The sequence below is a fragment of the Arthrobacter sp. SRS-W-1-2016 genome (genome assembly GCF_002009585.1).
Classification (GTDB): domain Bacteria; phylum Actinomycetota; class Actinomycetes; order Actinomycetales; family Micrococcaceae; genus Arthrobacter; species Arthrobacter bambusae_A.
The window spans coordinates 1-113,835 of record NZ_MTPV01000014.1; the positions used below are offsets into that span (position 1 = coordinate 1).

Annotated in this window: 108 protein-coding genes (1 of these 108 only partly in view); 24 read left to right on the forward strand and 84 right to left on the reverse strand. The window is 65.4% G+C overall.

Going from position 1 to position 113,835, the window contains the following annotated elements; translation table 11 throughout:
- Positions 1–394: 394 nt before the first annotated feature.
- Both tyrS and BMF89_RS03165 read right to left on the reverse strand, forming a co-directional pair.
- Complete coding sequence (gene tyrS, locus BMF89_RS03160) at positions 395–1,705, reverse strand: tyrosine--tRNA ligase (protein ID WP_078105629.1); 1,311 nt, start codon at positions 1,703–1,705, stop codon at positions 395–397.
- Positions 1,706–1,749: 44 nt separating this feature from the next.
- Positions 1,750–3,978 (reverse strand): AAA family ATPase, encoded by a 2,229-nt coding sequence (locus BMF89_RS03165; protein ID WP_078105630.1) that lies wholly within the window; start codon positions 3,976–3,978, stop codon positions 1,750–1,752.
- Positions 3,979–4,136: 158 nt separating this feature from the next.
- Between BMF89_RS03165 and BMF89_RS03170 the strand changes: the two genes are divergently transcribed.
- Entirely contained in the window at positions 4,137–4,772 is a 636-nt protein-coding gene (locus tag BMF89_RS03170; RefSeq protein WP_078105631.1) for a GNAT family protein, read from the forward strand.
- Positions 4,773–4,791: 19 nt separating this feature from the next.
- Here the strand turns inward: BMF89_RS03170 and BMF89_RS03175 are convergent, their stop codons facing one another.
- Complete coding sequence (locus BMF89_RS03175; protein ID WP_078105632.1) at positions 4,792–5,454, reverse strand: DNA-3-methyladenine glycosylase; 663 nt, start codon at positions 5,452–5,454, stop codon at positions 4,792–4,794.
- Positions 5,455–5,549: 95 nt separating this feature from the next.
- On the opposite strand from BMF89_RS03175, the gene BMF89_RS03180 reads away from it, so the two are divergent.
- Positions 5,550–7,115 carry an AlkA N-terminal domain-containing protein gene (locus BMF89_RS03180; protein WP_078105633.1) on the forward strand — a complete coding sequence of 522 codons (1,566 nt, stop codon included), beginning with the start codon at positions 5,550–5,552 and terminating at the stop codon, positions 7,113–7,115.
- Here the strand turns inward: BMF89_RS03180 and BMF89_RS03185 are convergent.
- The 9 genes from BMF89_RS03185 to argC all read right to left on the reverse strand — a co-directional run bounded on the left by BMF89_RS03185 (position 7,021) and on the right by argC (position 16,734).
- Positions 7,021–7,758, reverse strand: a complete 738-nt coding sequence (locus BMF89_RS03185) for a maleylpyruvate isomerase family mycothiol-dependent enzyme (protein WP_078105634.1) — start codon at positions 7,756–7,758, stop codon at positions 7,021–7,023. The genes BMF89_RS03180 and BMF89_RS03185 overlap by 95 nt on opposite strands.
- A 179-nt stretch (positions 7,759–7,937) precedes the next feature.
- Positions 7,938–9,428 (reverse strand): argininosuccinate lyase, encoded by a 1,491-nt coding sequence (gene argH, locus BMF89_RS03190; RefSeq protein ID WP_078105635.1) that lies wholly within the window; start codon positions 9,426–9,428, stop codon positions 7,938–7,940.
- Positions 9,425–10,630: an argininosuccinate synthase gene (locus BMF89_RS03195; protein WP_078105636.1), complete on the reverse strand. Its 1,206-nt coding sequence runs from the start codon at positions 10,628–10,630 to the stop codon at positions 9,425–9,427. The genes argH and BMF89_RS03195 overlap by 4 nt, the downstream gene beginning before the upstream one ends.
- 103 nt (positions 10,631–10,733) lie before the next feature.
- Positions 10,734–11,270 carry an arginine repressor gene (locus BMF89_RS03200; protein ID WP_078105637.1) on the reverse strand — a complete coding sequence of 179 codons (537 nt, stop codon included), beginning with the start codon at positions 11,268–11,270 and terminating at the stop codon, positions 10,734–10,736.
- Positions 11,270–12,268 carry an ornithine carbamoyltransferase gene (argF, locus tag BMF89_RS03205; RefSeq protein ID WP_078105638.1) on the reverse strand — a complete coding sequence of 333 codons (999 nt, stop codon included), beginning with the start codon at positions 12,266–12,268 and terminating at the stop codon, positions 11,270–11,272. Before argF ends, BMF89_RS03200 begins: the two co-directional genes overlap by 1 nt.
- Positions 12,265–13,572: an acetylornithine transaminase gene (locus tag BMF89_RS03210; protein ID WP_078105639.1), complete on the reverse strand. Its 1,308-nt coding sequence runs from the start codon at positions 13,570–13,572 to the stop codon at positions 12,265–12,267. The genes argF and BMF89_RS03210 overlap by 4 nt, the downstream gene beginning before the upstream one ends.
- Entirely contained in the window at positions 13,569–14,528 is a 960-nt protein-coding gene (gene argB, locus BMF89_RS03215) for an acetylglutamate kinase (RefSeq protein WP_078105640.1), read from the reverse strand. The genes BMF89_RS03210 and argB overlap by 4 nt, the downstream gene beginning before the upstream one ends.
- Before the next feature lie 11 nt (positions 14,529–14,539).
- Entirely contained in the window at positions 14,540–15,706 is a 1,167-nt protein-coding gene (argJ, locus tag BMF89_RS03220; protein WP_078105641.1) for a bifunctional glutamate N-acetyltransferase/amino-acid acetyltransferase ArgJ, read from the reverse strand.
- A complete protein-coding gene (argC, locus tag BMF89_RS03225; protein ID WP_078105642.1) occupies positions 15,703–16,734 on the reverse strand; it encodes an N-acetyl-gamma-glutamyl-phosphate reductase in 1,032 nt (343 codons plus the stop codon). Before argC ends, argJ begins: the two co-directional genes overlap by 4 nt.
- A gap of 200 nt (positions 16,735–16,934) precedes the next feature.
- Here argC and BMF89_RS03230 point away from each other — a divergent pair, with 200 nt between their 5' ends.
- From BMF89_RS03230 to BMF89_RS03245, 4 genes are all read left to right on the forward strand, one after another.
- Positions 16,935–18,023 (forward strand): acyl-CoA desaturase, encoded by a 1,089-nt coding sequence (locus BMF89_RS03230; RefSeq protein ID WP_078105643.1) that lies wholly within the window; start codon positions 16,935–16,937, stop codon positions 18,021–18,023.
- Positions 18,024–18,158: 135 nt separating this feature from the next.
- Positions 18,159–19,124: a quinone oxidoreductase gene (locus BMF89_RS03235; RefSeq protein ID WP_078105644.1), complete on the forward strand. Its 966-nt coding sequence runs from the start codon at positions 18,159–18,161 to the stop codon at positions 19,122–19,124.
- A gap of 107 nt (positions 19,125–19,231) precedes the next feature.
- The gene (locus tag BMF89_RS03240) at positions 19,232–23,164 is read left to right on the forward strand and encodes a Pls/PosA family non-ribosomal peptide synthetase (RefSeq protein WP_078105740.1); all 3,933 of its coding nucleotides are present in this window, start codon (positions 19,232–19,234) and stop codon (positions 23,162–23,164) included.
- Between the two features lie 81 nt (positions 23,165–23,245).
- Positions 23,246–24,643, forward strand: coding sequence for a M1 family metallopeptidase (locus BMF89_RS03245; RefSeq protein ID WP_078105645.1), 1,398 nt, complete (start codon positions 23,246–23,248; stop codon positions 24,641–24,643).
- Between the two features lie 27 nt (positions 24,644–24,670).
- On the opposite strand, the gene BMF89_RS03250 is transcribed toward BMF89_RS03245, so the two are convergent.
- The 3 genes from BMF89_RS03250 to pheS are packed head-to-tail and all read right to left on the reverse strand — an operon-like array spanning position 24,671 to position 28,976.
- Positions 24,671–25,315: a 4'-phosphopantetheinyl transferase superfamily protein gene (locus BMF89_RS03250; protein WP_253190680.1), complete on the reverse strand. Its 645-nt coding sequence runs from the start codon at positions 25,313–25,315 to the stop codon at positions 24,671–24,673.
- A gap of 47 nt (positions 25,316–25,362) precedes the next feature.
- A complete protein-coding gene (pheT, locus tag BMF89_RS03255; protein ID WP_078105646.1) occupies positions 25,363–27,912 on the reverse strand; it encodes a phenylalanine--tRNA ligase subunit beta in 2,550 nt (849 codons plus the stop codon).
- Positions 27,913–27,914: 2 nt separating this feature from the next.
- Positions 27,915–28,976, reverse strand: coding sequence for a phenylalanine--tRNA ligase subunit alpha (pheS, locus tag BMF89_RS03260; RefSeq protein WP_078105647.1), 1,062 nt, complete (start codon positions 28,974–28,976; stop codon positions 27,915–27,917).
- A 172-nt stretch (positions 28,977–29,148) separates the two neighbouring features.
- Here pheS and BMF89_RS03265 point away from each other — a divergent pair, with 172 nt between their 5' ends.
- Positions 29,149–29,799: an SIMPL domain-containing protein gene (locus BMF89_RS03265; RefSeq protein ID WP_078105648.1), complete on the forward strand. Its 651-nt coding sequence runs from the start codon at positions 29,149–29,151 to the stop codon at positions 29,797–29,799.
- 14 nt (positions 29,800–29,813) lie between these two features.
- Here the strand turns inward: BMF89_RS03265 and pcp are convergent, their stop codons facing one another.
- A complete protein-coding gene (gene pcp, locus BMF89_RS03270) occupies positions 29,814–30,461 on the reverse strand; it encodes a pyroglutamyl-peptidase I (protein ID WP_078105649.1) in 648 nt (215 codons plus the stop codon).
- A gap of 124 nt (positions 30,462–30,585) precedes the next feature.
- Here pcp and BMF89_RS03275 point away from each other — a divergent pair, with 124 nt between their 5' ends.
- Positions 30,586–31,680, forward strand: a complete 1,095-nt coding sequence (locus BMF89_RS03275; protein WP_078105650.1) for an Rv2578c family radical SAM protein — start codon at positions 30,586–30,588, stop codon at positions 31,678–31,680.
- 25 nt (positions 31,681–31,705) lie between these two features.
- Here the strand turns inward: BMF89_RS03275 and BMF89_RS03280 are convergent, their stop codons facing one another.
- On the reverse strand, positions 31,706–32,146 hold the full coding sequence (locus tag BMF89_RS03280; protein ID WP_078105651.1) for a (deoxy)nucleoside triphosphate pyrophosphohydrolase: 441 nt from the start codon (positions 32,144–32,146) through the stop codon (positions 31,706–31,708).
- Between the two features lie 146 nt (positions 32,147–32,292).
- Here BMF89_RS03280 and BMF89_RS03285 point away from each other — a divergent pair, with 146 nt between their 5' ends.
- Positions 32,293–33,501, forward strand: coding sequence for an MFS transporter (locus BMF89_RS03285; RefSeq protein ID WP_078105652.1), 1,209 nt, complete (start codon positions 32,293–32,295; stop codon positions 33,499–33,501).
- Positions 33,502–33,515: 14 nt separating this feature from the next.
- On the opposite strand, the gene BMF89_RS03290 is transcribed toward BMF89_RS03285, so the two are convergent.
- The 5 genes from BMF89_RS03290 to infC all read right to left on the reverse strand — a co-directional run bounded on the left by BMF89_RS03290 (position 33,516) and on the right by infC (position 37,478).
- Positions 33,516–34,433, reverse strand: a complete 918-nt coding sequence (locus tag BMF89_RS03290; RefSeq protein WP_078105653.1) for a cation diffusion facilitator family transporter — start codon at positions 34,431–34,433, stop codon at positions 33,516–33,518.
- Position 34,434: 1 nt separating this feature from the next.
- A complete protein-coding gene (locus tag BMF89_RS03295; RefSeq protein ID WP_078105654.1) occupies positions 34,435–35,331 on the reverse strand; it encodes an RNA methyltransferase in 897 nt (298 codons plus the stop codon).
- A 53-nt stretch (positions 35,332–35,384) separates the two neighbouring features.
- Positions 35,385–35,915 (reverse strand): 50S ribosomal protein L20, encoded by a 531-nt coding sequence (gene rplT, locus BMF89_RS03300; RefSeq protein WP_078105655.1) that lies wholly within the window; start codon positions 35,913–35,915, stop codon positions 35,385–35,387.
- 117 nt (positions 35,916–36,032) lie between these two features.
- A complete protein-coding gene (gene rpmI, locus BMF89_RS03305) occupies positions 36,033–36,227 on the reverse strand; it encodes a 50S ribosomal protein L35 (RefSeq protein WP_059387794.1) in 195 nt (64 codons plus the stop codon).
- A 117-nt stretch (positions 36,228–36,344) separates the two neighbouring features.
- On the reverse strand, positions 36,345–37,478 hold the full coding sequence (gene infC, locus BMF89_RS03310) for a translation initiation factor IF-3 (protein ID WP_307052428.1): 1,134 nt from the start codon (positions 37,476–37,478) through the stop codon (positions 36,345–36,347).
- A 265-nt stretch (positions 37,479–37,743) separates the two neighbouring features.
- On the opposite strand from infC, the gene BMF89_RS03315 reads away from it, so the two are divergent.
- Complete coding sequence (locus BMF89_RS03315; protein ID WP_078105657.1) at positions 37,744–38,130, forward strand: DUF1844 domain-containing protein; 387 nt, start codon at positions 37,744–37,746, stop codon at positions 38,128–38,130.
- Positions 38,131–38,213: 83 nt separating this feature from the next.
- On the opposite strand, the gene BMF89_RS03320 is transcribed toward BMF89_RS03315, so the two are convergent.
- The 8 genes from BMF89_RS03320 to BMF89_RS03350 form a co-directional block, all read right to left on the reverse strand.
- Positions 38,214–39,548: an MFS transporter gene (locus tag BMF89_RS03320; RefSeq protein WP_078105658.1), complete on the reverse strand. Its 1,335-nt coding sequence runs from the start codon at positions 39,546–39,548 to the stop codon at positions 38,214–38,216.
- 58 nt (positions 39,549–39,606) lie between these two features.
- Positions 39,607–40,509: an SseB family protein gene (locus BMF89_RS03325; protein ID WP_078105659.1), complete on the reverse strand. Its 903-nt coding sequence runs from the start codon at positions 40,507–40,509 to the stop codon at positions 39,607–39,609.
- Positions 40,509–41,255 carry a bifunctional 1-(5-phosphoribosyl)-5-((5-phosphoribosylamino)methylideneamino)imidazole-4-carboxamide isomerase/phosphoribosylanthranilate isomerase PriA gene (gene priA, locus BMF89_RS03330; protein WP_078105660.1) on the reverse strand — a complete coding sequence of 249 codons (747 nt, stop codon included), beginning with the start codon at positions 41,253–41,255 and terminating at the stop codon, positions 40,509–40,511. The genes BMF89_RS03325 and priA overlap by 1 nt, the downstream gene beginning before the upstream one ends.
- Positions 41,256–41,302: 47 nt before the next feature.
- A complete protein-coding gene (locus BMF89_RS21865) occupies positions 41,303–41,461 on the reverse strand; it encodes a hypothetical protein (protein ID WP_171983385.1) in 159 nt (52 codons plus the stop codon).
- 1 nt (position 41,462) lies between these two features.
- On the reverse strand, positions 41,463–42,218 hold the full coding sequence (gene hisH / locus BMF89_RS03335; RefSeq protein WP_078105661.1) for an imidazole glycerol phosphate synthase subunit HisH: 756 nt from the start codon (positions 42,216–42,218) through the stop codon (positions 41,463–41,465).
- Positions 42,215–42,841 carry an imidazoleglycerol-phosphate dehydratase HisB gene (hisB, locus tag BMF89_RS03340; RefSeq protein ID WP_078105662.1) on the reverse strand — a complete coding sequence of 209 codons (627 nt, stop codon included), beginning with the start codon at positions 42,839–42,841 and terminating at the stop codon, positions 42,215–42,217. The genes hisH and hisB overlap by 4 nt, the downstream gene beginning before the upstream one ends.
- A gap of 43 nt (positions 42,842–42,884) precedes the next feature.
- Positions 42,885–44,003 (reverse strand): histidinol-phosphate transaminase, encoded by a 1,119-nt coding sequence (locus BMF89_RS03345; RefSeq protein WP_078105742.1) that lies wholly within the window; start codon positions 44,001–44,003, stop codon positions 42,885–42,887.
- A gap of 91 nt (positions 44,004–44,094) precedes the next feature.
- Positions 44,095–44,454, reverse strand: a complete 360-nt coding sequence (locus BMF89_RS03350) for a LysM peptidoglycan-binding domain-containing protein (RefSeq protein ID WP_078105663.1) — start codon at positions 44,452–44,454, stop codon at positions 44,095–44,097.
- 358 nt (positions 44,455–44,812) lie between these two features.
- Here BMF89_RS03350 and lexA point away from each other — a divergent pair, with 358 nt between their 5' ends.
- Complete coding sequence (gene lexA, locus BMF89_RS03355) at positions 44,813–45,562, forward strand: transcriptional repressor LexA (protein WP_078105743.1); 750 nt, start codon at positions 44,813–44,815, stop codon at positions 45,560–45,562.
- Between the two features lie 44 nt (positions 45,563–45,606).
- Here the strand turns inward: lexA and BMF89_RS03360 are convergent, their stop codons facing one another.
- Positions 45,607–47,670: an ATP-dependent DNA helicase gene (locus tag BMF89_RS03360; protein ID WP_078105664.1), complete on the reverse strand. Its 2,064-nt coding sequence runs from the start codon at positions 47,668–47,670 to the stop codon at positions 45,607–45,609.
- On the reverse strand, positions 47,663–49,225 hold the full coding sequence (hflX, locus tag BMF89_RS03365) for a GTPase HflX (RefSeq protein ID WP_078105665.1): 1,563 nt from the start codon (positions 49,223–49,225) through the stop codon (positions 47,663–47,665). The genes BMF89_RS03360 and hflX overlap by 8 nt, the downstream gene beginning before the upstream one ends.
- Positions 49,226–49,612: 387 nt before the next feature.
- Here hflX and BMF89_RS03370 point away from each other — a divergent pair, with 387 nt between their 5' ends.
- Complete coding sequence (locus BMF89_RS03370) at positions 49,613–50,227, forward strand: methyltransferase (protein WP_078105666.1); 615 nt, start codon at positions 49,613–49,615, stop codon at positions 50,225–50,227.
- Here BMF89_RS03370 and dapF read toward each other — a convergent pair.
- The 7 genes from dapF to BMF89_RS03405 all read right to left on the reverse strand — a co-directional run bounded on the left by dapF (position 50,208) and on the right by BMF89_RS03405 (position 57,344).
- Positions 50,208–51,176 carry a diaminopimelate epimerase gene (gene dapF, locus BMF89_RS03375; RefSeq protein ID WP_078105667.1) on the reverse strand — a complete coding sequence of 323 codons (969 nt, stop codon included), beginning with the start codon at positions 51,174–51,176 and terminating at the stop codon, positions 50,208–50,210. The genes BMF89_RS03370 and dapF overlap by 20 nt on opposite strands.
- Positions 51,177–51,207: 31 nt before the next feature.
- The gene (miaA, locus tag BMF89_RS03380) at positions 51,208–52,149 is read right to left on the reverse strand and encodes a tRNA (adenosine(37)-N6)-dimethylallyltransferase MiaA (protein ID WP_078105668.1); all 942 of its coding nucleotides are present in this window, start codon (positions 52,147–52,149) and stop codon (positions 51,208–51,210) included.
- A 6-nt stretch (positions 52,150–52,155) separates the two neighbouring features.
- Positions 52,156–53,736, reverse strand: a complete 1,581-nt coding sequence (miaB, locus tag BMF89_RS03385) for a tRNA (N6-isopentenyl adenosine(37)-C2)-methylthiotransferase MiaB (protein WP_078105669.1) — start codon at positions 53,734–53,736, stop codon at positions 52,156–52,158.
- 22 nt (positions 53,737–53,758) lie between these two features.
- Positions 53,759–55,021: a hypothetical protein gene (locus tag BMF89_RS03390; RefSeq protein WP_078105670.1), complete on the reverse strand. Its 1,263-nt coding sequence runs from the start codon at positions 55,019–55,021 to the stop codon at positions 53,759–53,761.
- 128 nt (positions 55,022–55,149) lie between these two features.
- The gene (locus BMF89_RS03395) at positions 55,150–55,677 is read right to left on the reverse strand and encodes a regulatory protein RecX (RefSeq protein WP_078105744.1); all 528 of its coding nucleotides are present in this window, start codon (positions 55,675–55,677) and stop codon (positions 55,150–55,152) included.
- Between the two features lie 136 nt (positions 55,678–55,813).
- Entirely contained in the window at positions 55,814–56,863 is a 1,050-nt protein-coding gene (gene recA / locus BMF89_RS03400) for a recombinase RecA (RefSeq protein ID WP_078105671.1), read from the reverse strand.
- A gap of 241 nt (positions 56,864–57,104) precedes the next feature.
- On the reverse strand, positions 57,105–57,344 hold the full coding sequence (locus BMF89_RS03405; RefSeq protein WP_078105672.1) for a DUF3046 domain-containing protein: 240 nt from the start codon (positions 57,342–57,344) through the stop codon (positions 57,105–57,107).
- A gap of 41 nt (positions 57,345–57,385) precedes the next feature.
- Between BMF89_RS03405 and BMF89_RS03410 the strand changes: the two genes are divergently transcribed.
- Positions 57,386–57,883, forward strand: coding sequence for a MarR family transcriptional regulator (locus BMF89_RS03410; protein WP_078105745.1), 498 nt, complete (start codon positions 57,386–57,388; stop codon positions 57,881–57,883).
- A gap of 179 nt (positions 57,884–58,062) precedes the next feature.
- Here the strand turns inward: BMF89_RS03410 and BMF89_RS03415 are convergent, their stop codons facing one another.
- The 16 genes from BMF89_RS03415 to BMF89_RS03495 all read right to left on the reverse strand — a co-directional run bounded on the left by BMF89_RS03415 (position 58,063) and on the right by BMF89_RS03495 (position 73,890).
- Positions 58,063–58,515 carry a helix-turn-helix transcriptional regulator gene (locus BMF89_RS03415; protein WP_078105673.1) on the reverse strand — a complete coding sequence of 151 codons (453 nt, stop codon included), beginning with the start codon at positions 58,513–58,515 and terminating at the stop codon, positions 58,063–58,065.
- 132 nt (positions 58,516–58,647) lie between these two features.
- Positions 58,648–59,151 carry a CinA family protein gene (locus tag BMF89_RS03420; protein WP_078105674.1) on the reverse strand — a complete coding sequence of 168 codons (504 nt, stop codon included), beginning with the start codon at positions 59,149–59,151 and terminating at the stop codon, positions 58,648–58,650.
- Positions 59,148–59,750, reverse strand: a complete 603-nt coding sequence (pgsA, locus tag BMF89_RS03425; protein ID WP_078105675.1) for a CDP-diacylglycerol--glycerol-3-phosphate 3-phosphatidyltransferase — start codon at positions 59,748–59,750, stop codon at positions 59,148–59,150. The genes BMF89_RS03420 and pgsA overlap by 4 nt, the downstream gene beginning before the upstream one ends.
- A 9-nt stretch (positions 59,751–59,759) precedes the next feature.
- Positions 59,760–62,609 carry a DNA translocase FtsK gene (locus BMF89_RS03430; protein WP_078105746.1) on the reverse strand — a complete coding sequence of 950 codons (2,850 nt, stop codon included), beginning with the start codon at positions 62,607–62,609 and terminating at the stop codon, positions 59,760–59,762.
- Between the two features lie 172 nt (positions 62,610–62,781).
- The gene (locus BMF89_RS03435) at positions 62,782–64,473 is read right to left on the reverse strand and encodes a ribonuclease J (RefSeq protein ID WP_078105676.1); all 1,692 of its coding nucleotides are present in this window, start codon (positions 64,471–64,473) and stop codon (positions 62,782–62,784) included.
- Between the two features lie 27 nt (positions 64,474–64,500).
- A complete protein-coding gene (gene dapA, locus BMF89_RS03440) occupies positions 64,501–65,412 on the reverse strand; it encodes a 4-hydroxy-tetrahydrodipicolinate synthase (protein WP_078105677.1) in 912 nt (303 codons plus the stop codon).
- A 420-nt stretch (positions 65,413–65,832) separates the two neighbouring features.
- The gene (locus BMF89_RS22325; RefSeq protein WP_253190682.1) at positions 65,833–66,240 is read right to left on the reverse strand and encodes a hypothetical protein; all 408 of its coding nucleotides are present in this window, start codon (positions 66,238–66,240) and stop codon (positions 65,833–65,835) included.
- 60 nt (positions 66,241–66,300) lie between these two features.
- Entirely contained in the window at positions 66,301–66,789 is a 489-nt protein-coding gene (locus BMF89_RS03455) for a hypothetical protein (protein ID WP_078105678.1), read from the reverse strand.
- Positions 66,790–66,793: 4 nt separating this feature from the next.
- The gene (dapB, locus tag BMF89_RS03460) at positions 66,794–67,552 is read right to left on the reverse strand and encodes a 4-hydroxy-tetrahydrodipicolinate reductase (RefSeq protein WP_078105679.1); all 759 of its coding nucleotides are present in this window, start codon (positions 67,550–67,552) and stop codon (positions 66,794–66,796) included.
- 58 nt (positions 67,553–67,610) lie between these two features.
- The gene (locus tag BMF89_RS03465) at positions 67,611–68,066 is read right to left on the reverse strand and encodes a molybdenum cofactor biosynthesis protein MoaE (protein ID WP_078105680.1); all 456 of its coding nucleotides are present in this window, start codon (positions 68,064–68,066) and stop codon (positions 67,611–67,613) included.
- On the reverse strand, positions 68,056–68,556 hold the full coding sequence (locus tag BMF89_RS03470; RefSeq protein WP_078105681.1) for a MogA/MoaB family molybdenum cofactor biosynthesis protein: 501 nt from the start codon (positions 68,554–68,556) through the stop codon (positions 68,056–68,058). The genes BMF89_RS03465 and BMF89_RS03470 overlap by 11 nt, the downstream gene beginning before the upstream one ends.
- Complete coding sequence (gene moaC / locus BMF89_RS03475; protein WP_078105682.1) at positions 68,553–69,098, reverse strand: cyclic pyranopterin monophosphate synthase MoaC; 546 nt, start codon at positions 69,096–69,098, stop codon at positions 68,553–68,555. The genes BMF89_RS03470 and moaC overlap by 4 nt, the downstream gene beginning before the upstream one ends.
- A complete protein-coding gene (gene glp / locus BMF89_RS03480; protein WP_078105683.1) occupies positions 69,086–70,306 on the reverse strand; it encodes a gephyrin-like molybdotransferase Glp in 1,221 nt (406 codons plus the stop codon). Before glp ends, moaC begins: the two co-directional genes overlap by 13 nt.
- Positions 70,307–70,347: 41 nt before the next feature.
- The gene (locus BMF89_RS03485) at positions 70,348–71,907 is read right to left on the reverse strand and encodes a molybdopterin-dependent oxidoreductase (protein ID WP_078105684.1); all 1,560 of its coding nucleotides are present in this window, start codon (positions 71,905–71,907) and stop codon (positions 70,348–70,350) included.
- Positions 71,904–73,172 (reverse strand): HAMP domain-containing sensor histidine kinase, encoded by a 1,269-nt coding sequence (locus BMF89_RS03490; RefSeq protein WP_078105685.1) that lies wholly within the window; start codon positions 73,170–73,172, stop codon positions 71,904–71,906. Before BMF89_RS03490 ends, BMF89_RS03485 begins: the two co-directional genes overlap by 4 nt.
- On the reverse strand, positions 73,159–73,890 hold the full coding sequence (locus BMF89_RS03495; RefSeq protein ID WP_078105748.1) for a response regulator transcription factor: 732 nt from the start codon (positions 73,888–73,890) through the stop codon (positions 73,159–73,161). Before BMF89_RS03495 ends, BMF89_RS03490 begins: the two co-directional genes overlap by 14 nt.
- 179 nt (positions 73,891–74,069) lie before the next feature.
- Between BMF89_RS03495 and moaA the strand changes: the two genes are divergently transcribed.
- Genes moaA through BMF89_RS22330 form a run of 3 tightly spaced genes read left to right on the forward strand, consistent with a single transcriptional unit; the run spans position 74,070 to position 75,648 of the window.
- On the forward strand, positions 74,070–75,200 hold the full coding sequence (gene moaA, locus BMF89_RS03500) for a GTP 3',8-cyclase MoaA (RefSeq protein ID WP_078105686.1): 1,131 nt from the start codon (positions 74,070–74,072) through the stop codon (positions 75,198–75,200).
- Between the two features lie 4 nt (positions 75,201–75,204).
- Complete coding sequence (locus BMF89_RS03505) at positions 75,205–75,471, forward strand: MoaD/ThiS family protein (protein WP_078105687.1); 267 nt, start codon at positions 75,205–75,207, stop codon at positions 75,469–75,471.
- A 12-nt stretch (positions 75,472–75,483) separates the two neighbouring features.
- Positions 75,484–75,648 carry a hypothetical protein gene (locus BMF89_RS22330; protein ID WP_253190683.1) on the forward strand — a complete coding sequence of 55 codons (165 nt, stop codon included), beginning with the start codon at positions 75,484–75,486 and terminating at the stop codon, positions 75,646–75,648.
- A gap of 155 nt (positions 75,649–75,803) precedes the next feature.
- Here the strand turns inward: BMF89_RS22330 and BMF89_RS03515 are convergent, their stop codons facing one another.
- From BMF89_RS03515 to truB, 9 genes are all read right to left on the reverse strand, one after another.
- Positions 75,804–76,265 carry a DUF1579 family protein gene (locus tag BMF89_RS03515; protein ID WP_078105688.1) on the reverse strand — a complete coding sequence of 154 codons (462 nt, stop codon included), beginning with the start codon at positions 76,263–76,265 and terminating at the stop codon, positions 75,804–75,806.
- A gap of 279 nt (positions 76,266–76,544) precedes the next feature.
- On the reverse strand, positions 76,545–77,888 hold the full coding sequence (locus BMF89_RS03520) for a pitrilysin family protein (RefSeq protein WP_078105689.1): 1,344 nt from the start codon (positions 77,886–77,888) through the stop codon (positions 76,545–76,547).
- Between the two features lie 153 nt (positions 77,889–78,041).
- Positions 78,042–80,294 carry a polyribonucleotide nucleotidyltransferase gene (locus BMF89_RS03525; protein WP_078105690.1) on the reverse strand — a complete coding sequence of 751 codons (2,253 nt, stop codon included), beginning with the start codon at positions 80,292–80,294 and terminating at the stop codon, positions 78,042–78,044.
- Between the two features lie 253 nt (positions 80,295–80,547).
- Positions 80,548–80,817 (reverse strand): 30S ribosomal protein S15, encoded by a 270-nt coding sequence (rpsO, locus tag BMF89_RS03530; protein WP_028266602.1) that lies wholly within the window; start codon positions 80,815–80,817, stop codon positions 80,548–80,550.
- A 188-nt stretch (positions 80,818–81,005) separates the two neighbouring features.
- Positions 81,006–81,860, reverse strand: coding sequence for a tryptophan 2,3-dioxygenase (gene kynA / locus BMF89_RS03535; RefSeq protein ID WP_078105691.1), 855 nt, complete (start codon positions 81,858–81,860; stop codon positions 81,006–81,008).
- A 9-nt stretch (positions 81,861–81,869) separates the two neighbouring features.
- Complete coding sequence (locus BMF89_RS03540) at positions 81,870–82,853, reverse strand: bifunctional riboflavin kinase/FAD synthetase (RefSeq protein ID WP_078105692.1); 984 nt, start codon at positions 82,851–82,853, stop codon at positions 81,870–81,872.
- Between the two features lie 117 nt (positions 82,854–82,970).
- Positions 82,971–83,402, reverse strand: coding sequence for a hypothetical protein (locus tag BMF89_RS03545; RefSeq protein WP_139359524.1), 432 nt, complete (start codon positions 83,400–83,402; stop codon positions 82,971–82,973).
- A 20-nt stretch (positions 83,403–83,422) separates the two neighbouring features.
- Positions 83,423–83,776: a hypothetical protein gene (locus BMF89_RS03550; protein WP_078105694.1), complete on the reverse strand. Its 354-nt coding sequence runs from the start codon at positions 83,774–83,776 to the stop codon at positions 83,423–83,425.
- Between the two features lie 2 nt (positions 83,777–83,778).
- Positions 83,779–84,699 carry a tRNA pseudouridine(55) synthase TruB gene (gene truB, locus BMF89_RS03555; RefSeq protein WP_078105695.1) on the reverse strand — a complete coding sequence of 307 codons (921 nt, stop codon included), beginning with the start codon at positions 84,697–84,699 and terminating at the stop codon, positions 83,779–83,781.
- An 86-nt stretch (positions 84,700–84,785) separates the two neighbouring features.
- Between truB and BMF89_RS03560 the strand changes: the two genes are divergently transcribed.
- Complete coding sequence (locus BMF89_RS03560; protein ID WP_171983386.1) at positions 84,786–85,940, forward strand: pyridoxal phosphate-dependent aminotransferase; 1,155 nt, start codon at positions 84,786–84,788, stop codon at positions 85,938–85,940.
- 3 nt (positions 85,941–85,943) lie between these two features.
- On the opposite strand, the gene BMF89_RS03565 is transcribed toward BMF89_RS03560, so the two are convergent.
- From BMF89_RS03565 to rimP, 6 genes are all read right to left on the reverse strand, one after another.
- The gene (locus BMF89_RS03565; protein ID WP_078105697.1) at positions 85,944–86,429 is read right to left on the reverse strand and encodes a nucleoside deaminase; all 486 of its coding nucleotides are present in this window, start codon (positions 86,427–86,429) and stop codon (positions 85,944–85,946) included.
- Positions 86,430–86,546: 117 nt separating this feature from the next.
- The gene (gene rbfA / locus BMF89_RS03570; protein ID WP_078105698.1) at positions 86,547–87,056 is read right to left on the reverse strand and encodes a 30S ribosome-binding factor RbfA; all 510 of its coding nucleotides are present in this window, start codon (positions 87,054–87,056) and stop codon (positions 86,547–86,549) included.
- A gap of 279 nt (positions 87,057–87,335) precedes the next feature.
- The gene (infB, locus tag BMF89_RS03575) at positions 87,336–90,173 is read right to left on the reverse strand and encodes a translation initiation factor IF-2 (protein WP_078105699.1); all 2,838 of its coding nucleotides are present in this window, start codon (positions 90,171–90,173) and stop codon (positions 87,336–87,338) included.
- 152 nt (positions 90,174–90,325) lie between these two features.
- A complete protein-coding gene (locus BMF89_RS03580) occupies positions 90,326–90,667 on the reverse strand; it encodes a YlxR family protein (protein ID WP_171983387.1) in 342 nt (113 codons plus the stop codon).
- 224 nt (positions 90,668–90,891) lie between these two features.
- Entirely contained in the window at positions 90,892–91,872 is a 981-nt protein-coding gene (nusA, locus tag BMF89_RS03585) for a transcription termination factor NusA (RefSeq protein WP_078105700.1), read from the reverse strand.
- Entirely contained in the window at positions 91,872–92,495 is a 624-nt protein-coding gene (gene rimP / locus BMF89_RS03590) for a ribosome maturation factor RimP (protein WP_078105701.1), read from the reverse strand. The genes nusA and rimP overlap by 1 nt, the downstream gene beginning before the upstream one ends.
- A 167-nt stretch (positions 92,496–92,662) precedes the next feature.
- Between rimP and BMF89_RS03595 the strand changes: the two genes are divergently transcribed.
- Genes BMF89_RS03595 through BMF89_RS03605 form a run of 3 tightly spaced genes read left to right on the forward strand, consistent with a single transcriptional unit; the run spans position 92,663 to position 95,529 of the window.
- The gene (locus BMF89_RS03595) at positions 92,663–93,667 is read left to right on the forward strand and encodes a DUF4439 domain-containing protein (RefSeq protein ID WP_253190684.1); all 1,005 of its coding nucleotides are present in this window, start codon (positions 92,663–92,665) and stop codon (positions 93,665–93,667) included.
- Between the two features lie 51 nt (positions 93,668–93,718).
- Positions 93,719–94,447 carry a VIT1/CCC1 transporter family protein gene (locus BMF89_RS03600; protein ID WP_078105749.1) on the forward strand — a complete coding sequence of 243 codons (729 nt, stop codon included), beginning with the start codon at positions 93,719–93,721 and terminating at the stop codon, positions 94,445–94,447.
- 35 nt (positions 94,448–94,482) lie between these two features.
- The gene (locus BMF89_RS03605) at positions 94,483–95,529 is read left to right on the forward strand and encodes an aminoglycoside phosphotransferase family protein (protein ID WP_078105702.1); all 1,047 of its coding nucleotides are present in this window, start codon (positions 94,483–94,485) and stop codon (positions 95,527–95,529) included.
- Positions 95,530–95,580: 51 nt separating this feature from the next.
- Here BMF89_RS03605 and BMF89_RS03610 read toward each other — a convergent pair whose 3' ends face one another.
- Positions 95,581–96,378 carry a TSUP family transporter gene (locus BMF89_RS03610; protein ID WP_078105703.1) on the reverse strand — a complete coding sequence of 266 codons (798 nt, stop codon included), beginning with the start codon at positions 96,376–96,378 and terminating at the stop codon, positions 95,581–95,583.
- Entirely contained in the window at positions 96,375–98,186 is a 1,812-nt protein-coding gene (locus BMF89_RS03615) for a proline--tRNA ligase (RefSeq protein WP_078105704.1), read from the reverse strand. The genes BMF89_RS03610 and BMF89_RS03615 overlap by 4 nt, the downstream gene beginning before the upstream one ends.
- Positions 98,187–98,649: 463 nt before the next feature.
- Between BMF89_RS03615 and BMF89_RS03620 the strand changes: the two genes are divergently transcribed.
- Genes BMF89_RS03620 through BMF89_RS03630 form a run of 3 tightly spaced genes read left to right on the forward strand, consistent with a single transcriptional unit; the run spans position 98,650 to position 100,816 of the window.
- A complete protein-coding gene (locus tag BMF89_RS03620; protein ID WP_078105705.1) occupies positions 98,650–99,441 on the forward strand; it encodes an ABC transporter ATP-binding protein in 792 nt (263 codons plus the stop codon).
- 8 nt (positions 99,442–99,449) lie between these two features.
- Positions 99,450–100,193, forward strand: a complete 744-nt coding sequence (locus BMF89_RS03625) for an ABC transporter permease (RefSeq protein ID WP_078105706.1) — start codon at positions 99,450–99,452, stop codon at positions 100,191–100,193.
- Positions 100,190–100,816, forward strand: a complete 627-nt coding sequence (locus BMF89_RS03630; protein ID WP_078105707.1) for a TetR family transcriptional regulator — start codon at positions 100,190–100,192, stop codon at positions 100,814–100,816. Before BMF89_RS03625 ends, BMF89_RS03630 begins: the two co-directional genes overlap by 4 nt.
- A gap of 71 nt (positions 100,817–100,887) precedes the next feature.
- Here BMF89_RS03630 and BMF89_RS03635 read toward each other — a convergent pair whose 3' ends face one another.
- The 5 genes from BMF89_RS03635 to dxr form a co-directional block, all read right to left on the reverse strand.
- Positions 100,888–101,775, reverse strand: coding sequence for a DUF4081 domain-containing GNAT family N-acetyltransferase (locus tag BMF89_RS03635; protein ID WP_078105750.1), 888 nt, complete (start codon positions 101,773–101,775; stop codon positions 100,888–100,890).
- Complete coding sequence (gene ispG, locus BMF89_RS03640; protein WP_078105708.1) at positions 101,738–102,904, reverse strand: flavodoxin-dependent (E)-4-hydroxy-3-methylbut-2-enyl-diphosphate synthase; 1,167 nt, start codon at positions 102,902–102,904, stop codon at positions 101,738–101,740. The genes BMF89_RS03635 and ispG overlap by 38 nt, the downstream gene beginning before the upstream one ends.
- A gap of 66 nt (positions 102,905–102,970) precedes the next feature.
- Positions 102,971–103,264, reverse strand: coding sequence for a YciI family protein (locus tag BMF89_RS03645; protein WP_078105709.1), 294 nt, complete (start codon positions 103,262–103,264; stop codon positions 102,971–102,973).
- Positions 103,265–103,297: 33 nt separating this feature from the next.
- Positions 103,298–104,629, reverse strand: coding sequence for a site-2 protease family protein (locus BMF89_RS03650; protein ID WP_078105710.1), 1,332 nt, complete (start codon positions 104,627–104,629; stop codon positions 103,298–103,300).
- 17 nt (positions 104,630–104,646) lie between these two features.
- Positions 104,647–105,831, reverse strand: a complete 1,185-nt coding sequence (dxr, locus tag BMF89_RS03655) for a 1-deoxy-D-xylulose-5-phosphate reductoisomerase (protein WP_078105711.1) — start codon at positions 105,829–105,831, stop codon at positions 104,647–104,649.
- A gap of 38 nt (positions 105,832–105,869) precedes the next feature.
- On the opposite strand from dxr, the gene BMF89_RS03660 reads away from it, so the two are divergent.
- Positions 105,870–107,330 carry a lipase maturation factor family protein gene (locus BMF89_RS03660; RefSeq protein WP_078105712.1) on the forward strand — a complete coding sequence of 487 codons (1,461 nt, stop codon included), beginning with the start codon at positions 105,870–105,872 and terminating at the stop codon, positions 107,328–107,330.
- Between the two features lie 4 nt (positions 107,331–107,334).
- Here the strand turns inward: BMF89_RS03660 and BMF89_RS03665 are convergent, their stop codons facing one another.
- The 7 genes in view from BMF89_RS03665 to BMF89_RS03695 are tightly spaced (at most 19 nt apart) and all read right to left on the reverse strand, a layout consistent with a single transcriptional unit that may run on beyond the window.
- Positions 107,335–108,171 carry a CoA ester lyase gene (locus BMF89_RS03665; protein ID WP_078105713.1) on the reverse strand — a complete coding sequence of 279 codons (837 nt, stop codon included), beginning with the start codon at positions 108,169–108,171 and terminating at the stop codon, positions 107,335–107,337.
- Complete coding sequence (locus BMF89_RS03670) at positions 108,168–108,701, reverse strand: MaoC family dehydratase (RefSeq protein WP_078105714.1); 534 nt, start codon at positions 108,699–108,701, stop codon at positions 108,168–108,170. The genes BMF89_RS03665 and BMF89_RS03670 overlap by 4 nt, the downstream gene beginning before the upstream one ends.
- Positions 108,698–109,450, reverse strand: a complete 753-nt coding sequence (locus tag BMF89_RS03675; RefSeq protein ID WP_078105715.1) for a CoA transferase subunit B — start codon at positions 109,448–109,450, stop codon at positions 108,698–108,700. Before BMF89_RS03675 ends, BMF89_RS03670 begins: the two co-directional genes overlap by 4 nt.
- A gap of 2 nt (positions 109,451–109,452) precedes the next feature.
- A complete protein-coding gene (locus BMF89_RS03680; protein ID WP_078105716.1) occupies positions 109,453–110,220 on the reverse strand; it encodes a CoA transferase subunit A in 768 nt (255 codons plus the stop codon).
- A 19-nt stretch (positions 110,221–110,239) separates the two neighbouring features.
- Positions 110,240–111,403, reverse strand: coding sequence for an acyl-CoA dehydrogenase family protein (locus BMF89_RS03685; RefSeq protein ID WP_078105717.1), 1,164 nt, complete (start codon positions 111,401–111,403; stop codon positions 110,240–110,242).
- Between the two features lie 2 nt (positions 111,404–111,405).
- Complete coding sequence (locus tag BMF89_RS03690) at positions 111,406–113,577, reverse strand: biotin carboxylase N-terminal domain-containing protein (protein WP_078105718.1); 2,172 nt, start codon at positions 113,575–113,577, stop codon at positions 111,406–111,408.
- Positions 113,578–113,581: 4 nt separating this feature from the next.
- Positions 113,582–113,835 carry the 3' end of a carboxyl transferase domain-containing protein gene (locus BMF89_RS03695; protein ID WP_078105719.1) on the reverse strand. Its footprint extends 1,354 nt past the window's final position, so the window shows 254 of its 1,608 coding nt (coding positions 1,355–1,608); the start codon falls outside the window, past its right edge; its stop codon occupies positions 113,582–113,584.

A 113,835-nucleotide genomic window follows, 5' to 3' on the forward strand; every position in this document is an offset into this window, starting at 1 on the left:
CAAAATCAACCAATCCATAAAAACAAATCGGTATCAACAAACTTGGCACACTATTGAGTTCTCAAACAACAGACACAATCCGATTACTTCTCGGAACAAATTCAATTGAATTCGATGTTCCGCATTTCCTCGCTGCGATGTTTCTACTTTATTTCATTCATTTCCACTTTGCAAATCCAGGATTTCTCCGGAAATTCACCCAACGGAATCGAATTTCCCCACAGAGTCGATAAATCATCCGATTCCAGATTTTCGGTCTACATCGGATTATTCACATTCAATGGGATTTTGTCGCAATTTATCCGCTTCAGCGGCAGCGACTCAGAAAACGATACACGCTCCCCCAGAGCCGCGCAAGTCGGCCCGGAGGAGCGTGCAATAGTCCGTCTCGGAGTCAGACAGCCACTTCGACAGTGGCCAGATTCTTCTTCCCGCGGCGCAGCAACAGGTACCGGCCGTGAAGCAGTTCCGCCCGGTCGATCACGGCGTCGGGGTCGGTTACCTTGTTGTTGTTCACGTAGGCGCCGCCCTCCCCTACCGTGCGTCGGGCAGCGGACTTGCTCTCGGAGAGTCCGGACGCAACCAGGAGGTCGACGATACCCAGGCCATCTGCGCCGATCGAGGCAGACGGCAGCTCGGCAGTGGCGGACGCCAAGGTCACTTCGTCCAGAACCGAGAGATCGCCATTGCCGAACAGCGCAGCCGAAGCGGCAATCACCTTCTCCGTCGCGTCCACTCCGTGTACGAGCGACGTGACTTCGTAGGCAAGCCTGCGCTGGCCCTCGCGGGCGAACGGACGCTCGGCAACAGCAGCTCCAAGTTCCTCAATCTCCGCGCGGCCAAGGAAAGTGAAGACCTTGAGGCGGTCAACGACGTCGGCATCCGCCGTGTTGAGCCAGAACTGGTAGAAGGCGTAGGGGCTGCACATGTGGGCATCGAGCCAAATGGCGTTGCCTTCGCTTTTACCGAATTTGGTGCCATCCGAGTTGGTGATCAGGGGCGTCCCCAAGGCGTGGACGGACTTCCCATCGACCTTGCGGATCAACTCCGTGCCACTCGTGAGGTTGCCCCACTGGTCCGAGCCGCCGGTCTGCAGCACGCAATCGTAGTCGCGGTTGAGCTGGAGGTAATCCATGCCCTGCAGGATCTGGTAGCTGAACTCGGTATAGCTGATGCCCTCGTCGGAGCTGAGCCGGGAAGCAACGGCATCCTTGCGGAGCATGGTACCAACGCGGAAGTGCTTGCCGATCTCCCGCAGGAAATCAATGGCGCTCAAGGGCGCGGTCCAGTCAAGGTTGTTGACCATGCGCGCCGCGTTGTCCCCCTCGAAGCTGAGGAAACGGCGGACCTGGGCCTGAAGGTAGCCGACCCACTCCGAAACGGTGTCCTTGGTGTTCAAGGTGCGTTCCGCCGTCGGGCGCGGATCCCCGATCAAGCCGGTGGAGCCGCCCACCAGGCCGAGCGGCTTGTGGCCGGCCAACTGAAGGCGGCGCATGAGCAGGAGCTGGACCAGGTTGCCGAGGTGCAGGGACGGCGCGGTGGGGTCGAAGCCACAGTAATACGTGATCGGGTCCCCGGCGAGGAGCTTTTCCAGTTCCGTTTCATCAGTGGAAACGTGGATCAGGCCGCGCCATTTGAGCTCTTGCCAGATGTTGGCAAAGCCCGGGTCGTTGTGCTGGGACTCGAGGTTGTTTACGTGTGACACGAGTTCTAAGTTAGCAGGATTGGCGTTCGGCCTGCTTGCATGGCTCAGCGCTCGATACCCGCGGGCAATGGAGCGGCCGTGATGAGGCGCAACCGCTGCGTCGGACGGGTCATGGCGACGTAGAGATCGCCCACCTTCCCATGTTCATGGTTCAGCATGGCCGCAGGCTCAAGGACCACGACGCCATCGAACTCCAGGCCCTTGGCTTCCTTGGGGCTGATGACCACGATGTCCTGGGAGTAGCTGCCCGCTCCGGTGCCCACGCGGTGGCCGTAGAGCCCACGGAGGGCGGCTGCGGCGCGCGGCAAGAGGGCGCCGTCGGCAATCACGGCGAGAAGGCCGCCGTCGATCGCTTCCAGTTCCTCCGGAAGGACCTCGACGAGGCGGTCCACCATCCCGGCTTCGTCCACGCGATCCACGATGGGCGACCATTTGCCTTCCCGGACGGCCTTGGGTGCCGAGACGACGAGGCCGGCGCGGTTCGCCATACGGACTGCCGCTTCGGCGATCTGCGAGGGCGTGCGGTAGTTGACCGTGAGTTCTTCGAGCTGCCAGCGGTCCCCGAACGACGGCGCGAGCGCACTCTGCCAGGAATTCGCACCGGCGGAGGAACTCGTCTGGGCGATGTCGCCGACGATCGTGAAGGACTTCAGCGGGCAGCGGCGGACCAACAGCCGCCACTGCATGGGCGAGAGCTCCTGCGCTTCATCCACCACGATGTGTCCGAACGCCCACGAACGGTCGCTCGTGGCACGTTCGGCCGCGGTCAGGCGCGTTTCGCGCTCCTGGTTCTGGTCCGCCAGTTCCTCGGCCGTCATCAATACGTCGACACCCATGGCCTCCATGTTGACCAGGGTCTGCTTGGCGTTGGCGATGTCGCGGGCACGGTCGTGCTCTTGCTGCGCCAGCCCCCGGCCGGCGGCAGGATCCAGCTCACCCAGGAGTTCGGCGGCCTCGTCGAGCAGTGGAACATCCGCTTCCGTCCACGGGGCGTCCGCCGGACGAAGCAGGAGGGCACGCTGGGACGGGGTGAGGTGCGGAGTGCAGGCTTCCAGGATGGCTGGCTTGCTGAAGAGCTCGGAAACGAGCTTCTCGGGCGTCATGGGCATCCAGCAAAGGTTCAGGACGATCCTGACGTCGCGTGCCGAGCGGACGTCTTCGGCGAGGTAGGAACGGTCGGCATTGTTGCCGATGTTCGATTCCTCGACGATCTCCGTCAGCTGCTCCGTGAGCTCGCGCAACAGGATCTTCACGAACGTCACGCGCGCTTCATTGTGCGGCTTGCCGGTGGCGCGTGCCCTGTCCCGGGCGCGGCGGACTTGCCGCACGGACAGCGTGAGCTTGCGCGAATCGACCTCGAGGATGCGGTCCTCGGCGGGAGTCCGCTGCCGGTTGGCCACGGCATTGGCAATCACGTCGGCCATATTCAGCTTGCCTTTGAGCGCTGCGACGTCGGGATCGGTTTCCGGGACGGCATGGATGCCGGGCATGAGGCGGCCAAGGCTCGCCATGACGACGCCGGTCTCGCCGAGGGACGGCAGGACCCGCTCGATGTAGTGCATGAACGACGACGACGGTCCAACGAGCAGCACACCAGCGGACTTCAAGCGGTCACGGTGGGTGTAGAGCAGGTAGGCCGCGCGGTGGAGCGCGACGGCCGTCTTGCCCGTGCCGGGACCGCCTTGGACAACCAAGGCACCCGACATGGACGAACGGATGATCCGGTCCTGCTCGGACTGGATGGTGCCGACGATGTCCGACATGCGGCCGGTCCGCTTGGAATTCAGTGCGGCAAGAAGTGCGCCCTCGCCCTGGAGCGAGGCGTTGTCCGCCAGCATGCTGGCATCCAGGACATCGTCCTCGATCGCCTTGACCTCGCGGCCCTGCAGGATCAGGTGGCGACGACGGCGGACCCCCTGCCGGTCGAAGGCGGTCGCCTGGTAGAAGTGGCCGGCTTCCGGCGCGCGCCAGTCGACCATGAGCCGCTGGAGGTCTGCCGTGGACAGTCCGATGCGCCCGATGTACTGCGCCTCTCCGCTGTCCAGGTCAAGGCGCCCGAACACGAGACGGTCGTCGACGGCGTCGAGCTGGGCGAGGCGGTCCTCGTACAGTGCCGCGAAGGCGTCCCTTTCGGAAACGTTCTGCATGGTGCCTACCGCCCCGGCGCGCCGGACCTGCGCCAGCTGTTGGCGCTTTTCCTCCCGCAGCTCATCCAGACGCGAGTAGAGACCGGCCACGTACTCCCGCTCGTGGATCAAATCAGCGTCGTGCATCGAAACGTTCCCCTATCGAAAAAGACGGACCGTCCATTCTACAGCGCTTTTGCTTGACGTGCGTGAAACTGCCCGCCCGCCGGTGCGTCACACAATGTTCACCCGGCGCTAACCTCCTGAGCTGTTCCATCCGCACCCAGTGGTGCTTCAATGCTGCAATGCAGCACGACGTTGCCCTGACCCGACACGGCATCAGCCTGGTCCCGCTCTCCCCCGCACATGCCGGTCCGCTCTTCGATTTCGTGGACGCCGGGATGTGGTCCGGGATGGCCGCCGACCAGCCCTTGAGCGCCGCGGAATTGGCCGAACTCTTCGCGGCCCGCCTCGAAGATCCGGCAACCATACCGTTTGCCGTCGTCGAGCAGCGTACGGGAGCACTGCTTGGAACCACGTCCCTGTGCGAGTACAGTCCGCGGCAGCAGCGCCTGGAAATCGGCGGCACTTTTTACGGGCGACCGTTTTGGGGCAGCCATGTCAATCCGGCCGCGAAGCACCTGCTGTTGGCGTACTCCTTCGATGTGCTGGACGTCCACCGCGTTGCCTTCCGCTGCGACGCCCGGAATACGCGCAGCGCTGCGGCCATCCAGCGGCTCGGCGCCAGTTACGAGGGCACCCTGCGCGGGCACCGCTTCGCTCCGGACGGCAGCCGCTGCGACACCGCCGTCTTCTCGATCCTGCGCGAGGAATGGCCCCACGTGCGCGAGGCGTTGCTTGGCCGCCTCGCGCCCTTCGAACTGGCCGACAACCACTGTGCGTATGTCGCGGAACCGGCCCGGAGCGAACACGCGGCGTGACGGGTTCTTCGCGGGGCTCCTACGAGGGCTTCTCGACGGCGCGGCTGCGGCCGGGCTTGTAGCGCGACACCGTGGGATCGCCGGAGAGCCAGAACCGCCACGGGTAGTCCGCGGAACCGCCGTCGCCCGACACTCCGACCCGGAGGCCGCTCGTGATTGCCGATGGCGCGGCCGGGCATGCCGGAAGGTCGAGGCTGAACGGTTCGGCCAAGGCATCCCGGCCGCTGTCCGCCGTGGTCAGTCCCAAAGCGGAGGCAAGGCGCGCCGGCCCGCTGGCAAGATCCTTCAGCGATCTCGATGCCGGACGGCGGGACTGTGCCAAGGCTTGCCCGGCCACCACCTCCCCTGCCCGCAACAGCAGCGCGGACGCAACGCCGTCGGGCCCGCAGACGATGTTGGCGCAATAGTGCATGCCATAGGTGAAGTAGACGTACAGGTGGCCTGCGGGTCCGAACATCGGAGCGTTTCGGGCGGTGGGGCCCCCGAAGGTGTGGGATCCGGGGTCGGGTTGGGCCGAGTCGCGCGGACCCAGATACGCTTCCACCTCGCTGAGCCGGACGGACACCGTGCCCTCAGGAGTCCGGTGGCTCAACACGGCGCCGAGGAGCAAAGGGGCCACGTCCCGCGGATCTCCGGAAAGAATCGCCCGGATGGCCTCCGTGGATTGGCGCTGCGTTGTCATGCCCAGACCCTAGCAAAAATCAGGCAATCGGATCCGCCGCCGGCGATGTCCGATTCCCGCTAGGAAGGGCCCGGGGAAGCTGACAGGATGAAGTCATGGACTTTTGGCAACGCTACCGTGCCATCGATGCGCGGGACCCCCGGTTCGACGGCCAGTTCTTCACCGCTGTGCGCTCGACGGGCATCTACTGCCGGCCGTCGTGCCCGGCACGGACGCCCAAGGCGGAAAACGTGACGTTCTACGAAACCTCGGCCGCGGCCCACGAAGCCGGGTACAGGGCGTGCAAGCGATGCCTCCCGGAGGCGGTCCCCGGCACTCCCGCGTGGAACCTGCGCTCGGACGTCGCGGGCAGGGCGATGCGGCTCATCAACGACGGCGCGATCTCCCGGGTCGGCGTTGAAGGACTTGCCACCAGGCTGGGCTACTCCTCCCGCCAGCTCAACAGGATCCTCAGCCATGAACTCGGCGCCGGGCCGCTGTCCTTGGCGCGGGCCAGCCGGGCCCAGACCGCCAGGACGCTCCTGGTCTCCACCTCGATGAAACTCTCGGACGTGGCGTTCGCCGCCGGTTTCAACAGTGTCCGCCAGTTCAACGACACCATCAACGAAGTCTTCGCCCTGACTCCCACCGCGCTCCGTGCCACCGCGAAGCCCCTGGGCCATCACGGCAAGCCTGGCGAGACGACGTCCCTGACCCTGAACCTCCCCTACCGGGAGCCGTTCGATACGGGGATTTTCGATTTCCTCGCGGCCCGCGCGGTTCCCGGTGTCGAGCTGGCGGGTCCCGCAAGTTACACGCGGACCCTCCGCTTGCCCCGCGGCAACGCCGTGTTCACCGTGGAGTACGACGGCGGGGCGCGCGGCGGCGCGCTGACCCTCGCCGTCAGCACCTTGGATCTCCACGACCTTCCCGTACTGTTGAGCCGGGTGCGGCGGTTGTTCGATCTCGACGCCGATCCCGTCGCCGTGGACGAGGCGTTGGCTTCCGATGCCCGGCTCGGCCCCTCAGCCCGCGATACTCCGGGGATCAGGGTCCCGGGTGCCGTGGACCCCCAGGAACTGTTGATCCGCGCGATGATCGGCCAGCAAATCACCGTGGCCGCCGCCCGGACCGCTTTGAGCCACCTTTCCGACGCCGGAACCCGCCTGCCGGAAGGGCACGCAGGACACGCACTGGGCCTGGACCGCCTGTTTCCCACGGCCGCGCAGATCGCCACCTCGGGCCGGGAACTGCTGAGGGGTCCGCAGCGGCGCATCGATTCCGTTCTGGCTGCGGCAGCAGCCATGGCCAGCGGGGACCTCGACTTCGACTACGGCGACGACCCCCAAACGCTCGCGGACAAACTGTTGCCGCTGCCCGGCGTCGGACCATGGACCGTGGGGTACGTGGCGATGCGGGTCATCGGCGACCCGGACGTCTTCCTGGCGAACGATGCAGCGGTCCGGAACGGCCTCAAGAACCTCGCGGCAGCGGAAGACCTGCCTGCCGATTTCCGCAACGTGAGCCCGTGGCGTTCTTACGCCACGATGCATCTGTGGCGGGCAGCCGCAAGCAAACGCGGAGGCGCTAGTGCGCCGCGGGAACGCTCGACGGCCACGGGAGAAGCTCAGGCAAGTCAACACCATCCGCGTCGGCAGAGGCCCGCAGGCTCCCCAGGGTAGGTGTGCGCCCGGCGAGCCAGGCGGCGATATCCGTGATCATGCCGTTGATGGCGACGGACTGCCGCCCCGAGCCGATGACCAGTTGCGGGAGGCCAAGGGGCTGAAGAACGAACTTCTGGTCTGCCGGAACACGGGCGGAGAGGAAATCAAAGAGGTGCTCGCAGAATTGCCGGCTCCAGGCTTCCGGGCCGCGGCCGATTCCCAGGTCCGTGACGTGGATGACGAGTTCGCGCCAGAGCGCCAGGCCGCCGTCGAGCACAGTTCCGTTCCGGAAGCTGATCCGGGTGTTCCAGCCGGACTCCACGAGTCCGTCGAAGGCCCTCAGGGCCCGGGCAAGGGCGGCTTCGGTGGCGTCGCGGTGTTTGGCGAGGCTGTGACTCGCCGCTAGCTCAATGGCCTTCGTACGGCCCTCGTAGCCGCCGTCGTAGATGTCGATGGTCTCGCCGCGCGCGGCGTATTCCAGCTGCCTGGCCATTGCATTCGAGATGCCGGCGATGTGAGCCAGCACGTGGCCGCGGGTCCACCCGGGCAACTCGGAGGGAGCTGCGACATCGGCGTCGTCGAGTTTGGCGACAACGTCGGTGACAGTGCCGGCTGCTTTGTGGAGCTCGGCAAGAAGCGCTGAGGTAGTGATCTCGGTCATAGCGCCATAGTATCCGACAGAGTTAACCGCTGTTAACGACGATTAACTGACAACGGCGGGCATTTCGCGGCAGCGTTTTTGCGAAAAACACCGCCGCGAAATCCCCGCCCGCCCCCTAGCCTCGCAAGCTCGGCCAGGGAACCCTGCGGGCGTGGGCCCATTGTTGTTACCCGGTGTTGTTACCCGGCGTAGCCGCGTACCGCTGCGAGTTCCGCTTCGAGGGCAAGCAGCTGGCGTTCGACGGCGGCCGGGGCCGTTCCGCCCTGGGAGTTGCGGCTGTTGAGCGAACCTTCGGTGCTGAGCACTGTGCGAACCTCGGGAGTCAAGTGCGCCGAAATGCCCGCGTACTCTTCGTCCGTCAGGTCCCACAGCTCGACGTTGCGCCCTTCGGCCAGCTTCACTGCGGCACCGGAGAGCTCGTGTGCCTCCCGGAACGGGACGCCCTGGCGGACGAGCCACTCTGCGATGTCCGTGGCAAGTGCGAAGCCCTGCGGGGCCAAGGATGCCATGCGCTCGGTGTTGAAGGTGAGCGTGGCGATCATGCCGGAAACAGCCGGGAGCAGCACTTCCAAGGTATCCGCCGCGTCGAAAACCGGTTCCTTGTCCTCCTGCAGGTCGCGGTTGTACGCGAGCGGCAGGCCCTTGAGCGTCGCCAACAGCCCGGTCAGGTTGCCGATGAGGCGCCCTGCCTTGCCACGGGCGAGCTCGGCGACATCCGGGTTCTTCTTCTGCGGCATGATCGAGGACCCCGTCGAGTACGAATCATGGAGCGTCACGAAGGAGAACTCCTTGGTGGCCCACAGGATGACCTCCTCGGAAACCCGCGACAGGTCCACGCCGATCATCGAGCAGATCCATGCGAACTCGGCGAAGACGTCGCGCGAGGCAGTGCCGTCGATCGAGTTGTGCACCGCCGAGAAGAATCCGAGGTCCGCAGCGACGGACTCGGGATCCAGGCCGAGCGAGGAACCCGCCAAGGCTCCGGAACCATACGGCGATACACCGGCGCGCTTGTCCCAGTCCTGGAACCGCTGCACATCGCGCAGCAGCGCCCAGGCATGGGCTAGCAGGTGATGGCTCAGCAGGACAGGCTGGGCGTGCTGCAAGTGTGTCCGGCCAGGCATGGCAACGCCCTGGTGGGCCTTGGCCTGCTCCACGAGGGCATCGATCGTGGCGAGTACGCCACGGGCGATGATGCGGGCATGGTCGCGCAGGAACATGCGACCCAAGGTGGCCACCTGGTCGTTGCGCGAACGGCCTGCCCGGAGCTTGCCGCCCAAGTGGGTTCCCGCGCGCTCGATGAGCCCGCGTTCGAGGGAACCGTGGACGTCCTCGTCGCTCTCGGCAGGCTTGTAGGCGCCGCTCGCGACGTCGTCATCCAGCTGGGTGAGCGCCGCGAGCATGTCGTCGAGTTCGCCGTCGTCGAGCAGCCCGGCCTGGTGCAGCACGCGGGCATGCGCCTTGGAGCCGGCGATGTCGTAGCGGGCCAGCCGCCAGTCGAAGTGCGTGGACTTGCTCAGCGCGGCAAGCGCGTCCGCGGGGCCGCCGGCGAACCGGCCGCCCCACAGCGCGCCGGTGTTTGTCGCTTCAGATTTGATCCCCGAACGCTCCCCAACCTCGCTGCGCTCGGCCGGGGACCCCGGCGTCCGTGGGCCCTGCTGCTGACTCACTTTCCTGAAACCCGCAGGTCGCGGCCTGCGGCGACCTTGGAGGACATTCCCCAGAGCTCGATGAAGCCCTTGGCCTGCGACTGGTCGAAGGTGTCGCCGGTGTCGTAGGTGGCGAGGTCGAAGTCATAGAGCGAGGTGTCGGAGCGGCGGCCGTTGACGATGGCCTGGCCGCCGTGCAGGACCATGCGGATGTCGCCGGAGACGTATTTCTGGGTGTCCTCGATGAAGGCGTCCAAGGAGCGCTTGAGCGGGGAGAACCACTGGCCGTCGTAGACCAGCTCGGACCAGCGCTGGCCGACGGTGGCCTTGAAGCGGGCCTGCTCGCGCTCGATGGTGACGTCCTCGAGGTGCTTGTGGGCGGTGATGAGGGCCATCGCGCCGGGCGCCTCGTAGATTTCGCGGGACTTGATACCCACCAGGCGGTCCTCGACGACGTCGATGCGGCCAACGCCCTGGGCGCCGGCGCGGCGGTTCAGTTCCTGGATGACCTGGAGCGGAGTGCGCTTGACGCCGTCGATGGCCACCGGGACGCCGGCTTCGAAGGTGATGGTGACTTCGTCCGGCGCCGGCGGGAATTCCGGGGTGGCCGTGTAGTCGTAGATGTCCTTGGTGGGGGCGTTCCAGATGTCCTCGAGGTAGCCGGTTTCGACGGCGCGTCCCCAGACGTTCTGGTCGATCGAGTACGGGTTCTTCTTGGTGGTCTCGATCGGCAGTCCCTTTTCCTCGGCGAAGGCGATGGCCTTGTCGCGGGTCAGGGCGAGGTCGCGGACGGGTGCGATGCACTTCAAGTCCGGGCCCAGGGTCTGGATGCCGACCTCGAAGCGGACCTGGTCGTTACCCTTGCCGGTGCAGCCGTGCGCAACGGTGGTGGCACCGAATTCGCGGGCGGCCTTGACGAGGTGCTTGACGATCACGGGGCGTGAGATCGCCGAAACCAGCGGGTAGTGGCCCTGGTAGAGGGCGTTGGCCTTCAGCGTGGGCATGGCGTATTCGTTGGCGAATTCGTCGCGGGCGTCGGCCACGTAGGCCTCGACGGCGCCGCAGCCGAGGGCGCGCTGGCGGATGGTCTCCAGCGACTCGCCGCCCTGTCCGACGTCGACGGCCACGGCGATGACCTCGGCACCGGTGGCTTCACCGATCCAGCCGATGGCTACGGAAGTATCAAGGCCACCGGAGTAGGCCAGAACAATGCGCTCAGTCACGAGAGTGCTCCTTTGTTGTTGCTTGGTTCTTTTGAGTCAAATGCTTGGATCGGGCCGAAGGCCCGGATGGAACAGGTCAGAAGGGCTCAGTTGCCGGTCTCGGTTAGTTCCCCGGTCCGGCTTCCTGGGCCAGCTGGAGGAAGCGGGCTGCCAGCTCGGCGCCGCCGTCGGGATCCCTGGCAACCAAAAGCAAGGTGTCGTCGCCTGCGATCGTACCCAATACAGACGGCATTACCGAGTGGTCGATGGCCAGGGCGAGGAAGTTGGCGGCACCCGGCGGTGTCCGCAGCACGACGATATTGCCCGAGGCCTCGGCAGTGACCAGCAGCTCGCCGCAGAGGCGCGACAAGCGGGCGTCCAGGATTTCCTGGGTGACGCCGCTTTTTGCATTGCGGTCGCCGCCCTCGCCGGGGACCGCATAGACCAGTGCACCGTCCTTGCCGCGCACACGCACCGCCCCCAGTTCCACCAGGTCCCTGGAGAGGGTCGCCTGGGTGACCTGCACGCCGTCGTCGGCCAGCAAAGCCGCTAGTTCGGCCTGCGAGCGCACCGACTGACCGGTCAGGATCGCGGTGATCCGCGCCTGCCGGGCGGTCTTGGTGGCGGGGCTGGCGCCTTGCGACGCAGGATGGGTGGACACTAGAACGTGCTCTCTCCGGTGCCCTCAACGGGGGAAAGCCCGTCGACGAATGCGAGTCCCGAGCGGTGCATGAGCCAGGCCATGAGCGCTTTCTGGGCGTGCAAGCGGTTCTCGGCCTCGTCCCAGACGATCGATTGGGGTCCGTCGATGACACCCGCGGAGATTTCGTAGCCGCGGTAGGCGGGCAGGCAGTGGAGCACGACGGCGTCCGGTGCGGCGTGTGCCATGGCGGCCTCGTCCACGGAATACTCGCGGAAGAGCTCCATCCGCGCTTCCTTCTCGGCTTCCTGCCCCATGGACACCCAGGTGTCCGTAGCGACGACGTCGGCGCCGTCGAGGGCTTCCGCGGCGTCAGTGGTGATGAGCACGGAACCGCCGGTCTCGGCGGCGCGCTCCTCGGCCGCCGCCACGATGTCGGCGGCCGGCAGGTAACCTTCCGGACCCGAGATCCTGACGTGCATGCCCGCCGTGACGCCTGCCAGCAGATAGGAGTTGGCCATGTTGTTCGCGGCGTCGCCCAGGTAGGCCATGGTGAGGCCCTTGAGTTCGCCCTTGTGCTCCTTGACTGCCAGGAGGTCTGCCAGCAACTGGCAGGGGTGGTAGTCATCGCATAGGGCGTTGATGACGGGAACTTTGGAGTTTTCGGCCATGGCTACGAGGCCGGAGTGCGCCGAGGTCCGCCACACGATGGTGGAGACCATGCGTTCGAGGACCTTGGCGGTGTCCTCCACGGATTCCTTGTGGCCGATCTGCGCCTCGCCCGGATTGATGATGAGCGCGTTGCCGCCCATGTCGGCGACGCCGGTGGCGAAGGACACACGGGTACGGGTGGAGGTCTTGTCGAAGATGACGGCGACGGTCTTGCGCCCGTTGCCGGCAGCCGCGAACGGTTGGATGCTGTACGGGGCGGCCTTCATCCGGACTGCGAGCTCGAGCACCTCGGCTTGCTCGGCCGGAGTAAGGTCCGTGTCCTTGAGGAAATGACGGGTGGCGTTCACTGTGCGTCCTTAGCGGTCAGTGGTGCAGCGTTCAGGGGTGCAGCGGTTTCGGTTGCGGCCTGGATGATGCCTGGCAGCGCGTCGAGGAAGCGGTCGGCTTGCTCGGCCGTCAGGATGAGCGGCGGAGCCAGCCGGATGGTGCGCGGGCCGGGACTGTTGATGATGAAGCCCGCGTCGAGGGCAGCAGTCACCATGGCGGGCGCAATGTCGGAGTCGAGGTCGAAACCGATCAGGAGGCCTTCGCCCCGCACTTCGGTGACGGCGTCGACGTCGGACAGTCCGGCCCGCAACCGCGCGCCGACGCTGAGCACATTTTCCAGTACGCCCTGGCTTTCGATCGCATGCAGGGTGGCGAGGGCTGCGGCTGTGGCCACCGGGTTCCCGCCGAAGGTGGTGCCGTGCTGGCCCGCGGTCAGGAGCGACGACGTCGGCTCCCCGAAGGTGATGAGCGCGCCGACCGGGAAGCCACCGCCCAGGCCCTTGGCGAGCGTCACGGCGTCGGGGACGATTCCGGCGTCTTCGCTGGCCAGCCATTTGCCCGTTCGGCCGACGCCGGTCTGGACTTCGTCCAGGATGAGCAGCGCGCCTGCTTTGCTCGTCATCTCGCGGGCCGCCTGCAGGTACTCGACGCTGAGCGGGCGGACGCCGGCTTCGCCCTGGATGGGCTCCAGGAACACCGCGGCAGTGGTTTCGTCGACGGCGGCACGGAGCGCCTCGATGTCGCCGAACGGGATGTGGACGACTCCGCCCGGCAGCGGCTCGAACGGCACCCGGTACGCTTCCTTGGCGGTCAAGGCCAGCGCACCCATGGTGCGGCCGTGGAAAGCACCTTCCAGGGCGATGATCTTGGTGCGCGTGCCAGAGCTGTTGCGCCGCGCCAGCTTGAACGCGGCCTCGTTGGCTTCGGTACCGGAGTTGGCGAAGAACACCTTGGAGCCGGCAGGAGCTTTGGTGATGGCGAGGAGCTTCTCCGCGAGCGCGATCTGCGTGGGGCTCGTGAAGAAATTGGAGACGTGGCCCAGGGTGGCCAGCTGGCTGGAGATGACGGAGGTGACGAACGGGTGGGCGTGGCCCAGGGCGTTCACCGCAATCCCGCCGAGGAGGTCCAGGTATTCCTTGCCGTCGGCGTCCCACACAAGGGCACCCGCACCCCGGACCAGGACCCGCTGCGGGGTGCCGAAGACGCCCATGAGCGAGGAAGAGTAACGGGCCAGCCAGTCGCTTCCAGTGCTCTGGGAAACAAGCGTGGTTGCGGCGGGTTCCGCAGTGACGGCGGTCGGGCTCAAACCAGCAGTTTCGTTCATGAGTTCACTTCCTCGTCGGGGACAACCTGGGTTCCGATGCCCGCGGTCGTAAAGGTTTCCAGGAGCATGGAGTGCGGCAGCCGACCATCCACGATGTGCGCGCGTTCCACTCCCTCATCAATGGCCTTCAGGCAGGCCGTCATTTTCGGGATCATGCCGGACTCGAGGCCCGGCAGCATCTCCCGCAGTTCCGTGGCCGTCAGCGAGGAAATGAGCGAGGACTTGTCCGGCCAGTTGGCGTAGAGGCCCTCGACATCGGTCAGGATGACGAGCTTGGATGCGCCCAGTGCCGAGGCGACCGCCGCTGCGGCCGTGTCGGCGTTGACGTTGAGGACCTGCCCGGTAGTGGAGCCGGTGCCGTCGCCTTCGTCGATGATCTCGGGTGCGACCGTCGAAATCACCGGGATGCGGCCGGCGTCAAGGATGTCCTCGATACCCCTGGGATCAACACCCACCACTTCGCCCACCAACCCGAGGTCCACTTCTTCGCCGTCCACCACGGTGCCGGTGCGCACGGCACGCAGGAGTCCGCCGTCTTCACCGGACATGCCTACGGCATAGGGTCCGTGGGAGTTGATGAGGCCCACGAGTTCGCGGCCCACTTGTCCAGTAAGTACCATGCGGACCACGTCCATGGCCTCGGGAGTGGTGACGCGCAGGCCGCCCTTGAATTCGGATTCGATGCCCAGCCGGCCGAGCATCGAGTTGATCTGCGGGCCACCCCCGTGCACGACGACGGGGTGGATACCCACGTGGTGCAGGAAGACGATGTCCTCGGCGAAGGCGCGGCGGAGTTCCTCGTTGACCATGGCGTTGCCGCCGTACTTGATCACCATGGTGGTGCCGGCGAACCGCTGGATCCACGGCAGCGCCTCGATCAGGGTCGCTGCCTTGTCCTGGGCTGTTTTTGCCGAATCGGCGCCGATGGATGTGTTTTCCCGGGTGTGCGCAGTCATGGTCATCCCGTCTAGCTCGAGTAGGCGCTGTTCTCGTGCACGTACTCGTGCGTGAGGTCGTTGGTCCAGATGGTGGCCTCGGCGTCGCCGGCCTGCAGGTCGATTTCCACGAGCACCTCGCGGGGTTCGAGGTCTACGAGGTTGCGGTCGTCGCCGATGCTGCCGTTGCGGCAGATCTGGATACCGTTCATGGAGACGTTGAGCCGGTCCGGTTCGAAGACGGCGTCCGTGGTGCCCACCGAAGACAGGACGCGGCCCCAGTTGGGGTCCTTGCCGAAGATGGCAGTCTTGAAGAGGTTGGAGCGGGCCACCGAACGGCTGACGATTTCGGCGTCGCGCTCGCTCGCCGCGTTGAACGTGCGGATGGCGATGTCGTGGCTGGCACCTTCGGCGTCACCGATCAGCTTGCGGGCGAGCTCGGCGCACACGTGGGTGACCCCGGCACCGAGCTGCTCGGCGGACGGCATGGCCTCGGAGGCCCCGGAGGCCAGCAGGACCACGGTGTCGTTGGTGGACATGCAGCCGTCGGAGTCCGTGCGGTCGAAGGTGACGCGCGTCGCGTCGCGGAGCACCACGTCGAGCTCTTCCGCCGGGACCTGGGCATCGGTGGTGAGCGCCACGAGCATGGTTGCCAGGCCCGGCGCCAGCATGCCGGCGCCCTTCGCGATGCCCCCGACCGTGAACGTGTTGCCCTCGGCATCGGTGCCGGTGAAGACTGCTTCCTTCGCCACGCTGTCCGTCGTCATGATCGCCGTGGCGGCAGCGGAACCGCCGTTCTCGGAAAGTTCGGCGAACGCGGCGTCGATGCCAGGGATGATCTTGTCCATGGGCAATTGCTCGCCGATGAGTCCGGTGGAGCAAACCACGACGTCGGAGGCGGAGATCCCGAGGACGGCTGCCACTTTCTCTGCGGTTGCGTGCGTATTTTGGAAACCCTGGGGACCGGTGCAGGCGTTGGCGCCGCCGGAATTCAGAACCACTGCGTCGACGCGCCCGTCGGAGAGAACCTGGCGGGACCAGTGCACCGGCGCCGCGGCGACGCGGTTGGACGTGAAAACGGCTGCTGCGGCTTTCAGGGGCCCGTCGTTGACGACGAGGGCGAGGTCCGGGTTGCCCGAGGCCTTGATGCCTGCTTTGACGCCGGCGGCCCGGAATCCCTGGGGGGCGGTGATGGTCACGGGGCGACTCCTTGGACGTTGAGGCCGGCGGATTCATCCAGGCCGAGGGCAATATTCATGGACTGCACGGCGCCGCCGGCGGTCCCTTTGGTCAGGTTGTCGATGACGCACGTGACAACCACACGGCCGGAATGCTCGTCGAAGGCCAACTGCATGACGGCGTGGTTGGAACCCTGCACCGATTTGGTGGTGGGCCACTGGCCCTCGGGCAACAGGTGGACGAACGGTTCGTCGTCGTACGCTTCAGCCCAGGCACTGCGGAGTTCCGCAGCGGTGACGCCGGGCTTGACCTTGGCTGTTGCCGTGCTCAGGATGCCGCGGCTCATGGGCGCGAGGGTGGGAGTGAAGGACACGGTGACCGGTTCACCCGCGGCGTTGGAAAGTCCCTGTTCGATCTCGGGGGTATGGCGGTGGCCGCCGCCCACGCCATAGGGACTCATGGAACCCATGACTTCGGAACCGATGAGGTTGACCTTGGCCGCCTTGCCCGCGCCCGAGGTACCGGAGGCGGAAACAATCACGACGTCGTCCGGCTGGAGAAGCTTGTTGGCGAAGCCGGGCGTGAGAGCGAGGAGGGCCGACGTCGGGTAGCAGCCGGGAACGGCAATCCGCTTCGCTCCCTTCAAGGCGTCGCGCTGGCCGGGAAGTTCCGGCAGCCCGTACGGCCAGGTCCCCGCATGGGCGGAGCCATAGAACTTTTCCCAGGCAGCGGGGTCTTCGAGCCGGTGGTCCGCGCCGGCGTCGATCACCAGCGTGCCTTCCGGCAGCTGCGCTGCGATCTCAGCCGAGGCTCCGTGCGGGAGCGCCAGGAACACGACGTCGTGACCGGCGAGGTTTTCCACGCTGGTGTCTTCGAGAATCCGGCTGGCCAAACCGTGGAGATGCGGCTGCAACTCCCCTAGTCTGGAACCGGCGTTGCTGTGCGCAGTGATGGCACCGATGGTGACGTCCGGGTGGCCTGCCAGAAGGCGCAGCACCTCTCCCCCGGCATAGCCGCTGGCACCGGAGACGGCAACAGAAATAGTCATGGCACGACTATACAGCAAAACTATTCATGGTTGCCGATATTTATGCATGCCCTTTTCCGGACCTTTTTCGAGCCACTCCCGGAAGCAGCTCGTCTCGGCACAACCCCTTTGGGAGCGTATGCTGGACAGAGGGTGATCTAGACCGTGCAGCCGATCGTCGGTTGCAGCGTTGCCCGTTATGTATTACGGGGCAACTGCATATGTCACAGACCTCCACCACGGAACGTCCTCATAAGGGCGTCCGGCCACCCAACGCCGTCGTACTTAGCTATTCCGAACTGCTCAAGACGGTCCGCGCGGAAGGGCTTTTGAAGCGCCGCGTCGGTTTTTACATCAGCGTTTTCGCTTCCCTGGTCCTCTTGCTGACCGGCACCTGGTTCGGCTTCGCGCTGATTGGGCCCAGCTGGTACCAGCTCCTCATCGCCGCGGCCCTGGGCATCCTTTGCACCCAGTTGAGCTTCCTTGCCCACGAGGCCGGCCACCGCCAGATTTTCGCGTCCCGCAGGGCCAATGACTGGTCCGCCCGCATCCTGGCCACTTCGGTTGCCGGCATCAGCTACGCCTGGTGGGAACAGAAGCACGGCGCGCACCACAACAGCCCGAACGTGATTTCGAAGGACCCGGACATCAAAACCGGAGCCCTGGCATTCCATGTTGAAGCCGCTGCCGGCAGGCAGGGACGCTTCGCGTTCCTCACCCGCAGGCAAGGCTGGTTCTTCTTCCCGCTCCTCTTGCTGCTGGGCATCAGCCTGCAGTGGGAGTCCTTGATGTACATCTTCCGGCCCGGAGCCATCAAGCACCGCTGGGTGGAGACCCCCATCCTCCTGGCACGGCTTCTCGCGCTGCCGGTCCTCGCCTTCACCTTCCTTCCGCTTGGCATGGCATTTGCCTTCCTGGGCGTCCAGATCATGGTGTTCGGCTTCTACATGGGTGCTTCCTTCGCCCCGAACCACAAGGGCATGCCGGTGCTCCCGGCAGACTCGCGGGTCGATTTCCTTCGCCGCCAGATTCTGACCGCCAGGAACATCTCCGGCGGCCCGTTCATGAACATCCTCCTGGGCGGCCTCAACCACCAGGCGGAGCACCACTTGTTCCCGGACATGGCCCGCCCGCACTTGCGCCGCGCTTCGGAGATCGTTCGGAGCTACTGCGAAAAGCATTCCATTCCCTATACGGAAACCACGTTGATGCAGTCATACGGCATTGTCGTGCGGTACCTCAACGAGGTAGGACTCGCCGCAGGCCGCGGCTTTGACTGCCCCGTCGCATCCGCGCACGGCAGGGGCTGATACGCCCGGAAGGCCACGGGCCACGTTACGGCGAACCACGGCCCCCAGCAGCTGACTGGACACTCGACGGACTCCGCTCCCTAGGATGGTTGTGTGAATGCGGGCACGAAAGTGCCTCGACGGAGAAGGAGACCCATGACGCAAGCGATCATTGCCCGGCAAGCGGGAGGACCCGAAGTCCTCGAACTCACCGAAGCAGAGGTTCCGGTCCCTGGCCCGCGACAGCTCCTCGTCAAAGTTGCGGCGGCCGGAGTGAACTTCATTGACACGTATCAGCGCAGCGGCACCTACAAGGTCGAGTATCCGTTCACCCCCGGTTCCGAGTCTGCAGGCACCGTGGAGGCCGTCGGCCCCGACGTCGAGGACTTCGCCGTCGGAGACAGGGTCGCTACCGCCGAAGGATCCCGCAGCTACGCGGGGTACACCCTCGTAGACGCGGACAAGGCACTTCCCGTGCCGGACGGCGTCGACGACCACACAGCGGCAGCACTGCCGCTGCAGGGAATGACCGCACACTACCTGATCAACTCTTCCTTCCGCGTGGAACCGGGCCAGACCGTCCTGACACATGCCGGCGCCGGCGGCGTGGGACTCATCCTGACGCAGTTGCTCAAGGCCCGGGGCGCACGCGTCATCACCACGGTCTCCTCGGACGAGAAGGAAGCCCTTGCCCGGGAAGCCGGCGCGGACGAAGTCCTGCGCTACACCGGATTTGCGGACAAGGTCCGCGAGCTCACCGATGGCACAGGCGTGAACGTGGTGTACGACGGCGTCGGCAAGGATACTTTTGACGGTTCCCTCGCAAGTTTGCGCGTCCGCGGCTCGCTCGTCCTGTTCGGGGCGGCTTCCGGTCCTGTGCCACCCTTCGATCCCCAGCGGCTGAACGCGGGCGGATCGCTGTCCCTGACGCGCCCCACCCTTGGCCATTTCCTCCAGAACCCGCAGGAGCGGCGCTGGCGCTCGGCTGAAGTCTTCGGCGCTGCCGCCAGCGGCGCGCTCAAAGTCCGGATTGGCGGAACGTACCCGCTCGCCGACGCAGCCCAGGCCCATCGCGACCTGGAGGGCCGCAACACCACCGGCAAGCTACTGTTGCTCCCATAATCGAATAAACAGCACGTTGGCTTTTCACTTAGCATTGGGCTAGGCCATGGCAACGGTCACGCGACCGCTGACACTTTTTGTTCACTTCAATCCGAGAAGCTTCGAACGTGACCCAGGAACATGAAATCCCGGCGGACAGCCTGGAACTCCAAGCGGTGCATCTGCCCCAGCTGCAAGGTTCAGCAGCCGCGCCGCCCGCGCGCACGCTCGTGGAGATCCTCCACGACACGGCCCTGGCATTTCCGGAGGCTTCTGCCCTCGACGACGGGCAGAAGTCGCTGAGTTATTCAGAGCTCATGGCACAGGTACACGGTTTTGCTGCAACGCTCAACGCAGCCGGTCTGGGCCCCGGGGACAAGATCGGCGTCCGGGTTCCCTCCGGATCCAACGATCTCTACATTGCCATCCTGGCGATCCTCTCGATTGCGGCCGCCTATGTGCCCGTGGACGCGGACGATCCCGGGGAACGGGCACGGCTGGTTTTCGGAGAAGCCAAAGTGTCTGCCGTCGTCACCAAGGGCCGCAGGATCGATGTGTCCGCGGACCGCCCCACACCGCACCCGACTCCGCGCGCACCCGGGCTGGACGACGATTCCTGGGTCATCTTCACCTCGGGGTCCACCGGCACGCCCAAGGGTGTGGCAGTGCGGCACCGTTCATCCGCCGCCTTTGTCGACGCCGAAGCCCGGCTCTTCCTCCGGCAGGATCCGATCGGACCGCAGGACCGGGTCCTCGCCGGCCTTTCCGTGGCCTTCGACGCCTCCTGCGAAGAAATGTGGCTGGCGTGGCGGCACGGTGCCTGCCTTGTCCCGGCCCCGCGTGCCTTGGTGCGTTCCGGCATGGACCTTGGCCCGTGGCTCATCAACCACGGCATCACGGTGGTTTCCACCGTTCCCACACTCGCGGCCCTGTGGCCCGCGGAAGCCCTGGAAAACGTGCGCCTGCTCATTTTCGGTGGCGAAGCCTGCCCTCCGGAACTCGCAGAGCGTCTCGCCGTTGACGGCCGCGAAGTGTGGAACACCTATGGCCCCACCGAAGCAACCGTCGTGGCCTGCGCGGCTCCCCTAGGCGGGGATGGCCCGGTCAGGATTGGACTGCCGCTGGACGGCTGGGACCTCGCCGTCGTCGATGCTGCCGGGGTTCCCGTCGCGGAAGGCGAGACAGGCGAACTGATCATCGGCGGCGTCGGACTGGCCCGCTACCTCGACCCGGCCAAGGACGCCGAAAAGTACGCCCCCATGCCGTCCCTGGGGTGGGAACGCGCATACCGCTCCGGCGACCTCGTCCGCTACGAGGAAGCCGGCCTCATTTTCCAGGGCCGCGCGGATGAACAGGTCAAGCTTGGCGGCCGGCGCATCGAACTCGGTGAGATTGACGCCGCCCTGCAGGCCCTCCCGGGAGTCGCCGGCGCCGCGGCTGCGGTCCGCACGACGGCGGCGGGGAACCAGATACTGGTCGGCTACCTGGCTCCGGCCGGACCAGGGGACATCGACCTCGCAGCGTCCCGCGAATTGCTCACGGAAAGCCTTCCCGCCGCGCTGATCCCCCTGCTGACGGTCGTCGATTCGCTTCCGACCAAGACCAGCGGCAAAGTGGACCGGCATTCGCTTCCCTGGCCACTGGCCGGCGCGGGCGCCGCGGATGCCGATAAAGCACCACTCAACCTCCCCGAGGACGCCCAATGGGTGGTTGAACAGTGGGAAAGCGTCCTCGGCTCCGGCGTCACCTCGCTCGACGCCGATTTCTTCGCCTACGGTGGCGGCTCCCTCGCCGCAGCCCAACTCGTCTCGGCGCTGCGCGTGCGGTACCCCACCATCACGGTGGCCGAAATCTATGCAACTCCTCGCGTAGGCGCCTTGATCGACGCCGCGCGGCAGTCACTGCCGGAAGGCGGCATCCAAGGGCCGGCGGCCGAACGCACGGTCCGCCCCACCTCCCGGAAATCGCAGATCTTCCAGACCCTGATGGGAATCTTCCTCAACATCTTGGTGGGCATGCGTTGGCTCACCTACCTCATGGCCGCCAACCGCTTACTGGCCGACTTCGCCGGTTTCACCGCCGCTCCCGTGGTGTCCTGGTGGTGGATCCTGGCATCTTGGCTGGTGTTCGTCAGCCCGCCGGGACGCATGGGGATCTCGATTCTGGCCGCGCGAACCCTTTTGCGCGGCGTCAGTCCCGGAACGTACCCGCGCTCGGGCAAAGTCCACTTGAAGCTGTGGCTGGCAGAACAGATCCAGGACCTTTCAGGCGCCATCAGCCTCGCCAGCGCTCCGTGGGTTCCCTACTACGCCAGGGCACTCGGGGCAAAGATCGGGAACAACGTCCATTTGCACTCGCTGCCTCCGGTCACCGGACTGCTCTCCTTGGGCAGCGGCTCCAACATCGAACCCGAAGTGGACCTCTCCGCCTGGTGGATCGACGGCGACTACGTCCACATCGGCGCCATCCACGTAGGTGCCGGCGCCACAGTCGGCTCCCGTAGCACCCTCATGCCGGGAACCAGCATCGGCGCAGGTGCGCGCGTGGAGCCCGGCTCCGCGGTGTTGGGCAAGGTCAAGGCCGGGCATCTTGTTGCCGGCTCCCCCGCCGAGCGCCGCGGCAAAGCCAAGAATGGCTGGCCCGAGACCCCCTCGTCACACCACCTGATCGGCAGGCTCTGGTTTGCGGCATTCGCTGCGGCCTCGGCGCTGCTCGCCCTGATCCCCTACATCTCGGCATTCGTCGCTGTGATCGTCATCCTGGCATTCATCCAACGCAGGAGTTCCCTGCAGGACGCCTTCCCGGAACTCCTGCCTGCCATCCCTTTGGCGGCATTGGCCTGGTTCCTGTGCAATCTCCTCTTGATCCTGGCGACCACCCGGATGCTCGGCATCGGCCTCAAGGAGGGGTACTACCGGGTCCGCAGCCGCGTCGGCTGGCAGGTCTGGGCCACTGAACGTGTGCTGGACATGGCACGGGACCTGCTCTTCCCGATCTACGCCAGCCTCTTCACCCCGGTGTGGTTGCGCCTGCTGGGTGCCAAGGTAGGCCGCAACGTGGAAGCTTCCACGGTGCTCCTGCTTCCACGCATGACGACCGTCGGCGAAGGCGCGTTCCTCGCCGACGACACCATGGTGGCCTCTTACGAGCTCGGCGGCGGCTGGATGAAAATCGCTCCGGCCAAGATCGGCAAACGCTCCTTCCTGGGCAATTCCGGCATGACCGCCGCAGGCCGCAGCGTTCCCAAGAACTCGCTCGTGGCGGTCCTGTCCGCCACGCCGGCCAAGGCTAAATCGGGCACCTCCTGGCTGGGGAGTCCTCCCGTCAGGCTGCGCAGGACCGCCGTCAATGCGGATCAGAGCCTCACCTTCAACCCGCCGTTGGCCCTCAAGACCAAACGGGCCCTGTGGGAACTGTGCCGCTTGGTGCCGGTCATCCTGACGGTGGGGATCGCCGTCGGCATCATGCTGGTCCTCGACTGGATCGCCTCCGAGACCTCCTACTGGCTCGCCGCCGTCCTTGGAGGCGTCGTGATCCTCGCCGCGGGTGCCGTGGCGGCTGCAAGTTCGGTGGCCGCGAAGTGGGTCTTGGTCGGGCGCATCAAAGAGGGCGAACATCCCCTGTGGAGCTCGTTCATTTGGCGCAACGAGGTGGTGGACACCTTCATCGAAATGGTCAGTGCCCCTTGGTTTGCGCGTTCAGCGTCCGGCACGCCGGCGTTGGTGTGGTGGCTCCGGGCGCTCGGCGCGAAAATCGGCCGGGGTACCTGGTGCGAGAGCTACTGGCTGCCCGAAGCCGACCTCGTCACGCTCGGCGAAAGCTCCACGGTCAACCGCGGCTGCGTGGTCCAGACACATCTCTTCCATGACCGCATCATGAGCATCGACACCGTGGTCCTCGGTGACGGCGCCACGATGGGTCCGCACGGCGTCATCCTGCCGCGCGCCAGCATCGGGGCCGGCGGAACGGTGGGACCGGCGTCGCTCGTCATGCGTGGAGAGACGGTTCCCGCGGGCACCTACTGGATGGGCAACCCCGTCAGCCCGTGGTCCGGGCCGTAGCGTAGATTGGCAAGGGGGCTTATTAATCACCAGCCCATGAGGACCCCAACACAACAAGCTACACGGAGGCAGCCAGCGCACATGAGCCGCAGCGAACCCGGAACACCCCAAGCGCAGGGAACCACTACAACTGCCGCCGATCCCTACACCCTGCACCATGGGAGCACGGCATTCCAGGTCCTGAGGTATGAACTGGACCTGGACTACAGCCTGGGCAGCAACCGGCTTAACGGACGCGCCGTGCTCCGTTGCGTCACGCTCGAAGACACGGACTCCGTAGTCCTCGACCTGGTAGGCATGAAGGCTTCCAAAATCCTGGTTGACGGCAAGAAAGTGCCGAAGTTCAGCCCGCGCGGCGAACACCTCGTGATCACCACCAAAGAGGCCTTGCGGGCAGGCCAGCCCTTCACGGTTGAACTCCGCTACGACGGCAACCCGAAGCCGCGCCGGGGCCTGTGGGGCGAAGTCGGGTGGGAAGAGCTCGAAGACGGTGTGCTTGTTGCCGGGCAGCCGAACGGCGCCGCGTCCTGGTTCCCGTGCAACGACCATCCGCGGCACAAGTCCAGCTATTTGATCAGCATCACCACCGACGACAACTACCGCGCCATCTGCAACGGCCGCCTCGTCTCCCACAGCAGGAAATCAAGCCGCGAAACCTGGGTCTACGAACAGGCCGAGCCGATGGCAAGCTATCTCGCCACCGTGCAAATCGGACGCTACCGGCTTCACCAGCTCAGCCCCGCCCCAGGTGGGGTCCGCGCCGGAACTGCCCATCACGCCGAAGCCCTGCGGCAGGCTCCGGTGCCCCAGTTCGTTGCGGTCTCCCCCGGTTTGTTGACCGAGGCCCGCGAAGGCCTGGCACGGCAGGCCGACATGATGCGCACCTTTGTGGAGTGTTTCGGTCCGTATCCCTTTGCCGAATACACGGCCGTGGTGACCGAGGACGAACTGGAAATACCGCTTGAGGCCCAGACCCTCTCCATCTTCGGCCGGAACCACATGGAGCAATCGTGGGACGCGCAGCGCCTCATCGCCCACGAGCTGTCCCACCAGTGGTTCGGCAACTCGCTCACCGTGAGCAGCTGGCGGGACATCTGGTTGCATGAGGGCTTCGCGTGCTATGCCGAGTGGATCTGGTCCGAAGAGGCGGGCGTCATGTCCCTCGCCAACCGCGCAAGGGCCGCGTGGCGCAAGCTCGACATGGGCGCCCAGGACCTCGTGATCGGGGATCCCGGACCGGAGCACATGTTCGATGACCGCGTCTACAAGCGCGGGGCCCTGGCCCTCCACGCCGTCCGCCGCGCCTGTGGAGACGAAGCGTTCTTCGGATTGCTGCGCCATTGGACCGAGGCCAAGCGCCACAGCTCCGTCTCCACGGAGGAATTCATCGCTGCGGCAAACACTTACGTCCCGGGGCTCGACGCGGCAAGTGTCGTGGAACCGTGGCTGTACCAGGCAAGGCTGCCTGCTTTCGGCTGATCCCGGAAATCCAGCCTGTCCAAGGACTTAGCGTGCCGATATCGCGAGGGCGGCAAGCAGTCCGGCCGGAAGATCCCGGCCGCCCGCGCTTGACGGGAGCTCGAGGTCCCACAGCCCCGCCCTGTCAAGCACATCGAGGGAATCCGGGGCCACCCTGAGCCCTTCGCCCGTCATCTTCAACCAGGCTTCCTTGCGCGCCCACAATCGTGCTCGCTCCTGGGCCCGCCCCGCGGGATCCAGCGCGTCGAGATGGCGCCGCTCCCGCACGGTCAGGGCGACGTCGTCGAAGCCGGTGAACTCCGTGCCCGCGGCATTTTCCAGGTCGGCGCCCACCCGGAGCCCTGGTTCGGGGTGTACGACGGCGGCAAACAGCACCCAGCCCGACGACCGTGAGGCGCTAAGCGCCAAGGGTGCGGGGCCGCCGTCGAGCAGGTATCCGGGCCGGCCATGCGCGATGTCCGGACCGGAACCGCAGTCCGGACACTCGTAGGCCGCCTGGAGCTTCGAGGCGGGAACACCCAGAAGGGTGGCCGCAAAGTCTCGCTGCGCCAGCCTGGATGCCAGGAATTCCAGGCGCAGGGCCGGGGCCATGGTGTTTGCCCGAAGCGTCTCGGCCGGAGACAGCAATTCCGCCGCGATCTTTTCGACGGCGGCGGAATCGGTAGGGTCCAAGGACTGGATGTGGACAGCCAGCCCCTGGATCCCCGGGTTGATGTTCGTCAGCGCTGGACTGCCCCGAATCGCTCTGCGGCGACGGCGACGGCGGCCTCACGTGCCTCCGATGCCTCGTCGGCGGTCAAAGTGCGGTCCGAGGCACGGAACCGCAGCCCGAACGCGAGCGACTTCTTGCCGTCTTCGATCCCCTGGCCCGCGTAGACATCGAACAAGGCGACGTCTTCGAGGAGTTCGCCGGCGCCTTCCCGGAGGGCCGCCAGCACTGCGTCCGCCGGAACGTCCTGCGGCACCACAAGGGCTACGTCCTGTGTGGCCACCGGGAAACCGGAGATGTGCTTGGCGACAATGACGTCAGGAGCGGCATCGAACAGTGCGTCCGCATTGAGCTCGAGGGCAACGGAGCGCGCCGGCATGTCATGGGCGGCGAGCAGCTTGGGGTGCAACTCGCCGGCGTAGCCTACGACGTCGCCGGAGCGGAGCGCCAACCGGGCGGCTCGGCCCGGGTGGAACGCCTGGTGGCTTCCTTGGCTGACCACGAGTTCGACGCCGAGGACGTCGCCGACGAGCCGGGCAACATCCAGGGCGTCGGCCCAGTCCCAGGCACGCGGGGTGTGGGCCGCGGCTGCCGGGGAATCATGGCCGGTCAAGACAGCGGCGATGTGCAGCGGCTGGTCCGGGACGCCGTCGTACAGTCCGTCAAGGACCTCGTCGGTTGGCTTGACTCCCAGCGGCGGGATGGATGCCGTGCCGAGCTGACCGTCGGGAAGGAACACCGAGCCTGCCTCGAAAAGGGCGAGATCGCGGAAACCGCGGGAGTGGTTGCGGCGGGCCACCTCGATCAGGCCGGGAAGCACGGACGTACGCAGGTAGCCATGTTCCTCGCTGATCGGGTTGGCCAATTTGAGGGCGGTGCGTGCCGCGCCTTCCTCTGCCACGCCGAAGGTGTCGTTGGCCGACTTGGAGACAAACGGGTACGACAGGACCTCGGTGAGCCCGGCGTCGGCGAGGGCCTGGACCACGCGGCGTTTTTGCTGCTGGGTCCGGGTCAGGCCGCGGCCTGGAGGGGCCACGGGCAGGGTTGCCGGGATGTTGTCGTAGCCCACCAGCCTCGCTATTTCCTCGGAGAGGTCTTCCTTGGTTTCCAGGTCGTTGCGCCAGCTCGGTGCCGTGACCACGTAGGAGTCGCTCGCTTCGTCCTTCAGGACGATGGCGCCGAGGTCCTTGAGGGAACCCGTGATTTGCTCTTCCGTGAAGTCGATGCCGATCCGGGAGGCCGCGTAGCCTGCCGGCAGCTCGATGGTGACGGCGTCAGGTGCCGTTCCGACGTCGGTGCCGGCTTCGTCCGCCGTCCCGCCGGCCAGTTCCACCAGGAGGTCGACGACGCGCTGGGCAGCTACGTTGGCAACCTGCCAATCCACACCGCGTTCGAATCGCTTGGACGCCTCCGACGGCAGCTTGTGCCTGCGGCGCGAGCGACCGATCGAGACCTCGTCGAAGTGCGCGGCCTCGACCAGGACGTTGGTGGTCGAATCGGAAACCTCGGTGTTGGCTCCCCCCATCACGCCGGCGATGCCGATTGCACCGGAGTCGTCGGTGATCAGGAGGTCTTCGACGTCGAGCGCACGCACTTTGTCGTCAAGGGTGGTGATCTTCTCGCCCGCGACGGCCCGGCGGACCACGATGTCGCCCGAAAGCTTGTCGAGGTCGTAGCAGTGGTTCGGCTGGCCGAGTTCGAGCATCACGTAGTTGGAAATGTCGACAGGCAGCGAAATGGAGCGGATGCCGGCAAGACGCAGCCGGGAGACCATCCATGGCGGGGTGGGACGGGTTGCGTCCACGCCGCGGACCGTGCGAGCCACGAAGCGGTCGCAACCGGGCTTGCCGTAGATGGGGGCGTCGTCGTTGAGCTTGACGCCATAGCCGCCGGAGAGCGCCGCGGGGGCGTTGACCTTGGCCGCCGGGTCCGTGAAGACGGTTCCGGTGGCGTGGGCGTACTCGCGTGCCACGCCACGGATGGAGAACGCGTAGCCGCGGTCCGGGGTGACGTTGATTTCGGCGGCTTCGTCGTAGAGGCCCAGGAGGGACATGGCGTCGGTGCCGATTTCGGGATCCAAGCCGATGCGGGAGAGCACCAGGATGCCGTCGTGGTCCTCGCCGATGCCGAGTTCACGGACGGAGGCGATCATGCCTGCGGACAGGTGCCCGTAGGTCTTGCGGGCGGAAATGTGGAAGTCACCCGGGAGCACGGCGCCCGGGAGGGTCACTACAACCTTGTCTCCCTCGACGAAGTTGTGGGCACCGCAAATGATGCCCTGCACGCCGGAGGGATCGATGCCCTTGCCGGTCAGGGTCTGCTCCTGGCCTTCAGGGACAACGCGGACCTGGCACCAGTTGATGGTCTTGCCGTTGGACTGCGGTTCCTTGACGAGGCTCAGGACCTGGCCCACCACGATGGGACCCTTGAGTTCGTCCGTGGGGCGGTGGACCGCTTCTTCCTCAAAACCGACCTTGACGAGTTCCGCCATGACGTCTTCGGCCGTGGCGTCGGCCGGAACCTGCGCGAATTCACGCAGCCATGTAAGTGGGATACGCACTGTTAGATCTCCATCCCGAAGTGCTCGCTGAAACGTACATCGCCTTCGATCATGTCGCGCATGTCGCCGACCTCGTTGCGGAACATGAGCGTGCGCTCGATGCCCATGCCGAAGGCAAAACCTGAATACTCGTCCGGGTCGATGCCGGCAGCGCGCAGGACGTTGGGATTGACCATGCCGCAGCCGCCCCATTCGATCCAGCGGGGGCCGCCCTTGGCGCCGGGGTGCCAAATGTCCAGCTCCGCGGAAGGCTCGGTGAACGGGAAGTAGTTGGGACGCAGGCGGATCTGTGCCTCGTCACCGAACATCTGCCGGGCGAAGTGCTCCAAGGTGCCGCGCAGGTCGGCCATGCTCAGCTTCTTGTCGATGGCCAGGCCCTCGAACTGGTGGAACACGGGCGTGTGCGTGGCATCGAGTTCATCGGTGCGGAACACCTTGCCCGGGCACAGTACATAGATGGGCACTTCGCGCTCCAGCATGGAACGGACCTGCACCGGGGAAGTGTGCGTGCGCATGAGCAGGTGTGCCTCGGGAGGCTCCACGAAGAAAGTGTCCTGCATTTCGCGGGCCGGGTGGTCCGGCTTGAAGTTGAGGGCGTCGAAGTTGAACCACTCGGACTCGACCTCGGGTCCTTCGGCGATTTCCCAGCCCATCCCGACGAAGATGTCCGCGACACGGTCCTGCAGCGTGGACAGCGGGTGGCGGGCACCGGCGCGGCGCCGTCGCGGTGCCGCCGTGACGTCGACGGTTTCCTCGACGAGGATGCGGGCGTCGTTTTCGGCTTCGAGCACAGCGGTCCGTGCTGCGAGCGCCTGGTTGACGCGGCCACGGGAAGAACCCATGAGCTTGCCCGCGGCGGCCTTCTGTTCCTTGGGCAAGCCACCGATTTCACGGTTGGCAAGGCTCAAGGGCGACTTCTCGCCGGTGTGCGCCAAGCGGACGGCTTTGAGTTCTTCGAGGGAGGATGCAGCAGCAATCGCGGCGACGGCTTCCTCAACGGCAGCGGTGATGGCAGCTTCATCCAGAGGGTTCGGGATGGCAGCGCCCGGCAAAGTGTCAGTCATCTACTGTTCTTAGCTACGAGTCGGAAATGGTCTTCACCAGGCAGGGCCGTGGCAAAAGCAGGAGTCATGCTCGCCGGACACGTCCGGCGGACACTAACCCCAGTCTAGTAGAAGGGTTCGGCGGGGCTTTAACCCATGACACCCTTCCAGCGCCCGGGGCTAGCATGGCTTCATGACACCGGCCCGCACCATCACTGTCACCGGAGAAGGAACCGCCGAAGCCGTTCCCGACCTGCTCACACTCACACTCGCCGTCGAAGTCAGGCGCGACGCCGCCGAAGGGGCCTATGACGACGCCGGAGCGATCGCCGTGGCCGTCACGGACGCCTTGCGGGGGCACGGCGTGGCCGCACGTGATCTGCGGACCAGCGGCCTCAATCTGCGCGCCGAACTTGTCTGGGCCGAAAACCAGGGGCAAAAGGTCACTGGTTATGTTGCGTCCACCACCCTGGTCGCCCGGGTCGGCCCGCCGTCGGCGGCCCCCGCGGCCATCTCCGCAGCGGTGGCTGCGGGCGGTGACAGCCTTCGCATCAACGGGATCGAGCAAGGATTCACGGATTCCTCCGCGGTTGCGGCGCGGGCACAGGCGGCGGCGTGGCGGGAAGCCGAAGCGACGGCGTCCCGCTTTGCGTCACTCGCAGGCGCCCGCTTGGGGCGGGTGCTCTCCATCGATCAGCGGCCGGAGCATGGATCACCGGTGCCGATGATGTCCGGCATGAAGCGTGCCTCCGCGGGCGAAGGCGTTCCCATCGAGGCGGGATCGGCGGCTGTTTCCGCGAGCGTGGTGGTGCAGTGGGAGCTGGACTCACCGGCGCCGGCCTAGAGAACAGCGCCAGCTTAGTGAATAGCGCCGGCGGATAGCGTCGCGTCCACCGGAGTCTCAAGCGCTGTGCGCACGACGACGGCGATTCCCCGGCCCATGTCCCGCGTCGCCATGCCGGGCGCGGTGCTTCCCTGCGGGATCCGCGCTTCGTCATAGGGAACGTGAATGAAGCCGCCTCGCGGGCGCGGCGCTGCCGTTCCGGCGAGCTCGTGCATGAGGGCATAGAACACGTGGTTGCACACGTACGTCCCGGCGGTCTGTGAGACTTCGGCGCGGATTCCGGCGATCTGCAGTGCCCGGAGCGCGGCCTTCACCGGCAGCGTGCTGAAGTACGCCGCTGGCCCTTCGGGGACCACCGGTTCGTCGATGGGCCGGTTTCCGGCGTTGTCCGGAATCCTTGCGTCATCGCAGTTAATGGCCACGCGCTCCAAGGAGAGGCGGTCCCGGCCTCCGGCGAGCCCGACGCAGACAACCAGTTCGGGGTGAAGTCGCCCGACGGCGTCGCGCAGGACCGTGGCGGATTCACCGAAGACGCACGGCAGCTCGAGGGCTTCCACTCCATGTCCTTCTGTGCGCAAGATTTCCTGCGCTTCGAGGACGGCAGCCCACGAAGGGTTGTTCGAATCGCCACCGAAAGGCTCGAACCCCGTCAGCAGAATCATGCACCTACCCTAGCAACAGCTCGCGCGGCTCCCCCGTCCTCGCGCGGACTTTCACCGGCTGTTTCATCAGCCCGTGGTTCAGCAGGCCTTGACAACCATTCGAACATATATTCGAATGGAGCATATGAGATGGGACGCACAGGCACTTTCACCACGACGTGGTCCGGCACAAGGAGACAACAGCAACAGCATTCCGTCCGGAGCCGCCCCAGCAACAGACGCACTGCTGCCGCTGGCCGGGCTTGTGCGTTCCGTCTCAACCCCCGAATTCTCCGGAGTCACCTTCCATGAGGTCACCGCCAAATCGGTGCTCAACAAGGTGGCGTCCGGTTCCCAGATGCCTTTCGAATGGACGGTCAATCCTTACCGCGGATGCAGCCACGCCTGCGTCTACTGCTTTGCGCGCAAGAGCCACACCTATCTGGAGTTCGACGCCGGACACGATTTCGATTCCCAAGTGATCGTGAAGATCAACGCAGCAGAGGTCCTGCGCAAGGAACTCGCGAAACCGTCGTGGGGCCACCACCACGTGGCGCTCGGCACCAATACGGATCCGTACCAGCGGGCAGAAGGCCGCTATCAGCTGATGCCGGGGATCATCCGGGCCTTGGCCGATTCCGGTACACCGTTCTCCATCCTCACCAAGGGAACCCTCCTGGGCCGCGACATCCCCCTCCTCAAGCACGCCTCCAGCCAAGTGCCGGTGGATCTGGGCATCTCGCTGGCCATGACTGACGAAGCCCTTGCATCGGCAGTGGAACCGGGCACGCCCGCACCACGCGCCAGGCTCAAGCTCATCCGCCGCCTGCGCGAGGCCGGGTTGCCTTGCGGTGTCATGGCCATGCCCATCCTGCCGTGGCTGACGGACAGCGATGACGCCCTGGAGTCGCTCTTTACCGCGTTGTCCGACGCCGGTGCCACCGGCGTCACGGCCGGGGCGTTGTACCTGAAGCCGGGCACCCGGGAATGGTTCATGCAGTGGCTGGCGGCACAGCACCCCGGCCTGGTCGGCAAGTACCGCCGTCTCTACGGCCAAGGCTCGTATGCCTCCAAGGAATACAGGACCTGGCTAAGTGGACGCATCAACTACTTCAAGGCCCGCCACGGTTACTCCGGAAGCAGCGGTTTCAGCCACAGGAACGCCGCTGCCGGCAAGGAAACGCCGGCGTCGTCACCACCGGCTTCCGTACCAACAGCAGGCCAGTCCACTCTTTTCTAGCCAGGTCTTTGTTAGCCAAACCCGTTCAGCCAAGCAGGCCCGAGGCCACCCGCTCCAGCAGCGCCTGGACAATCGGAAGGTCGGCGGGGATCCACGGCAACGTGGAGGCCTCGTCTCCGTTGCCCAGCGGAACCCACCGGAGTTCATCATGGTCCTGGAGGGGACGCGGCTCGCCGTCGAGCAGTTCGGCGAACCATACCCTCATGACGGCCCGCTCGTTCAGGGGCCATCCCGTGCCTGCCTGCGGTTCCACTTCGGCTCCGAGCCGGACGGTTACTCCGAGCTCCTCGAGCAGTTCGCGGTGCAGGGCGTCTTCGAAGGATTCCCCGGCCTCGAGTTTGCCGCCCGGGAACTCCCACATACCTGCGAATTGCGGTGGGGCGCTGCGCCTTGCGACGAGCAACCGTTTCGGATTTTCAAGGGAATCGACGACGGCGGCGCCCGCCACGCTTATCAGTCCAGTCACCGCAACAGTCTATGGCCCGCCAGGTGATCACCTCCGCCTATGGAAGTGCTCACATTCAGGGCCATTCACCGGAGACGCGCACTAAGCTTGAAAGTTGGCTTTATTCCCTTCGAGTGGCTTCCCACTCACCCCCAAGAAACAGGACGATGACCACTACCGCTGTCAGCAAGACCTCCCAAAAGACCGGAAACCGCCACGTGGCGCTGGCGATCTTCGCCCTTGCCATGGGTGGATTTGCCATCGGCACCACGGAGTTCACCATGATGGGCTTGCTCAAGGAGATCGAGCAAGGACTCAACATCAGCACGCCTGAGGCCGGGAACCTGATTTCTGCCTACGCCTTGGGGGTCGTGGTGGGGGCGCCGATATTCGCTGCCCTGGGCGCCCGCCTCCCCCGCAAGCAACTTGCCTTGGGCCTCATGCTGTTCCTGTCCGTAGCGAACCTGACGTCCTTCATCGCACCGGACTACGGAACCATGTTGATCACGAGGTTTGCCTCGGGACTGCCCCATGGCGCCTTCTTCGGGATCGCCGCGGTCATCGCGGCGAGCCTGGTTGCTCCCACCAAGCGCGGCTGGGCGATTTCGATGGTCATGGGCGGGCTCACCATCTCCAATGTCATCGGAGTTCCCGTGGCTACGTGGCTCGGCCAGAGCTTCGGGTGGCGCCTGCTCTTCATAGTCGTCGGCGCCATCGGCCTTGTCACCAGCGTGTTGCTGTGGAAATTTGTCCCCTTTGAGCCTGCCCACCCCGAGGCAAGCATCCGCCGGGAACTCGGTGCCCTCAAACGCATCCAGGTCTGGCTGGCATTGTTGATCGGAATCATCGGTTTTGGCGGCTTCTTTGCCACCTACACGTACATCTCCCACACCATGACGTCCGTGGCCGGCATCCCCGAGGCGCTGATACCCCTGGTGGTTGCCCTCTACGGTCTCGGCATGGTGGCAGGCAACATCCTCGGCGGCCGCATCGCCGACAAGTCGGTCATGGGAACCATCTACCGGGTCCTTCCGCTCATCGCGTTGGCGCTGGTGGCCTACGCCGTCGCAGCCCACTGGGCGTGGTCCGCGTTCATCATGGTCTTCATCGTGGGCGGTATCGGCTCCATGTTGGTTCCGCCGTTGCAGACGCGCCTCCTCGACGCATCACCGGACGCCCCGTCCTTGGCTTCCTCGCTCAACCATTCCGCCCTCAACATCGCCAACGCGCTTGGCGCGTTCCTGGGCGGCGTGGTCATCGCCTGGGGTTGGGGTTACGTTGCCCCGGCCCTCGTCGGTGCTGTCCTCGCAATCCTGGGACTTGGAGTCGCGGGCATCAGCGGCTGGCTGGAACGCAAGAGGCCACTGGCTGCATAGTGCTGTCGCAGGACCTAGACCTGCACCCGCTCCACGTCCGGTTCAAGGTAGATGACCCGCGCGATCGGCACTGCAGTGCGGATCCTGAGTTCGGCGTCGTCGATCGCTTTGGCAATCGCCTGGCCGGTATCTGCCGCGCCCACACTGATCTTCGCGGCGACAAGCAACTCCTCCGGACCCAGGTGCATGGTCTTGAGGTGGATGATGCGCGTGCCGTCGGACTCGATGGCTGCCGTGATGCGCGCGTTGTCCTCTTTGGTGGCTGATTCGCCGAGCAGCAAGGACTTGGTCTCCACCGCGAGCACCACGGCGATTCCCACAAGAAGCAGCCCGATCATTCCCGTGCCCGCGGCATCCCACAAGCCGTTGCCCGTGAGGAGGGTCAGGCTCACGCCGAACAGGGCGAAAACGAGGCCCAGCAGGGCTCCGAAGTCCTCCAGGAGAATCACGGGCAATTCCGGCTGCTTGGCGTTGCGGATGAACTTGATCCAGCTCTGTCCGCCGCGCAAGGGATTGGACTCGTGGATGGCCGTCCGGAAAGAGAAGGATTCCGCCACCACCGCGCCGAGGAGCACAGCCAGCGGCACCCACCAGAAACCACCTTCGATGGCATGGGGATGCTGGAACTTCTCCGCGGATTCGTACAGCGCGAAGAGGCCGCCGACGCTGAACAGCACAATCGAAACGATGAAAGCGTAAATGTAACGTTCCCGGCCATAGCCGAACGGGTGTTCGGGACTAGCGGCGCGCTTCGCCCGCTTCCCGCCAAGCAGCAGGAGCAGCTGGTTGCCGGAGTCCGCTACCGAGTGAATCGCCTCGGCCAACATGGACGACGACATCGTCAGGACGAATGCGACGAACTTGAGCACGGCGATCGCCAGGTTGGCGCCAAGTGCCGCCAGGATTGCCTTGGTACCGCCGTGTTCAGCCACGTCAGGCCCCCTGCTGGGAGCGTGCGCTGGCGTAAAGACAGACAGTGGCGGCTGTGCCGAGGTTCAAGCTTTCCGCCGAACCGTAAACCGGCACGGCGACGCGATGGTCCGCAAGCGCCAGTTCTGACTCTGAAAGCCCTTGCGCCTCGTTACCGAACAGCCAGGCCGTTGGTGCTTCGAGTGCGTAAGCGGAAAGGGCTGCCGACGCTCCCAGACGGCGTGCCGCGTTCTCATCCTGGAGTTTGTCCAGGTTGAGGGTGCCGTAACCGTCCGCGGCGAGGATTCCGATACCGCATTCCTTGCAGAGGGCCACGAGTTCCTCGACGTCCGCACCCAGGACAACGGGCAGGTGGAAGAGCGAACCTGCCGTGGACCGCACGGCCTTCGGGTTGTAGATGTCAACGCTGGAGGCCGTCAAGACGACCGCATCCGCGCCCGCGGCATCGGCGGCCCGAAGGACTGTTCCAGCGTTGCCGGGGTCCCGCACCTGGCACATGACGGCGATCAGCCGCGGTCCGGCGTCGAGCACCGATTCAAGGCTGACGTCCACAAAACTGCAGACGGCCACGATCCCTTGGGGATTGACAGTGTCCGCCATGGCGGCCAGGACGTCGTCGTTCGCGAGCCGCAAGGCAACGCCATCGGCGAGCCCGGCCAGTTCAGGGAGCCGGTCAAGGCAGCTTTCGCTCGCGAAGACTTCGTGGACGACGCTGGGCTCCCCCGCCGCGGTCCGCTCCCGGTGCAGGACCAGCGCCTCGCGAACAGCCTGGGGGCCTTCCGCGAGGAACCGGCCGCGTTTTAAACGGGCCGGGCGCCCTGCAAGCTTTGCGACATCCCTGACCCGATCGGCTCGGGGGTTGGACATCGGAAGTTCTTGCGGGCGCCCGGTTTCGTTCATATACAGAACATTAGTGGCAGTTGCCACTGTCCCATGAACTGAGGCTACGCGTGCTACTCAGCAGCTTCAGCGGCCGGCTTCTTCGCAGCCTTGGCCTTGGGGGCCTTGGCAGCGGGCTCTTCGTCGGAAACGGAGGCCTTGACTGCCGGAGCAGCCTTGGTAGCCGCAGAAGTCTTGGCGGCAGCCTTCGGAGCGGACTCGGCCTTGGCGGCCGGAGCGGAGGTGTCGGCCGGCAAGGAATCCTTGGCAACCTGGACCAGTGCGGCGAAAGCGTTGGCGTCGGAGACGGCCAGCTCTGCCAGCATGCGGCGGTCAACCTCGACCTCAGCGGCCTTCAGGCCCTGGATCAGGCGGTTGTAGGTCAGGCCGTTGGCGCGGGATGCAGCGTTGATGCGCTGGATCCAGAGGCGACGGAAGTCGCCCTTCTTCTTGCGGCGGTCGCCGTAGCTGTACACAAACGAGTGCAGCAGCTGCTCTTTAGCCTTGCGGTACAGGCGAGACCGCTGACCGCGGTAACCCTTGGCCCGTTCAAGGACAACCCGACGCTTCTTGTGGGCGTTTACCGCCCGCTTCACACGTGCCACGTGCGTACTCCTTCAAAATTCTTATCCCAAGCTGCTACTGCCGGAAACCCGGCCGGCCTGAGAAGGCTTTGGTGTAGTCGGCAGCTACCGGATGGCAGCAACCAGAAAACTTGGAACTTAGACGCCGAGCATCTTCTTGATGACCTTGGCATCGCCCTTGAAGACGATCTTGTCGCCGGCAAGGCGACGGGTCAGGGTGGAGGACTTGTGCTCCAGGTAGTGGCGGCGGTTGGCCTGCTGACGCTTCAGCTTGCCGGTACCGGTCAGCTTGAAGCGCTTCTTAGCACCACTGTGGGTCTTCATCTTCGGCATGGGAACCGATCTCCTTACGTGTCCGCAGACTGGGTCTGCAGTTCTTTCGTGCAGCCACCCCATAGGAGGCGGCTGCTGCTTTCGTGCCGGGCGGAGGGGATGCCTCCTGCGGCGTGACTAGTTGGTCTTGCGCGCCGCTGGCTTCGGGGCGGCCTTGGGGGCTGCCGGTCGAGCTGCAGGCTTCGGAACCGCGGGCTTCGCCATCGGTTTCGGTACTGGTGTAGCAGCAGGCTTGGGAGCAGCCGGCACAACGGGCTTCGGAGCGGCCTGCTCAGGAGCCTTTGCCGGCTGAGGAGCCTTGACCGGTGCCGGTGCCTTCGCAGGCGCCGCAACCGGGGCAGCCTCAACTACGGGAGCCTTTTCGACAACCGGAGCCGCTTCAGCCACAGGGGCCTCTTCGACAACCGGAGCCGCTTCAACCACAGGGGCCTCTTCGACAACCTTTTCCTCAGCGACCGGAGCCTCTTCGACTTCAGCAGCCTCAGCTTCAACGGTCTCCGGGGCGGTTTCCTCGGCCTGGGTCAAGAGTTCCGCCGGGAGCAAGTCCGCGAGTGACTGGGTCAAGGGAGCATCCTCGCCTGAAACGTCAATCCGGCCTGCAGCCTTGGCTTCATTCTGGGCTTTGGCTTCTGCACGCTGCGCCGCGCGGCGGGCCTCGGCCTTGGCCTCAGCCTTGTTCTTCAGCGGGCCGATCACCATGACCATGTTGCGGCCATCGATACGCGGGCTTGACTCAATCACGCCGACTTCGGCAACATCCTCAGCGAAGCGCTGCAACAGACGGATGCCCATTTCAGGGCGCTGCTGCTCACGTCCGCGGAACTGGATCATGGCCTTTACCTTGTCACCGGCACCCAGGAAGCGAAGCGCGTGGCCGCGCTTGGTCTCGTAGTCGTGGGTATCGATCTTCAGGCGGAAGCGGATTTCCTTCAGAACCGTGTTTGTCTGGTTCTTGCGGGCCTCACGGGCTTTGACAGCGGCTTCGTACTTGTACTTGCCGAAGTCCATCAGCTTGCACACCGGAGGCTTCGCCTGCGGTGCAACTTCAACGAGATCCAGGTCAGCCTCGGCAGCCAGACGCAGGGCGTCCTCAATACGGACGATTCCAACCTGTTCGCCGGCAGGGCCGACCAAACGCACCTCGGGGACGCGGATACGCTCATTGATTCTTGGCTCGCTAATGTCAAAGCTCCTGTTGTTGTGATGAGTATTCCACCGGCAAATAGAGAAGGCCCCCAATTGCTGGCGCAATCGAAGGCCTCGAAGATCGGATACGCCCCTCAATGGGGGCATTCGCACCATCCAAGGTTGACCTTGAACGGTGTCCGACCAGGTACCCGGCAACTTACATCCCCGAAGGGAAACGGCTGACGCGGGTGGGAGAGAACTCCGCTTGCAAACTGAAAATCAATTCTACAGAAATCGGCAACCAACCGCACATTAACGATGGGTGGCCGAGCGCTGCGTATGCCATGGAAATGGCAACTTCCAGTCGGTCTGTGACAAGCTTACCAGCATGAGCACTTCAGACAGCAATTCCCTCGACCACGAGCCCACCGGCACCGATGCCGGAGTAGGCCAGCAGATCCGCGACATTTCGGAAGTTCCGGCTGTTGAGGTCATCACCACCGGCGCGGTTCACCTCATGAGCGCAGCAGCCGTCAAGGTGGGCTTGGCCGACGATCCCGAGGCCGAGGAGCTCAAGGACCTGGACGAGGCCCGCAAACTGATCACCGCGTTGGCCGGACTCGTCACCGCCGCAGCACCGGAAATCGGTTCGCAGCACGCCGGCCCCTTGCGCGACGGCCTCCGCTCCCTGCAGCTTGCGTTCCGCGAGGCGTCCTTGATACCGGACGAGCCGGGCAAGGGCCCGGGCGAAAAGTTCACCGGCCCGGTCAACTGATCCGGACTACCTGTACGACCGCGACGGCGGGCCGGCCCCTTTGGCCGGCCCGCCGTCGTCGTACTATCGCGCTTGGGCGAAACTCAGCTGGCGGGATCTCCCGCGCCGGCGCGGGAGATGGTCAGGCTCCGGCGCCGACGCAGCTGGAGGAACAGCCCGGCCAGGCACAGGATCACTCCCGCCGTCCCGATGGCGACGAAGCCGGCCCAGGGCCCCACTCCGTCGATGAAGAGCCCCGCGACCGGCGAACCGAAGGCTACCCCCGCCGTGAGGGCCGAGCCATACCAGCCCATTGCCTCTCCACGCCGTTCCTCGTCCACGAGGTCGGCGACCTTTTCCGATGCCGCGGACAACACGGGCGCGCAGAGCAGGCCGGGGAGCAGCGACAACAATGCAAGGGTCCAGGTGTCCCCGGCGAAGCCCATCGGAATGGTCAGTGCCGCCATGCCCAGCAGGAGGAGGATGGGTGAAACGGGCCGGTGCATGGCGCCGTAGATGAGCCCGCCGACAACCGAAGAGGCGCACCAGAAGAAGAAGACAATTCCGATCTGGCTCTCGTGCCCGCCGCGCTGCAACACCGCGACGATTCCGACGTCGGTGCCGCTCAGCACCATGCCTGATCCTGCGGCGACGGCGAACACGGCGGCCACCGCCGCGGTGAACCACGTGAAGTTCCGGGCCATCCTTCCCCGCAGCCCGGACGGCTGGAAAACCGTCGGAGCCATCTCGGAGGCGGCTTCCTGGAGATGGGCCGGCGCCGATGCCACCACGGCGGCTTCGGCCGCATGGAGCTCATCGGCATCCCGGTCAGCCGTTTGGCCGGCATCCAGGACGACTTCGCTGCGGGTGGGCGGGTTGAACCAGAACAAGAACAGCCCGGCGGCTGAGGTGCACACACCGACGATGGTCAGGCCGAGGACCGTGAAGCCGCTGGTAGCGACAACTGCGCCCACCGCGGGGCCGATCATGAAGACCACTTCGGTGCCTATGGAGTCCAAGGCATAGGCGGAACGCCGTTGCTCACCGTCAACCAGGACACCGAGGGACTGCCGGATGACGCTGAAGATCGGCAGCGTCAGCAGGCCCCCGACGAAGACGAGCGGAAGGATCCATTCGTAGCTGACGTGGGGCACCACGGACCAAATCACCAGTTCCGACACCACCGACGGAATAAGCGCCTTGCGCAGCCCGACGGTGTCCACGCGCCGGCCCCGCCACGGGGCACCGATCGCGATGCCGATGGTGAAGACCGCGGCGGCAGCACCGGCAGCGGCATATCCCTTGCCCAGGGTGAGCACGATGTGCAAAGTGAGCAGGACCCCGGCTGCCGAGTGCGGTATGCGGGCCACCATGCCCACCAAGAGGAGACGCCGCACGGACGTGATGGACAGCATCTCCCGGTAGAGAGAGAAATTCACGAGCTACATCCCCTGTTCTGCCGAGGGCAGGACAAGGACGTTCCCCCTGTGCCTCCGGCTACTGTGCCGCCCGCTGCAGGCTGACTTCGATGGAGTCAACCCGTTCGGCGAACAATTCATTCTGCGCCCAACGCCCGTTCAGCCCGGCGACGAGGTCCTGCACCGCTGCGGCGTCCAAGCCGTCTTCCAGATACAGCACCACGCGCAATTCGGGCCCGGGTCCTCCGCCGGCCATGGCCGATCCGTCAGCCGTGCGCGAAGCCATTCCCGATCCCGGCCGCACCTCCAGGCGCCGCACGGCCGGGTACACCCCTGCCAGGGAATTGAGAGCAGCCTCCAGTTCATCATCAAGGTACGACGGCGTCCAGTCACGTTGCTGCGCCAGCGACCACATGGCGGGCCGTCGCACAACGAAGGTCACATCGGAACCGGGGTCGAGCACGAGCAGCTGGGCTCCCTCCGAGACAGCCGACAGCGCTGCCCGGGCCGCGTAGACTGCGACGGGACGGGCCTGCGGGTGCCAGGACTCAAGTGCGCCGGCCGAAGTGAACACGGGCATGGCCGTGCGGCCATCCGGCGCTTTCAGTGTCACGAGCGCCATGTCGGCCTGCTTGTCGGCATGGAGGCCGTCCACGCCCTCTGCTTCCTCAGCAAGCTGGGCCACGACCGGAACGAAGACCCTGGCGGTCGCCAGGGAAGCCACCACACCGGCCTCGCTCCCGGTACCCGCGAGCAGGGCCGCGACGGCGGCGAGGTACCCGGCGTCGGCCGTTCCGTCGTCGTCTTCGAAGTTGTGGATCTTGGCGGCGTCTCCGCTCAAATCCCGGCCCGCCCAGGGCTGGCCGGCGGAATCGGCTGCTCCCCCGGCACCTGCGAGGGCCGCGGCGATGTGCCCGGGCAACTGCCGGGGCGCCGGAGTCGAATCCTTGTCAGCGGCCGGGGACCGTGGATCGTGGGACATCAGCGGCGCCCGGCGACGTCCAGGGCTTCCGGAAGGGTGAAGGCCCCGGCGTACAGCGCCTTGCCGACGATCGCTCCTTCGACCCCGAGCGGCACGAGTTCGCGGAGCACCCGCAGGTCCTCCAGGCTCGAGATTCCGCCGGACGCAATGACAGGTTTGCCGGTCTTTTCCACCATCTGGCGCAGCAGCTCGACGTTGGGACCCTGAAGGGTCCCGTCTTTCGTCACGTCGGTGACCACGTAGCGGGCGCAGCCGGCGTCCTCAAGGCGGGCGAGCACTTCCCAGAGATCCCCGCCTTCCTTGGTCCAGCCCCGGCCTGCGAGGGTTGTGCCGCGGACGTCGAGCCCGACGGCGATCTTGTCACCGAAGCGGTCGATGGCCCGGCGTGTCCACTCGGGGTCCTCCAACGCGGCGGTTCCCAGGTTCACCCGGGCGACGCCGAGCTCGAGTGCGCGCTCAAGGGATTCATCGTCGCGCAGTCCGCCGGACAACTCCACCTTGACGTTCAGCTGGGAAACAACCTCGGTGATGAGGCCGGCGTTGTTGCCGCGGCCGAAGGCGGCGTCGAGGTCCACCATGTGCACCCACTCGGCTCCGGCATTCTGCCAGTTCAGCGCTGCTTCCAGCGGGGTGCCGTAGCTTGTCTCGGAACCGGCTTCTCCCTGAAGGAGACGGACGGCCTGGCCGTCCACGATGTCGACGGCGGGCAGGAGTTCCAGAACTGGCAGTTCGGAGGCGGTGGTCATTGAAGTCCTCGGTGTTTGTGGGGACGGGCGTCAGTTGCCCGGCCGGGTCATTTAGGGGCCAGGGTGAAGAGATAGGCAGCCAGCAGTGCAAGGCCGGCGAGTACGTAGAACGAAACGGAAACCCAGGCGGGGCGTTTCTGCTGGTGGAAGGAGATACCGCCGCCGACCAGCAGCCCGGCCGTGCCCATGAGGATAACGGACCACATATCAGGCAGTTCCTTCGGCTTCGCTCGCGTGCGGTTGGGACTTGGCCTGTGGACGCAGGCCCTCAACCCAGTTGCGCAGGAGCCGCGCTCCGGCGTCACCCGACTTCTCGGGGTGGAATTGCGTGGCGCACAACGGTCCGTTTTCCACGGCGGCGATGAAGGGGGCGCCGTGTTCGGACCAGGTTACCTTCGGCGGGGCCATGCGCGGCTGGACGACGTCGAATTCCCACTTCTGCACGCCGTACGAGTGCACGAAATAGAACCGTTCATGCTCGACGCCGGCGAACAGCTTCGAGCCTTCCGGCACGTCCACCGTGTTCCAGCCCATGTGCGGGACAACGGGCGCCGGCAGGAGCTCCACCTTGCCCGGCCACTCGCCCATGCCTTCGGCTTCGGTTCCGTGCTCCACACCGGCTTCGAACAGCACCTGGAGCCCGACGCAGATACCGAGGACGGGCCTGCCCCCGGCAACACGCCGGCCGATCATCCGGATCGCGTCGACTGCCTTGAGTTCGCGCATCACTGTTTCGAAGGCGCCGACGCCGGGGACCAGGAGCCCGTCAGCGTTCAGGACGTCTTCAGGCTTGGCGCTCAGTGTGACTGCCGCACCGGCACGCTCAAGGGCGCGGACTGCCGAGCGGACATTGCCCGAGCCGTAGTCAAGGACCGTTACGGTCGGCTTGCCCTCAGGCGAGACGATGCGGCTGGCGGCCTTCGGATCCACCACGGCGCCATCCTTGAGGATATGCGTACTCACAGGGCACCCTTGGTGGACGGAATGCCCTCGACCCGGGGATCGGACTCGACGGCGGAACGGAGTGCACGGGCGAATGCCTTGAACTGGGCCTCGACGATGTGGTGCGGATCCCGGCCGGCCAGGACATTCATGTGGAGGCAGATGCCGGCGTGCAGGGTAATGGCCTCAAAGACGTGGCGGGTCAGCGAACCGGTGAAGTGTCCGCCGATCAGGTGGTATTCCTGGCCGGCGGGCTCACCGCCGTGGACCAGGTAAGGGCGTCCGGAGACGTCGACGACGGCGTGGGCCAACGCTTCATCCAACGGAACCGTGGCCTCGCCGAAGCGACGGATACCGGCTTTGTTGCCCAACGCGGTGCGCAGGACCTCGCCGAAGGTGATCGCAACGTCCTCCACCGTGTGGTGGGCGTCGATGTGGGTGTCTCCCGTCGCCTTGACGGTCATGTCGATGAGCGAATGCTTGGAGAGCGCCGTCAGCATGTGGTCATAGAACGGCACTGAGGTGCTGATGTCCGAGACTCCCGTGCCGTCGAGGTTGATTTCAACCAGGACGGAGGACTCACTGGTGGTGCGTTCCATGCGTGCAGTCCGGGCGGCCGCCGTGCTGGCGCCGTTTTCGCTCATTGATATGTCCTTAGGAGGAAGGTGTGGTGGGGCTTGTCCAAGTCTAGGCCGGTGAGGGAGCCTGGCCGTCCAGCAAGGCTTCGAGCGCCTCAAGGAAGGCCGTGGTCTCCGGCTCCGTGCCTGCCGTCACCCGGAGGTGGCCCGGTATGCCGACGTCGCGGATCAGGACTCCACGCTCCAGCAGGCCTTGCCACAGGGCATGGGGGTTTTCGATTCCGCCGAAGAACACATAGTTCGAATCGGAGGCGGCCGGGGTGAAGCCCATGCGGGTCAACTCGCTGACAATGCGATCGCGCTGGATCTTGATGTCTTCGACGTCGGCCATGAGGGCTTCGCGGTGCCGGAGGGCGGCCAGCGCAGTCGCCTGGGTGATGGCGGAGAGGTGATAGGGAAGGCGGACCAGGCGGATCGCGTCGGCGACCTCGGGGGCAGCGGCCATATAGCCGATGCGTGCACCGGCGAGGGCGAAGGCCTTGCTCATGGTCCGGGAGACGATCAGGCGCTCCCGGCCAGGGAGGAGCGTCAGCGCGCTTGGCGTATTATCGTGGGCGAACTCGTGGTAGGCCTCGTCCACGATCACGACTGTCTGGCTTGCTTCGCCTGCCTCGTACACGGCTTCGACAACATCCAGGCCAAGTCCCGTGCCGGTGGGGTTGTTCGGCGAGCAAAGGAACACGACGTTCGGTTTGAGTTCGCGCACCTGCGCGGCGGCCGAGGCTGCATCGAGTCCGTAGTCATCGCCGCGAACACCCGCAATGTAGGCGGTGTCGGTGCCGCTGGCCAGCAGGGGGTACATGGAGTACGTGGGAGGGAACCCGAGCGCGGACCGTCCGGGGCCACCGAAAACCTGGAGGATCTGCTGTAGCACTTCATTGGAACCGTTGGCCGCCCAGATATTCTCGGCAGCGAGGTCGTGGCCAAGGTATTCCGCCAAGGCCTCGCGCAGTTCAGTGAACTCACGGTCCGGATAGCGGTTCAGTCCGGTCGCGGCTGCCGCCACCGCTTCGGTGATGGCCGCCTGGACATCGGCCGGAACGCCATGCGTATTCTCGTTGACGTTGAGCAAAATCGGGACATCAAGCTGCGGCGCGCCATACGGGCTCAGGCCGCGGAGGTTGGTCCGTAGGGGAAGTCGGTCAAGTCGCTCAAGCTGCTCACTCACCATGACAGTTTAAGGTGCCACGGCGGATGCCCTGAAACTGTGACGGCCCTGCGCCCGTTCAGGCGGGCTGCCACCCGGGACGAAAGTGCCCTCAGGTGGCAGGAATGAACAGTTGCTGGCCCGGTACGATGCGTCCGTCCTGCAGGTTGTTCAGCTGGATAATCTCGGCTACGACATCGCGAGGATCCCGGGAAGGCGCCGCCTTCCCTGCAATCCCCCACAAAGATTCGCCCATTTGAACCGTGACACTCGTGCTGGACGTGGGCTGTAGCTCGGCGGCGGAGTCAGCAGCCTTGGCCGGTGAATTCAGGAATCCCGCCAGGCTGAGCAGCGCTGCAACCACGAGCATTGCCGGGAGGCCGAAGAAGACCATACGGCCCCGGCGTGTCAGGCGAAGCCTGCCCGGTGCCGCACTGCGGCCTGGGGTGTGGGTGATGGTGATTGCGGACATGAGCTGAGCCCTTCTGAACAATGCCGCATTCCGGAATCTCTGGGTGCGGCTGCCAATTCTTGCCTTCAGTCAGTGCGTTGCAAGCCGATTGTTCGTCCATGTCTTCGAACGAACACCCGGATCTCGCAGCACTTTTATAGAACACATATTCGAACCTTGCTAAGACATTTTTAGCACTTATCAACGAACGATGTCGAGACTCGCTAGAACAAATGTTTGATAAACGCCTGTGCCTGCCCTACGTTTGAGTGAAGGAACGAGCACTGAATCAGTGCAACAGGAGGGTCTGACATTTCAGGCCGACAGTCCCGGCAAGCGCCTCAGCGGCGGACGGGCGGAACGGAAGGCGTTGGCAAACATGGCAGCGAAAGCCACTGGCAGCGGGTCGGCCTCATCGCGGAGCCAGCAGCCACAGAAGGCCCCCAAGAGCCTGACCGTCCGCCAGAAGAAAATCCTGGAGACCATCCAGCGTTCAGTGAACGATCATGGCTATCCGCCGTCGATGCGCGAAATCGGGGACACGGTTGGCTTGGCCAGCCTGTCCAGTGTCACGCACCAGTTGTCACAACTTGAGAAGCTCGGCTATCTCCGTCGCGATCCCAAGCGTCCGCGGGCGATGGAAGTCCTCATGCCATTGACCTTGGACGGAGGCTCGGTCATTCCCGGCGTCGAGGCTCCGGCGAAACTCCGGAGCGCGGGCGGCCTGGCCGTCACGGAGCTCGCGAGTGCCAGCGACACGGCCATGGTTCCCCTCGTGGGGCGCATTGCTGCCGGTGGACCCATCCTGGCCGACCAGACCGTTGAAGATGTCCTCCCGCTGCCCCGCCAGCTGGTTGGCCATGGCGAGCTCTTCATGCTGAAGGTCGCCGGTGATTCCATGATCGACGCCGCTATCTGCGATGGCGACTGGGTGGTGGTACGGCGGCAGAACGACGCACTCAACGGCGACATCGTGGCCGCGCTCCTGGACGACGAAGCCACCGTCAAGACCTTCCGTCAGCGCGACGGCCACACATGGCTGCTCCCCCAGAACACGCAGTACGAGCCTATCCTGGGTGACCATGCCACCATCATGGGCAAGGTCGTCTCGGTCCTGCGCTCACTCTAGGACGCGCCCACTCTAGGACGCGCCCGAGCCCGGACGCGCCCGCTTTAAGCGTTGGCCGACTCGGCGTAAAGCCGCTCGAGCGCACCGCGCACCACTGAACGGTCCGTCGTGGGCCAGAAGGGCGGCAAAGCTGCCCGGAGGAAGTTGCCGTAGCGTTCCGTCGAAAGCCGTGAATCCAGTACTGCCACCACGCCTTTGTCCCCCGTTGAGCGGATGAGGCGGCCTGCTCCCTGGGCCAGCCGGATGGCCGCGTGCGTCGCGGACACTGCCATGAAACCGTTGCCCCCGGCCTGCGCGACCGCGCGTGATCGTGCCGTCATCAGGGGATCGTCCGGACGAGGGAACGGGATCCGGTCGATGACGACGAGCCGGCAGGAACCGCCAGGAACGTCGACGCCCTGCCAGAGGGACATGGTGCCGAACAGGCACGTGTCCTCTTCCTCGGCAAACTGCCTGACCAACGCGGCCATGGTCGATTCGCCTTGGCACAGGATGTCCACGTCCAGGCGCGACCGCATCGCGTCCGCGGCGTCCTCCGCTGCACGGCGGGACGAAAAGAGGCACAACGCTCCGCCGTGGGAGGCTTTGATGAGTTCTTCAAGTTCGTCGAGCGCCTCGGGCGAGGTGCCGCGCCCGGGCTTGGGCAGGTGCTTGGCGACGTACAGCATGCCTTGCTTCGGATAGTCAAACGGCGAGCCGACATCCACGCCGGTCCAGCTCGGGGCGCCTTGGCCAGTCAGGCCAAGCCCGCCGGCGGTGGCCTCGAAGGCAGAGCCAATGGCCAAGGTGGCGGAGGTCAGGACCACGGTATGGCCTGCGAAGAGACCTTCCCGGAGGCGTCCGGCAACGCTGAGCGGCGCGATGTTGATGAGCGCCGGCGAATCCTCGTCAGGCGCCGTGTAGCCCTGCTGCGGATCGAAGGTGCTGTTCCGGGACAACCACACGACTTCCCGGTTTTCCCGGGCGGAGAGCAGCCGTTCGCACAACTCAAGGATCAGCATGAGCCGTGAGCGCGCGAGCTGGCGTCCGCCGTCGACCGCGTTGGACGAATCCCCCTTCGAATCGGAAAGCGCCGCACGGCACGCTTCCCGGAGCTGGTCCACGCAATCCAGCTGTTCATCATTGAGCCCGTTGGGCAGGAGGCCGGACGGCGCACCGATGATCGCGAGTTCCAGGCGGTCGGCTGCGGCGTTCAGCGCGTCCACGGTGATGGCTGTATGTTTGCGGGCGCTCGAGGCCGCGGCATGGATCATCGCCACCGACAGCTGTCCGGACACGGCACCGGTCACCCGGTCCTGGAGCTCGTGGGCCTCGTCGACCACTACGACGTCGTACTCGGGCAGCACGGCCAAGCCTTCGAAGGCGCTGACGGCGAGCATCGCATGGTTGGTGACCACGACGTCGGACTCCGCGGCACGGTGGCGGGACAGCTCACTGAAGCACTCCTCCGCCATCGGACACTTCTGCGCGCCGAGGCATTCCATCGACGTGACCGATACTTGGCGCCAGGCCCGGTCTGTCACACCCGGCATGAGTTCGTCGCGGTCCCCTGTGGTGGTCTTCCCGGCCCACTCGCGCAGCCGCAGGACTTCCTTGCCGAGCTGCGAGGCCGGCCCGCCGATGGCTGCGGCGAGATGCGGGACGCTGGTGTCCTCGCCGAGGGAGAACAACTGCCCCTCGGCGGGCTCCTCGCTCGGGAAACCGCCCTCCAGCTTGTGCCGGCACACATAGTTGGCCCGGCCCTTAACCAGGGCGATGCTGACCGGACGTTCCAGCTCCGGATTGATGGTTTCCAGGAGGCGGGGCAGGTCCCGGCCCACGATCTGCGTCTGCAGGGCAAGGGTAGCCGTGGACACCAGCGTGGGCTTGTTGCTTTCCATCGCGTGCGCAATGAGCGGAATCAGGTACGCGAGGGACTTGCCCGTGCCCGTGCCCGCCTGGACCAGGAGATGTTCGCCGGTCTCGATCGCCCGCGCCACCTGCCTGGCCATCTGGTGCTGGCCCGTGCGGTTTTGCCCGCCCATGCCGGCCACGGCTTTGTCCAGGAGTTCGAGGGCGATCCGCTCCCCCACGGTTTCGCCGCGCTCCCCCGCCTCTGGATCAACCATTGCTGACGAACGACTCCAACTCGGCGGCGAGGTTCTCATGGACCATGGCCACCACGCGGGTGCCTTCCTCCTCATGCTCGAGGCTGAGGATTTCGGCGTCGGTGTTGTGCAGCTTGTTGATGAGCTCGCCGCGGTTGTACGGAATCAGGACCTCAAGGCGCACGCCGGGGCGCGGAATGGCCTCGCTGATGGCTCCAAGGAGCTCCGCAATGCCCTGCCCTGTGCGCGTGGACACCACGACGTGGCGTGGCTCTTTCTGCTTGAGCCGCTCAATGACGAACGGATCCGCGGCGTCCGCCTTGTTCAGGACAATGATTTCCGGGATCTTCCGGGCATCCACTTCGCTGAACACCGTGCGGACGGCGGCGATCTGGCCTTCCGGATCGGGATGCGAAACGTCCACCACGTGGAGGATCAGATCGGCGTCGGCCACCTCTTCCAGCGTGGAACGGAAAGCCTCCACGAGCTGGGTGGGCAACGAACGCACAAAGCCGACGGTGTCCGAGAGCGTGTAGCCGATCCCGTCAGGTGTCTGGGCTTTGCGGACCGTGGGATCCAAGGTGGCGAACAACGCGTTCTCCACGAGGACACCGGCGTCCGTAAGGCGATTGAGCAGCGACGACTTTCCGGCGTTCGTGTAACCGGCGATGGCGACCGAAGGAACGGCGTTACGACGGCGGTTGGCCCGCTTGGTCTCGCGCGAGGGCTTCATCGCCGCGATTTCACGGCGAAGCTTGGCCATGCGTGTGCGGATTCGACGGCGGTCCAGCTCAATCTTGGTTTCACCAGGACCACGCGAACCCATGCCGGCGCCGGCGCCGCCCACCTGGCCACCGGCCTGGCGGGACATGGAATCGCCCCAACCACGCAGGCGCGGCAACAGGTATTCCAGCTGTGCGAGCTCAACCTGGGCCTTGCCCTCGCGGCTCTTGGCATGCTGCGCGAAGATGTCGAGGATCAACGTGGTGCGGTCCACCACCTTGACCTTGACGATGTCTTCAAGGCCGCGCCGCTGGGACGGCGCCAGTTCGGCGTCGACCACCACGGTGTCCGCTCCGGTGGACATCACGATGTCCTTGAGCTCCAAGGCTTTGCCTGAGCCAAGGAACGTGCCGGGGTCCGGCTTCATGCGGCGCTGGACGATGCCGTCCAAGACTTCCGAACCGGCCGTTTCGGCCAGCGCGGCAAGTTCCCTGAGCGAATTCTCGGCGTCAGCCAGGGTGCCTTCGGTCCAGAGGCCTGCCAGCACGACTCGCTCAAGGCGCAGCTGCCGGTATTCGACCTCGGTGACATCTTCCAGTTCCGTGGACAGGCCCGCGGTGCGGCGCAACGCCCGGCGCTCGGCCAGGTCCTCTTGGTCGCCGTCGTAGACGCTGTGTTCATTGTCCAGGCGGGAAATCGCCTGGGCCTTGCCAAACACGCCCCGGGGTTCGTCGCGGTCCTGCACCATGGCAGGTGCGTCCTTGGAGAGAATCCGGTCGATGACAGCCTGGATTTCTTCAGGACTCATGTCCTGGGCGTCGGAATCGGGTCCGGTGTTCTTCTGCGTGGTCATGGTCTCCTTTAGGGGGTTCGGCATTTCCAGAATAGTGCCGATTCGTCTCTTATGGCGCGGAATTCGCGCAGGGCTGATGCCTGGCAAGCCCCTGCCGATGGTCCGGGCATCCATCCGGAGGGGCTGCGCGGAGTGCGTGCACAGTTCCCAAGGGCGGAAGGGGGCCGATCTGCTGAGTATCCAGGCGTCAAGAACAGCGTCTGGAATGGACATGCCAAGGCGGAATGGCGCTGCACATGGTGCAGGCCTGCGTCGCGGGCGGTGCCGGCTACTCAAAGATCAGGAACATGCGCACCAGACTATCAGACCGCGTCAAGCACGGGTTGGGCCGGCCCGGGGCGACGCGCGGTTTCCCTTGCCCGCTGCTGGCCACTAATCTGGCAAGCTATGGAGTCTGCTCACTATTTCAGCGCACAGCCCGCGGGGCCGTTCACCCGCAAGCCCCTCACGGTGGAACTGGCCGGCGCGACCCGCCGGCTCCAGACATCGGGCGGCATTTTCAGCCCCGACGGGATCGACAAGGGAACTGCGATCCTGCTCTCCGAGGTTCCTGCGCCCGCCCCGCAGGGAAATCTGCTGGACATCGGCTGCGGCTGGGGTCCCATTGCCCTGACGATGGGGCTCATGGCGCCGCACGCGCGCGTCTACGCCGTTGATGTCAACGAGCGCTGCGTCACCTTGACGAACGAGAACGCCGCCCTGCTGGAACTTGGGAATGTCACCGCGAGCCTGCCCGACGACGTCGACCCTGACGTGATGTTCGACACCATCTGGTCCAACCCGCCCATCCGCATCGGCAAGGATGGACTCCACGAGCTGCTGCTCGCGTGGCTGCCACGGCTCGCGCCGGGTGGAACCGCCTGGCTTGTGGTGCAGAAAAACCTCGGGGCGGACTCGCTTCAGCGCTGGCTGGCCGATACCCTCGACGGTTCCTTCTCGGTATCCCGGGAAAGCACCGCGAAATCCTTCCGCGTCCTGCGGATCAGGAAAGCGTCCCGCTAGCGACAATCACGGCGGGCCCGCTCAGCTCCACATGTTCACGGCCGCTTTCGCCCGGGAAGAACCGCACCCCGACGACGCCGCCCGGCACCTTGACGCGCCACGTGTCCGGGGCGCCTTCCCCTGCCCAGTGGCGGATGGCGACCGCGGCCGCGCAGGCGCCGGTGCCGCACGATTGGGTCTCACCCACGCCGCGTTCGTGGACCCGCATGGTGATGTTGCCGATTCCTTCGTGAACGAGGGGCTCCGCGGGAACCACGAATTCGACATTGGTGCCGTTGGCCGGCTTGGGATCCACGACAGGCGCCTCGAAGAGCTGCGTGGATTTGAGCTCCGAGAGTTCGGCCAATGCCACCACGGTGTGCGGGTTGCCCATGCTGATGGAAAGGGCGGGCCGGGCGACCTCCAGTCCGTCGGCGCTGACGAGGGAGTCCATGGCCTTGCTCGTGGCATCCTTGGGGAAAATGAATTCCCACGGGCCCATGTCCACCGCATAGCCGTCAGCGGTCCGGACAATCTTCTTGATGCCGCCGCGCGTCCCGATGGTCAAGGATTCACCGGCGTTGAGCGTGACAAGGCCCTGCTCGATGAGGAATTCGACGAACACCCGGACGCCGTTGCCGCACATTTCGGACAGCGAACCGTCTCCATTGCGGTAGTCCATGAACCACTCGGCATCGGAGTCCGCTTCGAGGAGCTGGAGGCCTTCGGGCAGGTACCGTGAAGGGACAGCCCGGATGAGCCCGTCCCCTCCGATGCCCAGGTGGCGGTCACAGAGTGCCGCGACTTGCTCCGGTGAGATCTGGTGCGCGTCATCGGGGTCTGCGACGAGGACGAAGTCGTTGCCCGTACCGTGCCCCTTGGAGAAGGCCAGTCCGTGAAGTCCGGAGGCGGGTACGGAACCGCCGGCAGCGGCAGGCTGCGGGGCGGAAAATGCAAGGGTTTCATCCATGGCTCAAGGCTACCTGCCCGAAGGGGCCCGCCTAAATCACGGACACGTGGCTTGCGCAGATTTCTGTCGCTTTGGCCACCAAATCCGGATCCTGCCAGCCCAGCCAGTGGATCCGGGGGTCGGCCCGGAACCAGGTGAGCTGGCGCCGGGCGAATTGCCGGGTGGCCACGATGGTTTCTTCGGCCGCTGCCGCCGTATCGGATTCGCCGTCGAGGACCTTCAGGAACTGGGCGTATCCGAGCGCCCGCGATGCCGTCTTGCCTTGTCGCAGTCCGGAGGCGTCGAGCCGCGCGACCTCTTCAAGGAGTCCAGCGTCCACCATCCTCAGCACGCGCTCGGCCAAACGCTCGCGCAGCACTGGCCGGTCGACGTCGAGCCCTATCTGCACGGCCGGCTGGAAGTACTCGCGCTGCGGCATGAAGGAGCTGAACGGGCGCCCGGTGAGCTCGAACACTTCCAGCGCGCGGATGATCCGGCGCGCGTCACCGAGCCGTCCCGCGGAAACGGGGTCGACAAGTTGCAGCCGTACCTGGAGGCCTGCAAGACCGGAGGTTTCGTGCTCCAGCTCCAGCCGTTGCCGTACACCGGGGTCCGTCCCGGGAAATTCCAGGACATCCAACGCCGCCCGGACGTAGAGGCCGGAGCCGCCCGCCAGGATGGCCCGCTTGCCGCGGCTTTGGATTTCACGGATGGCGGCCCGGCAATCGGTTTGGAAAGCCGAGACGCTGGCTTCCTCGGTGACATCCATGGTGTCCAGGAGGTGGTGGGGCACTCCCCTTCGTTCGGCGACGCTGATCTTGGCCGTGCCGATGTCCATGCCACGGTAGAACTGCATGGCATCGGCGTTGATGACCTCGCCGTCCATCGCGAGGGCGAGGTTGACGGCGAGATCGGATTTGCCGGAACCGGTGGGGCCGACGACGGCGATCACGGGCGGAAGCGGATCAGCTGATCCGGCCGGTACTGCTGCCATGCCGGGCTAGCCGCGTCGTACGGGGAGCGACGGCATACCGAGGGAGACGGCTTTGAGGCCGCCGGGCGCGGCGCCTGCGCCACTCGGTGCCGGAGCGCCGCAGGAATCGGCCTGGGAGCGGTCCCACGCGTCACCGGCCCGGGAGCGCCGCAGGCTGTAGTCCGCCGTCGTCGCCGGATCGGAGACGAGGTGGAAGGCAGCGGCCTCGGTGATCGTCACGGTGACGAAGTCGCCGGGCCGCGGGGCCTCTGCGCCTTCGGGCACGGAGAAGTGGACCAAACGCTGGTCCTGGGAACGACCGGACAAGCGATGCGTTTCTTCTGCCTTGCGGCCGGACTGGGCGGTGACAAGCAGTTCAACCCGGCGTCCAAGCTGTTTCGCGTTCTCCTCCGCCGCGATGCGGTCCTGGAGGGCGGTCAGCCGCTCGTAACGTTCCTGGACGACCGCTTTGGGCAGCTGTTCCGGAAGGTCCGCTGCCGGGGTGCCCGGGCGCTTGGAGTACTGGAAGGTGAACGCCGAGGCGAAGCGCGACTTCTCGACGACGTCGAGCGTTGCTTGGAAGTCCTCTTCCGTCTCGCCGGGGAAACCCACGATGATATCGGTGGTGATCGCGGCGTGGGGAATCCTGTCGCGGACTTTGTCCAGGATGCCCAGGAACTTCGTGGAGCGGTACGAGCGGCGCATGTCCTTGAGTACCTTGTCCGAGCCGGACTGGAGGGGCATGTGCAACTGCGGCATGACATTGGCCGTCTCGGCCATCGCGTCGATGACGTCGTCGGTGAATGCAGCCGGGTGCGGGCTGGTGAAGCGGACACGCTCGAGACCGGCGATGTCACCGCAGGCGCGGAGCAGCTTGGAGAACGCCAAGCGGTCCCCGAACTCCACGCCGTAGGAATTCACGTTCTGGCCGAGCAGGGTGACTTCGACGGCGCCATCATCCACCAGCGCCTGGATTTCGGCGAGGATGTCTCCGGGACGGCGGTCCTTCTCCTTGCCGCGGAGCGACGGCACGATGCAGAAGGTGCAGGTGTTGTTGCAACCGACGGAGATGGAAACCCAGCCCGAGTACACGGAGTCGCGTTTGGTCGGCAGGGTGGACGGGAACACGTCCAGCGATTCCAGGATTTCGAGCTGCGCCTCATTGTTGTGGCGGGCCCGGTCCAGCAGCGCGGGCAGCGCCCCCACGTTGTGGGTGCCGAACACCGCATCCACCCACGGCGCCTTGCGCACGATGGTTTCGCGGTCCTTTTGCGCCAGGCATCCGCCCACGGCGATCTGCATTCCCGGGTGGGCTGCCTTGACTTGCTTGAGTTCCCCGAGGTTGCCGTACAGCTTGTTGTCGGCGTTCTCACGCACGGCGCAGGTATTGAAAACCACGACGTCGGCGACGCCGCCATCGAACGGCACGTATCCTGCGTCCTCCAGGAGCCCTGCCATGCGCTCGGAGTCATGGACGTTCATTTGGCAACCGAAGGTGCGGACCTGGTAGGTGCGCTTCGCCCCATGGTCTGATGCCGTATCGCTGACCGGGGCCGGTGTGGGCTGCTGAAGGGGGGCTGGTGCTGGTGCTGCGGAAGGGGAACTCACCAATCTAGGGTAGCCCCTCGGACTAGTACCAGTTGAAGCCCATCTCATGCTGCCAGGCGTTGCAAGGGGAACCGTAACGGTCACGGATATAGCCAAGGCCCCAATCGATCTGGGTCCGGTAGTTGCTGAGCCAGTCGCTGCCCGCAGAATAGTACTTGTCCGGCGGGAGCGCCTGCGCAACACCGTAGGCCCCGCTGCTGGGATTCGTGGCATCCGTCATCCAGCTTGATTCCTGGGTCCACAGCAGTGACAGACACTGCATTTGGTCCTGCCCCCAGCCGAAGGCGCCGAGGCGGGACGACGCATATTGCCGCGCACCTGCGGGGTCGTCGACGACGCTTCCCCCGCCACCACCTCCGCCACCACCGAAGCCGCCGCCTCCTCCGCTGCTGACGGGCGGCGGTGCGGCTTGCTGGTTGCTGGCGGCTGCCGCTGCCTGCTGCGCCCGCTGGTTGGCCGCTGCCTGGGCGTCGGCTTCGGCTTGGCGCTGCGCCGCCTCCCGCTTGGCTTCCTGGGCCGCCTGATAGGCGGCAAGCGCTACTTGGCCTTCCTGGTACTTCTGTGCCACCGCGGCCGAGGTGGAAGTCAAGGACGCGAGCTGGGCGACCATGGTCTTCCGCTGGCCGTCCGTGGCGGCGACGCTGTCCTCGGCGGCGCGCCTGGCAGACTCTGCGGCTTGGGCCTTTGCCGCAGCGTCACTGTCCAGTTGAGCCAGGACATCGCGCGCAGCTTGTTCCTGGGCGGTTGCGGCGGCTGACGCCCGGGACGCGCTGAGGGCGTCATCGTGCAGCTTCGACGTGCGATCGAGAACCCTGTTCAGCAAGGCATAACTTTGAATGTTGTCAGGCGCGATGGCGGCATTCGCGACGGACCAGGGCCCGGGATCGAACCCGCCGGACTCGTATGCCTTGACGACCAGGGACGACGTGGCCTTCTTCAGCGAATCCGCTTTTGCCTTGGCCTGCTGCGATGCCTCAGCCAGTTTCTGGGTCACAGCTTGCTGGCGCTGCAGGGCGTCATGGGCCTTCGCGTACTCGGTTCCCGCTTTGATGGCGGCTGCGCCAAGCTCGCCTGACTTCTGCTGAAGGCCGGCCAACAACTGGTTGATCCGGTCCACTTCGGCGCTTGCGGCTGCTTCATTTCCTTGGGCCCGTTGCACTTCTGCCCAACTGGGATAGCCCGACGGCGGGGCATCGTCGTCCGCCGAAGCCGGGCCGGCTTGGAGAAGCGACGCGACAAGCAAGGGCACAATGATTGCCGAAAGCCGTAACGACAACGGATTCATTGGATCTGACCTGCTTTCCGACTCGGAACACTAGTCCAGAACCTTAGCCGACCACCACCAAGAACCCGACCAACCCCGCCGCCCGGGACAATACTCACAGGCAGCTCTCAGTTTCCCGGCCGCCCCGCCTAGCCGATGTCGCCTCCTCCAGGACCGCCGTAGGCCCCGGAATTGCGGGACTCCGACTCGCCCGCCAAGGTTTCGTCCAGGACTTCGCCGACAATCCGGAATGCCGCCGATGGCTGGTAGCCCTTGCGGGCAAGCATCGACGCGAGCCGCCGGGTCTGCTTGTCGCGCTCGGTCCTGTCGGAGAGGTCGGCGCCGGCCCGCAAACGGCGGGCGACCAAGTCCCTTGCTGCGTTTACTTCGTCGTCATCGCTCACTTGCGCGAGGGCCTTCTCCGCCGTTTCAGCGTCGATGCCTTTGTCCGCCAATTCGCGTCTCAAGGCACCCCGGGCGAGTTTCCTCGACTGGGCACGGCTTCGGACCCACATCTCCGCGAAATCGGCGTCATCGATGAGCCGGACTTCCTCGAAGCGGTCCAAGACGGCTTCGGCCACATCTTCCGGCACGTTCCGCTCAGCCAGCTTGCGTGCCAACTGAAGCCTGCTCTTGGGCGAGTTGGTCAGTTGGCGGAGCACAATAGCCCGCGCCACTGATTCCGGATTGGCCTCAGGGTCCGCGGCCACGGACGAATCCGCAGAGGGACCCCAGGACCGGGCGCCCCGACCGGATTCCGACGTCGGCTTGGAACCCGAAGAACCGAAAGAACCCGAGGAGTGGCCGCCGCGCTTAGCCGTCAACGGCCTTCAGCTTCGGCGATTTGTCGGCTTCGGCAGGCTTGACTACTCCTACGCCAAGCTTTTCCTTGATCAGCCGCTCGAGGTCCGCTGCCAGCTCCGGGTTGTCGCGCAGGAAGCGGCGGGAGTTCTCCATGCCCTGCCCCAGCTGGTCACCGTCGTAGGTGAACCATGAACCGGACTTCTTGATGATGCCGTGCTCGACGCCCATATCGATGATGCCGCCCTCACGGGAAATACCCTGGCCGTAGATGATGTCGAATTCGGCGATCTTGAACGGCGGCGCCATCTTGTTCTTGACGATCTTGGCCTTGGTGCGGTTGCCTACCGAGTCCGCACCTTCCTTCAACGTCTGGATGCGGCGGACGTCAATGCGGATGGAAGCGTAGAACTTCAGTGCCTTACCACCGGTGGTGGTCTCAGGGGAACCGAAGAAAACGCCGATCTTCTCACGGAGCTGGTTGATGAAGATGGCGGTGGTCTTGGTCTGGCTCAGCCGGCCGGTGATCTTGCGCAGGGCCTGGCTCATGAGGCGGGCCTGGAGGCCGACGTGGGAGTCACCCATTTCGCCTTCGATTTCAGCACGGGGAACCAAGGCAGCCACGGAGTCAATCACGACGATATCCAAGGAGCCGGAGCCGATCAGCATGTCCATGATTTCCAACGCCTGCTCGCCTGTGTCCGGCTGCGAAACCAGCAGCGCGTCAGTGTCGACACCCAGCTTTGCCGCGTACTCGGGATCGAGGGCGTGCTCGGCGTCGATGAAGGCAGCGATGCCGCCCTGGCGCTGGGCGTTGGCTACGGCGTGAAGCGCGACGGTGGTCTTACCCGAGGATTCCGGGCCGTAGATCTCCACGATGCGCCCGCGCGGCAGGCCGCCAATCCCGAGGGCGACGTCCAGGGCGATGGAACCGGTGGGAATGACTTCGATGGGCGCACGGATATCGTCACCCAAGCGCATGATGGAGCCCTTGCCGAATTGCTTGTCGATCTGGGCAAGCGCTGCCTCGAGCGCCTTCTCACGATCCTGGTTTGCCGCCATGGTTCACACCTCTGATGCTTTCTCGCTGTGGACTGGCCTGAACGGCCGCTTTCCTGTCTCATCCGACGCTAGTACGAGCCGCTGACAATTTTGTGTGCGACTTCGTCTATGTGGACAACTACGGGCTTCGAATGACACGGAAACCGCTCCGCCAGGACCAATTTTCCTCTGATAGGAGCATAGCCTCATCCGAACAGATATTCGAACAAATGTGCGGGCGTGTCCGGTCAGGAAGCGGAACTCAGAACGTCCGGGAACCTTTGTCGGCGGGCTTGACGTCCCTGCCGAGCCGTCGCTCCGGGGGAACGTCCTGGACGTCGCACAGGGCAAGCCAGACGTCGCGGGGGCTGTAGCCCGCTGCCAAGGCGTCGTCTGCCGTACGGCCGCCGACGCCGGCCAATACAAGGGAGCTGCTGAGGACCCGGGAGTAGCCAGCCCCGAATTCATCGTCCATTAGCCGCCAGAAGTCACTGATCCGCACCAATAGAGTCTCTCATGGGAGCGGACTCTAGAATGGTTGTCATGAGCAACACTCCCGACGACGCACCAGAGATGGTGGAGGCCGGCGACAACGTCGACGCCGCCCTCCAGCAGGTGGAACACCAGCTGAGCATGTTCTGGCGCCGCGCACGATCGCTTTCCCACCAGTTATCCCGCCAGGTCCATCCCGACATGGAGCCAGCCGCTTACGGGCTGCTGACGATCATTCGGAAAGAGGGCCCCATTCGCCTGACGGAGCTCGCCTCATGCATCGGCGTCGGAAAGCCGTCGGTAAGCCGCCAGATCGCGTTCCTCGAGAGCATCGGCATGGTCTACAAAGAGGCCGACCCCCAGGACGGCCGCGCACAATCGATCCGGCTCACCCCCAAGGGCGAAGAAAAGATGCATCAGGTGCAGGACGCGCGCCGGCAGGTCTTCCGGGAACGGCTGGGCGAGTGGCCGCTGGAAGAAATCCAGACTCTGGCGGACTACATTGAACGGCTCAATGCTGCGTACGGCGAAGGAATCGGCAAGGACTGACCGCACCAAGCCGCAGGGACCAAAGAAGCCGGATTGACCAGAGAAGGAGGACCTCCAATGGAGGTCCTCCTTCTCTGCTTCAAGCATTTGCCGGCGCTGGACCGCAGAGGATCCCGACCAATAGGTCAGGAACGTGCCGGATCGCCGCCCCGGTAGCCACGTACCGGAGGTGGCTCGGTCTAGCGGGCTCCGGAGAGCATGCCCTGCGTGAAATCGTCGTTCAGTTCGGCACTGAGCTCGCGGTCGAGATCGCGACCGTAGCGCTGGGCGAATTCCTGTGGGACGGTGTCCGGCACTGCGACGCCTTCGGCGACGGCCACCCGGTCGCTGACCTCGCGGAGCATTCCGGACAACGGAACGTCCAGCGCCGAGCAGATCGAGGACAGCAGCTCTGAAGATGCTTCCTTCTGGCCGCGCTCAACTTCGCTCAGGTAGCCAAGGGAAACGCGGGCGCTGTGCGAGACTTCGCGGAGCGTACGGCCCTGGCGCTGGCGGACATCGCGCAGGACATCACCAATTTCGTGACGCAGTACAACCATTTTGCGCTCCTTCTGTTCGCTCGGTGCCTTCTCGGCCAAGCCCACATCCTTCCAGCGGACAACGCCGTTTACGGATACGGGCTGCTTAACCATCTGTATCGCCTTGCTCCCTCGTGAGTCCGGTTCACCTTGAAGGTGCACCGGTTGTTTTCTACATCCTAGGCGCCCCGGCCATTCCGAGGCGACACAATGTAACAACTATCGGGCCGCTGTTTTTGTTCCCGGCTACTTTACGTGCGGTAGGTCGACATGGACAAGGCACTCCACCAAGCGCTCCAGTGCAGCCGCGGTTGCCTGCGCACGGATTCCCGGCCGATCTCCCCGAAAGGAGTAGGCATGCGCCACGGCTCCGCCCGACGTCGCGACGCCAATAAAGACAGTGCCAACGGGCTTCCCGTCGTGCGGCAATGGCCCAGCAACCCCCGTAGTGGAGACCCCGACGTCGGCCCCGCAGGCTTGCCTGGCGCCGGCAGCCATTGCCGCGGCCACCTCGGCGTCGACGGATCCGACGGCGGACAGCAGTTCCTCGGACACCCCCAGGATTCCGGCCTTGACCGCATTCTGGTAAGCGACCACCCCGCCCTGGAGCATGCCTGACGCACCGGGAGTATCAGCGAGGGTGGCTGCCACCAGGCCCGCAGTCAACGATTCAGCGGTAGCCACCGTGACGCCCCGCTCGATGGCGAGGGCGACAGCGGACGCGGCCGTCGCATCAGCGGTGGTGCTCATGCGCGCTTGCCGGCGGCGCGAAGCTTTGCGGCTTCGATCACGTATTCGACGCCGGTCCACACCGTGATGGCGAGGGCGACGATCATGACCCAGAAGGCAACGCTGACCAGCCACGGCGCGAAAGAATTCAGCGGCAGGATGTAGAGGAAGATCGCGACAGTCTGGACGACGGTCTTGAGCTTGCCGCCACGCGAGGCCGGCATCACCCCGTAGCGGATGACAAAGAAGCGCAGGGCGGTAATTCCCCACTCGCGCACGAGGATGAGGATGGTGATCCACCAGGGCAACTCCCCCAGCGCAGACAGGAGGACAAGAGCCGATCCAATCAGCAACTTGTCGGCAATGGGGTCCGCGATCTTCCCGAAGTTGGTGACGAGGTTGCGGCTCCGGGCGATGTCGCCGTCGAGCTTGTCCGTATAGATCGCCACGGCGAAAGCCACGACGGCGGCCCAGCGCCAGACGCCATCCTGGCTGTTGTCCTCCAGGAGGAACCACACGAAGAAGGGGACCAGGACAATCCGGAGCATCGTCAGGATGTTGGGCAGGTTCCAGATATCGGAGCTGCTGGAACCGGCTTTGCTGCCCTCGGATGTAGTCACCCCTCTAGGCTACCGTCCGGTCAGTGACCAGGCGTCCTCGCCGCCGTCGTCCTCGTCATCGGGGCTGTCTGCGCCGTCGTGGTACTCCGTGACCAGCTTGCGGCGTTCGAGATCGGCGGCAACCAGGTCTTCGGCGTAGCCTCCGACGGCGATGTTCGCGTTCGCGTTGTCGCTCAGCGCCGCGGTGTGCGCGTCGGGCGTCACAGGAGCCTCCTGCCCCTTCATGGCCGCCAGAACGGGCGCGAGGTCGTCGGGCTTGACCAGGACATCGCGGGCCTTGGAACCTTCCGACGGACCGACGACGCCGCGCGACTCCAGCAGGTCCATGAGGCGGCCGGCCTTGGCGAAGCCGACCCGGAGCTTGCGCTGCAGCATCGACGTGGAGCCGAACTGGGTGGTGACCACGAGTTCCGTGGCCTGCAGCAGGACCTCGAGATCGTCTCCGATGTCGTCGTCGATCTGCTTCTTCTGCGCCTCGGGCGCGACGTCGTCACGGTAGACGGCCTTGAGCTGGCCCTTGACGTGCTCCACCACCCGGTGGATTTCCGACTCCGTGACCCAGGCGCCCTGCACGCGCATCGCCTTCGAGGCGCCCATGGGCAGGAAGAGCGCGTCACCCTGGCCAATAAGCTTTTCCGCGCCGGGCTGGTCCAGGACCACCCGGGAGTCAGTGACGGAGGACGTGGCGAACGCCATGCGCGACGGGACGTTCGCCTTGATCAGGCCGGTGACGACGTCAACGGACGGACGTTGGGTGGCGAGGACCAAGTGGATGCCGGCAGCACGGGCGAGCTGGGTGATCCGGACAATCGAGTCTTCGACATCGCGCGGGGCCACCATCATGAGGTCGGCGAGCTCGTCCACGATCACCAGCAAGTACGGGTAGGGCTTGATGATGCGCTTGGAGTCGACCGGTGGCACAACCTTGCCGGCGCGGACGGCCTTGTTGAAGTCGTCGATGTGCTTGAAGCCGTAGTTGGCGAGGTCGTCGTAGCGGGCGTCCATTTCACGTACAACCCACTGAAGCGCCTCGGCGGCCTTCTTGGGGTTGGTGATGATCGGCGTGATGAGGTGCGGAACCCCCTCGTATGCTGTCAGTTCCACTCGCTTGGGGTCCACCATGACCATGCGGACCTCATCGGGTGTGGCGCGCATCAGGATAGACGTGATCATGGAGTTCACGAACGACGACTTACCGGCACCCGTGGCACCTGCCACGAGCAAGTGCGGCATCTTGGCGAGGTTCGCGACGACATAGCCACCCTCGACGTCCTTGCCGACGCCCATCACCATGGGGTGGTCTGTCCGCCGAGCGTTCTGGCTGCGCAGGACATCGCCGAGGGACACGGTTTCGCGGTCCGTGTTGGGGATCTCGATGCCGATGGCCGACTTGCCGGGGATCGGGCTGAGGATACGGACATCGCTCGATGCCACGGCATAGGAGATGTTCTTGGACAAGGCCGTGACGCGCTCCACCTTGGTGCCGGGAGCAAGTTCGATCTCGTAGCGGGTCACGGTAGGCCCGCGGCTGAAGCCGGTGACAGTGGCGTCCACATTGAACTGCTGCATCGTGTCCGTCAGTGCGGCCACGACGGCGTCGTTCGCTTCGGTGCGCTCCTTCGGAATGGAGCCTGGCGTCAGGTTGTCCGAGGACGGCAGCGTGTAGGTGACGTCGCCGGCGAGCGACAGTTGTTCGGTGCGCTGCGGGATCGGCGTCGGGGGCGGCGGCGGACTGACCGGCGCGGAAGGCACAATGACCGGGGGGACCGCGGCGGTCGGAGCAACCAGGGGGATCGCTTCGGTGGCGTTGTCTGCTACCGCCTTCGCGCTTCCAAGTCCCTGGGCGGCCTTGATCTTCTCCACCGCGATTTCGGCCTGGGTCGGCCTGCGCACGCCGGGCGGGACGGACGGTCCGCCCTTGGCGGGCGGGGCATCGTCGTCGACGATTGCGTGTTCGAAGGCCTCGTCGCCGACATAGCCCTCCAGCGTGGGGTCGCCGTCGTCGTCCTTGCCGAAGAAGCGCTTGCGGCGCTTCTTCTTCGGTTCGGCGGCCGCGTCGTTTTCGTAGAGGTAGCTGCGGTCATGGGAATCGCCGCGATGCGCGTCGGCGTCCAGGTCGACGCCCATGAGGTGCTCGTAGGCGCCGCGGACACGCCGGGGAATGGCGCCGAAGGGCGTGGCCGTCACAATGAGGAGGGACACGAACGCCAGGGCGCCGTAGACCATGACGGGTACCGCGGGGTGGATGGCGGCCAGGGGCGACGCCGCGAGGAAACCGAGCATTCCGCCCGCGCGCCGGAGGCCTTCGAATCCATCGGCGACAGTCGGTTGGCCGCCGATGATGTGGGCCAAGCCGGTGCCGGCGAACGTCATGATCAGGAAGCCGATGCCTACGCGGTTGTTGCCGCGGCTGTCCCACGGGTGCCGGAAGAGCCGGAAGGCACAGACGAAAAGCATGAGCGGCAGAAGCAGGGATACCCAGCCGAAGGTTCCGTTCACGATGCTGTAGACAACGTCCGGGAACCAGCCCTTGAAGCCCCACCAGGCGAAGGTTGCGATGAAGACACCGAGCACGAGGTTGAAGAGGGCGGCGCCGTCCCGGCGGTCGGCCGGATCGAGGTCGCTGACGTCATGGCCGATCCGGCGGATGCCGGCACCTACCACGTGCCCGATTCCCAGCCAGACACCGGCAAGCGCACGCAGGATCCACGGTTGTTGGGGTTCGACGACGGCGGCTTGCTTGCCGCGGGCCGCGCCTGTGCCGCTCCTGCCGGTCTTGGCCGGGGTCCGGCCGCTGCCCGAGCCGCCGGATTTGCTATTGGAGCTGCCTCTAGGCGCGGAGGTAGTACGAGTCGCCATATCGGCCACGCTACCCCAAGCCGTCCGGAAAACCGCGGATTTCAGGGGCGTCGAGGAACCATGTTGCCCCTGGTGAACCAATCGCGGACCTTGGGTTCACGGCGGGCTGGTCTCCAAACACGAACAGCCCGGTTCGTCTGAACCGGGCTGTTCGGAGGCGTCACCGTCCCGGTTAAGCTTCCAAAACCAACGGGATGATCATGGGGCGGCGGCGAAGCTTGCGGTTGACCCACGTGCCGATCACCCGGCGGACCACTTGCTGGAGCTGGTGGTTGGTGTGGTCCGCGTGGTGCAGCACGGCGTCTTCGAGGGCCGCGTTGATCTTGGGGATGATCTCATCGAACACGGAATCATCCTCGGCCACGCCGCGGGCGTGGATTTCGGGGCCCGAGACGATCTTGCCGGTGGTCCGGTTGATCACGGTGATAACGGAGATGAAACCCTCGTCGCCGAGGATCCTGCGGTCCTTGAGGTCGGCGTCCGTGATTTCACCCACGCTGGAGCCGTCCACGTAGACGAAGCCGACTTCCACCTGGCCCACCACATTGGCCTTGTGGTCCCTGACGTCGATGACCGTGCCGTTGTCGCTGAGGATGACGCGGTCCGAGGGGACGCCGGATTCCTCCGCCAGGTTGCCGTTGGCGATGAGGTGCCGGGTTTCGCCGTGCACGGGCATCGCGTTCAGGGGCTTGAGGATGTTGTAGCAGTAGAGCAGTTCGCCCGCGGCGGCGTGGCCGGAGACGTGCACTTTGGCGTTGCCCTTGTGGACGACGTCGGCGCCGAGCTTGAGCAGTCCGTTGATGATCCGGTAGACCGCGTTCTCGTTGCCCGGGATGAGGCTCGAGGCAAGAATGACGGTGTCGCCCTGGCCGACAACCACGCGGTGGTCACCGTTGGCCATCCGGGACAGTGCCGCCATGGGTTCGCCCTGGGAGCCCGTGGACATGAGCACCACTCGGTGGTCCGGCAGGTTGTCGATGTTCTTGATGTCCACGAGGATGCCCGGCGGGACGTCAAGGTAGCCCAGCTTCGCGGCGATGGCCATGTTGCGGACCATGGACCGGCCGACGAAGGCGACATTGCGGCCATGCTTGGCGGCGGCGTCGAGCACTTGCTGCACCCGGTGCACGTGGGAGGAGAAGGAGGCGACAATGATCCGCTTCCTGGCCTGGCCGAACAACCGGTCCAAGGTGGGACCGATCTCCTTTTCCGCCGTGGTGAAGCCGGGGACATCCGCGTTGGTGGAGTCGGCCATGAACAGGTCCACCCCTTCTTCACCCAGGCGGGCGAAGTGGCGCAGGTCCGTGATGCGGCCGTCGAGGGGCAACTGGTCCATCTTGAAGTCGCCCGTGTGCAGCACGTTGCCGCCGGCTGTGCGGATGAAGACGGCCAAGGCATCCGGAATGGAGTGGTTGACGGCGACGAATTCGCATTCGAAGGGGCCGAACTGCTCCACCTGACGTTCGGTGACCGTGAGCGTGTACGGCTTGATCCGGTGTTCCTGGAGCTTGGCTTCCACGAGGGCAAGCGTCAGCTGGGAACCGACCAACGGCAAGTCCGGACGCAGGCGCAGAAGGTACGGCACAGCGCCGATGTGGTCCTCATGGCCGTGGGTCAGGACGATGGCGACTACGTCGTCCAGCCTGTCCTCGATGTACGAGAAATCCGGCAGGATCAGGTCAACACCCGGCTGTGTCTCTTCCGGGAAGAGCACGCCGCAGTCAACCACCAGCAGCTTGCCGTTGATTTCGAAAACGGCCATGTTGCGGCCGATCTCCCCCAGCCCGCCAAGGGGCACGATCCGAAGTGTTCCCTGCGGAAGTTTGGGCGGGGTGACAAGTCCGGGAAGGGCGGTTTGGGTCATAATGCGCTACTTTCCGGCGGAATCGTTCTAGACAGTGAAGTCCATTCCAGCTTCCGCCAAGTCCTCGCGGATGATTGCGATCTCGGCGGCGTCCGGCTCCACGAGGGGCAAACGGACAACCGAGTTGGGCAGGACTCCCTGCCATTTAAGAATTTGCTTGGCGGCGACGGCGCCTTGGACCCGGGTCATGGTTGCGCGGACCACGGGCTCGAGTTCGAAGTTGATCTTGCGCGCCGTACCGAGGTCGTTCGCGTTGATGGCGTCGATCAGCTCACGGAAACGGCGGGTGACGACATGGGTGGTCACGCCGATCAGGCCCACCGCGCCCATGGCCATCCACTGGAGGGTGAGGCCGTCGTCGCCCGAGTAGAAAAGGAGGTCGGTTTCTGCCATAACGCGCGTTGCCGCGGCGAAGTCGGCTTTGGCATCCTTGACCGCGACGATGTTGGGGTGCGACGCGAGGCCGATCATGGTCTCCGGTGCGATCTGGATGGAGGAGCGCCCGGGAATGTCGTAGAGCATGACGGGAAGCTCGGTTGCGGACGCAATGGTCTCGAAGTGCGCCCGGACCCCGGCTTGGCTTGGCTTGTTGTAGTACGGGGTGACGATCAGGAGTCCGTCGACGCCGAGCTTCGCGGCTTCCTGGGAGAGGTGCACCGAGTGCGCGGTGTCATTGGTTCCCGTGCCCGCGATGATTGCCGCGCGACCGCCCACAGCTTCCTTCACAGCGCGGAACATGCCGAGGTTTTCCTCGTCGGTGAGGGTTGATGTCTCCCCGGTTGTTCCGGTGACGACCAGGCCATCGCAGCCGTCGTCGACGAGCTTGACTGCCAGTTCAGCTGCCTGCTTGTAGTCAACTTCGCCGTCCTTGGTGAACGGGGTGACCATGGCGGTCAGAAGGGTACCGAGAGCAGGAACGTTCGCACGAGAGTCAGACATATGAAAAACGTTACCCTGTCGGCCACGGGTTGGGAGAATGGGGCCCGCGTGATTGTCGTCAAATTCAGCGAAATGGGAGCAAGGCCTCAGGCTGAAGCGTCACAGTGGCAATTGCCGAACCGCGGACGTCGAGCTGGGTGATGACGCGGCCGTCCGGCCTCCGGGCGCCGCTGAGTCCACACGACTCGCCGATGGCGCCGGAACCGCCCATATTGGCCAACACCCTTGGGTCACCCAGGCTTCCTCGGCGCCGGACAGCTCGAGGTCATAGCCTGTCAGCGACAACGACAAGGCGGGCGCCCCGCGAAGGGGCATCCTCGATAAGGCGCGCGTGCTCCGGCACGCCGCCGTCGAGCGCTTCGTATTGAATGACGGCAACTGTCAGGGCGGAATTCGCCCAGCCATCCTAGATCAGCGCCTTTAGGCGGGGCCGCTTTGGCAGCCGGAGCGGCCGCCCCCGAACGTCGCCGAGTTGCCCGGATACTGGCCCCCGGGCTTCGCGGTTGTCTCCGGTGAGCAATATCGGGCAACCGCCGACTCGCGCAAGCGGTCCGCCCACGCCCCGAGCCGCTGGGCAGCCCGCACATAGTCGAACAATTCGACGGGGGTCAATGATTCAAGGTCGGTCTCCGCGAGCCGCCGGGCGAGTTCGGCGCCCGGTTGCTGTTCGCCCAGAACCGTTCCCTCGCGACGCCACTCCACGTCTTCAGGAGGCTCCCCCGCCACAAGCTGCCGGAAGAGGAAATCGACGACGCCCGGGCTCATCGCCTTCATGGGCCCGCCCAGGCCTTGGGGATAGCCGTTCGGCCGCTTCGAGGGATCGTCCATGCAGCCATGGTATTCGAACATATATTCGAACACAAGGCGTTTGCTTCGAGCCGACAGCCGCTACCGCTCCGCGGCGGTGGGCTCGGTGCGGAAGAGACGGACGGCGTCGCGCATCGATTCCCTCGCGCGCTTCCGGTCGCCGGCTGCGTCATACGCGCAGCTGAGCCGGAACCAGGAACGCCAGTCCTCCGGGGCGGCCTCGGCCTCCACGCGGTACTTCTCAAACTCGGCGTCCGCCGCGGCACGCACAATGCGGCCCCCGGGTGTCCGGGGCAGGTTGTCCACCGGCAGCCCGCCCTCGGCTTCGAGCACCTTGGCCATCTTCTCGGTGCGCGCACCGAAGACAAGCTCGCGGATCAGTGCCCACGCTCCAATGACGGGAAGCACCAGATAGGCGGCGCCGATTCCCTTGGCAACCAGGTTCGCGTCACTGAGCAGAAGGATCGAGCGTTCGAAAGTGACCACAAGGTAGAGAACCAGCAACAGGGTGACGGCGCCCACCCAGATCTTGGTGCGGTTTTCCTTGAATGCGTTCCAGAGCGAGCCCATGCGCCTACAGCCCCAGGTCCAGATAGCCGTCCAGGCCGACGGTCAGCCCGGGGTGGGACGCCACATTGCGCAGTCCCAGCAAGACGCCGGGCATGAAGGCCGCCCGGTCGAAGGAATCGTGGCGGATGGTCAGTTGCTCTCCCGGACCGCCGAGGAGCACTTCCTGGTGTGCCACGAGTCCACGCAAACGGACGCTGTGGACCCGGACTCCGTCTACCTCGCAACCGCGGGCACCGGCAAGGGCGCTGTTCGTGGCGTCCGGGCTTGCCGGGACGCCGGCATCTTCGCGGGCGGCGGCAATGAGCTGGGCCGTGCGGACGGCTGTGCCCGAGGGAGCGTCCACCTTGTCCGGGTGGTGCAGCTCGATGATTTCCACCGATTCGAAATACTTGGAGGCCGTGGCGGCGAAGGCCGAGGCGAGGACGGATCCGAGCGCGAAGTTGGGGGCGATGAGGACGCCCGACTCCGGGTTCGCGGCAAGCAGGCCGCGCAAGGCCGCGAGCCGTGCGGCGTCCCAGCCGGTGGTGCCCACGACGGCATGCATGCCGTGTTCGACGGCGAAGCGGACGTTCGCTTCGGTGCTGTCCGGAATGGTGAGGTCGACGATATATTTCGCACCGGCGTCGAGCAGGGTTTCAAGGGAATCGCCGCGGCCGAGCGCCGCGACGAGCTTCATGTCGGCGGCTGCCTCCACCGCTTTGACGGCTTCGATACCCATGCGCCCCTGGGCGCCCAGCACGGCGACAGCAAGTTGTTCGGTCATGCCCTTAACCCTACCGGGCCGCGCACACCCCAACGTGGAGTCGGCGGGAAGCCCTCGGCTACTCCCCTGCCCCGACCCACTCGACCGTGCCGTCGCTGAAGAACTGTTCCTTCCAGATGGGCACGTGGGCCTTGATCCTGTCCACAAGCTCGGAGCACACGGCGAAGGCTTGTCCGCGGTGTGCTGCGGCAACGGCGCAGACCAGCGCGGGTTCGCCAATCTCCAGCATGCCGATCCTGTGTGCTGCCCAGATACGGACCGGCCGCGCAGCTTCTCCCGAGTGTTCCGCCACGAGCTTCGCGACGACGTCGGCCATGACCTGGTGCGCAGTGGGGTGGGCGCTGTAGCTGAGCCTGTCGACGGGCTTGCCGCCGTCGTGGTTTCGGACCACCCCGCTGAAGCTCACTACCGCTCCCGCGGTATCCGACTCCACGGCTGCTATGGCCTGGTCCACGGAAATCGGCTCTGCACTGAGGATCGCGCTGATGATTTCGAAGTCCGTTTCAGTGGTCATGGCTTCCCTCCAACTGATCGCAAAGGTGGGCGATGACGGGATCAAGAACGGCGAGGCCGTCCATCACGCCTTTCGGTGAACCGGGCAGATTCACGATGAACGTCTTGCCGGCTGTGCCTGCATGGCCCCGGCTAAGCATTGCCATGGGAGTCTTGGCGGCTCCGGCTCGGCGGATGCCTTCCATGAGGCCCGGAATTTCGCGGTCCAACAAAGGCAGCGTGACTTCCGGAGTGCGATCGTCGGGGCTCAGCCCCGTGCCGCCGCTCGTAATGACGACGGCGGGTTCCTGGGTCAGCAGGGCGCGGATGGCGGCACCGACGGGCTCACCATCCGGCACCACCATGACCGGAAAGGTCTCGTAGCCATGTTCGACCAACCAGTCCAGGATCACCGGGCCGGTCTTGTCCTCGTAGATTCCGGCCGCCGCGCGGTTGGACGCAATGACGACGCCGGCCTTCCGCGGGCCGCGGCCCGGTTCGCAGGCGTTCATGCGCGTACTCCTTCGCCAGGGGCACCGGAGGAGGCGGAAACGGCCCAGTCGCCGCTCTTTCCGCCGCTCTTGGCCAGCACTTGGATGCCGCTGATGACCGCGTGCTTGTCCACTGCCTTGATCATGTCGTAGACGCTCAAGGCGGCCACCGATGCCGCAGTCAAGGCTTCCATTTCCACGCCCGTGACGCCCCTGGTCTTCACCGTTGCCAGGACAACCACCGTGTCCGGGCCGAGTTCGAAGTCCACGGTGACCTTGGAAATCGGCAGCGGGTGGCACAGCGGGATGAGTTCGGGCGTCTTCTTGGCTGCCATGATGCCGGCGACGCGCGCTACGGCAAGGGCATCGCCTTTCGGAAGCTCACCCGCTCCGAGCAGGGCAAGTACCTCGGACGTGCTGTGGACGGTGGCTGTGGCGGTTGCCTCCCGAGTGGTCACGGCCTTGTCGGAGACATCGACCATTTGGGCTGTTCCGTCCTGGCGCAGATGCGTAAGCGCGCCGCCGATGCCGGCGGGTTCTGGAGTGTCATTCACAATATCCATACTTCCACTTCCGCTCCGGCGTCGAGTTCCGTGACGGCTGCAGGCACGTGGACCAGCGCGTTCGAGTTGGCGAGCGCATGGATGAGGTGGGAGCCTGCGCCCCCTTCCAGCCTGACCGTTCCGCCGGGAAGAAGAGTGCCCCGGCGGACCTGGTGCTTGCCGGCCGGCGAGGTCAAAGACTCCGCGAGGCGGGCCCGCAGGCTCGGCCGCAATGCGGGACTGCCCACGACGGCGGCGAGCGCAGGGCGAAGGAACATCTCGAAGGACACGAGGCAGCTCACGGGATTGCCCGGGAATCCCAGGAAGGGCAAGCCGTCGAACATTCCGATCCCTTGGGGGCCGCCGGGTTGCATGGCCACCGACACGAATTCGACCGGCTGGTCCATCATGGCCTGCCGGACCACTTCGTAGGCGCCCTTGCTGACGCCCCCGGTACTGACGATGAGATCAACGGTGCCGCCCAGGCCGCGGAGGAGCGCCAGCAGCTCGGTAGGATTGTCGCCGCTGATTCCCGTCCGCGTGACCTGGAGGCCGGACTGCAGCATGGCGGCTTCGAGCAGGGTTCCGTTGGAATCGTAGATCTTGCCTTCCGGCAGGGACGTGCCGGGTTCCACCACTTCATCGCCGGTGGTGACCAGGAGCACGCGCACCGGCGTGCGGACCTCGACGGCGGTCATCCCCAGGGCGGCGAGCAGCCCCAATTGCCCGGGTCCGAGGGCCGTTCCCGCACGCAAGGCGACAGTTCCGGCGGTGATGTCGCTCCCGGCGTCGCGGACGAACGTTCCGGGCTCAGTGGTGGGAAGGCGGACGGTTGATGGGACACCGGGGACGGGAAAGACATCAGGCACCGCCTGTTCGATGGGCACGACGGCGTCCGCCCCCTCGGGCATCATGGCGCCGGTCATGATCGGAGCTGCGGTGCCGGGCATGAGCCGGACCGGTGCCGCGCCGGCAGGCACGGGATCCACGACCGTCAGCTCCGCACCGGCGTCGCTCCCTGCGTGGGGTGCCAGATCCGCTGAGCAGACGGCAAAACCGTCCATCTGGGAGTTGGCGAACGGCGGCAGGTTGAGCGGGGCCACGACGTCGGCGGCCAGTATCCGGCCGAGCGCCCCCATCAGCGGCAGCTCTTCGGCGCCGTCGTTGTCTGCGAGCCCGGACAGCAGCTCCTGGACGGCTTGGCGGTGGGCTGCGACGGATCGTGCCACGAGTGTTCCTCCCGGGTTGTTTTCGCTGAGACCTACACAGCCTAGTTGGCGGTGACGTGGATGGTGTGGAACCCCGTAGCGCCGTCCGGGGCTACGGGAGTTTGGGCTTCTGGCTGCGGGGTACCCGTGGTGTCAGTGGCACGGACCTGGACTTCATGGTTCCCGGCGCCCAACTCAAGTCCCAGCTGCCATTGGTACCACGTGTCCGAGGAGATCCCCGGCGCGAGTTTGGCTTCCTGCCAAGTGCCGCGGTCGACGCGCACCTCCACCCTGGAAACCCCACGGTGTTGGGCCCACGCGACACCGCCGAACTGGACCGTTCCGGCCTTGACCGAGCGGCCGTCCCGGGGCACGTCGATGCGGGACTGCGTCTTGACGGGACCGTGGTCGCTCCACCCGCGCGGTACCCAGTAGCCTTGGTCGTCGGCGAAACGGGTGACCTTCAGTTCCGTCAGCCATTTGGTGGCCGAAACATATCCGTAGAGGCCTGGGACGATCATCCGGACCGGGAAGCCGTGCTCGATCGGCAGGGGTTCGCCGTTCATTCCGACGGCGAGGATCGCGTCCCGATTGTCGGTGAGCGCTTCGAGGGGGGTTCCGGCGGTCCAGCCGTCCGTACTGCGGGACAGCACCATGTCCGCCCCGGGCTTGGGTCCGGCCATGGCGAGGAGTTTGCGGACCGGCCAGCCGAGCCAGAGGGCGTTGCCGATCAGGTCTCCGCCTACTTCGTTGGACACGCAAGCGATGGTCACGTAGCGCTCGATCATCGGTTTGGTGAGCAGCGTGGCGAAATCCAAGGTGACTTCGCGCTCCACCAGGCCGGTCACTTTGAGGGTCCAGTCCGGCGGATTCACGGCCGGCGGGATCAGGGCAGTGTCGATCCGGTAGAAGTCGGGATTCGGCGTGACGAGCGGCTGGAGCCCCGCCAAGGTGAGCGCGGCGCCGTCGGGAATCTTTTCCGGAGGAGTCACCGGGGCGGGTAGTGCCAAGCCGTTGCGGAAGTCCGATGCCACCGTTCCGGCCCTCCGCACGAGGGTCGTGACGATCCCGACGGCGACCGCAGCGATCGCGGTTCCACCGAGCAATTGCATGAAGCTTCGGCGGGCCAATGGCATGTCCGCCGCCTCGGGCACGGGGCGCCAGGTTTCGAGGCGCTGGATCAGGAGCCGGAGGAAAAGCATGGTGACCATGGTGGCCACGACGGGGGCGACCGCCGCTGTGGGCGCGGCCTGGGCCCGGGTCAGCACGGCAGCCAGTCCCGCTGCTCCAGCGAGCAAGGCGAGCGCCAGTCCCGCCCCCTTTCGCCGATACTCCAGGAGGCCGGCGACCGCGGCGAGGACTACGGTCACCAAGGCGATGCTGACGATCAAGGCCAATTTGTCTGACGTGCCGAAGAGGTTGACGGCCAGTTCCTTGGCCCAGCCCGGCACGGCGTCGATCACCACCCCGCCCAATGCGGTGACGGGCGAGACGGACGGGCTCAGGAAACCGGCCAGCAGTTCGCCGGCCGCCACCCCGAGCCCGATGGCCGCCACGCCACACGCCGCCGCCCACCGGACGGCCGTCCTGGTACTGGCTTTCTTCGAAGTGGTCCTGCTCATGGTGTGCCTGCCTGTTTATGGCTCTTTGCCGGAATGGTGTCCGCGGGAACTGTCTGTATCGGAGATATCTCGGTGCGGGATGCGCTTGCCGGGGCACCCGACGGAAGGCGGAGCGTGAAACAGCAACCCTCGCCCGTGTTCGCCACCGTGACGGTGCCCCCGTGGGCCTTCACGATGCCGGCCACCATGCTGAGCCCTACGCCGGCCCCGCTGTATCGCGGCGCTCCCCCTTCGACGGGCTTTCCTGCTCCCCTGGAACGGTCCTTTTGCCAACCGGTCTCGAAAACGTGGGCGAGGTCCTCGTCGTCGATGCCGCCGCAGCTGTCGACGACGTCGACGACGGCGTCGGTTCCGTCGCGTCCGACGCGAACCAGCACCCCGCCGTCGGGCCGGCTGTAGATGACCGCGTTGAGCAGCACGTTCCGGACGGCCCTTCCCAGGCTGGGGCCGTCCGCGACAGCCATGCACTCGCGGTCCCCGCCGCCGTCGAGCCGGATCCCGCGTTGCGCGGCGAGGGGCGTGAGATCGGCAATGGCGTCGCTCACCAGGTCGTAGAGGTCCAGGGATTCTGCGCTCAGCCGGAGCGTTCCCGCCTGGATTTTGGACAGTTCCAGGAGGTCGTTGACCATGACCGCCATCTGGTCCGTCTGGTCGATGATCTTGCGATAGTACGCGGGGATGTCGGACGCCATGCCGTCTTCCAGCGCTTCGGCCATGGCCCGCATGCTGGCCAGGGGGGTCCGGAGGTCGTGTGAGATCCAGGAGACCAGTTCGCGGCGCGCGGTTTCGACGGCGGCCTCCCGGCGTCGGGATTCTTCGAGTTTGATGCTGCTGGCTTCGAGTTCCTGGGCGAGCTGGGCGAGCTCGGAGTTCATGGCAGGCCCGGCCCGACGCGATCCTGGTTGCGGCAGGAACGAGCCGTCGAGGGCTTCTCCGCTGCCCAGGCGCCGCGTTGCCGCCACCAGCCGGATGGCGTTGCGGGACACCCCTGCCCCTAGGACAAGGGAAATCGCTATGGCGACAACCGAGGCCACCCCGAGGATGTACCACATGACTTCGAGATCCACAGCGGAAATGAACATCGCATTGAAGGCGCTCACCATCCCTGCCACGAGGACGGCAACGGTGGCCACCACCACGAGGCAGATCTGCACCAGGATCGACGCGCCGCGCAGGAAACGCAGCAAGGCGAGGGTCAAGGCGCCGATGAGGACAGCCCACAGCAGCATCCAGCCCAGGATCGTGAACATTTCAGCTGGCTGCATGTCCACCGTCCTTCGCGTCAAGGCGGTAGCCGACTCCCCAGACCGTCTTGAGCAACACCGGGGTAGTCGGGTTGTCCTCGATCTTTTCGCGCAAGCGGCGGACGTGGACCGTCACGGTGGACAAGTCCCCGAAGTCCCATCCCCACACTGCCTTGATGAGATCCTCGCGGCTGAACACCTGGTTGGGCCGGCGCAGAAGGAACGCGAGCAGATCGAACTCACGCGCCGTAAGCATCAGCGGTTTGCCATCCTGGAGCACTGTGCGCGAGGCCGGGTCCAGTTCGAAGCCGGCGAGCTCCACAGGAGGTTCGGGGCTGAATTCCCGGATGCTCCGGCGCAGCACGGACTTCACCCGGAGCACCAGCTCGCGGGGAGAGAAGGGCTTGGTGACGTAGTCGTCCGCTCCGGTTTCCAGGCCCAGGATCCGGTCGTCTTCCGTGCCGAGGGCGGTGACCATGATGATCGGGACGCTCATGGCCAGGCGCAGCCTGCGGCACACTTCCACGCCGTCGAGTCCGGGCAGCATCCGGTCCAGGATGACAAGGTCTGGCCGCCTGGCGGCCGCGAGGCTCAACGCGGTGAAGCCGTCGCCGGCGAGATCGACTTGGAAGCCTGCTTGGACCAGGTAGTCCCGGACGACGTCGGCGATGGTCTGTTCGTCTTCGACCAGAAGAATGCGGCGATTGCCGACGTCGGCAGCGTGCGGGGCGGGCTGCATGTTCACACCTTCAGCATAGATTCGCATTGTGCCGGCGGGATGTGTTCCGGGCACGTCCCTGCGAACCGTATGTATTCCGTAAGAAGTCGGGCTGTTCGGTGCACTCCGCGGCGGGCAGCCCACGAACGTGACCCGTGGGCGATATCACGCTTGGGCCGTGGCTGGCGTAGCCTGAACCCATGAGTGTTCAGCTAGGCATGCCGTTGCCCCCCACGGGCGACGGGACGGGAAGCAGCGTGTCTGCACCCCCGGCGCGCCCTGCCGGAACCCCCGCAGGCCTGTTCGACCGATACGGACGCCGGGCCACCGACATGCGTTTGTCCCTAACCGACAAATGCAACCTCCGATGCACGTACTGCATGCCTGCCGAGGGCCTCGAATGGTTGTCCAAACAGGCCGTCATGACCGCCGCCGAGATTGTCCGGCTGGTGCGGATCGGCGTCGAACAACTCGGGGTCCGCGAATTGCGCCTCACAGGAGGCGAGCCCTTGGTACGTGCCGACCTGGTGGATATCATCTCGGCCCTCCGTGCGGCGCACCCCGAGCTGCCGATCTCCATGACCACCAACGGAGTCGGACTCGACAAGAAGGCGGCGGCGCTCAAGGAGGCAGGGCTCTCGCGCATCAACGTGTCCCTCGACTCCCTCCACGAAGAAACCTTCACGAAGCTGACCAGGCGTCCCTTCCTCGACAAGGTGCTGGCCGGCGTCGATGCCGCCTGGGCCGCGGGCCTGGGCCCGGTCAAGATCAACGCCGTCCTCATGCGCGGAATCAACGACGCCGAGTCCCCCGACCTCCTGGCCTGGGCAGTGGAGCGCGGCTATGAACTGCGCTTCATTGAGCAAATGCCGCTGGACGCCGATCACGGTTGGACCCGGCGGGACATGATCACCGCCGCCGAGATCCGTGAACTGCTTTCCCGCGACTTCGTGCTGAGCCCGGACCCGCGCGAACGCGACGGCGCACCTGCGGAACGGTTCGAAGTACGACGGCGGAACCCGGCATCCGCCGACGCCACCGGACCGCTCGTGGGCATCGTCGGCATCATCGCCTCCGTCACCGAGCCGTTCTGTTCCGATTGCCGGCGCACAAGGATCACCGCCGAAGGCAAGATCATGAGCTGCTTGTTCTCCCGCGAGGAATTCGACCTGTTGGGACTGCTTCGATCCGGAGCGGATGACGAGGAGCTCGCCCAACGCTGGCAGGACGCCATGTGGATCAAACCCAAGGCACACGGCATGGACCACACCGGCCTCGGCGCACCCGACTTCGTGCAGCCGGACCGCAGCATGAGCGCGATCGGAGGCTGAGGCTTTGATCGTACGATACTTCGCTGCCGCGCGTGCCGCGGCAGGCGTCGAAGAGGAACACCACGACCTTCCGGAAGGGACCGGCCTGGACGGGCTGATCGCGGCTGTGCTCGCCGTCGAACGTCCGGAACCACCGGCTGGAACACCGCCCCTGGCCCGGATCATTTCGCGCAGCAGCTTCCTGCGCAACGAGGTAGCAGTTCGCGACCGTTCGGCCGCCCTCGGCGCGGACGACGTCGTCGACGTCCTCCCGCCCTTTGCCGGAGGCTGAGCCCGAACAGCCATGTACACCCTCCTGATCGAACACGCTGTGAACGACTTCGGCGCATGGAAGCGATCATTCGACTCGGATCCGGCAGACCGCGCCGGCTCAGGCGTCGTCTCCTACCGGGTATCCAAGCCCGTCGACTATTCTCAGCGGGTCCTGATCGAGCTTGATTTCGCTTAACGGGAGCAAGCTGAATCAATGCTGAACACCTTGCGGATCAAAGTGTGGACTGGACCGGAACGGCCGGCCTCGCTCGACGGCATGCCGGATGCACGGATCCTTGAGTCGGTGGAGGCCAAGGTCCCCTGAAATGCCGTGCCTGCTGGACGTGGGCCTTAGACGCGCCTGCAGACGGAGATCATGAACGGGCTGAACGTCGGGGCATCCCCGAGCCTCAGTTCCGCCATATGGGTCAGCACGCCGCCGTCCACCGTGAAGGTGTGCCGCGCAGTCCCGCGGGGACTCCGGCGCTCAAGCCGCAGTGTGCCGTCCTGCCAATGTCCGCGGGCCGGGGCTTCCGGTGGCCGGCCCATGCTGTCCACGTAGTACCACATGGTGTCCCCATGGTCCGGGTCAACGGTGAAGACACCGTGCCCTTCGAAATGGGTGCCGTCGGGTTCAATGTGCCGGTAGCTTTGCACCAAGGCATACCCTCCTGCCGCACGTGAGAACGTCACCTCGGCGTCGGCGGTCCGGGCAGGCCCCCACGGGGAAGCCGCAAGCTCGGTACTCCCCCGCCAATGCCCCAGGAACGCCTCCAGCGCAGTGTGTGCAGGACTCTTCGATGGCTCGTTCATGGCGACTCCTGCGCAAGACGATGGATATGTCACCATCATGTTCCCGATCGAGCAGGCGCGTCCAGCCTCCCCCACCCGGACATGCCCCCTGTTCCAAGCCAGGAGTGGACATAACAGGACTATGTCCACTCCCTGGCTCCAGCGCGGGGCATGCCCCTAGGGAGCGTCCACGGTGCACCACGGCACATGCCCCCTGTTCCAAGCCAGGAGTGGACATATCAGGACTATGTCCACTCCCCGACTCCAACGAGGGGCATGTCCCCTGGGAGCGTGCGCGGTTTAGATGCCGAACGTCTCGGTTTCCTCGAAGGGCCCTACGACGGTCACGGTGCGGGGGGCTTCGGCGAGCACCCGGGCGAGTTCCTGGACCTGCTCGGCGGTGACGGCCTTGATGCGGTCCAGTGTCTCGTCGATGTCCTGGAATTCGCCGGAAACGAGTTCGGCCCGGCCAAGGCGCGACATCCTCGAACCGGTATCCTCCAGGGCCAGCACGATTCCGCCGCACAATTGCCCTACGGCCTTGCGCAGTTCCTCGTCCGTGATCCCGTCCGCAGCGAGCTTGTCCAGTTCGGCGCCCAGGAGTTCAAGAACCTGTTTGACTTTCGACGGCGTGCAGCCGGCGTACATGCCGAAGTAGCCTGCGTCCGCATAGGCGGAAGCAAAGGAATACGTGGAATAGACGAGGCCGCGCTTTTCGCGGATCTCCTGGAAGAGGCGCGAGGACATGCCGCCGCCCAGGACCGCGTTCAGGACGCTCATCACGAAGCGGCGATCGTCGGTGGCCACGATCGAGGGGCAGCCCATGATGATGTTGGCCTGCTCCACGGGACGCTTGATGACATGCAGCCCTGCCGTACCTGTGATGTCCGCCCGCTCGGTGGAGCGGCGCTCAACTGGGGCAACGGTGTCCTTCAGCTCCCACCCGGCCGTCCGCAAGGCATCGAGCACGAGGCGGCACACGACGTCGTGGTCCAGGCCCCCTGCGGCGGTGATGACGATTTCGTCCGGCCGGTAGTAGCGCTGGTAGTGTGCCCACACGGAATCGCGGGACACGGCCTTGATGGCGGCGGGAGTGCCCCCGATCGGGCGACCCAGCGGGTGCACACCAAGTACGGCGGCCACGAAGTTTTCGTGGGCGACGTCGGTGGGGTCATCGCTGTCCATGGCGATTTCCTCAAGGATCACGTCGCGTTCCTGTTCAAGTTCCGCAGGATCCAGCACGGCGCCGGTGATCATGTCGGCGATGACGTCGATGGCCATGGGAAGGTCCGTGTCCAGCACCCGGGCGAAGTAGCACGTGCTTTCCTTCGCCGTGGCGGCATTCGATTCACCGCCGACCTCGTCGAACGCGGAGGCGATCTCCAGGGCTGTGCGCTTCTTGGTGCCTTTGAACAGGAGGTGTTCAAGGAAGTGGGTGGAGCCGTGCTGCCCGTCTGCCTCGTCCCGGGAGCCGACTCCCACCCAGAATCCGATGGTTGCCGAACGCTGCCCGGGCATCGCTTCGGTGAGCACCCGGACACCTCCCGGAAGCACTGAACGCCGGACTACGGAGCCGCCTTCGACACCATGGATCAATTCGCCGCCGGGCACGGTCTGCGCCAATGGGAGGGGTACGACAGTCATCAAGACCTTTCAGTTCTGCGGGAAATCATGGGTGCCAAATCTGGCTGCAATCGTACCAGCGGGCGGATCGCCCCCGGGACGGGAATTCATTGTTAAACCGGGCAGGACCGGTGGACATGTCCACCGGTCCTGCCGCGTGTTTGCCGGTTCAGGCTACTCGGCGGAAACTTCAGCCTCTTCGGCGGAAGCTTCTTCCGAGGCGGCGCCTTCTTCCTCGGCCACAACCGGGGAGAGGGAGAGCTTGCCGCGGTCGTCGATCTTGGTGATCTCGACCTGGATCTTCTGGCCCACGGAGACGACGTCGTCGACGTTGTCCACGCGCTTGCCGCTGGCGAGCTTGCGCAGCTCGGAGATGTGCAGCAGGCCGTCCTTGCCCGGGGTCAGGGAAACGAACGCGCCGAAGGTGGTGGTCTTGACGACCGTGCCCAGGTAACGCTCACCGATTTCCGGGATCTGCGGGTTGGCGATGGCGTTGATCGCGGCGCGGGCTGCTTCTGCAGACGGACCGTTGGTAGCGCCGATGTAGACGGTGCCGTCGTCCTCGATGGAGATGTCGGCGCCGGTGTCTTCCTGGATCTGGTTGATCATCTTGCCCTTGGGGCCGATGACCTCGCCGATCTTGTCAACGGGGATGTTGACGGCGATCACGCGCGGTGCGAACTCGGAGAGCTCGTCCGGAGTGTCGATCGCGGCGTTGATGACGTCCAGGATGTGCAGGCGGGCTTCGCGGGCCTGCTTCAGGGCTGCGGCGAGGACCGATGCGGGGATGCCGTCGAGCTTGGTGTCCAGCTGGATGGCCGTGACGAACTCGGAGGTACCCGCAACCTTGAAGTCCATGTCGCCGAAAGCGTCTTCGGCGCCGAGGATGTCGGTCAGGGCAGCGTAGCGGGTCTGGCCGTCAACCTGGTCGGAAACCAGGCCCATGGCGATACCGGCAACGGCGGCCTTCAGCGGCACGCCTGCGTTGAGCAGGGACAGCGTGGAGGCACAGACGGAACCCATCGAGGTCGAACCGTTGGAACCGAGGGCCTCGGACACTTGGCGGATGGCGTACGGGAATTCCTCGCGGGACGGCAGGACCGGAACCAGGGCGCGCTCGGCGAGTGCACCGTGGCCGATTTCGCGGCGCTTCGGGGAGCCGACGCGGCCGGTTTCACCGGTGGAGTACGGCGGGAAGTTGTAGTTGTGCATGTAGCGCTTGCGCGTGACGGGAGACAGCGAGTCGATCTGCTGTTCCATCTTGAGCATGTTCAGCGTGGTGACACCCATGATCTGGGTCTCGCCGCGCTCGAAGATGGCGGAACCGTGAACGCGGGGCAGGACCTCTACCTCGGCGGTCAGCTGGCGGATGTCCGTCAGGCCACGGCCGTCGATCCGGATCTGGTCCTTGAGGATGCGCTGGCGGACAACCTGCTTGGTCAAGGAGCGGAAGGCTGCGGAAAGTTCCTTCTCGCGGCCCTCGAACTCGCCGGCGAGGGCGCCAAGGACTTCGTCCTTGAGTTCGTCGGAGGCGTTGTCGCGGTCCTGCTTGTCGGCGATCTGGAAAACAGCAGCGAGCTTCTCGGCAGCGGCGGCTTCAACAGCGGCGTAAACGTCGTCCTGGTAGTCCAGGAAGACCGGGAATTCAACGGTCGGCTTGGCGGCGCGGGCGGCCAGGTCAGCCTGGGCCTCGCAGAGTGCCTTGATGAACGGCTTGGCGGCCTCGAGGCCTTCGGAAACGACCTCTTCGGTGGGAGCGGTGGCGCCCTGTTCCTTGATGAGGTTCCAGGAGTTGTCCGTGGCTTCGGCTTCAACCATCATGATGGCGACGTCGTCGCCCGCGATGCGGCCGGCAACAACCATGTTGAAGACGGCGTTCTCAAGCTGGGAGTGCTTCGGGAAGGCAACCCACTCGGTGCCCTGTTCGTCGGCGATGAGGGCAACGCGGACGCCGCCGATCGGGCCGGAGAACGGGAGGCCGGAGAGCTGGGTGGACATGGACGAGGCGTTGATGGCCACGACGTCGTAGAGCTCGTCCGGGTTGATCGCCAGGACGGTGACGACGATCTGGACCTCGTTGCGCAGGCCCTTGACGAACGCGGGGCGCAGCGGGCGGTCCATGAGGCGGCAAGCCAGGATGGCTTCGGTGGACGGGCGGCCTTCGCGGCGGAAGAACGAGCCCGGGATGCGGCCGGCTGCGTACATGCGCTCTTCGACGTCGACAGTCAGCGGGAAGAAGTCGAAGCCTTCACGCGGGGACTTGCCTGCGGTGGTTGCGGACAGCAGCGCAGTGTCTTCGTCGATGTAGACCATCGCGGCGCCGGCTGCCTGCTTGGCGAGGCGGCCGGTTTCGAAGCGGATTGCACGCTTGCCGAAGCGGCCGTTGTCGATGATGGCTTCTGAGAACTGGATTTCGGGACCCTCCATTGAGAGTCACCTCCGTTTCTTGTTTAGCGGAAGTCCTCCCGCATCGACCCAGGCCAGCGTCTTTTCCTGGCCTGTACGACACCCGGTCATCGATCGAGACCCACGGGCTGCGCCTTCATTATGGAAAGCTTTCCCGGGGATCACTACCGAAGACCGCGAATGCGCGATGCGGTTGAACTCCTGTTAAGTGTTGGATTTAGTTATGGAGAAAAGGCGGCCCGTTCCGCGGAGGATCGGGCCGCCCGAAGTCAAACTAGCGGCGCAGGCCGAGACGCTCGATGAGCGCACGGTAGCGGGCAATGTCAGTCTTCTTGAGGTAGCCCAGCATGCGCTTGCGACGACCAACCATGGCCAGCAGACCGCGCTGGGTGTGGAAGTCGTGCTTGTGCTCCTTCATGTGCTCAGTCAGATCCTTGATCCGCTGAGTCAGGACTGCAATCTGAACCTCCGGCGAACCAGTGTCGCCCTTGGACGTTGCGTATGCCTCGATGATGGACTGCTTAACAGCGGCTTCAAGTGCCACGTGAACTCCTAGAGTTGTGCCGTGCGTCCCGATTCAGCGCCTCGCTGCCGGGTTGTGATGTGCCAATGACCGCACACAAAACAGGTCCAGCCGCCACGGACTGCAGCCGGATCCATCTCTCAGTTTACCGGCAGCCCGGCAATGTTGTCGAAAGCTGCCGTGTGAGCCTCATCAAAGCCAGGGTCCGCTCACTGGCCGATCTCGGTCCGGACGGCGAAAAGCTCCGGGAAGAACGTCAAATCAAGCGCCTTCTTCAGGAAGGAAACACCGCTCGAGCCTCCGGTTCCGGTCTTCATGCCGATGGTCCGCTGCACCGTGCGGAGGTGCCGGAAGCGCCACAGTTGGAAGTTGTCTTCCAGGTCCACCAGTTCCTCACACGCTTCGTACGCCGCCCAATTGTCCGCGGCATGTTCGTAGATGTGCTTGAAAAGCGGCAAGAGCTCCGGGGCGAACTCGTGGGCCAGGGTGACGTCCCGGTCCAGGACGGACCGCGGAACGTCGTAGCCGTGCCGGTCCAGGTAGGCCAGGAACTCGTCGTAGATGCTCGGAGCGTGCAGGAGCTCCTCCAGCACGGTCCTGGACTCCGGATCCGAGTCGAACACCGGCAGCATCTTGGCGTTCTTATTGCCGAGGATGAACTCGACGGCGCGGTACTGGCTCGACTGGAAGCCGGACGCATTGCCCAGGAAGCCCCGGAACTGGGAGTACTCGGTGGGGGTGAACGTCGCGAGCACAGACCATTGCTCGGTGAGTGTCTTCTGGATGTGCTTGACCCGTGCGATGGCCTTGAGTGCGGAGCCGAGGTCGTCCTCGCGGAGCCAGGCGGCCGCGCTGCGGAGCTCGTGCAGGACCAGCTTCAGCCAGAGCTCGGTGGTCTGGTGCTGGATGATGAACAGGAGCTCGTCATGGTGTTCCGGTTGGCTGACGGGTTGCTGGGCGCTGAGCAGCAAGGGCAGCTGCAGGTAGGAGCCGTAGCTCATGCGTGAGCTGAAATCCCTGACGATGCCTTCGTCGAGAGGCCGGGTGTTCTTCTCAACGCTCACGGCGAGGGGCTACTTGCTCAGCAAAAGGTCGTGGGCCTGGACGACGTCCAGGCGCATCTGCTCTACCAGGGCCTCTGGTCCGCGGTAGGCCACCATGCCCCGCAGCCTGGCCGTGAATTCCACCACGACGGTTTGGCCGTAGAGGTTGAAGTCCTCCACGGCTTCCTCCGGGCGGTCGATCACGTGGGCTTCCACTTGGCGGCTCACGCCGTCGAACGTGGGATTGGAACCGACCGAAATCGCGGCGGGCCAGCGGGTTCCGGATCCGTCCACGAGCCAGCCGGCGTAGATTCCGTCCGCAGGGACGTAGCCCGTGGCACCGTGGTCCAGGTTCGCCGTGGGAAAGCCCAGGGCGCGTCCGCGCGCCGCACCGTGGACCACTTCGCCGCGCATCCTGTGCGGGCGGCCGAGGACGGCGGCCGCGGTCTCGACGTCGCCTTCGGCAAGCGCCTCGCGCACCCAGGTGGAGGAACAGCGGCGGTCCGTGCCGCCGTCGTCGTGCACTGGAAAGCCCTCCGCGCCGAACTCATTGACGACGTGGACGCCGAAGCCCAGTTCCTTGCCCAGTTCCTGCATGGTGCCGACGTCGCCGGAATTTCCCACACCGAAACGGAGATCGTGGCCCACCACAACGTGGGCCGCGTGAAGCCCTTCCAGCAGGACGTTGACGACGAATTCCTCCGGCGTCATGGCCGCCAGCGTGAGGTTGTATTTCATGACGAGGACAGCGTCCACGCCCGTGTCGGCCAGGGCATCGAGCTTGTCCTGCAACCCCATCAGGAGCTCCGGTGCGGAGTCCGGCCGGTGGACCAGCGCCGGGTGGGGATCGAACGTCACGACGACGGACCGCGCGCCGTGCTGCTCCGCGGTGCGCAACAGTTGGGTCAGCACCTGCTGGTGTCCGCGATGGACACCGTCGAAGTTGCCGATGGTCACGACGCTGGGACCGAAATCCTCGGGGACCTCGGTGGGATCGTTCCAGATGTGGACCATCAACCTCGCCTTTTACTGCTGGTATTCGCTATGCCCGGCGCCTCGTCCGGCGCCGGAATTCTCTAAGGTTACCCGCTATCCCGTGGCTGGCATGCGCGGGCTGCGGAGCCTCGATTCCTACTGCGGGAGCGGTGCCGGGCGGCGGCGGTAGAGCCACAGCAGGCCCAGGACCGGCAGGATCAACGGCACAAAGCCGTATCCGCGTCCGAACAGCGACCACACGGTGTCATGCGGGAAGGCCACAGGATCGAAAAGGCTGATGGCACCAACCACCACCACCCCGAGCATCTCCACGAGGACGGCCGCCAGCGACACCTTGAACCACGCGCGGCCCGGCTTCGCGAGGGACACCGTGGCCACGATGTACACCACCGCGGCGAAGGCCGAGAGGATGTGGGCCAAGGGAGCGTCCGAGAACTTGGTCAAGATCTGATAGCCTGCGCGGGCCGTGGCCGAGATCGCGAAAACCGCGTAGACCGCGATCAGTAGCCTCCCGGGCCCGGTGTTGCGGGTGTCCCGGTTCTTCTTCTCGGTGCTTTCAACAGTCACTTCGTGTGCTTCTTCCAATGTCAGTACCAGATCTGGTTCATGCGGGCCGCCATGACCAATGCGGTGACGCCCACGGCGCCCATGACGAAATTGCTCCAACGGGTCCGTTCCAGGATGGACCAGTACACGGCGACGACAGGGAGTATGAGTGCCGTGACGATGTAGCCCCAGAATTCCCAGGGCTCCCCTGCAATCTTTTCACCCGTCGCCACGCGGATGATCGATCCCACCAGATAGACCAGCAGGACGAGTTCGACGGCGGCGACGGACAGTATGGTGACGTCGTTGGGGGCCTTCTTCATGATGCCCGCCACGACGCAAATGATGGAGGACAGCAAGCCCACTATCAGGACGGCGTAGAAATATCCGTCCATGTCTAATGCACCCGCTTTTCGTTGTCGGGGGCGAACACGAGGACGGGTTTGGCGAAACTCCCGGCATCGGCCAACAACGCCACCAGCTCGCCGGACGGCGAGAACGCGGCAGCCGGGTTTTCGGTGGTGGCCGCATCGGCGGTGCCTGCAGCAGGTCCTGCGGCGATCCTGCGGCCAAAGGAGATCTCGGTTGTTTCGGCCTCGCTCAGCTCCCGGTTGGGCATGAGGGCGCGGGCGGCGGCGGACATGTCGAGGACGTCCAGTTCCTCGGCAAGCTGTTCGAGGGTGCGGGCCTGCTCCAGCGAATACGGTCCCACATTCGTACGGCGAAGAGCTGTGAGATGGCCCCCGACGCCGAGGGCCTCGCCCAGGTCGCGGGCCAGCGCTCGGATGTACGTGCCGGAAGAGCACTCGACGGTCACATCGATGTCCACCAACCTGCCGTCGTCGACCCTCCGGATGGCGTGGATCTCGAAACGGTGGATGGTCACGGGCCGGGCGGCGAGCTTGACCTCTTGCCCGGAACGGACGCGCGCGTAGGACCGTTCGCCGTTGACCTTGATGGCGCTGACGCTGCTGGGAACCTGCTGGATCTCGCCGCTGAGCTTCGCGACGCCGGCACGGATGGCGTCCTCGGTGACTCCGGCGGCGCTGCGGCTTTCGGTGATGTCGCCTTCGGCATCGTCCGTGATGGTTGATTCGCCGAGCCGGATGGTGGCGGAGTACGTCTTGGAGGTGCCCACGATGTACGTCAGCAGCCGTGTCGCCTTGTTGATGCCAAGCACAAGCACCCCGGTGGCCATGGGGTCCAGGGTTCCCGCATGGCCCACTTTCCGGGTACCGGCCAGTCGCCGCATCCGTCCAACCACATCGTGGCTGGTCCATCCTTGCGGCTTGTCAACGATTACCAGTCCAGAAAGCACGCCTCCCAGTATATCCGCGCCGGGGCATGCATCCCGCGGCCCGAAGCTTCCGTGAACGGCCAGGGACCGCGGCTAAGATGGCTCCCATGCCTGAGCTTGCCGCACACGTCCGCGAAGTGCCCGTGAACCAGATCCGCGAAATCACCGAGGCCGCATGGAGCACTCCCGGGGCGATTGTCCTCAGCATCGGCGAGCCCGGCTTCGCGCTGCCACGGCACATCCTGGACGCGGGGATCGCGTGCCTGGACAGGGACGAGACCAATTACACCCCCAATGCCGGGATCCCGGCATTGCGTGAGGCGTTTGCCGCCCGCTTCCGTGCCCATAACAAGGTGGACGTGGGGGTGGAGCGCGTGTACGTCGTGGACGGAGCCCAGCAGGGACTGCACTTCGCGATGAGCCTGCTCCTTTCCCCCGGCGACGAGATCCTGATTCCCAATCCGGGCTATCCCACCTTTGCCATGACGAGCCATTTGCTGCACGCCGTCGCGGTGCAGTATCCGCTCTACCCCGAGCACGAGTTCCAGCCCCGCATCGAGGACATCGAGGCACTCATCACGCCGCGCACCAAGGTGTTGGTCCTGAATTCGCCGTCCAACCCCCTGGGCGCGGTGATCTGCGAGGAAACGACGCGCCAGCTCGTGGAATTGGCCGTCAAGCACGATCTGTGGATCATTTCGGACGAATGCTACGAAGCCTTCACCTTCGATGTTCCGCACACGAGTCCTGCCCGCTTCGACAGCGCTGTTCCCGGCGAGGCCCGCGTCTTCACCTCCCTGACCTTGTCCAAAACGTACGGGCTGACCGGGCTGCGGATCGGTGCGCTCATTTGCCCGCCGGGCCTGGAACGAAAGATGAACAACGTCATGGAAGCGATCGTTTCCTGCGTGGCTTCGCCCTCCCAGTACGCCGCCGTCGCGGCGTTGACCGGCCCCCAGGACTATGTGGATACCGCCCGGGAGCATTACCGTTCCAACCGCGACGCCGCCTCGGCGCTGCTAGCGGACAAGGGCATTCCCTACTTGGGTGCCCAGGGCGCTTTCTATCTCTGGGCGGACGTCTCCCATGTGAGCGGCGGAAACGTGCGTGCGTGGGTGCGCCAATTCCTGGCGGAGGCCGGAGTGGCCGTGGCGCCGGGCACCGCGTTCGGTTCCATCGGCGAGGGGTGGATCAGGATCGCTTTGTGCGGAGACCACCAGCAGCTGCTCGACGGCGTCGGTCGGCTTCCGGCACGGTCCTGAACCTCAGTATTTGATCCGGTTCTTGTGCCCGCGCCAGGCGTCGAAAGGAGCGTCGGAGGCAGGGACCTCCTGATGTTGGACGGGCAGCAGTTCAGGCCTGTTGCCGTCGAAGTATTCGTAGAACACCGCATCGTCGAAGCCTGCGGCCGCGGCCCCGTGCCGGTCCGCGGCAAAGTAGACGCGGCTGACCCTGCCCCAGAGGGCGGCCGAGAGGCACAAAGGGCACGGTTCGCAGCTTGAGTAGAGCACCGAGCCGCTGAGGTCGAAGCTTCCCAGTTCGGACGCGGCCCGCCGGATGGCCACCACTTCGGCGTGCGCTGTGGGGTCGTTGTCGCGGGTGACCCGGTTGACGCCGTCATGGATCCGTCCGTCCGGGGTGACCACGACGGCACCGAAAGGGCCGCCGCCGTCGGCCACGTTTTGCACCGCGAGCCGCACGGCGTGCTCGAGGTAGCCTTCTGGACTCTGAGCTGCATCGTGCGCCGCCATGCTCCGATCTTAGCGACGACCCGTCATTCTGGCCCGGTTTTTCACGGTTAAACAAGCAGAGCCGGATCCGGCAGCTCGTGGGAGTTGCGGATCCGGCCCTACCCGGGAAGCGCTGGGCTACTTGCCGCCGTCTTCGTCGATGTCTTCATCGGCTCGGAGGTCGATGTCTTCTTCGTCAAAATCGTCTTCGTCGATGTCCGCATCCTGCGGGGCATCGCTCTTGTACGGGTCAGCATCGCCTGCGTGCTTGGCGCCGGCGGCCAGCGCGGCCACCTCGGCGTCGCGCTGCTTGGCGGTGCGCAGCAGCTCCTCAAGGTTCGAGGCGTTGACCGGAATGAGGTCGGCAACGAATTCCAAGGTGGGAGTCAGCCGCACGGTGATGTTGCGGCCCACTTCCTGGCGCAAAACACCTTTGGCCTTCTCAAGGGCCCTGGCAGCATCGGCCTGGGCAACTTCGTCACCGAAGACGGTGTAGTACACGGTGGCGTGCTGAAGATCATTGGTGACGCGGGCATCGGTGATAGTGATTCCCTCAACCCGAGGATCCTTGATCCTCCGGCCCAGTGCCTCAGCAACAACAACCTTAATCCGCTGCGCCAACTTGGCAGCGCGTGCCGGATCAGCCATTTCAACTCCTAAATTTTGCGTACGACGGCGCGTTAGCAACTTGCGTACTTAAGTTCTCAGTGCGCGACGCGCCTAGTGCGAGTCTACGACCGGCCGCCGAGTTCCTCGGAGGCCGTTGGAGCCGATATGGGGGCCCGGGAGTGGCATCGGGCCTGCCGGAGCTGGGTGGCTGACGTCGCAAGACGTCAGCCACCCAGCGTAGGGGCGGGGCCCCCATATCGGCGGAAAGGGCCGGGGCCGCCGGAAGAATCCAACGGCCCCGCCCTCTATTTTTCGACTTTAGACGCGCGGCTTTTCGCGCATCTCGAAGGTCTCGATGATGTCACCTTCGTTGATGTCGTTGTACGAGCCAAGACCGATACCACACTCGAAGTCCGTACGGACTTCGGTGGCGTCGTCCTTGAAGCGCTTGAGCGTCTCAACGGTGAGGTTGTCGCCGATGACCTTGCCATCGCGGCTGACGCGTGCCTTCGTGTTACGGCGGATGATGCCCGAGCGCACGATGGAACCGGCGATGTTTCCGAACTTGGAAGAACGGAAGACTTCGCGGACCTCGGCGGTACCGAGCTGGACTTCCTCGTACTCCGGCTTGAGCATGCCTTTGAGGGCCAGCTCGATGTCATCGATTGCCGAGTAGATGACGGAGTAGAAGCGCATGTCCACGCCTTCACGATCGGCCAGTTCAGCCACCCGCTCGGCGGGCTTGACGTTGAAGCCGATGATGATCGCGTTGTCCACCGTGGCGAGGTTGACGTCGTTCTGCGTGATGGCACCCACACCGCGGTGGATAACGCGCAGTTGAACGTCTTCGTCGCCGACGTCGATCTTGAGCAGGGCGTCCTCGAGGGCTTCGACCGCACCGGAAACGTCACCCTTGAGGATGAGGTTGAGGGTGTCGATCTTGCCTTCGGCCACAGCCTTGTCGAAGTCCTCGAGGCTGATGCGCTTGCGGCGCTTGGCCAGCGCCGCGTTGCGGTCGGCTGCCTCGCGCTTTTCAGCGATCTGGCGGGCCGTACGCTCGTCGGAGGTCACCAGGAAGGTGTCGCCTGCACGCGGTACGTTGGACAGGCCCAGGACCTGGACCGGACGGGACGGAAGCGCGACGTCGAGGGCGTTGCCGTCTTCGTCGAACATGGCACGGACGCGGCCGTGGGCCGTACCGGCCACGATCGTGTCACCGACGGCCAGGGTACCGGACTGGACCAGGACGGTGGCCACGGAACCGCGGCCCTTGTCCAGGTTCGCTTCGATGGCAATGCCTCGAGCGTCCTTGTCCGGGTTGGCGCGCAGGTCCAAAGCGGCGTCTGCGGTCAGCAGGACGGCATCGATCAGTTCGTCAATGTTGATGTTCTGGCGGGCAGAAACCTCAACGAACATGGTGTCGCCACCGTATTCCTCGGGAACCAGGCCGTACTCGGTGAGCTGGCCCTTGACCTTGTCCGGGTTCGCGCCATCCTTGTCGATCTTGTTGACCGCGACGACGATCGGCACGTTGGCCGCTTGTGCATGGTTGAGTGCTTCCACCGTCTGCGGCATGACGCCGTCGTCGGCTGCGACAACCAGGATGGCGATGTCGGTGACCTTGGCACCACGTGCACGCATGGCGGTGAACGCCTCGTGACCGGGGGTGTCAATGAAGGTGATGTCGCGCGGAGTGCCTTCGTGGACGTGGCTGATCTGGTAGGCACCGATGTGCTGCGTGATGCCGCCGTGTTCGCCGGCAACCACGTTGGTCTTCCGGATGGCGTCGAGCAGTCGGGTCTTACCGTGGTCAACGTGACCCATGACGGTGACAACCGGCGGACGCGGTTCGAGGACGTCGTCGCCTTCGGCTTCCAGTTCGGCATCGAGATCGATGTCGAAGGAGTCGAGGAGCTCGCGCTCTTCGTCTTCCGGAGAGACAACCTGTACCTTGTAGCCAAGTTCGGCGCCGAGCAGGCCGAACGTGTCTTCGTCCAGCGACTGGGTAGCCGTTGCCATCTCACCAAGGTGGAACAGCACGGTCACCAGTGCGGCGGGGTTTGCCTCGATCTTGTCGGCGAAGTCCGTGATGGACGAGCCTCGACGGAGGCGGACCACGGTGCTGCCGTCGCCGCGGGGTACGGATACGCCACCCAGCGACGGAGCACTCATCTGCTCCAGTTCCTGACGCTTTGCACGCTTCGACTTGCGCTGCTTGCCGCGTCCCGCGCCACCCTTGCCGAAGGCACCTTGGGTACCGCCGCGTCCGCGGCCGCCCTTGCCGAAGCCACCGCCGGCGGGAGCTCCGCCACCGGTGCCTGCGCCAGGAGCGCCGCCCGGACGGCCGGGGCCGCCACCGGGACGGCCAGCGCCACCCGGGCGGCCTGCGCCACCGGGAGCGGGACGCTCGGTGCGGTTGGGCATCATGCCCGGGCTGGGACGGTTTCCTGCGGGGCCGCCTGCGGGACGCGGAGCGCCCGGACGGGGAGCGCCGGGGCGCGGAGCACCCGGACGCGGACCACCGGAACCGGCTGCGGGGCGGGGACCGCCTGCGCCGGCCGCGGGACGCGGACCGCCGGGACGTTCGCCGTCAGTGCGGCCACCGGAACGCGGCATGCCCTGCGAAGTTGCGAAGGGGTTGTTGCCCGGACGGGGAGGACGCTCGCCGTCGCCACGGCCGCGGGGCATGCCCTGCGAGGTCGCGAACGGGTTGTTGCCCGGACGGGGGCCACCGGGCCGCGGAGCCTGGCTGCCCGGACGTGCCGGGGCAGGGGCTTCGGCCTTGGGGGCCGGACGGGCACCCGGCTTGGCGGAAACAGGGCTTGCCGTAGCTGCGGGAGCCGCGGGCGCTGCCGGGGCGGGGGTTTCAGCCTTGGGGGCGGGAACCGGAGCCTTGGGCGCAGCGGGGCCCGGAGCCGGGCGGGATGCTGCGGGTGCAGCAGGCGCAGCGGGTGCTGCAACGCGAGGTGCTGCCGGGGCAGCCGCCTTTGCGGCGCTGGCGCCAGGGTAGGCGTCGCGAAGCTTCTTCACGACCGGTGCCTCGATTGTCGACGAGGCGGAGCGAACGAATTCGCCCAATTCCTGCAGTTTCGTCACTGCATCTTTGGAAGTAATACCGAGCTCTTTGGCGAGCTCATGTACGCGGACCTTGGCCACATTTCTCCTGTCTCGGTCCGCACCGAGCCAGGCACGAACCGTCTAATTCTTACTGCGGGCCCCTGCCACGAACGCGGCGGATAGGCCCTGTGCAGAGCGCAACAAAATTGTCATCGTTGCGCACTCATCGCTGGGAACTCATCGGGTTTCCATCAGTTTTCTGACCCGCTTTCAGGTTTGGACGGTTTTCCTGCTTTCACGGGGGTGTCCGCAGGGGGTATGACTGCCGCCAGGTAGCTTTCGACGGCGGTGACTTCGCTTGCGCCCGCGAGGGCCCTTGAGAAAGCACGCCGTTTGCTTGCCAACGCCAGGCATGTGGTGCTGGGGTGCAGCCACGCACCCCGGCCAGCCATCCGGCGTCGTTCATCCACCAGGACGACGGGTGACCCGCCGCCTTCGGCGACAAGCCGGATCAACTCGCTCCGCTTGCCTTGTTTCCGGCATCCGATGCAGGTGCGCACAGGCTGGTGCCTGGTGTGAAGCAGTTCAGTCACTGGGTGTATCAACCTGCCTCAGTGTCTTTACCTGTCTTCTACGGTTCTGCTTTGCCCGGCGCGGGCCCTTGCCTTGTTGGGATTGTTGTCCCCACAAGTCGCGAGCACGCCAAAGCGCACGGATACCGGGCATAGGCCCGGTTCCATCTATTCTAAGCCCCCGAGGCCCCGGCCACCGAATCCACAAGGTGCGTGGATCCGGGGCCGGGTACGGTCTGGGGTATTTAGTTGCCCTTGGCCGGAGTGGCGTCAGAGACGATGTCGATACGCCAGCCGGTCAGCTTGGCTGCGAGGCGCGCGTTCTGGCCTTCCTTGCCGATGGCGAGGGACAGCTGGTAGTCGGGAACAACCACCCGGGCGGAGCGCGTGGCTTCGTCGGTGATCGTGACGGAATTCACGCGCGACGGCGAAAGGGAGTTGGCGATGAAGGTCGCCGGGTCTTCGCTGAAGTCGACGATGTCGATCTTTTCGTCGTTGAGTTCGGTCATGACTGCGCGGACGCGGGAGCCCATTTCACCAATGCACGCACCCTTGGCGTTGATGCCGGGGGTGTTGGCTTTGACTGCCATTTTGGTCCTGTGGCCGGCTTCGCGCGCCAGCGCCACGATCTCGACGGAACGGTCCGCGATCTCCGGGACCTCCAGCTCGAAAAGCTTCCGGACGAGGCCCGGGTGTGAACGCGACAGTGTGATGGAGGGTCCCTTGGCGCCGCGGTGGACGTCCACCACAAACGCACGCAGCCGGTTCCCGTGCGTGTACTTCTCCCCCGGCACCTGCTCGGGCGGCGGCAGCAAGGCTTCCACGGAACCGAGGTTCACCTGGATCATGTGCGGGTTGTTGCCCTGCTGGATCAGGCCGGCGACAAGCTCACCTTCACGGCCCTTGAATTCGCCGAGGACGTTGTCGTCCTCGACGTCGCGCAGGCGCTGCAGGATGATCTGCCGCGCGGTGCTCGCTGCGATGCGGCCGAAGCCCGCAGGAGTGTCCTCGAACTCGCCGATGGCTTCGCCGTCGTCGTCGATTTCCGTGGCCCAAATGGTCACGTGCCCGCTCTTGCGGTCCAGCTCGGCACGGGCCTTTTCGAAAGCGCCCGGCGTCTTGTGGTAGGCCACCAGGAGCGCCTGCTCGATGGTGGGAATCAGGAGGTCCAGCGGGATTTCACGCTCACGCTCCAGGAGTCTCAGCGCACTCATGTCAATATCCATTAGGCCTCCTCGGAAGGTCCGTTGTACTCGTCTTCCAGCACGGCCTCGTTGAGGTGGCTGAACTCTATCTCGACTTTTCCTTGGCGGATCCTGTCGAAAGGAATTTTCACGGGTTCGCCCTGCTTGGGCTTCATGCCCTTCTTGACCTCTTGCTCGGGAACCAGTGTGACGCCGTCGTCGTCGACGGACTGGATCCGGCCTGTCAGGTTCTCGCCCTGGATCACGTTGACTTTGACCATGCGTCCGCGTGCCCGGTGCCAGTGGCGGGGCTCGGTGAGGGGCCGTCCGACGCCGGGCGAGGAGACCTCGAGGTCGTAGGGGCGGCCGTCGGTGCGGGGATCGTTGTCCAGGATGTCCGAAAGGGCCCTGGAGATTTCAGCGATGACGTCCAGGCTGACGCCCCCGGTTTCCTCCTGGGGCAGGTCGATGACCACGTGGACTACCCGGTGCGAACCGGCAACCTGGATGGCAACATCCTCAAGGTAGAGCCGGCTTGCCAGGACGGCAGGCTCCAGAAGCGCCTTCAGCCTGCTCTCCTCGGGGTTGCGGACCTCGTGTTGTGCCGGACTCGTCGGATCCGTTCCAGCCTGGTCTGTTGAAGTCGTGGCTTCCGAATGACTCACTGGCCAGCCGCCTCCCGATAGATGATGTTGTGACTACTAGCTTAACGACATTTACGGCGGCGTGGTGCACGGTGCTTCTCCGCGGGAGACGCAAGTGGTCCGTGGGCGTGACACCATAGTCTGTTGTGAACCACGAGACTGTTGAGAAACCACGGAGCCGTCGCTGGATGAAAGGCCTCCTCCTGGCTTTCCTCGCAGTCCTCGTCCTCGGAGTGGGCGCCGTCCTTGTCCCGCGGGACGCCGGAAAGCCGCACGCGGTGCCGTTTTCCGAAACTGCCCGTTCCGCAGCGCTGTCGTCGACCGAGGCGCTTTTGGGCAGCGCCTCGGCTCTGGAGAGCACCGACACTGTGATGTTGCTGACAATCCAGACGCGCGCGCTGCTTCCGCTTCCCGGTTCGTCGCCATCGACCATGCCCTCGGCTTCCACCAGTCCCGGCGCCACCCAGGACCGCCCGACCCGGGCGGCCTTTGTCTCAGAACTCACCTCGAGCGCGTCCCGTCGCTTGGCGGACGCGGCGGACGCCGACGGCGGCATGGCACGGCTGCTTGCCGCCGTCGGGACCGCCCAGCTGCTTGAGTCATCGCGGCTGGCCGTGGCGTGGGGCTTGCCGGCACCGGCGACCCCGGCCGAGGCGAGTTCCGCCCCGACCCCGCCGCCAAGCTGCCCTGCATCGCCGGGTACGTCGACCACTGCACCGACACCCGGAACAGCGCCCACCACGGCAGATCTGCCGGCCGCCCTGGCTGCCGTCGTCAGCTCCGAGCAGGAGTCGATCTATGCGTACCAAGTGGCCTTGACCAGGCTGGACGCGAAGGCTTCCGCGACGGCAGCCACCTGGTTGGCCCGTCATCAGGAACTGCTCCGTGGAGCGGAAGCCCAGGGCAGGCTGCACTGCATCGCCACACCTCCGCGGGAAGCCGGCTATCGGCTGCCCGCCACTTTCGCCGCCAAACCCGCCCTGGCGCTGGGCAGCATGGAGTCCAGCTCGCTGACGGCCTATGCCGACCTCGTGGCGTTGTCGGACGGCGCGACGCGCCAATGGGCCATCGACGGGCTTGTCGACGCGGCCAAACGCAGCCAGGCCTGGGGAACTCCGGTTGGCCCGTTCGCGGGACTTTCCGTCGACGACGCGGCACTGCCGCCGCTGCCGTCAGGAACTCCGTCTCCATAGGAAAGCCTTTCTTTGCTGGCGGCAGCCCTCCCCGAGTGCTTGGCTTGTACCATGGCTTCCATCGAAACTGCAGCCCTTCATGAGAACGAACCACACGCCAACGACCTCGCCCACCGGCTCAACTGGCTTCGGGCCGGAGTCCTTGGCGCCAACGACGGAATCGTCTCCGTTGCCGCCATCGTGGTGGGCGTCGCCGGCGCTACGACGAATACCGGCGCCATCCTCACCGCTGGAGCCGCCGGGCTCGTGGGCGGTGCGGTGTCGATGGCACTCGGCGAGTACGTATCCGTCAGCAGCCAAAGCGACAGCCAAAAGGCACTCATCGAGAAGGAGCGCCGGGAACTCGCCGAGGAACCCGAAGAAGAGCTGGCCGAGCTGACTGCGATCTACCAGGCCAAGGGCCTGCGTCCTGAAACCGCCCGTAAGGTGGCCGTCGAATTGACGGAACACGATGCCTTGGCCGCCCACCTTTCCGCCGAATTGAACATCGATGAGGACGACATCGTGAGCCCGTGGCATGCGGCCTTCGCCTCCGCCATTGCCTTCACCCTCGGCGCGGTACTGCCCCTGCTCGCGATCCTGCTCCCGCCCCCGGGCCTGCGTGTACCCCTGACCTTCATTTCCGTGCTGCTCGCGTTGGCCATCACGGGAGCCCTTGGAGCATGGATCGGCGGCAGCTCGAAAACCCGTGCCGCCGTGCGGGTCGTCATCGGCGGAGCCCTTGCGCTGGCCGCGACGTTCCTGATCGGAAGCCTCCTGGGCTCCTCCGGAGTGGTCTGAACCACTCCGGGACCGGCTTGGGTAGTCTGACAGTGATGACTACCTTCGTTTCCATCCCTGGCGACCTCCAGGCACGCTACTCCCGCACAGCGGAGGGGCGCGCGTGGCTCTCAGGGCTGCCCGGGCTGATCAACGCGAGCCTGGAACGCTGGCAGCTGTCCGTCGACCTGGAACCCGGCGTGGAACCATGGAATGGCCATGGCGGCATCGTCATTCCGGTCCTCTACGACGGTGCCCGTTCGGTGCTCAAAATAGCGTTCCCGCACGAGGAGGCCCTCGTCGAACGGCATGCCCTGGCCCTGTGGGGAGGCAACGGAGCCGTCAGGCTGCTCGACGCCGATGCCGCCTCCTGCGCGATGCTCCTGGAGCGGCTCGACGCCGTCAGCTGGCTGCAGGGCGCCCGGATGGATGAAGCGCGCGACGTCTGGGGAACGCTCATGCGGGAACTCAGCATCGAGCCGGACGAGCGGTCCGAATGGAAAGAGTTTGAGCACATCGCGGCCCGGGCCGAACGCTGGAGCGACGAGTTGCCTGCCGATTGGGAGCACCTGGGCCAGCCCTTTCCCCGGTGGCTCCTCGAAGCCGCCTTGGAGGTATGCCAGACGCGGGGCGCAGTAGGTCGGCGCTCGGGCCGGGACGTGCTGGTGCATTGCGACCTGCATTTCATGAACATCCTCCCCCATCTCAACGGCTCCCCCGGTGGCGCGTTCAAGGGGGCCGGGTCAGCAGGCAAACGCGCCTACGTGGCGATCGATCCGCAACCGATGATCGGTGAGGCGGAATTCGCCGTCGCCCCGGTCCTATGGAACCGCATCCGCGATCTCTCCAGGACGGCGCCGGAAGTCGCCCTCCTGGAGCGCTGCGCGGATTTCAGCAGCGCGGCCGGCCTTGACGGCGAAGCGGCCCGGGAATGGAGCCTGGTCCGCGAGGTCGAAAACGCGCTGTCGTATGCCGGCAAACCACGCCATGAAGGCGATCTGGCGCGCTCCTTGTGGGTGGCCAGCACCCTTGCGGGACGGCCGCTGGACGGGCTGCCCGCCGCGCACGACCTTCCCGAACCGGGACAGGCCGCGTCGAATTAGCGTCAGACTTCCGCGGCTTCGCGCCGGCGATCGCTCCCGACGTCCGTAACGCTACGTGGCGACGTAGTCGTTCCAGACATCCATGCCGAGTTTGATGATCAACGCGCCGACGACGATCAGGAACACGATACGCACAAAGCCGCTGCCCTGTTTCACGGCGGTCCGGGCGCCCAAGTAGCCACCGGCCATGTTCGACAGGCCCAGCACTGCGCCGACGCCCCACAGCAGCGATCCGTGCGGCAGGAAGAACAAGAGGGCTCCGGCGTTGGTGGCCATGTTGACGATCTTCGCCTTGGCGCTGGCCTCGAGGAACGCATAGCCCATGGCGGAGACGAGGGCGATCACCAGGAACGAGCCTGTTCCGGGACCTATCAGACCGTCGTAGAACCCGATCACCGCCCCGATGGCGCACGCCACGACATAGTGCGTGTGGCCGTCGTGACGCAGGGCCGTCAACTCGCCTGCGTTGGGCCGCAGCGCGGTGAAGAGCGCGACGGCGATAAGCGCCACCACGATGATGGGTTTGAACACGTTCGCGGGAAGGTTGGCTGCCAGGACGGCACCGCCGAAACTGCCCGCGAGGGCAATCACCGCCATCGGGATGGCCGTCTTGAGGTCAGGGCCGACCCGGCGGTAATAAGTGACCGCGCTCGTTGTCGTCCCGAAGATGGAGCCCATTTTGTTGGTGGCCAGCGCCTGGACCGGGGTGATCCCCGGAACCAGGAGCAAGGCGGGGAGCTGGATCAGTCCCCCGCCGCCCACCACGGCGTCTATCCAGCCGGCAGCGAATCCGGCCACCACGATCATGATGAGCGTGGTGAGCTGGACCGACTCGAAGCCGGAGATCACTTCTGGCGTACGGCGTTGACCACGTAGTCGGCAGCCTTTTCGACTGCCACGTTCTCGGCCTCTCCGGTACGACGGTCCTTGATCTCCACAACGCCGTCCACCAGGCCGCGGCCGACCGCCACGATGGTGGGGACGCCCACGAGCTCGGCGTCGCCGAACTTCACGCCGGGGGAAACCTTGGGGCGGTCGTCGTAGATCACGTCGAGGCCGGCGGCTTCGAGTTCGGCGGAGAGCTTTTCCGCCGCCGCGAAGATTTCCTCGCCGCGTCCGACGGCGACCACGTGGACATCCGCGGGGGCCACGGAGCGCGGCCAGATCAAGCCACGGTCGTCGTTGTTGGCCTCGGCCAGGGCGGCCACGGCACGGGTCACGCCGACTCCATACGAGCCCATCGTGACCACGACCTGCTTGCCGTTCTGGTCAAGGACCTTCAGGTCGAGGGCTTCGGCGTACTTGCGGCCGAGCTGGAAGATGTGGCCCATTTCGATGCCGCGCGCAGTCTCCAAGGGACCGGAGCCGTCCGGGGCTTCGTCTCCCGCGCGAACCTCGGTGCATTCGATGACGCCGTCCCAGGCGAAGTCGCGCCCGGCGACGAGGCCGAAGACGTGCTTGCCGTCTTCGTTCGCGCCGGTGACCCAGCTGGTGCCCGGGACCACCCGGGGGTCCACCAGGAAGAGCAACTTGGACGTGCCTTCGAGGCCGAGCACGGCCTCGCCGAGGACCAGGCCGGGGCCGATGTAGCCCTTGACGAGTTCCGGGATCTTCTTGAGGTCGTCCTCGTTGGCCGCTTCGAGGCCGATCTCTCCGGCAATGGGCAGGAATGAACCGATGTTGGCTTCGACGCGCTTGAGGTCCACGGCGCGGTCTCCGGGGACGCCGATGACCACGATCTGGCGCTCACCGGTGGGCAGCGTGACGGCGAGGACCACATTCTTGAGGGTGTCGGCGCCAGTCCAGGCGCCGCCGTCGGAATCGCTGCGGGGAGCGAGCTGGTTGGCGGCCGCCACCAGGGTTTCGATGGTGGGCGTGTCAGGCGTGTCCAGGACGCGTGCTGGAGGCGCGTTGCTGAAATCGATGTCGGCCGGGACCACGGTGGTCACGGCTTCGACGTTGGCCGCGTACCCGCCTGCCGAGCGCACGAAGGTGTCCTCGCCGATCTCGGTGGGGTGCAGGAACTCCTCGCTCTTGGATCCGCCCATGGCGCCTGCCGTGGCGGCGACGGGGATGACCTCAAGGCCGAGGCGCTCGAAGATTTTCAGGTACGCGGCGCGGTGGGCCGCGTAGCTCGCGTCCAGGCCGGCGTCGTCGACGTCGAAGGAGTACGAATCCTTCATGATGAATTCGCGGCCGCGGAGGAGCCCCGCGCGGGGACGCGCTTCGTCGCGGTACTTGTTCTGGATCTGGTAGAGGCTCAGCGGCAGGTCCTTGTACGAGGAGTACAGGTCCTTGACCAGGAGGGTGAACATTTCCTCGTGGGTGGGCGCGAGAAGGTAGTCGGCACCCTTGCGGTCCTGGAGCCGGAACAGCCCCTCGCCGTATTCGGTCCAGCGGTTGGTTGCCTCATAGGGTTCCCGGGGCAGCAGCGCCGGGAAGTGGACTTCCTGGGCGCCGATGGCGGCCATTTCCTCGCGGATGATCTGCTCGACCTTGCGCAGCACACTCAGTCCCAAAGGCAGCCACGTGTAGATGCCGGGCGCGGCACGGCGGATGTAGCCCGCGCGGACCAGGAGTTTGTGGCTTGCGACTTCGGCGTCGACGGGATCTTCACGCAGGGTGCGCAGGAACAGCTGGGAGAGGCGAAGGACCACGGGGCAGAATCCGTTTCTATGGCAAGAGCTGGCAAAAACTACTGTGTACCAATCTACCGGCTTGCGGCCGGTGAACCTGCCGCTGCCACTCCCCTGGGTTCCTCCCCCAAGGCAGGAGAGGCCCCGAACGAAGAGGAGCCACGCCATGGTGCGAGGAAGCCCCTGGCCGCTGGGCGGCTGGTCATCCTGCCATGGCGTGGCTCAGCGGCCGCTCGGCCGCTCGCGCTGTCTTGGAGGCTCAGTGAGACCTGTCGGATGCCTTCAAAAGATCAACGCTTACAGTCATTTGTCTGTGTTTCCTCTCTGAAACCATCCGCGCCCCAGCGACACGGCTGATTTGAACTTATGTGATTGCGGACACTTTTTTCAAGGGCTTGGACTTATCAATTTTTTGTTGACGCCAACCGGTTGCGGGCCTACCTTTTATTCATCACCTGATGAATAAATTATCCCGGAGGCGACGATGTCCCACAGTGTACCAGGAAGTAATGCGCCGGGCAGGCCTCCGGCGGTCAAAGCGGAAGGCCTGCACGTCACCCGCGGCCATAAAAAGATCCTGCGCGGCGTGGACTTCGCCATGGAGACCGGGCGGATCACGGGCCTGCTCGGACCCTCCGGGAGCGGCAAGACAACCCTCATGCGCTGCATCGTGGGGGTCCAGCGACTCACCGCCGGCAGCGTGGAGGTATTGGGCCGACCTGCCGGTACGCCGTCCTTGCGGCACGACGTCGGATACGTCACCCAGGCACCGAGCGTCTACACGGACCTCAGCGTCGAAGCGAACGTCAGGTATTTCGGAGCCATGCACGGCGTCTCGGCGGCCGACACCGCGGAGGCGATTGCCGCCGTCGGGCTCGAAACGCTGGCACGGCAAAGGACGGCGGACCTGTCCGGCGGCGAATTCAGCCGGGTCTCGCTGGCCTGCGCGCTCGTCTCGCGTCCCAAGCTGCTGATCCTCGACGAACCGACGGTGGGTTTGGATCCCGTCCTGCGTGCCGAGCTGTGGGAACGGTTTGCCGCCATGGCCGAAGCCGGCACCACCCTGTTGGTGTCGAGCCATGTCATGGAAGAGGCCTCGCACTGTTCATCGCTGCTCCTGCTCCGCGAAGGTTTGCTGCTCGCGCAGCTCAGTCCGGCGGAACTCAGCGAGCGGGGCCACAGCAACGACTTGGAACAGGCCTTCCTGCACATCATCCGGGAAACAAGCGGCGTCCCGAATCGCCGGAGTGCCAACGAAAGCCAGGTGGCGTCATGAATCCACGGATGATGTTTGCCACCACCAGGCGGGTTTTGGACCAACTGCGCCACGACCACCGAAGCGTCGCCCTCATCATGGTGGTTCCCGCCCTGCTCCTCACGGGCGTCTACTATCTCTTCGAGAACGAAACCCTGCCTCCCGGATTCCCCCGGACCTTTGACCGTGTGGGACTCATGATGCTGGCCATTTTCCCGTTTGTGGTGATGTTCCTGGTCACGTCGATCACGATGTTGCGCGAAAGGACCTCGGGAACGTTGGAACGGCTCCTGACGACGCCCATCCACAAAGCCGATCTCCTGTTCGGCTATGCGTTGGCGTTCTCCATCATGGCCGCTCTCCAATCCCTTGTCGCCACGGCTGTGGCCTACTGGATCTTCAACCTGGACATCAGGGGCGGTCCGGGTTTTGTCGTGCTGATCGCCGTCATCAATGCCGTGCTGGGCGTCGCGCTCGGCCTCTTGTGCTCAGCCTTTGCACGGACCGAATTCCAGGCGGTGCAGTTCATGCCCGTCGTGGTCATACCGCAGATCCTGTTGTGCGGGCTTTTCGTGGCCAGGGACCACATGAACAGCCTCCTGGAGGGCATCTCCAATGTGCTGCCGCTGACGTTTTCGGTCGATGCGCTCCAACAGATCGCCGACAACACCGAAGCGACGCAAACCATGTGGCAGGATGCCGGGATCATGGCGGCGATCGTCATCGGAGTATTGGTCCTGGCATCGTTCACCCTCCGACGGCGGACCTCGTGAGCGGCGCCTTGCCTCCCCTGCGGCGGGGACGCCGGAGCGGCGGCAGCGACTCCCGCGAACTGATCCTGGCCACAGCGCGCCGGCTCTTCGCCGAGCACGGTTTCGACGGGACGAGCCTGCGGCAAGTGGCCCGTGAAGCGGAAGTGGACCCGGCCATGGTCCACCATTTCTTCAAGGGCAAGGACGAGCTTTTCGCCCAGAGCATCGAGCTCCCCGCGGATCCCGACGAGGTCCTTGCCGGCGTCGAAGAACTCGATCCTGGGCAACGCGCCGAAGCAATCGTCCGCGCCGTGTTGCGGCTGTGGGAAAGCCCGGCGCAACACGGGCTTGTCGCCTTCGTCAGGGGAACGATCGGTTCCAAGGCCAAGACCGCCTTGCTGCGGGAGATGGTGGCGAGGACCATCCTGTCCAGGATCACGGCGGGCCTTCCCGGCTCCCCCGAGGAGGCGAAAATGCGCGGCAACCTCGTTGCCACGCAGGTAGTGGGGCTCATGCTGATGCGCTACGTGGTCCGGCTGGAACCGTTGGCTTCGGCTTCCCGGGACGAGGTGGTCCGGCTCGTGGCCCCGAACGTCCAGCACTACCTCACCGGCGAGCTCTCCCACCCAACTGACTCGCAGTAGATGTCGTTATGAGCCCTCAAAACGACAACAACTGCGAGTTAGTTGGGCCGGTCAGTACAGGGTTGGGCCGGTCAGTACAGGACCGTGGCGAAGGTTCCGAGGCGTTGGAAACCCACCCGCTCGTACGTGGCGCGTGCCCTGGTGTTGTATTCGTTGACGTAGAGGCTCGTGATCGGCGCGAACTTCTGCGCCAGGACCACCACTCCCGCCATGTACCCTGCGCTGAGTCCTTGGCCGCGGAACTCGGGGTTCATCCACACGCCCTGCACCTGGGTGGCCTGGGCGGTGACGGCCCCGAGTTCGGCTTTGAACTTCACCGTCCCGTCCGCGTTGATGTGCACCAGGGAATGGCCTTGCCGGATCAGTCCGGACACCCGGCGGCTGTAGAAGTCCTCGCTCCCAAGAAAAGGTGAATACCCCACTTCTTCTTCGAACATGGCGGCACAGGCGGGCAGGATCCGGTCGAAGTCCGCGATGTTGCCGAAGCCGAGCTGCGGATTGGCGTCGACGGCGGGGGGTCCCGCTATTGCCAGGAGCGGTTGGTCGGCACGTACCTCGTGGGCGAAATGCCCCAGTTGCTCCAAGCGGGAATGGAGTGCCAGCACGGTCTCCGCGGGCCCGAAAATCGAGGCATAGCGGCGGCCGGCCCGGTGTGCAACCGCTGCAACGCGTGGCGCCAGCTCGGGGTCCAGCTGCACCGGAACCAGGTTGGCGCCGGCCCAGCAGGCACCCACCAGGGCGTCGCCGTCGAACACTCCGAAGACGCTCGCGCCGCCGGACGTCGGTGCGGCGCTCCCCGACGAATCGAGGTGCGCCAGAATGAAGACGTTCGCTACGGGGTCTTCCATCGCGAGCACGCGAAGGGCCCGGGTGTCGGCAGCGCCGAGCACCCGGACGGAAATCCCATCGGCGGCTGTCTCGCTACGAGACGCTAACCACGGGGCTACCCTTGACAGCATCTTCGCCATCGGCCTCCCCCATCTCTTCGGCGATACGCATGGCCTCTTCGATCAGTGTCTCAACAATCTGGCTCTCGGGGACAGTCTTAATGACTTCGCCCTTCACGAAGATCTGTCCCTTGCCGTTTCCGGACGCCACACCAAGATCGGCTTCACGGGCCTCGCCCGGTCCGTTCACCACGCAACCCATGACGGCGACGCGCAGCGGAATCTCCATTCCCTCAAGCCCGGCCGTGACCTGCTCGGCCAGTGTGTAGACGTCCACCTGGGCGCGTCCGCATGACGGGCAGGAGACGATTTCGAGCTTGCGGGGGCGCAGGTTGAGTGACTGCAGGATCTGGTTGCCGACCTTGATTTCCTCAACAGGCGGCGCGGAGAGGGACACGCGGATGGTGTCGCCGATGCCCCGGGACAGCAGCGCACCAAACGCCGTGGCGGACTTGATGGTGCCCTGGAAAGCCGGTCCGGCCTCGGTCACGCCAAGGTGCAGGGGCCAGTCGCCCTTTTCGGCAAGCATCTCGTAAGCCGCCACCATGATGACGGGGTCGTTGTGCTTGACGGAGATCTTGAAATCGTGGAAGCCGTGTTCCTCGAACAACGAAGCTTCCCACACGGCCGATTCCACGAGGGCTTCCGGGGTGGCCTTGCCGTACTTCTTCAGGATGCCGGGCTCCAGGGATCCTGCGTTGACGCCGATCCTGATCGACGTGCCGTGGTCCTTGGCGGCCTTGGCGATTTCCTTCACCTGGTCATCGAACTTGCGGATATTGCCCGGATTGACGCGCACCGCGGCGCAACCGGCTTCGATCGCGGCGAAGACGTACTTCGGCTGGAAGTGGATATCCGCGATCACGGGAATCTGGGACTTGCGGGCGATGATCGGCAATGCCTCGGCGTCGTCCGCGGAGGGGCAGGCGACACGCACGATGTCGCAGCCGGACGCCGTCAGCTCCGCGATTTGCTGCAGCGTGGCGTTGATGTCCGTCGTGGGCGTGGTGGTCATCGATTGCACGCTGATGGGTGAATCGGAGCCGACGCCGACCGACCCCACCTTGATCTGGCGGGTCTTGCGGCGGGGCGCGAGAACGGGGGGCGGGGCTGACGGCATTCCCAGGCTGACCGAGGTCACGTGGACTCCTTGGGTTGAAATGGGTGGATCGTGGGGCCGGAGTCCGGACTCCGGCCGGTCAAGCTGCTAGGAAGCGTGGGCGGAGAGCATTCCGATCACGGGGTTCCACTCCGATGTCCGGATGCCTGCAATCCCGCGGACGGCGGCGAACGGATCCTCCTTCAGCGTGGCGTTCAACTCGGACTCGTCGGCGGCCTCGAGCAGCAGCAGCGCACCAGCGCCGTCGGTGTAAGGGCCGCTCGCCAGCAGGGTTCCCTGCTCGGCGAGGCTGGCGAGCCAGGCACGGTGGGCGGGGCGGTTCGCGTCGCGCACCTCGGCGGACTCGGCGTCGTACACGTACTCAACAGCGAAAACAGTCATATGGATAGCCTATCCCCCCGGCACAATTCAGCATCAGCCAAAGAGGTTGACGGGCTTGACGATGTCCGCATAGATCAGCAGTGCGCTCATGGCCATGAGGACACTCGCCACGACGTAGGTGAGCGGCAGGAGCTTGGCGATGTCGAAAGCTCCCGGATCCGGTTTGCCGAACAGCTTGGCGATCCGACGGCGGGCTCCCTCGTAGAGCGCGCCCGCAACATGTCCGCCGTCGAGCGGCAGGAGCGGAACCAGATTGAAGATGGCGAGCGCGAAGTTCAGTCCGGCGAGGAGCCCCACGAGGGCCCCGATGCGCGATTGCAGCGGAACCTGGTCCATGGCAGCCACTTCACCGGCCACCCGGCCGACGCCCACCACGCTGATGGGGCCATTGGGATCTCGCGGCTCGGAACCGAAAGCCGCCTGCGCCACGCCGACCACCCTCGCGGGCAGGTTGAGGATGACTCCGGCAATCTGTTTGATGTTCTCGCCTGCCATCGGAAGAACGGTCGACGCCGGTTGGGGCACCATGGCGGTCTGCGCACCGATGCCAAGGAACCCGACTTGCTCGTACAAGGGCTTGCCGTCCGCGCCCTTGGCCTGCTGGCCGTTGTCCCCAACGACGGGGCGCGCGGAAAGCACCGGGGTTACTTGCGTGGTGACGCTCTTGCCGCCACGATCCACGGTGATCTGGACAGACTTGCCGGCGGATGCCCGGATCCAGCCGCTCATTTCAGCCCAACTCGTCACGGGCTTGCCATCGAAGCTGGTGACGACGTCGTTGGGCTGGAGCTTGGCCACCGCAGCCGGGGTCAGCTGGCAGTTCGGGGAGTTCGGATCGACGGTCTCACCGGCCTTGACCTGGCACTTGGACACTTCGGCAATGGTGGTGGTGGCCGAGGACACTCCGAAGCCCATGAGCAGCACCGCGGTCAGGACCAGGCCGATGAGCAGGTTCATGGCCGGGCCACCCAGCATGATGATGACCTTCTTCCAGACCGGCAGCCTGTAGAAGACCCTGTTCTCGTCCCCGGGGCCAACTTCCTCGTGCGCCGCGGACCGGGCCTCGGTGGCGAGCGTCTGGAACATGCCGGTGCTGGACGGCCTGACGCTGCCGTCTTCCTTGTTGGGCGGGTACATGCCGATCATGGCGACGTAGCCGCCCAACGGGATGGCCTTGACGCCGTATTCGGTCTCGCCTTTCCGCTTGGACCACAGGGTAGGGCCGAAACCAATCATGTATTTCGTGACGCGCACTTTGAACAGCTTGGCGGGAACCAAGTGCCCCACCTCATGCAGCGCAATGGAGACAGCCACGCCGATCGCGACGAAGACGACTCCGAGAATGAACAGAATGACGGGATTCATGCCTTAAGTACTGCTTCCTAAAGGGTGCTGTTGGCTAAACGATCGTGGGTGCGCGTGCGTGCCCACCTCTCAGCATCCAACACGGAGTCCACTGTCAGCTCCAAGGATCCTGAATGTTCGCTGAGCACGGACTCCACCGTGTCCACGATGTCGGTGAACCGGATCCTGCCGGCGTGGAAGGCCTCCACCGCTTCCTCGTTGGCCGCGTTGAAGACCGCCGGGAAGGTGCTCCCCTGCTTCGCTGCGTCCTTGGCCAGTTCCACCGCCGGGAAGGCTACCGAGTCGAGGGGCTCGAACGTCCAACTCGCGGCCCGGCTCCAGTCGCAGGGCTTTGCGGCGCCGGGCACGCGGTCCGGCCACCCGAGTCCGAGGGCGATGGGGAGGCGCATATCCGGCGGAGAAGCCTGGGCAATGATGGAGCCGTCCACGAATTCCACCATGGAATGCACCACGGATTGCGGGTGCACCACGACGTCGATCCTGTCCAAGGGGACGTCGAAGAGCAAGTGGGCTTCGATGACCTCCAGCCCCTTGTTGACCAGGCTGGCCGAGTTGGTGGTGACCATCAGGCCCATGTCCCACGTGGGGTGGGCAAGGGCCTCGGCCGGGGTGACGTCGCGGAGTTGCTCGCGGCTACGGCCCCGGAAAGGTCCGCCGGACGCCGTCAGGATGATTTTCCGGACCTCTTTGTCGGTTCCCGCTCGGAGGCATTGGGCGATGGCGGAGTGCTCCGAATCCACGGGCACGATCTGGTCGACGGCGGCCGCGGCCTTCACCAGTGCGCCGCCGACGATCAGGGATTCCTTGTTCGCCAGGGCCAGGATCGCGCCGGACTTGAGGGCTGCCAGCGTGGGCGCCAGGCCGATGGATCCTGTGATGCCGTTGAGCACGACGTCCGCTTCGATCGCGGCAATCTTGGTGGACGCATCCGGCCCCGTGATGATCGCCGGATCGTAGTTCCGGAGCCCGGCGGCAGAGGCCGCAGCGCCGATGAGTCTCCGGAGTTCATGGGGATCGCCGTAGGCAATGCCGACTGCCTGGGCCTTGGTGTGGACAGCCTGCCGCGCGATGAGTTCAAGGTTCCCGCCGCCCGCGCTCAGTGCCACGACCTCGAAGAGATGCGGGGCGGCGTCGACGACGTCAATGGCTTGAGTGCCGATGGAACCAGTGGACCCGAGGAGGATGATCTTGCGCGGCTGCATTGCTTAAGTATCCCGCACCCCAGGCGTAGCGTTGGTTTGTGGACTGGGTCTCGTGGTTCGAGGCGCCGGACTATGAATTCGCCCGGCAGGTGCTACAGCGCGGCACGGCCGCGCTCTATTTCATCGCGTTCCTGTCCAGCCTCAACCAGTTTCCCGCGCTCCTCGGGGAGCACGGGCTCCTGCCTGTTCCGAGGTACGTAGACGTCCACAGGGTCTTGCGCAGGCCCAGCCTGTTCCGTTGGAAGTATTCGGACGCGTTGCTCCGGGCCGTGTGCGCTGCCGGGCTAGCCGTGTCCCTGACCCTCGTGGGCGGGTTGCCGCAGCTGGGCCCGCCGTGGCTTCCCTTGGCGGCGTTCCTGGCGTTGTGGTTGCTCTACATGTCGATCGTCAACGTCGGACAGACCTTCTACGGCTTCGGCTGGGAGATGCTGCTGTTGGAAATGGGCTTCACTGTGGGCTTCCTCGGTTCGGATCAGACTCCCCCGCCGAGAACCATCCTCGTCCTGCTCGTGTGGCTGCTGTTCAGGCTCGAATTCGGCGCGGGCATGATCAAGATCCACGGCGGAAGCGAGTGGCGTGATTTAACCGCCCTGTACTACCACCACGAGACGCAGCCCATGCCGGGGCCATTGAGCCGCCAGGCGCATCTGTTGCCCAAGCCGTTGCACCGGATGGAAGTGCTCGGCAACCACTTCGCCCAGCTGGTGGTGCCGTTCTTCCTGTTCGCCCCGCAGCCGCTGGCCACCATTGCCGCCGGAATTGTCGTCTTCACGCAGCTTTGGCTTGTGGGGAGTGGAAACTTCGCGTGGCTCAATTGGTCCGCGATCGTGCTCGCCTTCGCTGCGGTGGGCGACCGGGAGGCCCATGCCGTGCTGCCCTTCATACCGCGACAGCGGTACCCGGCCACGGCTCAGACCCCGGTGTGGTGGCTCGCCGTCGTCCTCGCGGTGACGGTGCTCCTCGTGGTGCTCAGCTATTGGCCGGCCCGCAACCTGCTCTCTCGGGGGCAGCTCATGAACGCCAGCTTCAACCGGTGGCAATTGGTCAACACCTACGGGGCGTTCGGCACGGTGACAAGGCACCGGGTGGAAATCGTGGTGGAGGGCACCCAGGCCGATGTTCCGGTCGACGAGGCGGATTGGCACGAATACGGCTTCAAGGGCAAGCCCGGCGACGTCCGCCGGCTCCCCCGACAATGGGCGCCGTACCACTTGCGGCTCGACTGGCTGATGTGGTTCCTGCCCTTGCGCACGGTGCACGAGGAATGGTTCTACGCGTTCCTGGGCAAACTGCTCGACGCCGATCCGCCCACTTTGCGCTTGTTGCGCCAGGACCCGTTCGACGGCGCGCCGCCGCGTTGGGTACGGGCGCGCAGCTTCCTGTACCGCTTCGCCACGAGGGCCGAGTTCCGCGAGACTGGGCAGCGCTGGATCCGCATGGAGCTCTACGAGGTCATCGCTCCGTTGTCCCTGCCGAAGTCACGACGGCGCGGTCAATAGCGCTTCAGGAAAGCCGGGCCCTGCGCAACGTGGATTCGGCGTGTTTCAGGATGGGACCGTCCACCATTTTGCCTTTGTATTGGAACACGCCCGTTCCAGCCGCGGCCGCAGCGTCAAGCAGGTCCCGGGCCCCGGCGACGGCCTCGGGCGACGGCGCATAGGCTTCGCGGACGACGGCAACCTGGTTCGGGTGGATGCAGGCCTTCGCACCGAACCCGCTGGCCACGGCGTCGGCTGACTCCGCGGCCAGCCCGGCAAGATCGGGAATGTCGACGTAGACCGAGTCGATCGCTTCCTTGCCTGCGGCTTTGGCCGCGAGCAGCACCGTGGACCGCGAGTGCATTGCGACGGCCCGGTAGCCGCCGTCGTGCTTGCGGCTGGAGGTGCCGCCCATGGAGGCGATCAGGTCCTCGGCGCCCCACATCAGTCCGACAACGTTGGGGGCCTGGGCGATCTCAGCCGCGTTGACGATTCCTTTGGCCGTCTCGCAGAGGGCGATGACGTGGTATCCCTCGAGTGCTTTCAGCTGTTCACCGGTCTCGGCCTTCGCCAGCATGACGGTGCGGTAGGGAGTATGCGCGAGGCAGTGCAGGTCCTTCTCGAAGTCCGGGGTGCCGACCGGATTGACGCGCACAATCGTGCGGCTCGGGTCGAGTTCGGCCGTCTCGCCGCCGGAGCCGAGCTGGGCGAGGATGGCGCCCCTCGCCCGCTTCTTGTCTGCGGGGGCGACGGCGTCCTCGAGGTCCACGATGACGGCGTCGGAACGTTCAGCGGCCTTTTGGAACCGCTCCGGACGGTCGGCGGGGCAGAAAAGCAAAGCGGGGCCCATGGTGAAGGTCATGTATTGATTGTCCCCTGTTGTGCCTCCAGATGCGCGGTCCGGCTCCACATGAGGCAGGCCCGCGTGGCCAGCGCCACAACCGTCCCGTCCTGGTTGCGGCCGGTGTGTTTCATGGTCACCACGCCCTGCCCGGGACGCGACGACGACTCCCGTTTCCCGGTGATGACAGTCTCCGTGTAGAGGGTGTCACCGTGGTAGAGCGGGTGCGGGAATGAGACGTCCGTGAGGCCCAGTTGGGCAATGATGGTGCCTTGGGTCAGTTGCGTCACGGACTGTCCCACCATGGTGGACAAGGTGAACATCGAGTTCATAAGCCTCTGGCCGAAGGGCTGCTTCGCGCTCCACGCCGCGTCCAGGTGCAATGCTTGCGTGTTCATGGTCAGCGTGGTGAACAGGACGTTGTCCGTTTCGGTGACGGTCCGCCCGGGCCGGTGGGCGTACACGACGCCTTCCTCGAGTTCGTCGAAGTACAGGCCCCGCTGCTCGACAATGCGGGGTTCGGCGACTCCGGATTCGGAGACGTTGGTCATACAGTCAGCTCCTGGTCCTCTTCGAAGAGTTCGACGCCGGTCGCGGCGGCCACGTCTTCGGCGGAGACATTCGGGGCCAATTCGCGCAGGACGAGCCTCGATGCCCCGCCTTCGGACACGACGTCGATCACGGCGAGGTCGGTGATGATCCGGTCCACGCAGCCCTTCCCCGTGACGGGCAAGGAGCATTCCTTGACGATCTTGGGCTTGCCGTTGCGGTCCACGTGCTCCATCATCACGATCACCCGCTTCGCGCCGAACACCAGGTCCATGGCGCCGCCCATGCCCTTGACCATTTTGCCCGGAACCATCCAGTTGGCCAGGTCCCCGTTGGCCGCGACCTCCATCGCGCCCAGCACGGCGACATCCACATGGCCGCCACGGATCATACCGAACGACGTAGCCGAGTCGAAGAACGCGGCACCCGCGTTGACAGTGACCGTTTCCTTGCCGGCGTTGATCAGATCGGGATCCACTTGATCGTCGGCGGGATAGGGGCCCACGCCCAGGATCCCGTTCTCGGAATGCAGGATCACCTCGACGCCTTCGGGAATGTAGTTGGGAATCAGGGTGGGCATGCCGATCCCGAGGTTGACGTATTGCCCGTTGCTCAGTTCGCGGGCTACGCGGGCGGCCAGTTCGTTCCGCGTCCACCCTTTGCCCTCGTGGTGTTCGACGCCGGCGCGGCGGTACTCGTGCCTGACGGTCTCGGGACGCGGCGGCACATCCTGGGTGATGTTCGATTCCATGGCTACGCTCCTGCCTGTCGGGTCAACGCGACCGTCCGCTTCTCGATGCGCTTCTCGGTGTCCGGCGCCACCACGACCCGCTGGACGAAGATGCCCGGGGTGTGGATGTGCTGCGGATCGAGTTCGCCGGGTTCCACGAGTTCTTCGACCTCGGCGATGGTGATCCGTGCCGCCATGGCGCAGAGTGGATTGAAGTTCATGGCCGTCGCGTGGAAGACAAGGTTCCCGTGGCGGTCGCCCTTCCAAGCGTGGACCAGTCCGAAATCGGGCGTCAGGGATTCCTCCAGGACATAGTCCGCCCCGTTGAAGGTGCGCACTTCCTTGGGTGAGGAAGCGATCGCCACGCTGCCGTCGGCGTCGTACTTTTGCGGAAGTCCGCCCTCCGAGACCTGTGTCCCGACGCCGGCCGCCGTGAAGAAGGCGGGGATGCCGGCGCCGCCGGCGCGCAGTTTCTCGGCGAGAGTACCTTGCGGGGTGAGGACCACCTCGAGTTCACCGGCGAGGTACTGGCGTGCGAACTCCTTGTTCTCACCGACATAGGAGCTGATGGTCCGGCGGATACGCCCGTCCCTCAGCAGGATGCCCAGGCCCCAGTCGTCCACGCCGCAGTTGTTGCTGACGGTTTCAAGGTCCTTGGTGCCTTGATCGTGGAGCGCATCGATCAGCGCCACCGGGATACCGCACAAGCCGAACCCGCCGACGGCGAGAGAGGCGCCGTCGTGGATGTCCTTCACCGCTTCCGCGGCGCTGGCAACAACTTTGTCAATCATCGTTTACCTTCCCTGACGGTTAAAGGCCCAGCTCGCGGGCGATGAGCATCAACTGGACCTCGGTGGTGCCTTCCCCGACTTCCAGGATCTTGGAGTCGCGGTAGTGGCGCGCCACCGTGAATTCGTTGATGAAGCCATAGCCGCCGAACACCTGGGTGGCGTCCCGCGCGTTGTCCATGGCTGCCTCGCCTGCGACCATCTTAGCGATGGCCGCTTCGGTCTTGAACGGCTTGCCTGCCAGCATCCTCGCGGCCGCATCGAAGTAGGCCAGGCGTGCCGTGTGGGCCCGTGCCTGCATGCGCGCGATCTTGAACTGGATGGCCTGGTACTTGCCGATGTTCTGTCCGAAGGCCATGCGTTCCTTGGCGTATTTCACGGACAAATCGACGCAGCCCTGGGCAGCGCCAGTGGCGAGCGCGGCGATGGCGATGCGGCCTTCGTCCAGGATGGACAGGAAGTTGGCGTAGCCGCGTCCCCGGACGCCGAGCAGGTTTTCTTCGGGCACCCGCACGTTGTTCAGGGTCAGCGGGTGGGTGTCGGAGGCGTTCCAGCCCACCTTGTTGTAGGCCTTTTCGGCGGTGAAACCGGGCGTGTCGGTGGGAACCAGGATGGTGGAGATTTCCTTTTTGATGCTCCCGTCCTTGCGTTCGTGCTGCCCGGTGACGGCGGTGACGGTGACGAGCCGGGTGATGTCGGTCCCGGAGTTGGTGATGAACTCCTTGTTGCCGTTGATGACCCAGCGGCCGTCCTCGAGGTGGGCGTTCGTCTTGGTGCCTCCGGCGTCCGAGCCGGCTTCCGGCTCGGTCAGGCCGAAGCCTGCGAGCGCTTCGGCCGAGGTCAACCGGGGCAGCCAGTGTTCCTTCTGCTCCTGGGTGCCGAAGCGGTACACCGGCATGGCACCGAGCGATACGCCTGCCTCGAGGGTGATGGCCACGGACTGGTCCACCCGGCCCAGTTGTTCCAGCGCGAGGGCGAGCGCGAAATAGTCGCCGCCCATTCCGCCGAACTCTTCAGGGAAGGGCAGGCCGAAAAGGCCCATCTCGCCCATCTGCTTGACGACCTCGTACGGGAAGCTGTGTTCCTCGTCGTGCTTGGTGGATACGGGGGCCACTACCTCGTCGGCGAATTCCCGGACGGAGTCGCTCAGGTCCTGGTATTCCTCGGTGAGCTCAAAACTTGCCATGGCTAGACTTCCTCGTCTTTCTGGTTTTCTGCTGTAAGTTCAGGGTCCGGTTCCGCTGCGGCTTCGGAGGTGGGTTCCGCCAACACGTGGATGGTGGCGAGGACTTGATCGGCCTTCACGAGGTCCCCGGTTTTGCTGCTGAGGTGCACGGTGCCGGACACCGAGGCCACCAGTTGGTGCTCCATCTTCATCGCCTCCACGGAAAGGAGTACCTGGCCTGCTTCCACCTGGTCGCCGTTGTGCACCGAAACGGAGACGACGGTTCCCGGCATGGGAGACCGGACTTCGGGATCCGCGGCGCCTTCTTCGCGCTGGATGCCCGCCAGGATGCGTTGGATCCGGGTCTCGCGGTCCAGGATCTCCAAACGGCAGGACCAGCCGTCGCTGCCGAGCCACAGCTCGCGCGTCCCGGCCACCGGCGACGGTGAACCGTACGCGAAGGGGTGCTCGGCGCCGTCGAGCACCAGCACCGCATGCCCCGCGGATCCCGGACGCAGGGCGGCAGAATGCTCGACGCCGTCGTCCACCCGCGCCGTGAAGCCCGGCCCTTTCACCGTCAGCCCCACGGTGGCCAGGCCGCCGTCGGGACGTCCGATGGTGGCCTTCCACGGCGCGGGGGCGCCGACGCGCCATCCGTCGGCGGTGTTCCAGGGTGCTCCCGTTCCGGCAGGAGCCGGTTCCGAGCGGGTGAGCAGTTCTGTCCGGTTGAGCAGCTCTGTCCGGTTGAGCAGTTCTGTCCGGTTGAGCAGCGCGGCGGCGATCAACTCGACGTCGCCCGCTTGACGGAATTCCAACCCGTCCAGTTTGCGCTCGATCAAGCCGGTGTCGAGGCGTCCGGCGCGGACGTCGTCGTCGTTGACCAGGAGCCGCAGGTACTCGACGTTCGTGTGCACACCCAGCAGCGCGTAGTCCCCCAGCGCGTGGTCAAGGGTGTCCAACGCCGCCTTGCGGTCCGGTCCCCACGCAATGACCTTGGCGAGCATGGGATCGTAATCGCCGGTGACGGTCAGTCCCGGAAGCATGGCCGAGTCGACGCGGACGTGCGGATCGTTGCTTGCCCGTTCCCGGAGCGTCACGATCTCGCCGATGGACGGCAGGAAACCGCGTTCGGGAACCTCCGCGTAGACGCGTGCCTCCACCGCGTGGCCGTCAAGCACGACGTCGGACTGTGCCACCGTGAGGACCTCACCTGCGGCGACGCGCACTTGCCATTCGACCAGATCGATGCCCGTGACCATTTCCGTGACCGGGTGCTCCACCTGGAGGCGGGTGTTCATCTCCATGAAGAAGAAGTGCTCCGGATCCTCGTCCGAGACCAGGAACTCCACCGTGCCCGCACCGCTGTAGTTGACGCTTCGGGCAGCCTGGCAGGCTGCCTCACCGATCCGCGCCCGGACCTCGGCGCCGTTCGCGAGCGACTCCAGCAAGGGGGACGGTGCTTCCTCGATCACCTTTTGGTGTCGGCGCTGGAGCGAACACTCGCGCTCGCCGAGGTGTATGACGTTGCCGTGGTTGTCGGCGAGGACCTGGACTTCGATGTGCCGGGGCGTTTGGATGAGCCGCTCGAGGAAGAGGGTGTCATCGCCGAAGGCGCTCGCCGCCACGCGGCGGGCCGTCACCAGGGTCGCCGCCATGTCCTCCAGCCGCTCCACGATGTGCATGCCTTTGCCGCCGCCTCCTGCCGAGGGCTTGATCAGCAGGGGGAAGCCGACGCCGGGCGCCGCGTCGATCAGTTCCTCGTCACTCAGGCCGGGTTCGGCGATCCCCGGAACGCAGGGGACGCCGTAGGACATGACGTGGTTCTTGGAACGGATCTTGTCGCCCATGATCTCGATGGCGTCGATGCCGGGGCCGATGAACGCGATGCCGGCAGCGTCCAGGGCCTTGGCGAACTCCACGTTCTCGGCGAGGAATCCGTAGCCGGGGTGGACGGCTTGCGCGCCGCTTTGCAGGCAGGCCTCGATGATCGCGTCGATCCGGAGGTAGCTGTCAGCTGCCGCAGCAGTACCGATCCGGACGGCAGCATCGGCTTCGCGCACGTGGCGGGCTCCGGCGTCGGCGTCTGAATAGACCGCCACCGAACGGATGCCCATGGCCTTGAGGGTACGGATGACGCGGCAGGCGATCTCGCCGCGGTTGGCGACAAGTACGGTGTCGAAGGAGTTGATTGTCATGGGGTCACATCCGGAAGAGGCCGAAGGAGGTTTCCGGCAGGGATTGGCGGGAGACGGTATCGAGGGCCATGCCCAGGATGCGCCGGGTATCTGCGGGGTCGATGATGCCGTCGTCCCAGAGCCGGGCGGTGGAGTAGTAGGGACTGCCTTGATCCTCGTACTGCTGCTTGATGGGGGCTTTGAAGGCTTCCTCGTCCTCGGCGGACCATTCCTCGCCGCGGGCCTCGTACTGGTCGCGTTTGACGGTGGCCAGCACGC

What these genes read in the sequence shown, in the direction of transcription:
- BMF89_RS03455 (WP_078105678.1), bottom strand. Translation starts at nt 66,789, where the DNA reads ATGGGCTCGCTCTGGAACGCATTCAAGGAAAACCGCACCAAGATCTGG.
- BMF89_RS03605 (WP_078105702.1), top strand. Translation starts at nt 94,483, where the DNA reads ATGACTACCTTCGTTTCCATCCCTGGCGACCTCCAGGCACGCTACTCC.
- BMF89_RS03685 (WP_078105717.1), bottom strand. Translation starts at nt 111,403, where the DNA reads ATGGCAAGTTTTGAGCTCACCGAGGAATACCAGGACCTGAGCGACTCC.
- BMF89_RS03675 (WP_078105715.1), bottom strand. Translation starts at nt 109,450, where the DNA reads ATGGAATCGAACATCACCCAGGATGTGCCGCCGCGTCCCGAGACCGTC.
- BMF89_RS03180 (WP_078105633.1), top strand. Translation starts at nt 5,550, where the DNA reads ATGGACTTTTGGCAACGCTACCGTGCCATCGATGCGCGGGACCCCCGG.
- BMF89_RS03690 (WP_078105718.1), bottom strand. Translation starts at nt 113,577, where the DNA reads ATGACAATCAACTCCTTCGACACCGTACTTGTCGCCAACCGCGGCGAG.
- BMF89_RS03490 (WP_078105685.1), bottom strand. Translation starts at nt 73,172, where the DNA reads ATGCAGCCAGCTGAAATGTTCACGATCCTGGGCTGGATGCTGCTGTGG.
- BMF89_RS03560 (WP_171983386.1), top strand. Translation starts at nt 84,786, where the DNA reads ATGCCTGAGCTTGCCGCACACGTCCGCGAAGTGCCCGTGAACCAGATC.
- BMF89_RS03245 (WP_078105645.1), top strand. Translation starts at nt 23,246, where the DNA reads ATGAGCCGCAGCGAACCCGGAACACCCCAAGCGCAGGGAACCACTACA.
- BMF89_RS03235 (WP_078105644.1), top strand. Translation starts at nt 18,159, where the DNA reads ATGACGCAAGCGATCATTGCCCGGCAAGCGGGAGGACCCGAAGTCCTC.
- rpmI (WP_059387794.1), bottom strand. Translation starts at nt 36,227, where the DNA reads ATGCCGAAGATGAAGACCCACAGTGGTGCTAAGAAGCGCTTCAAGCTG.
- dapA (WP_078105677.1), bottom strand. Translation starts at nt 65,412, where the DNA reads ATGTCTGACTCTCGTGCGAACGTTCCTGCTCTCGGTACCCTTCTGACC.
- BMF89_RS03485 (WP_078105684.1), bottom strand. Translation starts at nt 71,907, where the DNA reads ATGAGCAGGACCACTTCGAAGAAAGCCAGTACCAGGACGGCCGTCCGG.
- hflX (WP_078105665.1), bottom strand. Translation starts at nt 49,225, where the DNA reads ATGACCACGCAGAAGAACACCGGACCCGATTCCGACGCCCAGGACATG.
- BMF89_RS03665 (WP_078105713.1), bottom strand. Translation starts at nt 108,171, where the DNA reads ATGACCTTCACCATGGGCCCCGCTTTGCTTTTCTGCCCCGCCGACCGT.
- hisB (WP_078105662.1), bottom strand. Translation starts at nt 42,841, where the DNA reads ATGAGCGAAAACGGCGCCAGCACGGCGGCCGCCCGGACTGCACGCATG.
- BMF89_RS03435 (WP_078105676.1), bottom strand. Translation starts at nt 64,473, where the DNA reads ATGACCCAAACCGCCCTTCCCGGACTTGTCACCCCGCCCAAACTTCCG.
- dxr (WP_078105711.1), bottom strand. Translation starts at nt 105,831, where the DNA reads ATGCAGCCGCGCAAGATCATCCTCCTCGGGTCCACTGGTTCCATCGGC.
- BMF89_RS03175 (WP_078105632.1), bottom strand. Translation starts at nt 5,454, where the DNA reads ATGACAACGCAGCGCCAATCCACGGAGGCCATCCGGGCGATTCTTTCC.
- BMF89_RS22330 (WP_253190683.1), top strand. Translation starts at nt 75,484, where the DNA reads ATGTACACCCTCCTGATCGAACACGCTGTGAACGACTTCGGCGCATGG.
- BMF89_RS03600 (WP_078105749.1), top strand. Translation starts at nt 93,719, where the DNA reads ATGGCTTCCATCGAAACTGCAGCCCTTCATGAGAACGAACCACACGCC.
- dapB (WP_078105679.1), bottom strand. Translation starts at nt 67,552, where the DNA reads ATGACCGAACAACTTGCTGTCGCCGTGCTGGGCGCCCAGGGGCGCATG.
- BMF89_RS03410 (WP_078105745.1), top strand. Translation starts at nt 57,386, where the DNA reads ATGAGCAACACTCCCGACGACGCACCAGAGATGGTGGAGGCCGGCGAC.
- rbfA (WP_078105698.1), bottom strand. Translation starts at nt 87,056, where the DNA reads ATGGCTGATCCGGCACGCGCTGCCAAGTTGGCGCAGCGGATTAAGGTT.
- BMF89_RS03325 (WP_078105659.1), bottom strand. Translation starts at nt 40,509, where the DNA reads ATGTCCCACGATCCACGGTCCCCGGCCGCTGACAAGGATTCGACTCCG.
- BMF89_RS03315 (WP_078105657.1), top strand. Translation starts at nt 37,744, where the DNA reads ATGAGCACTTCAGACAGCAATTCCCTCGACCACGAGCCCACCGGCACC.
- BMF89_RS03430 (WP_078105746.1), bottom strand. Translation starts at nt 62,609, where the DNA reads ATGGCGACTCGTACTACCTCCGCGCCTAGAGGCAGCTCCAATAGCAAA.
- moaC (WP_078105682.1), bottom strand. Translation starts at nt 69,098, where the DNA reads ATGGATATTGTGAATGACACTCCAGAACCCGCCGGCATCGGCGGCGCG.
- BMF89_RS03285 (WP_078105652.1), top strand. Translation starts at nt 32,293, where the DNA reads ATGACCACTACCGCTGTCAGCAAGACCTCCCAAAAGACCGGAAACCGC.
- BMF89_RS03565 (WP_078105697.1), bottom strand. Translation starts at nt 86,429, where the DNA reads ATGGCGGCGCACGATGCAGCTCAGAGTCCAGAAGGCTACCTCGAGCAC.
- BMF89_RS03670 (WP_078105714.1), bottom strand. Translation starts at nt 108,701, where the DNA reads ATGACCAACGTCTCCGAATCCGGAGTCGCCGAACCCCGCATTGTCGAG.
- BMF89_RS03210 (WP_078105639.1), bottom strand. Translation starts at nt 13,572, where the DNA reads ATGAACGAAACTGCTGGTTTGAGCCCGACCGCCGTCACTGCGGAACCC.
- BMF89_RS03635 (WP_078105750.1), bottom strand. Translation starts at nt 101,775, where the DNA reads ATGCTGTCAAGGGTAGCCCCGTGGTTAGCGTCTCGTAGCGAGACAGCC.
- pheS (WP_078105647.1), bottom strand. Translation starts at nt 28,976, where the DNA reads ATGACTGACACTTTGCCGGGCGCTGCCATCCCGAACCCTCTGGATGAA.
- BMF89_RS03415 (WP_078105673.1), bottom strand. Translation starts at nt 58,515, where the DNA reads ATGGTTAAGCAGCCCGTATCCGTAAACGGCGTTGTCCGCTGGAAGGAT.
- argC (WP_078105642.1), bottom strand. Translation starts at nt 16,734, where the DNA reads ATGACTATTTCTGTTGCCGTCTCCGGTGCCAGCGGCTATGCCGGGGGA.
- BMF89_RS03230 (WP_078105643.1), top strand. Translation starts at nt 16,935, where the DNA reads ATGTCACAGACCTCCACCACGGAACGTCCTCATAAGGGCGTCCGGCCA.
- miaA (WP_078105668.1), bottom strand. Translation starts at nt 52,149, where the DNA reads ATGGCAGCAGTACCGGCCGGATCAGCTGATCCGCTTCCGCCCGTGATC.
- BMF89_RS03540 (WP_078105692.1), bottom strand. Translation starts at nt 82,853, where the DNA reads ATGGTCCACATCTGGAACGATCCCACCGAGGTCCCCGAGGATTTCGGT.
- priA (WP_078105660.1), bottom strand. Translation starts at nt 41,255, where the DNA reads ATGACCACCGCCTCCGAACTGCCAGTTCTGGAACTCCTGCCCGCCGTC.
- BMF89_RS03650 (WP_078105710.1), bottom strand. Translation starts at nt 104,629, where the DNA reads ATGAATCCCGTCATTCTGTTCATTCTCGGAGTCGTCTTCGTCGCGATC.
- BMF89_RS03515 (WP_078105688.1), bottom strand. Translation starts at nt 76,265, where the DNA reads ATGAACGAGCCATCGAAGAGTCCTGCACACACTGCGCTGGAGGCGTTC.
- BMF89_RS03525 (WP_078105690.1), bottom strand. Translation starts at nt 80,294, where the DNA reads ATGGAGGGTCCCGAAATCCAGTTCTCAGAAGCCATCATCGACAACGGC.
- BMF89_RS03680 (WP_078105716.1), bottom strand. Translation starts at nt 110,220, where the DNA reads ATGATTGACAAAGTTGTTGCCAGCGCCGCGGAAGCGGTGAAGGACATC.
- BMF89_RS03625 (WP_078105706.1), top strand. Translation starts at nt 99,450, where the DNA reads ATGATGTTTGCCACCACCAGGCGGGTTTTGGACCAACTGCGCCACGAC.
- BMF89_RS03350 (WP_078105663.1), bottom strand. Translation starts at nt 44,454, where the DNA reads ATGTCCGCAATCACCATCACCCACACCCCAGGCCGCAGTGCGGCACCG.
- BMF89_RS03520 (WP_078105689.1), bottom strand. Translation starts at nt 77,888, where the DNA reads ATGACTGTCGTACCCCTCCCATTGGCGCAGACCGTGCCCGGCGGCGAA.
- BMF89_RS03265 (WP_078105648.1), top strand. Translation starts at nt 29,149, where the DNA reads ATGACACCGGCCCGCACCATCACTGTCACCGGAGAAGGAACCGCCGAA.
- BMF89_RS03360 (WP_078105664.1), bottom strand. Translation starts at nt 47,670, where the DNA reads ATGGTTGATCCAGAGGCGGGGGAGCGCGGCGAAACCGTGGGGGAGCGG.
- recA (WP_078105671.1), bottom strand. Translation starts at nt 56,863, where the DNA reads ATGGCGGCAAACCAGGATCGTGAGAAGGCGCTCGAGGCAGCGCTTGCC.
- BMF89_RS03170 (WP_078105631.1), top strand. Translation starts at nt 4,137, where the DNA reads ATGCAGCACGACGTTGCCCTGACCCGACACGGCATCAGCCTGGTCCCG.
- BMF89_RS03645 (WP_078105709.1), bottom strand. Translation starts at nt 103,264, where the DNA reads ATGACTGTTTTCGCTGTTGAGTACGTGTACGACGCCGAGTCCGCCGAG.
- BMF89_RS22325 (WP_253190682.1), bottom strand. Translation starts at nt 66,240, where the DNA reads ATGGACGATCCCTCGAAGCGGCCGAACGGCTATCCCCAAGGCCTGGGC.
- BMF89_RS03185 (WP_078105634.1), bottom strand. Translation starts at nt 7,758, where the DNA reads ATGACCGAGATCACTACCTCAGCGCTTCTTGCCGAGCTCCACAAAGCA.
- BMF89_RS03420 (WP_078105674.1), bottom strand. Translation starts at nt 59,151, where the DNA reads ATGAGCACCACCGCTGATGCGACGGCCGCGTCCGCTGTCGCCCTCGCC.
- BMF89_RS03370 (WP_078105666.1), top strand. Translation starts at nt 49,613, where the DNA reads ATGGAGTCTGCTCACTATTTCAGCGCACAGCCCGCGGGGCCGTTCACC.
- moaA (WP_078105686.1), top strand. Translation starts at nt 74,070, where the DNA reads ATGAGTGTTCAGCTAGGCATGCCGTTGCCCCCCACGGGCGACGGGACG.
- BMF89_RS21865 (WP_171983385.1), bottom strand. Translation starts at nt 41,461, where the DNA reads ATGTGGTCCGTTATCCTCATGGGCACGGCCGGGCTGCTGGTCGGCGGC.
- BMF89_RS03295 (WP_078105654.1), bottom strand. Translation starts at nt 35,331, where the DNA reads ATGAACGAAACCGGGCGCCCGCAAGAACTTCCGATGTCCAACCCCCGA.
- BMF89_RS03550 (WP_078105694.1), bottom strand. Translation starts at nt 83,776, where the DNA reads ATGGACGGATATTTCTACGCCGTCCTGATAGTGGGCTTGCTGTCCTCC.
- dapF (WP_078105667.1), bottom strand. Translation starts at nt 51,176, where the DNA reads ATGGATGAAACCCTTGCATTTTCCGCCCCGCAGCCTGCCGCTGCCGGC.
- BMF89_RS03465 (WP_078105680.1), bottom strand. Translation starts at nt 68,066, where the DNA reads ATGACCACTGAAACGGACTTCGAAATCATCAGCGCGATCCTCAGTGCA.
- BMF89_RS03620 (WP_078105705.1), top strand. Translation starts at nt 98,650, where the DNA reads ATGTCCCACAGTGTACCAGGAAGTAATGCGCCGGGCAGGCCTCCGGCG.
- argB (WP_078105640.1), bottom strand. Translation starts at nt 14,528, where the DNA reads ATGACTGCGCACACCCGGGAAAACACATCCATCGGCGCCGATTCGGCA.
- BMF89_RS03495 (WP_078105748.1), bottom strand. Translation starts at nt 73,890, where the DNA reads ATGCAGCCCGCCCCGCACGCTGCCGACGTCGGCAATCGCCGCATTCTT.
- BMF89_RS03275 (WP_078105650.1), top strand. Translation starts at nt 30,586, where the DNA reads ATGAGATGGGACGCACAGGCACTTTCACCACGACGTGGTCCGGCACAA.
- lexA (WP_078105743.1), top strand. Translation starts at nt 44,813, where the DNA reads ATGGCAGCGAAAGCCACTGGCAGCGGGTCGGCCTCATCGCGGAGCCAG.
- BMF89_RS03390 (WP_078105670.1), bottom strand. Translation starts at nt 55,021, where the DNA reads ATGAATCCGTTGTCGTTACGGCTTTCGGCAATCATTGTGCCCTTGCTT.
- pcp (WP_078105649.1), bottom strand. Translation starts at nt 30,461, where the DNA reads ATGATTCTGCTGACGGGGTTCGAGCCTTTCGGTGGCGATTCGAACAAC.
- BMF89_RS03595 (WP_253190684.1), top strand. Translation starts at nt 92,663, where the DNA reads ATGAAAGGCCTCCTCCTGGCTTTCCTCGCAGTCCTCGTCCTCGGAGTG.
- BMF89_RS03470 (WP_078105681.1), bottom strand. Translation starts at nt 68,556, where the DNA reads ATGAACGCCTGCGAACCGGGCCGCGGCCCGCGGAAGGCCGGCGTCGTC.
- nusA (WP_078105700.1), bottom strand. Translation starts at nt 91,872, where the DNA reads ATGGATATTGACATGAGTGCGCTGAGACTCCTGGAGCGTGAGCGTGAA.
- BMF89_RS03165 (WP_078105630.1), bottom strand. Translation starts at nt 3,978, where the DNA reads ATGCACGACGCTGATTTGATCCACGAGCGGGAGTACGTGGCCGGTCTC.